This window comes from Caldibacillus debilis DSM 16016, assembly GCF_000383875.1.
Taxonomy (GTDB): Bacteria; Bacillota; Bacilli; order Bacillales; family Caldibacillaceae; genus Caldibacillus; species Caldibacillus debilis.
Genome location: NZ_KB912915.1, coordinates 1 through 115,343, shown reverse-complemented (window position 1 = coordinate 115,343; position 115,343 = coordinate 1). Strand labels below are relative to the sequence as shown.

The following is a 115,343-nucleotide window of genomic DNA, read 5'->3' as shown; positions in this document are numbered from 1 at the left end:
AAATCATCCGATTGTTCCATCCTTTGTGCCGATGGAACAATCACTGTTCCAAAAGGGTGTTCAATGGAACAAAATCGGGCGGCTTCAACCGGGTTGAAGGCCGCGACCTGACTGCGCCACGGCCTTTTGAAGAGATTTGGCATGAACTTTGCATTAACAAAAAGGCGGAAGGCGAAAGACGGAAAACCTGAGAAGAACCATGCGGGGTGAGGGGAAATGACGTAGCAGGGAAGCGGAGAAAGGCCGGAGGATATTGAAAGCGATATCATCGGGTTCCGCTTGGTTCCGTCGGGCGCCGGGACCGGGACGGAAAAGGCTTCTTCATTACCGCACGGGAGATGGGAAGCACATTCGGGTTGAATCAGCAAAAAATCCATATCGTAAGAAGGAGGAATGACCTTATGACCCAACAAGTGTCGGCATCTTATCCGGCGCCGAACACGCCGGAAAGCCCCGTTCAGTACAAGGAGAAATATGACAATTTCATCGGCGGCGAGTGGGTGCCCCCGGTAAACGGGGAATATTTCGAGAATCCGTCTCCGGTGAACGGGCGGGTGTTTACCAAGGTGGCCCGTTCCCAAAGGGAAGACATTGAACTCGCCCTGGATAAGGCTCATCAGGCCAAGGAAAAATGGGGAAATACCTCCGTCGCGGAGCGCAGCCGCATCTTGCTGAAAATCGCCGACCGGCTGGAAGAAAACCTGGAAAAACTGGCCCTCTCAGAGACTTGGGACAACGGGAAGCCGATCCGCGAAACGCTGGCTGCCGACCTGCCCCTGGCGATCGATCATTTCCGCTATTTTGCCGGAGTGATTCGCGGCGAAGAAGGATCGGTGTCCGAGATTGACGCCCAAACCTTGTCGATGCACATCAAAGAGCCCATCGGCGTGGTGGGGCAGATCATTCCTTGGAATTTCCCCCTCCTGATGGCTGCCTGGAAACTGGCCCCCGCCCTTGCGGCAGGAAACTGCGTCGTCCTGAAACCGGCGGAACAGACACCGGCCACCATCATGCTGTTTGCCGAATTGGTGGGGGACCTGCTTCCTCCGGGAGTATTGAACATCGTCAACGGCTTTGGTCCCGAAGCGGGGCAGCCCCTGGCGACCTCGCCCAGGGTAGGAAAAGTTGCCTTTACGGGTGAAACCACGACGGGCCGGCTGATCATGCAGTTCGCTTCCGAGAACATTACGCCCGTGACCCTCGAACTGGGTGGAAAATCGCCCAACATTTTCACCGAAAGCGTGATGCGGAAAGATGACGCCTTCCTGGAAAAGGCCCTGGAAGGATTTACGCTGTTCGCCTTGAATCAAGGGGAAGTCTGCACCTGTCCTTCCCGCGCCCTGATCCAGGAATCGATCTATGATGAATTCATCGAAAGGGCGTTGGAGCGCGTCCGGAAGATCAAGATGGGCGATCCCCTCCATCCCGAAACGATGATGGGCGCCCAGGCTTCCAAAGATCAGTATGAGAAAATCCTCAGCTACATCGACATCGGCAAAAAGGAAGGGGCCGAAGTGCTGACTGGCGGCGGGCCCTACCACAATCCGCAGTACCCGGACGGATACTACATTCAGCCCACCGTTCTGAAGGGCCACAACAAGATGCGCGTTTTCCAAGAGGAAATTTTCGGTCCCGTGGTCTCCGTCACCACCTTCAAGGACGAAAAGGAACTGATCGAGATCGCCAACGATACGCTGTACGGACTGGGCGCCGGCCTCTGGACGCGGGACGTTCACGAGGCGTACCAGATCGCGCGGAAGATCCAGGCCGGGCGCATCTGGGTCAACTGCTACCACCTCTATCCGGCGCACGCGGCATTCGGCGGATACAAACAATCCGGCATCGGCCGCGAAAACCACAAGATGATGCTGGAACACTATCAGCAAACGAAAAATATGCTGATTTCTTACAGCAAGGAACCGGTCGGACTATTCTGATGATGGAAGGCGGCCTTGTGCCGCCTTCGGCCGCTGTCGGACCGCCGCCACAGTATGTTGCGATGGGGGGATGATCATGGACAGGGTCAAAAGGGTGCTGGTGACGGATGAGGCGAAAAAGGTGATTGACCGGCTGCGGGAAAAGCACGGGGAACTGATGTTTTTCCAAAGCGGCGGCTGCTGTGACGGTTCGGCGCCGATGTGCTACAAGCGGGGAACCTTCCGCATCGGCAGCAGCGACGTGAAACTGGGGGAAATTCACGGGTGCCCCTTCTACATTTCCGGGCCGCAGTTCGAGTACTGGAAACATACCCAGCTGACCGTGGATGTGACGGAGGGAAGGGGTGCCTCCTTTTCCCTCGAAATCCCATTGGGCGTCCGCTTCCTCATCCGTTCCCGGCCCTTCACCCGGGATGAAGCGACGAGGCTTGAACCCATCAAAATAGGGGAGGAGTAATCGTAACCCCATGATGAAACGTCCAAGAGGCCGTACCGCTTGTCCCTTGGAACAACTTATGTTCCCAAGGGTCTTTTTTTGTGGTTCTGTTATCATATAGTTTTTAAACAATCCTTATCGCGTTCATCGGATATCCTTCATATGCCCATGCCAAAGCCGTGACGGATGCATAAAAAATATTGAGGGTTAAATCGTTATCACGGGAGGTATGGAAAAATGTATCCGGAACGCCAATTTTTCGGCTTCGGCCGGCGGCCCTTTTTCTTCGGAGGACGGAGCCCCTTTTTCTTCGGGGGACGGAACCCCTTTTTCTTCGGCGGTCCGTTTTTTGGAGGTTTGCTCGGCGGCTTCTTGGGCAGCGCCCTGATCGGACCGAGGCCCTATCCGTTTTATCCGCCCTTTTACGGAGGGGGGTATGGCGGATATCCGTACTTTTGGTAAAGAAAAATTTTTTCGGCGAGCTGTCTTAAACGGTCATTCCACAATGACTTTAAGGCGGCTTTTTTTATCCGCCGGTTGAAAGATGAAATTGGCCGGCGGGAAACGGCACGTGCTTCTCTAGTGAAAGGATCCGTCCCTGCAGGCGCTTAAGACCGCCGCTTTTTTAAAAAATTGTCGATTTTTTAAACCCATTTGAATAATTATTAATAATAACATGGCGGTTAAACTTTTTCGGTCGCTGACAGCCGGTGTCCGGCGCTCCTTCCGGAAAGCCGGGAAATATTTGGATTTACAGGTTCGGGATGCCCGGCACGGAAAATTTCCAAATGGGAGGGAAAAAGTTGAGCGGGAAGGATAAACATCAGTTCATCGTCTCCAAGGAAGATTGGTCCCTCCATCGTAAAGGCCATGACGATCAGCAGCGCCATAAGGAAAAGGTGAAAGAGGCCATTCGCAACAGCCTGCCGGATTTATTGACGGAAGAAAGCATCATTTTAGCGAACGGAAAAGAAGTGATCAAAATTCCGATCCGTTCCCTGGAAGAATATAAAATCCGCTACAATGAGGAAAAGACGAAACAGGTCGGCAAGGGCGACGGGGACAGCCGGGTGGGGGATATCATCGCCCGGGGGGATTACGGGCAGAAAGGCGGCATCGGTCCCGGGGCGGGGGAATTGCCCGGGGAAGATTATTACGAAACGGAAATCTCCTTGGAAGAGATCGAATCGGAATTTTTCAAGGAATTGGAACTGCCCAACATGCAAAAGAAGGAGGATCCGCAGCTGGAAGTTACGGACTTGGAATATAACGACATCCGTAAAACCGGGCTGATGGGGAACATCGACAAGAAAAAGACGATGTTTGCCGCCTTCAAAAGGAATGCCCTTTCCGGCAACCCTTCCTTCTATCCGATCGTTCCGGAGGACTTGCGGTTTAAAACCTGGAATGAAAAGGTCAAGCGGGAATCCAAGGCCGTTGTCCTCGCCATGATGGATACGAGCGGCTCGATGGGCACCTGGGAAAAATACATGGCCAGAAGTTTTTTCTTCTGGTTGACCCGCTTCTTAAGAAGCAAGTACGAATCGGTGGAGATCGTTTTTATCGCCCATCATACGGAAGCGAAAGTCGTCAGCGAAGAGGAATTTTTTGCAAAGGGGGAAAGCGGGGGGACGATTTGTTCTTCAGCATACCGGAAGGCATTGGAGCTGATCGATGAAAAATATCCCCCGTCCCGGTACAATATTTACCCTTTCCACATATCCGACGGGGACAATTTATCGAGCGACAACGCCCGCTGCGTCAAATTGGCGGGGCAGATCATGGATGTGGCCAATCTGTTCGGTTACGGGGAAGTGAATCAATATCATCGCTATTCCACCCTGATGACCGCCTATAAGCATATCAAGAACGAGAAATTCCGGTATTATATTATGAAAGAGAAAGGGGATATTTATCACGCCTTGAAAACTTTTTTTCACATCAATGAAACGGCGAAGACGGTCTGAAAAACGGATGGGGCATAAACGTTTCTTAACCGTGCGGGGAGGAGGAAAAGATTTCCCCCCCTTTTTTGTGTTCCGGGCCGTGGGCGGGGGCTGCTCATTGGTTTGCGCGCCGGGTCCGAACGGAGGGGCTTTTTGTTCCCCCATGACCCCGGGAGGAGACCGCCTTGTTGACCGGAATGGGCGCCGGACGGTTTGCCGGGGGAGCCCGTGCCGCGGGATGGTTTAAGTTTTTTCCCGGTATGGTTTCCGGCCGGTCTTTTCTTCTCTTCACGATTTGGTTTTTATCGGTATCTCGGGGCATTGCCCCAACGCGGGCGTTCAAGAAGGAGAAGCATCAGGCGGAATGGTCCGATTAAACCGACCGCTTGCGTTTAAAATTCGGGTGTTTGCCAAAATTATTTCTTTTTTACAACTTAATCATGAAAATTTTTAATGTTATAATATTTTTAAAATAAGGAAAAGGGGCATATTCTCTTCGAAGAGGCCGTTGTCGGGCAACGATGAAGGCAAACCATCAACGGGCATTCATATATTCTGAATAGGGTGCTGATAAATGCTCGGAAAGGAGGGATATTGTGAAAATAAAAATGATTATGGCCCTGTTTCTATGCGCTTGTTTTAGTCTGACAGCTTGTTCTTCCTCTTCATCTTCCGACGGACCAACAGAAATTCGGGTGCATGAAATGATAAGTTTTTCCAAAGCAAAAGAGAACGCATTAAAAACGATCACGGATCCGGAAGAAATCGAACAGATTGAAAAAACGTTTCATAATGCCAAAAAACAAAGCGGAATCGTTGACGTAACAGATCCGCAGTATAAGGTGGATTTGGAAAATGAAAGTTACTATCTATGGTTTAATGAAGACGGTACGGCCGTGATCATGAACACGAAAGACACCCATACCATTTTTAAGATCGATTCGGCGGATGAACTGGAAGAGATGATTCAAAATTAACCGGATGAATCCGGCAGCCCCGTTTCCCGGATCTTCCCATCGCCTATTCTCGTACCCATTCCAAAAATTCGAGACGGTTTCCGAACGGATCATCGGCGTAAAATCTTTTCGCCCCGGGAAGTTTATCATCTTCAATGACATGAACCCCGTTTTCGGTCAGACGCCGCTTCAGTTCCTCCAGATTTTCCACTTCAAAGGCGGGATGCGCCTTTTTGGCCGGGGAAAACGGTTCTTCGATCCCGATATGGACGCGGCAATTTCCAAAGGCAAACCATACCCCGCCTCTTTTCTTTAGCGTTTCAGGTTTTTCCGCCTCTTTGAAACCCAGAAGGTCTCGGAAAAATTTCCTCGCGGCGTCTTCGCTTCCCTTTGGAGCGGCAAGTTGGACATGATCGATGGCGCGAAAAGCAAAGGCCATGGTACCCTCTCCTTCTTCTGGTTTCTGTTTTTCTCATCCACCTCTACTATAACTTTTCATTAACGATAATTAAAAATAAAATAAATTTAATATTAATTGATAAGATCTCCTTATTATATGAAAAATAGGGATGCGCGCCGCCAAAAGCGCGGGCGACCATGCCGCTTGTGGCCGAAGACTCGGCAGAATCCAAGCTTTCGGGTGTGCGAAGTGAAAATCCGGCCGAATCGGCGGGCGGCCAAGATGGGCGAAAGATGCGGTTGGAAAGGGGCGGCCGGCATGACGGGCAGCCTCGCCGGCGCAGCACGCGGGAGCGGGCATCAAAGGCAAGCGGTGGACGAAGGATGATCATGAACGTTTATGATTTCGGTATTGCAAAATCAGTTCTTTCAGTTATCCATTTGAAAGGAACTAACGAGATGCTCCCGGATTCAAATCAAAACCCATGATACGAAGGCTGGCATGCAATCAAGGGCTGCCATATAGGATCAGGAACAAAAAACGAGCCCGGCAGCAGGTGAGGACATTAAAATAAGCACCGAATCTTGTATGCGCTTTCGCTTTTTCCTGTTAAAGCCGGAGGAATGCGCCATTAAACTTGTTTTCAAGGGAGGAGGAAAATGGATAAACAATTGTCCGGTGGCCTTTTATTGAATCTCGTTGCACCGGGTTTCGGCCATATTTACTGCGGGGAAAAGAAAAAGGGATTAATCATCCTGTCCGGATATATCCTTTCTTGTCCATCTTTATAGTTATCGGATGAATTACGGTGCCGATCATTGCGTTATATAGTTATATTGATATTGTGAAAATGCTTGAGCATAAGGCTTATGAGAAATGAAAGATCCTTTCTTCGGCCGGTTGCCTTTTTTTCGGACAAGAGTAGATCGTTGCCCGGAACGAAGGGATGCTGCCGTTTTTCAAAACATGAATCCGGTTCAATTCAGGCAGCGTCAGGGGTCTTTTCGTGTTCATGCCGATTGCAAATGGATATGGGGACTCTCATGGAATTTGGAAGGAAAAGTCCCGCGGAAATCGAAATTTCTGCCACAATGGAACCTCGGGGCTCGATATCCCTGCATAAACATTTATCCATCCGATGATTTTGATGATTTTTTGGAATGGGGCGCAGGGCCTTTGCCATCCTTTTTGTTTGATGAAACCGGACGGAAAACGTTAGACCGTATGAACGGATTCTCCGATCCGGACGCATATTCGGTGCCGGTCTAAAGTGCCTTTCCTGAAGCGGCCGGCAAAACGAGAAAAGGAAAAATTAAGAAACGCGGGGTTTTCCTGTTTCCCCGCGTTTTCGTTTTTTCGGATGGAAATGGGAGCCGCTTTAAAAAGCTGCAGGAAGTAATTTGCCGGAAATTTTTTTCCGGTCTGCATGGCGTCTTCCTTTGTAAAGCTGTCCGCGAAGCGTCTTTCCTTTTTAATGTCCGAAAAAGGCGAGATGGATCATAAATAATACGGCAAACAGGATGACGAGGGGATGGATCTCGCGCCATTTTCCCGTCGCCAGTTTTAGGACCGGGTAGGCGATGAAGCCCAGGGCGATGCCGGTGGCAATGCTCGATGTGAGCGGCATGCTCAACAGGATTAAGAAGGCGGGAAAGGCTTCATCCAGTTCATCCCACTTAATTTTTGCCACATGGCCCATCATGAGGCTCCCGACGATAATCAGCGCCGGCGAAGTGATGGAGGGCAGGCTGGACAGGGCGGATACGACCGGTCCGAACAGGGATGCCACGATGAAAAGGCAGGCGACCGTCAGCGAAGTGAGCCCGGTCCGTCCTCCCGCGGCCACGCCGGACATCGATTCGATATAGGCCGTTGTCGGGCTCGTTCCGAACATGGCGCCGACCGTCGTGGCGACGGAATCGGACAGAAGGGCCTGTTTCGCCCGGGGCAGCGTCTTTCCTTTCATCAGGCCCGCCTGCTCGGCAACGCCGATGATCGTCCCCGTCGTGTCAAAGACCGTGACCAGCAGGAAGGCGAAAACGACCCCGTATAAGGAATGCTGAAACACGTCCGTCAGCGCTTCGATGGGATTGACGATGATCATCCCTTCCGGAAGCGACGGCAGGGAAAAAATTTTGCCTTCGAAGGAAATTTCTCCGGTCAAAAAGGCGACGAAGGCCGTTGCGGCCATGCCGATAAAGAGGGCGCCATTTACCTTCAGCGCCATCAAAAAGATGGAAAGGAGCAGGCCGAAGATCGTCAAAAGCACGACAGGGGAGGTCAGGTCCCCCAGTCCGACAAGGGTCGCGTCATTCGCGGTGATGATCCCCGACTGCCGCAGCCCGATAAAGGCGATAAACAGTCCGATCCCCGCGGAAATCCCATGTTTCAGATTGTCGGGAATCGCCTCAATCATCTTCGTGCGGACGGAGGTTACGGACAGGATGATGAAGAGGATCCCTGCAATGAACACGCTGGCGAACACTTCTTCGTAGCCGAATTTTCCCCCGGACCCGAGAACGACGGAGATAAAGAAAGCGTTCAATCCCATCCCCGGAGCCACCGCGATCGGATAATTGGCGAACAATGCCATCCACAGGGTGCCGATGACTGCCGCGATGATCGTCGCGGAAAAGACTTGTTCGAAAGGCACGCCCGCCGCTTGCAAAATCGACGGATTGACGATGACGATGTAGGCCATCGTTAAAAAAGTGGTCAAGCCGGCCATAATTTCCGTTTTCCTGTTTGTGTGATTTTTCTCAAGATTGAACATGTCGATCACCCAAATACGAACGTTTTTTAAACACATATTTAATATTATTCGTTTTTTATCCGCATTGCAAGAGCCAAACAAAATTTTTTCCGGATCAAGGCGGACGGAGCGGCAGATAAGGGAAGCCGGACCGTTTCATCGGGAAGGAATTGGCGGGACGGAAGGCGAATGTTTTAGTGGGACATCTCGGGCCGTCAACCAAGCGGTCCGAAAGGGAACAAGGAGCGGAACTTTCGGAAAAGGGAACCGGCTAGTGCGCGGGAACCTTTCCCTCCGTCAGGGGGACGAGGTTGGTTTTGCACCGGAGATCGGAGAACGTTCCGCCGCCCGGGGATTGTGGGATTGGCAAGCCCCGGCGGAGATCTTTCGGCGCCTTTCGGCGCCGGAGAAATGGATTTGCCGGAAACGAAAGCGCAACCGGACTTTTCCGCCGCTGAAAGCGGTTTATCGAAGCGTGGGCCAATGTTTTTTTCGCCGGCCGTGCGCGAACCTGTTCCCCGTCAAAATCTCCGGCTGGCGGAGATCGATCTGCCCGCCGCCAAAAAATGCGAAAAAGGAAAGGAGTGGCAAGGGATGTATCAAACGATCAAATGGGAAGGGGAAGAAAGGGTGGCATGGATCCGGTTAAACCGGCCGGAAAAAATGAATGCGATGAACGGGACGATGCAGGCAGAATTGATGGAAGCCATCAAAAGGACGAAACGGGATGAAAAATTCCGCTGCCTGGTGATCACCGGAGAAGGGAGGGCCTTTTGTTCCGGAGCGGATTTAACGGAGATGGGGAAAGATCTGGATTACGGGGAGATTTTAAGGACGGCTTACAATCCGTTGATCCTGGAACTTCAATCTTTGGAAATCCCGGTGATTGCCGCCGTCAACGGAGCGGCCGCCGGCGCCGGCTTCAGTCTGGCCTTGGCCTGCGACTTCAGGGCCGTCCACGAGAGCGCCTCCTTCCATCAAGCCTTTGTCCATATCGGCTTAATTCCCGACGCCGGAAATTTGTATTTTTTGCCGAGAATGATCGGTTATGCCAAGGCCATGGAACTGTCCCTGCTGGGGGAGGCCGTTTCCGCGGAGAAGGCCGTGGAACTGGGCCTGGCTTCCCGGGTGATCCCGGCTGCCAGCTGGGATAAAGAAATCCGTGATTTTGCCGAAAAAGTGGCTTCCTTGCCGACAAGGGCGATCGCTCTCATGAAACATTGCCTGCAAAAAACCTTTGAAACGCCGCTCCCGCAAATGCTGGAATACGAAGCGGCGGCCCAAAAGGCGGCCGGCAGAACGGCCGACCACAGGGAGGGGATCCGGGCCTTTCTGGAAAAAAGAAAAGCGCGTTTCAGCGGGCGATGAAAACCGCTTTCGCCGTGGGGATCATGCGGCTCTCTAGTTTTTGGGGGAAGGAGCCCGCAGTCGATCCGGTTCCGCCGGCATCCGCTTCGCTTTAGGGAATCGGAAAGGATGGTATTTCCCGGGGAATGGGCTGCTACGCCCGCAAAGGAGGAAGATCGATCGCCCGATTGTATGACGAAATCACCGGGGAATGGGCTGCGTCGCCTGTAAAACCCGATGCGGACGGAAAATCCGCAAGCGGCGATTCCGGTCATCACAGGGAATAATGAAGCGCAGATCCGAAGCCAACGGAGCTGCAGCTTGAGGAAAGGGCGCCTTCGGGATTCTTATGCCAGATAAAGTCTAAATATTCAAAAAATAAAAGGGAGGAGTCGGGATTGGCTGCCGTACGATTGGACATTCAAAATCAAATCGCCGTCGTCACCCTCAACCGCCCGGAGACGTTAAACGCGTTGAACTTCGGGATGCTCGAGGAACTGGAACGGACGGTGGAACGGCTCCGGTACGATCGGAATGTCCGGATCGTCATCTTTACCGGAGCCGGCGAAAAGGCGTTCAGCGCCGGAGCGGATTTAAAAGAACGGAAGAACTTGACGGACGATGAAGTGCGAAGAAATGTAAACAAGACCCGCACCCTTTTTCAGCGGATTTCGGAATTGCCGAAACCGACCATTGCCGCCGTCAACGGGTACGCCTTCGGCGGCGGGTTTGAGCTGATGCTGGCCTGCGATTTGCGCATCGCCGCCAAAACGGCCGTCATGGGATTGACGGAAACGAGCCTGGCCATCATACCCGGAGCCGGCGGAACGCAGCGGCTCCCGCGCCTGATCGGGGAGGCGCGGGCAAAGGAATTGATCTTCGCCGCAAGGAAGATCACAGCCGAAGAAGCCTATCTGTACGGCATCCTAAACAAAATCGCCGAACTGGATGAACTGATGGCTGTATGCTTCCAATTGGCGGGGGAGATTTTGCAAAACGGCCCGTTGGCCGTCCAGCAGGCGAAAATGGCCATCCGGCTCGGCATGGACGTGGATTTGAAGACGGGGCTGGCCATCGAGGAAGAGGCCTATGAAAAGGTCCTGGCCACGAAAGACCGGATCGAAGCGTTAAGGGCTTTTGCCGAGAAGCGGAAACCAAATTTTTCCGGGGAATAATTTTTTATGTTTAACCCTTGACAATATTTATCCATCATTGTGAAAATAAGAGTAATATTTTTCGATAATTTTCCGTTTTTCCTGGGGAAATCAATCCGAACGGTCCATTTCAACGGCCGATGCGGCGGGTTTTCCCTTTCCGGCGCGAAAAACCTTGCCGGGAGGGACCCGGCGTTTGCTTCAAGAATCAGCGGAGTGGTTTGGACGATCCGATTTCCCCTTTTTCTTTTTCCCGGAATTATCGTCGATTCATTTCATTTTCGCATTGGAGTGAAGCGGATGTTGTCACAGATGGTTTTGCAGTGGGTGGAACTCGGCCTCATTTTTTCCATTATGGCGTTGGGGGTCTATTTGACCTTCCGGATTCTCGATTTCCCCGATTTAACGGTGGACGGCAGTTTCGTCACCGGTGCCGCGGTCAGCGCGACGATGATCTATAACGGCTATCCTCCCGCAGCAGCGACCTTGGCGTCCTTGTTCGCCGGGCTCCTGGCGGGGTGTTTGACGGGGATCCTCCATACGAAGGGGAAAATCAACAATCTGCTGTCGGGAATATTGATGATGACCGCCCTCTATTCCATCAATTTGCGCATTATGGGCTTCACCGATCCGAACGTGACGTCGAAGCCGAACGTTCCGCTGTTGAATCGGGAGACGGTCGTGTCCCAAGTGGAATCCCTCGGGAACGCCGCCGGCTTCCCGTGGGCGTTGCTGGTCTTTTTCCTCGTCGTGACGTTCATCTTCAAATGGATGTTGGACTGGTTTTTAAAAACGGAAATCGGCCTGGCGATGCGGGCGACCGGCGACAATAAGCGGATGATCCGGAGTTTTTCCGCGAATACCGACGGACTGATCATTTTGGGATTGGGGATTTCCAATGCCTATGTCGCCCTTTCCGGATCCCTTTTCGCCCAATACAATGAATTCGCCGATGCGGGCATGGGAATCGGCATGATCGTCGTCGGCCTGGCGTCGGTCATCATCGGGGAAGCGGTGGTCGGCGCCAAAACGATTGCCCGGGCCACGCTGGCCGTCGTGATCGGCGCCATCCTGTACCGGATCATTGTCGGTTTCGCATTGAAGCAAAATATGATGGATGCCAGCGACATGAAGCTCATTACCGCCGCGATCGTCGTGCTGGCGTTAATCATCCCCGGTTTGGTCGAAAAGCGGCGGGAAAAGCGGAAAAAAGCCAAGAGAAACGGAAAGCGTTCCGTCCGGCAGGAGGAAAAGGCAAATGCTTGAAGTCAAAGAGGTTGTCAAGATTTTCAACGAAGGCACCTTGGATGAAAAGGTCGCCTTGGATCACGTCAATTTGAAGCTGAACAAGGGGGATTTTGTGACGGTCATCGGCAGCAACGGCGCCGGAAAATCCACATTGATGAACGTGATCGCGGGCGTGCTGACCCCCGATTCCGGCAAGGTGCTGATTGACGGGAAAGACGTGACGATGCTGCCGGAATTCAAGCGTTCCCGTTTCATCGGCCGGGTGTATCAGGATCCGATGGCCGGCACCTCGCCTTCCCTAACGATCGAAGAAAACTTGGCGATCGCCTTGTCGCGAAACAGAAGGCGGACGCTGAAAGCGGGAGTGACGGAAAAAAGGCGGAAGCAATTCCGGGAGCTGCTGGGGAGCCTCCATCTCGGGCTGGAAAGCCGGCTGAACGCCAAGGTCGGTCTGCTCTCGGGGGGAGAAAGGCAGGCCATTTCCTTGTTGATGGCCACCTTTACGGAACCGGCGATCCTGCTGTTGGATGAACATACCGCCGCACTCGATCCGTCCCGGGCGGAATTGATCACGAACTTGACGAAACAGATCGTGGAAGAATTCCGGCTGACGGCCCTTATGGTCACCCACAATATGCAGCAGGCGCTGGATTTGGGCAATCGCCTCATCATGATGGACCAGGGAAAGATCATCTTGGAACTGAATGAAGAGGAGAAGAAAAATTGGACGATCGACAGGCTCCTCGGCGAATTCCGGCGGATCCGGGGCAAACAGTTGGCCGAAGACCGGACGCTGCTGGGATGACCGGGAGGATCCCGTTCGCTCCGTTTGGAATGGATGGAGAGGGCGGTCCTTTCCCCCGGCTTAAAAAATGCCGTTTTCAGCAACGCCATGCCATGAACCGTCTCAGGCAGACAGGAAAAAACGCAGATGCAAGCAGAAGGGCGCCCCAAAAACGAACGCTTTTGGGGCGCCCTTTTTAAATGGATCTTCAGCAACGTTCCCGGTTTGTTCTTCAACGATTGAAAAAGGTTATTCGGAAAAAAAGAGAAGATGTATTTTTAACCGTTTGCTTGAACCATGGGGTGGAACGGTGAAGATACGCATCGGCCAACCGAGGCATGAAGAGGGTTTGGAACAATTGGAAAATGCCGCTAAAAAACCCGGTGCCGGACTATGTTATTTTTTCCGGAAGGGTATTTTTCCCATGAAAAAATAAAGCGGGTTTGTGAATGGGCAAGGATCACGATCAATCCATCATCTCAGGTTATCAAGATAAAAATGGAAAAAATCGGGCCTTTATCGTCAACCGCCCGGGAGAAATTATTTTAGCCAGGAAGAAAACGCCCGTCCATGAGCAATTGTATGTTCCGTCAAACGTTGAAGACGGACCGTTAAAAATGGGCTATTGATTGTGCGGAGAAATTTTCCAGGGATCCGAAGGATTGGATCAAATGAATCCCGTCCGCCTCATCTTTCATCCGATTGGAGCCGGGATGTACAGTGAAGAACAGTTCGCCGGATGGATCAACGAAGCGAAACGAATGGCCGTCTTACAAAAATCAATCGTAATCGGAACAAGCCATTCAGACGGCTTCTACAAAAATCATCGATGCTCCATCCCGATCGCCTGCCGCTTTGATAAAATCGGAAATCCTATCTCTATCGCAAAAAATGATACCCGCTTGCGAATATTCGATACGGAAACAAAATCGGTTCACGTCATGAGCGGATGTCTTAAAAAACGAATTGATCGATTGCCAATGAGAAGGCTGTTGCATACATGGCACGATGGATTTCAGATCCTGTTCCCGGACGGTGAATCGGAGCCGGAAAATCCGCTAATGGGCGGCAAGTCGGAATTTGAAAACTTAGCGGGAATTGAAATCGAGAAGTAAGAAGGCGTGAGCGGGGCCGTTATCGTGACAGGCAATCTTGATGAAGATGTGAAAAAGCTGTTCTTCAAAGGGGCAAACCTTCATTCGAAGGCGCGATGTCGGAACTATGAGCTTCCGTTTATACAAAGAGAACGAGCTTTAGCTAAACAGTTGAAGATTTCACAGCAGCCGTTTTGGAAAAGCAACCGGAAGCGCTTGCCTTATCGGAAAAAGAAAGATTGGTATTTGAAGAAGATTCCTGATCCTTTATGATTGTATTAGCGGCCGGTTTTCGAATTTTACACATGTCCAGGAAGAGATGGGTGCAGGACAAAGGGCCCCTTCTATTCGATTTTTTTGTTTAAAGGCGGAACCGGTTCCCCGGGGAACATTGGCCCGCACGGTCTGCCGCACATCGCGCTAATAATCCGAAAAGCATGGACAGGATGTGAGGGATATGCTGAAAGCGGTCATTTTTGACTTCGACGGGACGATTGTCGATACGGAGAGCCTGTGGTACGAGATCTATTTTGAGTATTTCAAGCAGCATTATCAATATGAATTGCCATTAAAATTGTTCGCGAAGGGGATCGGCACGGCGAACGACGCCATTTTTCAAGGAATCGAGCATGACTTGGGCATCCGGCTGGACAGAAGGGAAATACGGAAAGATTTAATCCGGCGGTTCGAAAACCGCGAGGGTTTTTTGGAGATCCGCCAGGGGGTCCTCCCCTTTATCCGGGAAGCCCATGAAAAGGGTTTGCCCCTGGCGATCGCCACCAGTTCCGGCCGGGATTGGGTGGAAAAACATTTAAAACGATTCCGGCTGGACGCATATTTTTCCGTCATCAAGACAAAAGATGACGTCCGCGAAGTAAAGCCGGATCCGGAACTGTATTTGCGGGTTTTGGAGGCGCTGCGGCTGAAGCCGGAAGAGGCGGTTGCCATTGAGGATTCGGTCAACGGTTCGACGGCGGCCTTGCGGGCGGGGATCCCCTGCTACATCATCCCGAACCGGGTGACGAAAGGCAGCCGTTTCCCGGAACAGGCCGTCGTATTGGACGATTTTTGCCGGATCCCGTTGGTGGATTTGCTGGATGCGTAAATTTTCGGCCCTGCCTTTCCGGACGGCGGAAATGCTCCGCCGGCGGTCCGCATCGGCCGGAAAATGGCCGATCAACGGGAAAATACTCGAATAGATGTTGAAAATCCAGGGGAGAATCTTTATAATTACATATTAACCGAAAATGTTGAAATAAGCCGAAAATTCGATGAAGAAGAGAGTAGGAAAAAGACAGCGGCACGAGCGAGTCGGGGACGGTGGAAGCCCGATGCCGCCCTTTTTCCGAAGCGCACTTCCGAGAAGCGGCTCTGAAACGGTTGACCGGCGGCTGCAGCAGGGCTAAAGTTTTCTGCCACAGGGGAAACACTCCCGCGAAAACGCCGCCGAAACCGCGCGTAGGAGCCCGCCGCCCGGCCGCGTTACGGCAGCGAGGGAACAACCGGGGGTTTTGCCCTTTCCCTTCGGTTGTTAAAAAGAGTGGCACCGCGGGTGCAGCCCGTCTCTTTGAAGAGACGGGTTTTTTATTTTTTCCCGGAACGGGCGGGATGAAACGTCCCCTGAAACGCCCGTGCAAGTTCAAGTCAGAAAACGGAAGCAGGAGGGTGCGGCAAATGGATGTACAAACGGATTTCAAATCCCTTTTCGCGGATGCGTTGAAAAAATCCGTCGGAGAAGATCTGTGGACGGAGGAGATGGAACGGCTCATCGAACAGCCGAAAAATTCCGCTTACGGGGATCTTTCTTTCCCTTGTTTCCAATTGGCGAAACATTTCCGCAAACCGCCGCAGGAAATTGCGGCAAAACTGGCCAACGCCATCCATGATCCGGCCTTTGAAAAAGTGGAAGCGTTAGGGCCGTATGTGAATGCCTTTTTTGACCGGAAATCCTTCGGAAGCCGGGTGGTCAACCGGATTTTGCGGGAGAAAGGGAATTATGGCAGCTGGTCCTTCGGTGAAGGGAAAACGATCGTCCTGGACTTTTCCTCGCCGAATATTGCCAAGCCTTTTTCCATGGGGCATTTGCGTTCGACGGTCATCGGCAGCGCATTGGCAAATATCTGTGAAAAGGCCGGATACCGAACGGTGAAAATCAACCACCTGGGGGACTGGGGCACCCAGTTCGGCAAGCTGATCAGCGCCTACAAGCGGTGGGGATCGGAAGAAAAAATCAAAGCGAATCCGATTCCGGAGCTTTTCCGGCTATATGTGCGATTCCATGAGGAAGAAAAAGCGAATCCGGCTTTAACGGAAGAAGGGAGAGGCTGGTTTAAAAGGCTGGAAGACGGCGACGAAGAAGCCGTCCGCCTGTGGAAATGGTTCCGGGATGTTTCCCTGGAGGAATTCCAAAGGATCTACCGATTGTTGGAGATCGGGTTCGATGAATACACCGGCGAATCCTTTTACAACGACAAAATGGACGCGATCGCCCGACAATTGGAGGAAAAGGGGTTGCTCGTCACTTCCGATCAGGCCGAGGTGGTGATGCTGGAAGAGGAGGGACTCCCGCCCTGCCTCATCCGAAAATCTGACGGCGCCACCACCTATGCGACCCGCGATCTGGCGGCGGGGGTCTACCGTTATCAAACGTACCGCTTCGCCAAAGCGCTGTATGTGGTCGGCCACGAGCAGAGCGTCCATTTCAAGCAAGTGTTCAAAGTTTTGGAAAAAATGGGAAATCCATGGGCCAAAGACATGGTTCACGTCCCCTTCGGCCTGTATTTGAAAGACGGTAAAAAAATGTCGACGCGGAAAGGGCGGGTGATTCTCCTGGAAGAGGTGCTGGAGGAGGCGATCCGCCAGGCGCTAAAAAACATCGAGGCCAAAAATCCGCGCCTTGAAAACAAGGAAGAAGCGGCAAAAATGGTCGGCGTCGGCGCGGTCGTCTTCCATGACCTGAAATCCCACCGCATGAACAATATTGAATTTTCCTTGGAGGACATGCTGAATTTCGAAGGGGAAACGGGCCCCTATGTCCAATATGCCTTTGCCCGCGCCTGTTCGGTATTGCGGAAAAGCGGCGAAGAAACCTTCGCCTTTTCCGGCTTAAAAGACGGGGAGAGCTGGGAAATCGTCAAGCGGCTCCATGCCTTTCCGGAAAAGGTCTTGCAGGCGTTCAACGGCTATGATCCGTCGGTGATCGCCAAATATGTCCTGGATCTGGCCAAGGCCTTTAATAAATATTACGGAGCGGTAAGGATTTTGGAAACGGATGAAGAACGGCCGTCCCGCCTGGCCCTGGTCAAGGCGATCACCATCGTGCTGGAGGAAGGTTTGCGGCTTTTGGGGATCAAGGCGCCGGAACAAATGTAAGATGCGGGCGCGAACGAGGGTGCCTGCGGTCCGGGAGCGGGGAAATATCCAAAAGGAAGGCTGCCTTTTAAAATTTTGACGGCAGCCTTTCCTTTGCCCATTGCTGCTTTCGCAGCCTGTAAAAGAAATGAGGCCCCCTTTTTTTGCCCGTTCGTACGTCCACCCCCTGGCAAAAGCCGCCGGATCCGGCCATCTATCCGGTATGGCGTTTCGGACCTTCTTCCTTCCTTGCGGCGGTCAGGCGAGTTTCTTGCCGGACCAAAGCCTTTCCGCTTTTTGAAAGGCCCGCCGGAAGTCCTCGATAATGTCTTCCGCCGCCTCCAATCCGACGGATAAACGGAGCATGTTATCGGTAATCCCCATCGCTTCCCTTGACTCGGCGGGCACGGCGGAATGGGTCATCGTCGCCGGGTGCTGGATCAAGGTTTCCGCGTCGCCGAGGCTTACGGCAATTTTCACCATTTTCAATGCGTCGATCAAGGCCTGCGCCATTTCCCTTCCCCCCTTAACCGTAAAGGAAAGCATGGCGCCCGGTGCCCGCATTTGCTTTTTCACCACCGGATAATATTTGTTTTCCGGATCCCCGGGATAAAAAATCTTTTCCACGAGGGGAACGGTTTTTAAATATTCAAAAAGTTTTTTTGCGTTTTCCACATGGCGGTCCATGCGGACGTGCAAAGTTTTTAATCCCCGCAATAAAAGCCAGGCGTCGAAGGGAGAAATAATGCCGCCGATGTCTTTTTGAATCCGGTTTCTCAACTGTTGCATCGCTTCCCGGTCCTTGCCGACGACGATGCCGGCAATCACGTCCCCATGGCCGCCGATGTATTTGGTGGCGCTGTGCACGACATAATCGCAGCCGAACTCGAGGGGATTTTGCAAATAGGGAGAAGAAAAGGTGTTGTCCACCACGACGGGAATGCCGCGGCGTCTGGCCGCTTTGACGACCAGTTCCAGATCGTTCACTTCCATCGTAGGATTGACCGGGGTTTCCAAAAAAATGCAGGCCGTATTTTCCCGGAGTCCCGCTTCGATCTCTTTTTCGTCGGTCATCGAACAGAAACTGTAGGTGATCCCGTTCTTTTCCTGGAACAGCCGCAAAAGCCCGAAGGTGCAGCCGTAGATGCCCCGGGAGCAGAGAATATGATCCCCGGCTTTCGTTAAATGGAGCAATACGGCGGAGACGGCGGCCATGCCGGAGGCGAAGGCGATGGCATCCTCGCCCTTTTCCAAAGCGGCCATCCGCTCTTCAAGGATTCGCACCGTCGGGTTGGCCAGACGCGAATAGATGAATCCGTCGTCCTTTCCGGAAAAGCGCTGTTCACCTTGCTCGGCGGTCGGGAAAACAAAGGTGGAACTGAGGTATAGCGGCGGGGAGAGGCTGTCTTTGTAATCGCGGGCGTCATATCCGGAATGAATCAGCATCGTTTCCATCCGGTTTCCATAATCCATGGAAAAACCCCTTTCTCAATTGAAAACGTTTTCATTAACAGTATACGAAATTCCCGAAAAAAATGCCAGGGCGATTTTTAAAGGAAAAATCGGGGGAAGGGGAAGAGGACTTGTTCCGGACGCTGAATTCCGGCTGCGTCACTTCTTGATCTGCCACGTCCCAGGGCATCGTCGGCGGATGCCGCGGGCGGCGTGGCCGGAAGGGTATCGGTATTTTCAGAAAAAAATGAAACCGCCGCGGGGCTTGATTCGTAAAAAAGGCAGAATGTCAGGAACGTCCTCGGCAAAAAATCGGAGGGGGTAGGAAAGATGACGGTTTTTTACATCGTCCTTGCGATCATATTGGTCCTTTATACGGGCATCATGGTTCCCATTCAATATGCCTATATTTCTTCGATGAACGAGCGGAAAAAGCAAACCGGAAAAAATCACAACGAGTTGTTCGATGATATGAGTTTTGAAGAACAGCAGCTCCATTATAATCTCCAGTCCAGCTGGTGGAATTGGCTCCCCGCCATCATCGCCACTTGGATTTAAAAATGGCGCCACAAAACAGGCTGAAGAAGGGGTTGGAAGATCATTTTCAACGGGTCTGCCGATCTACGGCGTACACAAAGGGATCGAGACGTTCCAGTTGAAGGTCAGTTTCAACGGGTCTGTCCCCGTCCGTCGCTCCGCTTGCCGCCCTTGCCTAAGGAAGCGGAAACAGGATCCTTTTCGACCGGTCTGCCTAAACCTGCCCTTTGTCATTAATACGCAACATCCCCGGATTGGATAACAGGGGAATCCGCGGATCTTCCGGCTTTCAGAATCCGTCGGCCTTTGCGCGGGGAGCGGAAAGGAAAGGCGGGATCATTCTTTAACCGGCCGGCATTTGGACGGGGAAACGGGAGGCTTGCCGGGGATGTCCCGTCTTCTCTTGGATTTTCGCCGATGCGGGCGGATGCATAATAGAAGCGGATGCCAATCGTTGAAAAGCGCGGATGCCCCTTTCACAAGGAATGGTATGACCGCCGCCGGCCGCAGAAGTAGCCGAAAGGGGAAAGGGCCTTTTTTTACGGGAACGGGTGGAGCGGACGCCTTCCCCGATCGGAAAAAAATCTGTCCCGGTTCCGTTTGGATCCGGGACAGATTATTTTACCCCCTACTCCTTTTCCCCGCGGGAGGGCCGCGGTTTTTCCTTCCATCTTCCCGCTTTTTTCGCGGCCTCCCGCAGCAGGTATTCGATATGGCCGTTCACGCTTCGGAATTCATCCTGTGCCCAACGCTCGAGAATGGCATAAAGTTCCGGGTCAAGGCGCAGCGGAAAATTTTTTTTCTTCGGCATGTTTATTCACGACCGTTGCCAATTAATACAGGCTTCCCGCATTGATGACTGGTTGGGCACCCCGGTCGGAAATGATCGCGACAAGCAAGTTGTTCACCATGTTCACTTTTCTTTCTTCATCCAATTCCACCGTTCCGCTTTCCTGCAGTTGCTGCACCGCCATTTGCGCCATGGATACGGCGCCGCTGACAATTTTTTGCCTGGCGGACAGGATGGCCGCCGCCTGCTGCCGCTGCAGCATGGCGCTGGCGATTTCCGTCGAGTAGGCCAGATGGGTCAGACGGGCCTCGATGACTTCGACGCCTGCCACATTTAACCGTTCCTGCAAATTCTTGGTCAGTTCTGAAGAAATTTCTTCCGGATTTCCCCTCAGGGTGATCTCTTCATCTTCGAAGGCATCATAGGGATATTTGGTGGCCACGTGGCGGATGGCCGTTTCGCTTTGGATCTCCACGAACTGTTCATAATCCTCCACATCGAACCGTGCCTTGGCCGAATCGACGACTTTGAAGACGACCACGGCCGCGATTTCGATCGGATTCCCCAACACGTCATTCACTTTCAGCTTGTTGCTGTTGAAGTTTCGCACCCGAAGGGAGATCGTGTCGCGGACCGTCAATGGCACCGTTAAAAACAGGCCGCTTTCCCGGATCGACCCCAAATATTTTCCGAAGAAGATGACGACCTTCGCCTGATTCGGCTGGACGATGGTGATGCCCGTCGCCAGGACCGCGGCGACAAGGAAGATAATGACGGCAAGGATCCACTGTTGTTTCCAGGCCAGAAAGGCGGCGGATCCGATCAGGAGGACAAGGATGAGGATGCCGAGATAACCGTTCATCGACCAGGCTCTGGTTTCTTTCATAAAATCACTCCAATATTAATTTTATATTATTATGATATCATATTTCAGAACATTTTTCAATTTCGGTTGCCTTCCGAACGGCCATTTTTTGTCGAAGGGGTGCCATGGGAGAACCCGGATGCGAGCCTATTGAATTTATTTTCGGATTGGGAAGCATTCGAGGACAGGGTCAAGCCGTTTCGGAATGCGAGCCCATTGAATTTATTTTCGGATTCTTTGATCGGGCTTTGCGGTCTCGGGCCGCGACGTTTTTCCACTCTTTTTGATCGGGTGGCAGCCATGGAAGGAGGCCTGCCTTTCCGATAAGCGTTCGGATCAGACGCTTTCTTTTTTTGCCCGTTGGAATGGTCCCGCGCCGCCGATCGGATCATCGTCCATCCTTTGCCGGGGCGGGAGGGTCCGAATATTTTTATCCGGGGAAATTATCCGCACAAAAGTGAATTCGCTTGAAAGGCAAGAGGGTTCAAATGTTTTTATCCGGTTCCATTGCCATATGGCATGATATTGAAATGTCCAATCTTGACCGCCGACTGTTCAACACGGGGAAAATTTGTCCCGCATTCTTGTTTTTCCGATCCGTACCGGACGGTTCCAAATTCAAAGAAAAATGCCCAAGATTTTGGCGAATCGTCCGATAGAAAGTCCCGTTTGTTCAATATTTGGGGCAAAACGTTCAACATTTGTTCCGGTTTGCCGGGCCGATCGTCCATCATCTCAACCGGATCGTTCAACATCCGGATAAAAATGTCCAATATCCCAGGGAATGTCCAACATTTTCAAATGTATGTTCAACACGAAAAAAAATTTGTCCAACATAAAGGAAAAAATAACCAACATTTTGGAAAAAACGTTTATCATCGCGAAAAAAACGTCCATCATCACGGAAAAAATGTCCATCATCGCAACCGGTGTCCAACATCCGAACCGTTTTGTCCAAAATCATGGCCCTGATGGACGGATGCCGGATCGGTTTTTTCCTCCCTTGCGAGGCCGAATTGGGCTCCGATGGCCCAATTGACCTTTTCGGAACGGCCCGAAAAAATCAAAACCTAACAACGCGGGGATGCGCTGTTAGGAAGTTTAGAATTCGTTTTTCCATCGTCATGCACGGCCCGGCGGTCACCCGCAACGTGAACCCCGGTCGTTTTGAACGGATGGAGTTGGCCGGGGCTCGCAAGGATGACGGGACCGGCCGGATGGCGGATCCGGTTTTCCTTTCTTGGGCCGGTCCATCGCTTCGTCATTTGCCGTCCGATTCCGCCTCCAAAAGGCCGTATTTCCTTTTCATCCGGAGAAGGATTTTCATCCAGCTGTTGGAAAAGACCGCAAGAAAAAATACGTTGGATAAGGCGTGGGCCAAATCGAAGAAAAAGCTTGCCCCGTAAATGGCGGCAATCCCTTTCCAGTTCCAATGGTCCAGGACGGTGAGGATGACCCACAGGTTCATCAGCCAGTTAAAGGCGAAGCCGGAAAGGAAACCGAACAGGCCCCTGCCGAAGGAGTTTTTTATAAAAAATGAGGACCGGAGAAGTCCGCTGATCCATCCGATCATCCCCCAGCCGTACATCTGCCACGGGGTCCACGGTCCCTGTCCGAGGAAGATGTTGGAAACCAGGGCGGCCAAAGCCCCCACCGCAAATCCGCTTTCCGCTCCGAAAACGGCCCCGGTCAGGATCACGACGAAGGTGGTCGGTTGAACGCTGGGAAGCGAAGCGAACGGAACCCGGGAAAGGGCGGCCACCGCTCCCAATACCGCGAGGATGACGATTTCCCTTCCGATCATCTTTTTCCATTCAAAGCGGATCATGAGGGGCAGGAAACTGGCCGCCATCAGGCACAGGCTGACGGACAAATAATGTTTCTGGATGAAGAGGGGAAAGGCGAGCAGCAGGGCGATGAACAGGATGAGGAAGGCCGCCGGCCAGGCGTAGGCCCGCCTTTTTCTTTTTGGGGTCTTTACGGAATCGTCCATTTTTTTCTCGCCTCCCCGATCGAGATCACTTCCGGTACATGGCTGTTCCTTGTCAGGCGACTGATTGCGGTCGTATAAAAGGAATTTCCCTTAAAAAACTGTTCCGTCGGGGAAGCGGCGGCGATCCGGCCGGCGAACATCATGGCGCATCGCGTGGCGCAGACTGCGGCGAATTCGATGTCATGGGTGACGAGGACGACCGTCGTCCCCTCCTTCCGCAGCGCCTTTAATAGATCGGCGAATTCCCTTTTCATCTCCGGGTCCATCCCCTTTGTCGGTTCATCCAGCAGAAGCAGCCGCGGGGAAGGAAGGAGCAAGGCGGCAAGGGCCGCTTTCTGCAGCTCGCCGCCGCTCACATCATAAGGATGGCGGTCCATGACGTGCCGGATGCGGAAAAATTCCGCCAGTTCCTCCGCCCTTTCCTTTCCGGCCTCGATCCGGAACCGCCCGGCGACGGCGGCCAATTCTCCGCCGATCGTGTCGCGGATAAAGAGAAGTTTCGGATTTTGCGGCAGATAGGCGATTTCCTCCGGCTGCGGCCGCGCCAATTTTTTTCCCCGATAGAAGATGCGCCCCCTTTGCACCGGAAGAAGGCCGGCCATGGCCTTGAGCAATGTGGATTTGCCCGTCCCGTTGGCCCCGACGATCGCCAGGAGCTCCCCTTCAAAGACGGTCAGGGAAAGGCGGTCAAGCACTTTCCTTTCGTCCTTCCCGTAGCGGAATTCCGCCGCCTTCACTTCCAACAGAGGCTGCTCCTTGTCCTTTTTTCCGGAATCCTCCTTTTCGGGATCGGCGGCCCCGACGGTGTATTGCCCGAGCCGCCTTTTTCCTTCCTTTACCGACAGGGGGAGATCCTCCGGATCCGGATCGGGGAAAAATTCCAAAAAGAGCCGGGGAACTGCCGGCAAGAAGGCGCGGACCGCCTTTTCCTCCCTTTTTTCCATCCGGCAGAGGGCCCTTTTCGGTGGTTCGTCCAATAGGAGCTTTCCCCTTTCCAAAAACAGGACCCGGTCTGCCAAGGGGAACACCTCGTCCAGGCGGTGTTCCGCCAGCAAAACCGTCAAGCCGAACTCCTCGTTCATCCGTTTGATGATATGCAAAAAATCCTTCGTGGCCACCGGATCCAATTGGGCCGTCGGTTCGTCCAGGAGCAGGACATCCGGCCCCATCAGCAGGACGGAGGCCAGATTGATCAGCTGTTTTTGGCCGCCGGAGAGGTGATGGATTTCCTTGTCCAGGAGCGGGTGGATCCCGAAAAAATGGGCCATTTCCGCCACGCGCTTTCGCATCTCATCCGTTTCCATCCCCATGTTTTCCAAACCGAAGACGAGTTCGTCCAGCACATGGTCCATGACGATCTGGTTTTCCGGATCCTGGAAGACGAACCCGATTTTTTTGGCCGCCAACATTTTATCCGTCCGTTCCAAAGGTTTGCCCCGGAACAAAATCTCCCCTTCCCGCCTTCCGTGCGGGGCGATCTCCCTTTTAAACAGCCTCAGCAGCGTCGATTTTCCGCTCCCCGAAGGCCCCAGAAGGAGGACGAACTCCCCGGGGTTCACGGCGAAGGAGATGTCTTCCAAGGCGCACCGGTCCCCGTCGGGATAGGAAAATGTCAAATTTTTCGCCTCCAGTATCGCCATGCCGCCGCCTCCTTTCCTTCCGCAATGAGCGGGAAGCCGATCAACAGCGCAAAAAAGGAAAAAAACACCCATTCCCTTCCGTACAACAGGACCGGTTCTAGACCCGGGAAAAGGGTGAGCAAGCCGTCCCCCAGATACCATCCGGCAACGGTTGCGGCGGACAAAGCCAACAAAAAAACGATGGCGGCAAAATCGCCGGGCCGGAAGGAATAGGGGGTGTATTTGCTCCGTTTCCCCAGTCCGTATCCCCTGGCGAGCATGGAATCGGCCGTTTGGATCCCGTCTTCCAGCGACCAGGTCAGCAGGATTTGGGTCAGGAGCATTCCGTGTTTCATCCGCTGCCGGAGCGGGCCGGCGGCGATGCCCATCCCCCTTCCCCTCTGGACCATCCCGATTTCGTCCAGCCTCCGTTTAAACAGGGGGACGAACCGCACCGCCAGCATGGCAAGCAGGGCCCATTTCGGCAGCCATTTGGAAAACAAAAACAAAAATTTTCTCCCGTCGATCACCAGATGGAAAGTGGAAAAAAGGGCCAAAAGGGAGAAGAGGGTGAGGCCGTTCATGGCGCCCTGAAGGACCGCTTCCAAGGTGACGGGATTTTGAAAGACATAAAACAGGATGACGCTGCCCCGGTGGTTGAAAAGGGGGGTCAGAATCAGGAGGGAGAGGGTGAACAGGGCAAAAAGGGCGCCCCAGCCTTTCAGCGTCCTCCCCCTGTCCAAAACCAGGTTGACCGCCGTCAAAATCAGGCCGGAAAAGAACAAAAAAAAGGGATGCTGACAGATCATGATGGCGGTAAAAGCGAAGACGTAGTACAACAGGGCGGCGAATGGATGAAGGGAGCGGAAACCGTCAGCCATCCGGCCTCACCTTTTTTTGAAAAGAGAAAATCTTATTCCGCATTTTCCGAAAGGGGGAATGCCTGCAGGAAACCATGGTGTCACCCGATTTCTTTCTCATTTGCCGGTTTGGGGAACATCTTCACCGGCTCAATTTTTTGTGAAATCCTTCGTGTAGAACCATACAATTTCGTCTCCGTTTTTCACGGGCTCGCTGCCCGCCCCCCGGTTCACGATGACCCCGTTCTTTTTGTACAGCCAGCCGCTCAGCGGCCCGTAGTCAAATTCATATAATCCATGGATGCCTTCCATGTACGCGCTCGCGCCCGAACCGCTCGCTTCGTATGGGATGTTTTTTTCCTTGAGAATTCGTATCGTGGCGGTAAAGACCGTATCCTTTGAACCGATCCCGATTTTCGAAGGCGGAAGAAAGACCTTCGTTTTGCCGTGTTCGTCAAGCCCGATCACGGATACGGTTACCGCCGGTTCGGGCCGGGATGCGGGTGATGCGGCGCCGGTTCCCGATTTTTTGCCCGGGGATGTGCCGGAAGCCGTCTGCCCGGAACGGCCGGCCTCCTGGACGGTTTTCTTTGCCGCCTTTTCCCCGTTTTTCCCCGGATTATCGGGGTTTTTCTCCGGATGATCGGAGGCGGCCGTTACCCCGGCCTTTTCCGCCGGATTGCCGCTTGCTCCGGTTCCCGTTTGGTCTCCGGCGGCCGAATCCGCTGCCGGGGCCTTTTCTTTTATGTCCCCGCCGGTATTCCTCCCGGTGGCTGCGGTTTCGGCTTTATCGCCGGCATCCCCGGCTTTTCCGGAACCGGCCGCCTGTTCGGCTTGCCAATCATCGGCCTTGTTTTGCGGCAGCGGACTGTCCTTTTCGCAGCCGGAAGAGAAGATAAATAGAATCAGGGCAACGGCCAGCAGCAAAACCTTTTTGCAAGATGCCAATCTGTCTCCCTCCCCGTGCCCGAACTCGCGGATCGGAAATGGATATCTCAACAACAGGCCCGCCCCGAAAATCAGCCCTTGAACACCTTTTTTCTTTGCAGGAGCAGGGCGGCGGCCAAAACCATCAGCAAAATGCCGGAAAGCAAAACTTCCACATGTCCGGCCGCCGTATCGGGCAAGCGTTTCCCTTCTCCGTCCGCATCGGTTTTTTGATCCGCCGGATTCGGTTCCGCGACGCCGGCGACCGGGACTTTTTCGCCTCCCGCAAACTGAAACACCGAGCCTTCGCCGCTCAAATATTTTTGATAGGCCGCCAGCGCCAGGTAGGCTTGCGCGGTCGACATCGGATTGGACGTTTCATCGGCAGGCAAATGGGCGAATCCCCCGTCCGCCTTTTGGAAATCGAGCAGGCGCCGGACCAGGCTGCCCCCCGGCTTTGTGAACGGTTCTCCCGCCGGGTCCACCCGGTTTGCCGTCAAGCCGATGATGACTTGGGCGATCGATTCGCTTGCTTCCCCGCCGTTTACGGCCTCGTTGAACCCGCCGGTGTCCGCCTGGGCCTTCGACAGCCAGTTGACCGCGGCATCGACGGCGTCTTTGACTTTCTTTTCACCGGTGTAGGGGGAAAGGGCCGCCAGGGCCATGCCCGTCATATCGCTGCTGGGACTGTCGCCGAAGAGGGACCATGCCCCGTTGTCCAGCTGGGCGTCCAAGATCGCGGCGACCAGTTTTTCCCGCGTCCATTTCGCCCTTTCAGGGACCTGATAATCCCCGCTGTCGAGGGCCAGCAGGGCAAAAATCGGTCCGTTGTTCCCTTGTTTCGTCATTCTTTCGTGGTTGGCCAATTTCTCGATCAAGTTGTAGCCGGCGACATCGGCCGCATCTCTCCCGGAAGCCGTCAAGACGAGGATCGCTTTGGCCAGGTCGGTAACGTTCCGGTAGTTCCCACCGTTGGCTGCGGCCTCTTCCGCCGTCTGTTCCGCATAAGTTTCGGGGACAGGCTGATGAAGGGCCTTCAAAGCCAGGATGCCGTACCAATCCAAATTCCGGTTTTTGGCGAAATAGCCGTTTATCCGCTCGATGGCCGTTTGGACTTCCTTCTTCAGGCTTTGGCCCGGCTTGTTTTGATTTCCGCCGCCCGGGTTCGGATCGGCGGGGTTGTCCGCGGGTTTATCGGAACCGCCGTCACCCGGGTTCGTTCCGCTGTCAAAGGGCACCGCCTTTATTTGGAGATGATCCCCTTCTTGCATTTGATAGCTGACAAGACCCTTATCCATGAACTTTCCGTTCATGTACATTTCCCAGTATCCGTTTCCGTCCAGCAAGCCGCCGATATCGTTAATGAAGGTGAGCCATCGGGAATCGACGGAAACATCAAGGGCCACCTTGCGTGCCTTTGCCGCCTGGACGAGGGCGTCATAGGCGGTTCCGCCTTTTACGATTTCCACTTCCGTTTCGGGAATGACTTCCTTCTGATCCGCCGCGACGGCGGACACTTTAACTGTGATCGTTTCCGGAGGATAAGAGGTGATTTTCAGCAAAAGATTGTCCCCGTTTTTCACTTTGTATGAGGAAACGCCAACGTTCGGATCTATGCCGTTGACAAAAAATCCCCAATAATCGCTGCCTTGCGGCTCGACATTTCCCACTTTGGTAATAAAGGCGCCCATTCCATCATAAAGCTGGTATTCCATAGGAATATTTTTCGCTTCGGTGACGGTTCGCAAAACACCGAAGGCCGTCTCTCCTTCAGTAGCTGGAACGGCAACCGTTTCCAATACCGGTGCCTTTTCGTCGTACCCGAGAATGGTGACCGTGACCGCGTTTTGCAAGGTTTCCGCCCGTGCCTGCAGGGCGGACAGGCCGCTTTGGGCGATGAGCAAGAACGTGACGGCGATCATGGCCAAAAACTTTTTCAACGAACGCGCATCCATCAATATCCTCCTCCCGAAGATTTTTCCAATAAAAAAACATCCCTCGGAGGAGATGTCATTTGCATGCCAAAGGGAGCCGTCTGAAATGACGGATCCGCGAAGACGCAAACGCACCCCCTATCCGCGTAGGGTTTACGTCATGAAAAATAGGCAGGTCTCCTGGCTCATGATCATCATTTCCCGGCACCTTCCCGTTTGCGAGGCAAACAGTGGCATCACGCCGGGAAACTCCCATTCACAGTGGCGGGACCGCGTCGGATTTTCACCGAACTTCCCTTTTAATGATTTCCCTCCGGTGCCCCGGCAAGGAAATCAACCTATTTTTCTGACTATTCAATTGACTTTATCTCCATCTTAATCCAGCGAAAAAAGAACGTCAAGACAAAAATGGAAAAGGAAAACCGCGGCCGGCTGATTTCGCCCTTTTTCCGGAAAAGCTTCAGCCGCACCCGGGTCCGCCGGCGCAGAAAAAAATCCGACTCAAGTCCAATCCAAAAGGGAACCCGGGTACATGATCAAAAATTCGAAAAGGGACTATGATGAAGACAAGAAAGGAGGAATGGAAATGGGAGAAGCGATTTTCCTGATCCTTGCCCTGATTTTGGGGATTACGGTTTTGTTTAACCTCGGGCCGATCATCGTTCTGGCGATCACCTTGTCGTTGGCCTATGTGGCTTTCCGGCAATACAAAAAAGCGGGGACGACGGGCAAAAAGATGTTGTGGCTGATCCTGTGCGGCGTCTTCCTCATCGCTTCCGTGACCAACGCGCCCGCCGTGGTCGGGCTGGCCGCCGCAGCCATCCTGTACCTTTTGTACAAAAACCGCAAAGAAAAGAAGGATTCCGCAGGAATCAACGGGAACGGGGACGATCCCTTCGTCCATTTTGAAAAGGAATGGCGGGAGTTAAGCCGTTCCTACAGGCCGAATGAATTTTGAGTATAAAAAAGGAAGGAGAGCAGATTCCTATGGCAAGCGTATTTGAACGGATGAAAAACGTGATTTTGGCCGACATTCACGAAATCCTTGACGAAAAGGAGAAAAAAAACCCGATTGCGATGCTAAACCAGTATTTGCGGGAATGCGAAAAGGAAACGGAAAAGGTCCGGAAACTGGTGGAAAGGCAATATTTGCTGAAGGATGAATTCACCCGCGAATACCACCACGCCCTGGAGATGGCGGAAAAAAGGAAAAAACAATCGGAAATCGCCGAAAGGGCCGGCGAAGCGGAGCTTTTTGAATTCGCCCAAAGCGAACATATGCAGTACGCGGAACGGGCGGCCCGGCTGAAGGAAGCGAAGGAGAAGGCGGAAGAGCAGCTGGTCCAGCTGGAAAGAAAGTACGAGGAATTGAAACATAAGCTGAAGGACATGCAATTGAAGCGCATGGAACTGATGGGCAGGGAAAACATCGCCCGGGCCCAATACCGGATGAACAAATGGCTGGAGGAACCCGCCTATTCCGAAACGGCCTTCCGGCGGTTCGCCGAAATCGAAAGATATTTGGAAAGGCTGGAATACCAGGTGAATTCCGATTACTTCCGGCATACGATCGACGCGAAGATCGCCCAATTGGAAAAAAGGCTGAAAAACGAAGAAAGCCATTAAAAAGGTAAGGAAAAAATGGTATTCTAGAAGGCGTAGTAACCCTTTACTGCGCCTTTCGCCCGTTGGGGAGGGCGCAAGGAATATCTTTCCGAGAAAGGAGGCCCCCCATGCGGAAATACTGGAATGTCGATCAAATCAGCGGGCTGATTCTGCTTGCGGTCGCAGCCCTGGTCATCGAGCTCCTGTTTTTCGACGGGGGGCTTCTCATCAGTCTGGCGGCCGGCTTGGCATGCCTTTATTTCAGCAAAAAACAGCGGGAAGCGGCGGCGAAGAAAGCCTTGTTCCTCATCGGCTGCTTCATTCTCGCCCTTACCGTCGTCAACATGATGACCTTCCGTCTGTTCGTCCTCGGGGTCGTGGGATGGGTCGTTTACCGATATTACCAGTCGAAAAAACATCCGCAAGTGATTGCCCCTCCTTTCCCCGAACATCCGGTGCCGGAACGGAAGGTTTTGAAACGAAAGCCCCTGTTTCAAAACCTTTTGTTCGGCAGCCAACGGACGCCGCGGGAAGTCTACGAGTGGAACGATATTCATCTTTTGCTCGGCATCGGGGACGTGGTGATTGATTTAAGCAATACTTTTTTGCCGAAAGACGCCGTCATTTCCATCCGGGGCTTCGTCGGCAATGTGCAAATCCTCATCCCCTACGAAGTCGAATTTTCCATCCATCATACGGCCGTTTTCAGCCAGGTGCAAATCCTGGATGAAATCGGGGAACGGGTCATCAATGAAGCGATCGAGTATGAAACGGAAGCTTACGGGAGTGCGACGGAAAAAGTGAAGATCTTCACCTCGATGATCGTCGGGAAAGTCGAGGTGAGAAGGGTATGAACCTGTTTTTCCGGCAATTGGCCGCCGGCTTCGCGGTGATCCTGCCGCTCGTTGCGGCCATCAGCACCATTCTGTTCGCCGCCTATCCGTTGGACGACTGGTCCCTATTGTGGAAGAGGGAAGTGTTCGACATCCCGTTCCTCATGTTCCTTCCCCTGTTCAGCATCGGGGCGGCCTTCCTGGCCGCCGTCGGATCGACCCTGTACTGGCGGAAACAGTTCAAGACGATCGAAGATTATTTGCTGGCGGTCGAACACGGGCATGTCCCTTCCAAAAAGGATAAGAAGTTCCTTCAGGAAGTGGCCGATATCTTGTCCGGGATCGAGCAGGTGCAAATGCAGCTCCAGGAACAGACGAAAATCTCCCAAAAATTGGCGAAGGAAAAGGCGGAAGAATTGGATAAACGGATGCAGGAGCTGGTTTTTGAAGAACGGCAGCGCCTGGCGAGGGAACTCCATGATTCCGTCAGCCAGCAATTGTTCGCCGCTTCCATGCTCCTTTCCGCGATCATCGAAGGCGGGAGGGATCCGGAGGAAAATCGGAGGCAGCTAAAACTTGTGGAGAAGACGATCCAGCAGGCCCAATTGGAAATGCGGGCGTTGCTGCTCCATTTGCGTCCGGCGGCATTAAAAGGGAAATCGTTGAAAAAAGGAATCGAGGAACTGCTCGTCGAACTCAGCCAGAAGGTGCCGATCCAGATCCGCTGGAAGGTCGAAGATCTGCAAATCAATCATAAAGGCGTGGAAGATCATCTGTTCCGGATTTTGCAGGAGGCGGTGTCGAACACGCTGAGGCATTCCAAAGCGAGTGCGATGGAAGTGCTCCTCGTGGAACGGGACGGTTTCATTATCCTGCGGGTCACCGATGACGGCGAAGGGTTTGATGTGGACAAAGTGAAGACCGCTTCCTACGGTTTGCAAAATATGAGGGAAAGGGCCCGGGAAATCGGAGGAACATGGAAGATGGTCAGCAGCCCGGGGATGGGGACGAAGCTGGAAGTCCGGGTTCCGATCGTCCATTTGGGGGGTGAAAAGGATGATTAGCGTGTTGCTTGTCGACGATCATGAGATGGTCCGGATCGGCGTATCCGCCTATTTATCGTCACAGCCCGATATTCGGGTCGTCGGCGAGGCGGAAAACGGCAAAAAAGGGGTGGAGATGGCGTTAAAGCTTCGCCCGGATATCATTCTGATGGACCTGGTCATGAAAGAAATGGACGGGATTGAAGCGACGAAGGAAATCATCCGGCACTGGCCGGAAGCGAAGATCATCATCGTGACCAGTTTTATCGACGATGAAAAAATGTTTCCCGCCCTGGAAGCGGGCGCCACCAGCTATCTTTTAAAGACATCGAAGGCGGGCGAAATCGCCGACGCCATCCGTTCCACCTATTACGGCCAAACGGTGCTCGTTCCGGAAGTGGCTGCGAAGATGACGGAAAAGCTCCGCAGCCGCAAAAAAGCCCTCCCCCACGAAGAACTGACGAACCGGGAAATGGAAGTGCTGCTTTTGATGGCCGAAGGAAAATCCAACCAGGAAATTGCGGAGGAATTGTTCATCTCCTTAAAAACGGTCAAGGCCCATGTAAGCAATATTTTGGGCAAATTGGGGGTCCAGGACCGGACCCAGGCGGTAATTTACGCTTTTAAGCATTCCCTGGTGAAAAAATAGAGCCTTCCGGGGAAACGGATAGCTGTATTCCGCGAAAAGGAGGCAAGCCGGGGGAAACATTCGGCTGTTCACCTGCTGTATTTCGTTAAAAAGGCCGCGGGGAAGTCTTCTGGGGGACGGATTCGGCCGTTTGCATGCTTCCGTTCAAAGGGGCAGGAAAGCCGGCCGGGGGAACGGATGTCTGTTCACCCGGGCAGCCGGCGCCACAGGCGGAATTGGGGGATCCGATCAGCTGAATGAATGGCGCATCGAACTTGAACGATCATCCGGCGAAGAAATCGGAGGAATCCCCTCCCCCGACCGGGGGCGGCTTTTCCGATGTTTTTTCCGGGGGTGTGAAGGGAAAAATGATAGCCGTCCCCGTTTCCTGCCGGATTGAAAGCGGGATTCCCATATGGCGGAAGAAAACCGCCGTTTTCCGGTTTTCACGGCTTTTTTGGGGAGCCCGGAAAAATTTATCCGGATCGGGCCTGCCCATCCGGCTTGGAGGTTCCTGCCTGAAATTTTCGGTAAAATTTGTTCAAATATGAACAATTTGGTTTTCGCGGCGGCCCCCTGCCGGAAAAGGGCATGCATAAAAGACAAAAAGGAGACAGGTGAGGCAGATGGGAAAATCCGATGAAGAAATCGCTCGGGAAGCCGGGATGCTTCCCATTGAAGAGGTGGCGGCGAAGATCGGCATCGGCCGCCAGGCCCTTGAATTGTACGGGGATTATAAGGCGAAGATTCGCGAGGATCGTATCGAAGGATTGGCCGGGCGGCCGGACGGAAAATTAATTCTCGTCACCGCCATTTCCCCCACCCCCGCCGGGGAGGGAAAGACGACCGTGGCCATCGGCCTGGGGGATGCCCTGCAAAGGCTCGGTTTGAAGTCCGCCATCGTCCTGAGGGAACCTTCGTTGGGACCCGTGTTTGGCAGAAAAGGGGGAGCCTGCGGCGGCGGGTATGCCCAGGTCGTCCCGATGGAAGAGATCAATTTGCATTTCACCGGCGACATTCATGCCGTCGGCGCGGCCAACAATCTTTTGGCCGCCATGATCGACAATCATATTTACTTCGGCAATCCCCTCGGCATCGATCCCCGCCGGATCACATGGAAACGGGCCGTGGATATCAACGACCGGCAGCTGCGCAGCATCGTGGCCGGGCTGGGCGGAAATGCGAACGGCGTGCCCAGGGACGACGGCTTTCAAATCACCGCCGCTTCGGAAGTGATGGCCATTCTGTGCCTGTCGGAAAATTTGGCAGAGATGAAAGAGCGGCTAAAAAACATCATCGTCGGATACACCCGGGACGGCCGGCCGGTCACCTGCGGCGATTTGAAGGCCCACGGAGCCATGGCGGCCCTGTTAAAGGACGCGTTGAAACCGAATCTGGTCCAAACCCTCGAGCATACTCCCGCCTTTGTCCACGGCGGTCCCTTCGCCAACATCGCCCATGGCTGCAGCAGCATCAAGGCGGCCAGGCTGGCGTTGAAGTGCGCCGATTACGTGGTGACGGAGGCCGGTTTTGGCTCCGATTTGGGCGCGGAAAAATTTTTCGACATCAACTGCCGTTTATTCGGCCTGAAACCGGCGGCGGCCGTCGTCGTGGCCACCGTCAGGGCCTTGAAGATGCACGGAGGGGCCGCCCTGGAAGATGTCGGCAAGGAAAATCTCGACGCCTTGGCAAAAGGCTTCCCCAATTTGAGCAAGCATGTGGAAAATATGCAAAAGGTATTCGGCCTGCCCGCCGTCGTGGCCATCAACCGATTTCCGTCGGACAGCGAAGCGGAATTGGACTGGCTGGCGAAAAAATGCGAAGAAACGGGCGTAAAAGCCGTCCGGTGCGAGGTTTGGGCAAAAGGGGGAGCCGGCGGAGAAGCGTTGGCGAGGGAAGCGGTGAAACTGGCCGAAAGGGAAAGCCGTCTTTCCTATGCCTATGACCTGGACGACCCGATTCCGGTGAAAATCGAAAAACTCGTCCGCCGCGTTTACGGCGGAAAAGGGATTGAAATCACGGCGCAGGCGGAAAAAGCGATCGAAAAACTGGAAAGGATGGGTTGCGGAAATCTTCCCATCTGCGTCGCCAAGACCCCCTATTCCCTGTCCGACGATCCGAAAAAATTGGGGCGACCCGCGGATTTTACGGTGACGGTCCGGGACGTGAAATGTTCGGCCGGTGCGGGTTTTCTCGTCGTCTTTACCGGGGATGTGCAGACGATGCCGGGACTGCCGAAAAAGCCCGCCGCGGAAAGCATCGATGTGGACGGAGAAGGGCGGATTTCCGGCCTGTTTTGACGCGGGAGGAGGCGGGGAGTTTGCGGCGTCGGGGGTTTTTTCTTCCCGTTCATGGTCCTGCGGCTGGAAGGAATCCCGATCCGGGGGATCGATCCCGAAAAATTCCTCCCTCGGGGACGATGGGAAAATTCGCAAGGGGCTTGCCGGGAACGGCATTTTCCTTTCTGTCTCCTTTTCCGGCGCCGCAGGCGGAGTTGCGGGAAAAGGGACGGAAAACAGTTGAAGATTCCGGGATTCCCTGTCCGCTCCCTCTGCCGGAACGGGAAAAGGGCTTGATCGGAGATCCGCTTTATGGAAAAATGAGGGTTGCGAAATGAAGAAAGCGGGCCATTATTTCCTGCGCATTAAGGTGGGAGGAAGATGCATTCGTTGATAAAACCTGAGGACACGTGGCTGTTATTGGGATTTTTGACCGGCTGGGCCGCAGCCAGCATCTATTTGGAACAAAAATACCGATGGGCCGCTAAGATTTCCGGCGCCGTCATCGCATTATTCGGGGCGTTAATCCTGGCAAATCTGAACATTATCCCGGCGGAGTCGGATGTTTACGATGCGGTTTGGACCTATGCGATCCCCCTCGCCATCCCGATGCTTCTTTTCCAGGCGGATTTGAAAAGGATATGGCGGGAGAGCGGAAGGATGATTGTCATTTTTTTAATGAGCTCCTTCGGCACGGTGATCGGGGTCTATTTGGCCTTTTTAGCGTTGAAAGACCGGATCCCCCACCTGGATAAGATCGGCGCGATGATGACCGGGTCCTATATCGGGGGATCGGTCAATTTTGCCGCTTTGTCGGCGAAGTTTGAAACTCCGGGAGAGCTCGTTTCCGCGACGGTGGTCGCCGACAATGTGATGATGGCCGTTTATTTCTTCGTTTTGATGGCGATTCCGGCTTTTTCTTTTTTCCGCAAACATTATCCGACCCCCCATATCGACGCCTTCGAAAGGGAGGCGGGGAAAAATCCCGATGCGGCGCCGTCTTCCTTTTGGCGGCGGAAAGAAATATCGCTAAAAGATATCGCGTTTACTTTCGCATCGGCATCCGTCATCGCCGCCGTCTCCTTCAAGCTCGCCGAGATCTTTGACGGGCTGATTCCCTCCGGGGATCAGGCATCCTTTCTGATGAACACGTTAAACGGGATGTTCGGGGACAAATATTTGATGTTAACGACGGTGACCGTCATCGCCGTGACCGTTTTCCGGAAGTTTTTCGGAAACTTGCGCGGGGCCCAGGAAATCGGCACCTTTTTGATTTATCTCTTCTTTGTCGTCATCGGCGTGCCGGCTTCCGTTCCCCTCCTGTTGAAAAACGCGCCGCTCCTGATGGTTTTTGTTTTCATCATCGTTTTTGTCAATATGGCGGTGACCCTTATCACGGGAAAATGGTTGAAATTCACCTTGGAAGAAGCCCTCTTGGCGACCAACGCCACCATCGGGGGGCCGACGACCGCCGCGGCGATGGCGGCCGCCAAAGGCTGGGACCGGCTGATCGTCCCCGCTTTGCTGGCCGGGATATTCGGGTATATGATCGGAAACTATGCGGGGAGCATGATGGGATATTTTTTGCACGCTTTGCTGTAGAGGACGGGAACCCCGTCCTTTTTTGTGTGTCCGGGATGGGTGCAATCTATAGGTGAAATTCCCGGGCTGCGAAGGCAAGAGCGGCCGTTCGCCGGACGCAATGGTTTCCGCGGCGCCGCGGAATGGGGAGGAAAACGGGCGGCAACGGGCCGCCGCGTACGGAAAAATTTTCGGGCGAGGGCCCGCCCTTTTTTATGAAAAAATTTTTAATGGAAAAATATTTCCCTTTGCCGATCCGGCGGCATATCGGCTGGCAGGGAAGTTTTCCTTTTTACGGAAAATTTTCTGCAAAAGCAATATTAGGTCTTTTGCAAGTATTCAATTTTCCTATTGTTCTATAAAATAATCGTAAGCGGTGTTGTGCATAAAAATTCCGGAAAAAGAAGGGCCGTCAACATATTCTTTTTTTAAAAGCGGGGATTTCCGAGATTTTTATACGCCGGATTGTCCTTTTTTTCTTTCCTGTTGCATAAAAATAAAGTAGTTAAACGAATCACATATTACCGACTGTTGCTGCCGGCTGTCCGCCATTCGGCGGTTCGGGGCCTGGGTTCGGAATCTATTTTTGTGGAAGGGGAGGGAGAACGTTGGAAAAGTTTTTGAAACTGATCCCTGTTATTCCCGAGGAACAAAAATATTGGTTTATCCAAACAAGAGGTTTAAAAAAGGGAGATTTGACCATTGAAAAAAACTATATCGGCATCCGTTTGCCGGTCCTCCTGAATACCGGCCAGATGGCCGCGGGCATGGCCGATTCCCAGGGGGTTTCCGAGAGGATCTCCGGGGAAAGGGAAGAGTACCGGCAACTGTTAAAAATTTTTTGCTGCGAGATCAATCAAGGGGATTTGATCATCGTGCCCGCCGATGAATGGACGAAGGTCCATTTCGGCATCGTCCGGGACGGGAAGGAAGAGGCCTTTCCGACCGATAAGGGAGGATGGAAGACCGGGGAAAATCCGGGGCCCCAATGGCCGGTGATGAAGAAAAGGGAAGTCCAATGGGTGAAATCGGTGGGAATGGAGGAGCTGGATCCCCACCTGTTCCGGCTGTTTTATACGAAATTTCCCATTTCCGACGCGGGCCAATACGCGGATTTTATCGATAAATCCTTGCATGATTTTTATATCAAAGGGGGACGATGCCACTTCATTTTGCATGTCCAAAGGCGGGAACCGATCAAGGCCCGCCATTTCATCCCTTTCATGAACGATCTTCTGTCCATCGCCGATGCGGCCGCGGACGGGGACGATGCGGATCTGGACATGAAGGTGAGCGTCCAGTCCTTCGGCACGATCGAGCTGATCGGCCAGATCCCCAACATCATTATTACTTCGTTGGTCGTCGTCGCCCTGATCGGCGGAAAAACGAAAGTGTTCGGATTTGAACTTGATACGCCGGGCATCGTCGGGAGGATACTCGAATGGCTGAACGTCCGGAAAGGGGAAAAGGAAAAGGAAGCGGAACAGCCCGATTTGATCGAAAAGCAGGCGGAAAGGTTGAAAACCAACGCGGAAAATCTGGAGATCAAAATCCCGGATGAATTGCAAAAGGCGCTGCAAACCTATTTGGCGGAATCGGGGGAGGAAAAATCCGAGAAGCAAAAGGTGCGCGAAACGGAATAGCCGCTCATTCCTGCTTATACCGGTTTTCCACTTTACAAAAAAATTTGATCGTCAAAACGGCCAGCAGCAAGGATAGGATCTCCCTCGTATAAAAAAAGCCGATGGTGCTGTCCTTCAATATTTGCAGCTGGAAAAGGGCGAGATCATACAAAAGAAAGAAAGCGGCGGCCAAAAGAACGAACATATTCACTTGTGAGACGAGACCGATGATTTTTCTCATGTTTGACACCTCTACAAAACATCTTATTCATAACTCCATTAAAGTTTCCTGGAAAATATGATAACATTTTCTCAATGAAAAACAAGGGACAAAAGGGAAGGCGGAGGGCTGGAAGAGGCGGAGCCGCGGATATTCCATCCGCCTCTTTTTCTGCCTTCCGGATTCCTTATATTCAATTTTCTATGCTTATGCTATGCTTAAAAGGCATGAAAAATTTTGTCAAAATCGGGGATTTGCGGACCCGCAGGAAGCGGGGAAACCGCATGGGCCGCGGCGCCTGATCCCGCCTTGAACGCAACAATGCCTTGCGGACTTCGCTGCCGAACGGAAGCCGTGAGGCCTGATCCCGCCTGAACGGGGCCCCTCCGGAAAGCGGAAATCGAAAAAATTTTTGCGGTTTTCGGAGCCGGGATGGCGGCCGGGGAGAGGGAAAAATCCTTTTTCTGTGCTCAACCCTTGCAATTTCGCATTCACGCGCGGATGGCGATCGGAAAGGCGGCAAACCTGCCGGGACATCCGGATTTGAATCCGGCCGGAATTGGATCGGGCTTGCATGCATCGACGGCCGGCCCCTTGGCACCGCCCGGTTTCCTGGGACGGATGAACGAAAATTGAACCGTAAAAATAAACCGTACGAGGGAGTGAACGAAGTGATTTGCCCAAATTGCGGAAGCGAAAACGAACAGGGAAAATTTTGCGCAAAATGCGGGGCGAATTTGGCCCGGGAGGAAAGATCTTCCGAACAAGACGGGCCGGAAGGCCAATCCGCCCCGGATTTTCCGGCATCTTCCCGCACCCCGCATCCTTCACGGGCGGACAACGGGTATGGGGAAGGGACAAAGACCGTCTTTCGGCAGTATTTCAAACATGCCTTGGCGGCACTGAAACGGCCGTTTCGTTACGGAAGCACCCGAAACGAGGAGTCCATGGTCCACGGCATCATCACCGTCGTATTATTTTCCTTTTTCATGAGCCTGTTTTTGTACGTGACCGTCGATAAAGCGGCCCGATTTTACAACAGAAGCGTGGATGCCTTGTTCGGCGAATTCTCCGGCCTGGGTTTTGCGGGCGCTTCCTTCGGCAATCATTTTCTGAAGCCGTTCATCATTTTCTTGCTTTATTTCGCTGTCATCATCGCCTCGGTTTACGGCGTCTTAAGAATGATGGACGTCAAGACGTCCATGAAGGAGGTGGCCGCCAGATACGGCGCCTTTTTGGTGCTGCCGACGGTCATCGTCCTGCTCGTCGTCCTTTTGACGCTGTGGAATGTGGGCGGCGTTTTGTTGGCGGTTTTAAGCCTGTTTCTTTTCTTGACCTTGGCCCTCAGCTTCGCCAGCGTTTTCTACAGTTACAAGGACGAAGGCGGCCGCCGGTTCGATCCGGTATACGGCACGCTGGCGGTTTACGTCGTCAATCTTTTCCTGCAATTTTTGTTCGCCGACATCTTGGTTTCCTCTTTCTTCCACGTGTTCGGCTGGTAAGCCGGAAAGCCGATCCTTTCGGAGCAAGCGGCATCTTTGCGGGGACGGAAGGGAAGTCCTGCGGCCGCCCTTTTCGCCGGCAGGGGGCCGTCCGGAGCGGACGGGCGGAAGGATGAAGGGATGTTTCTTTAAAAATTCATCGGCAAGCGGGGCATTGCGCAGAAACGAGGATGAGGGGGCTGTTCGGCCCCCTTTTTTCATTGACTGGGGAAAGGGTTGGGAGCGTCGGTTCTTTCTTGGGCTGAGCCAAAGCGTGAAAGGATTTTTTTATTCACGGCTTTACAATTTCTTACACATGTAATATATTTATTACATATGGAACAAATTCAAAACGGAGATCGGTTGCTGAGAGTTTTGGACGCCTTATCAAACCCTTACCGGATGAAGATCATTGAAGCGCTTGCCGAAGAAAGACAATTCGTCAGCCAGCTGGCAAGGAACTTGGGAATCAGCCGGCCGCTGTTGTATTTGCACTTGCAAAAACTGGAATCGGCCGGACTTGTCAAAGGGCATCATGAAGTCTCCGAAGACGGAAAGGCGATGAAATATTATGAACTCGTTCCTTTCCGGCTTCTGATCGACGAAAAAGCGATCGCAGGCGCGGCCAAAACGGTGACTTTAAAAAAGAAGGAGGGGAATGATTCATCGCGCCTTTAGTCAAAACAAGGAGAACGCATCCCCCGCGGCCCGCGGCGGTTCTCCTTCGCTCTTCGGTTTCCAAAAGCATCCGCCGACTCCGGAGCGGCGTTATTTTTCGGACATGTATTTCTTGCTTAAACGGCGCTGCAAAGCAGCAAGTTCGTGGCGTGTGAACGGCGCAGGCGGGGCCGGCCATGAACCCCTGTTTCTTTGCCGGGCGGGCGGGGGAGAATTCCGCATGCGGCCGGTCTCGGGGTGACCGCTTTCCTTTCCCCGGCAGCTGAAAGCTTCGCCGCACCGTGGCCAATTCAAAGATCACCCCAACGGAGAGCAATTGAAGAAACAGGAGGTGGATAGGATGGTTTTTTCCCTGATGGATTCCCTCTATCAGCTTATTGCCTTCGTATTCTTTGTGGTTCCGATTCCCTTGTTGATCGTCGCGGCTATTTTTATATACCGGACCGTCAAACGTTCGGAGAGGCGGGCCGAAGAAAGATTGAAATTCGAAAAGGAAAGGGACGCCTTCCAGCGGCGGCAGGCGGAACTTTTGCATGAGATGAATGAGCGGCTGATCCGCATTGAAAATATGCTGAGGGAAGTGGAATGAAAAACCTTGGGCGGGCGGCGTTTTCCCCAGGGCGGGAAGGGGCCGCCCCATTCCATTGCCGTTTCGGACGCGGATTTGGTTTGCTTGCTGCATCATGTACATGTCTAGCCCTGGCAAAGATAAGTATTGCTCACTTCATGAACGCTGGAATTCAGCTTTTCTTCGATGATGGAAATCGCCTTATTTTTACCGATTGATCAATAAAGTCTCGGATTTGTTCGTCTTTGCTTCCATATAAGTCCTCATCTTTTTTATTTGGGCCGTATCTGCAGAATGGACGATATATTGATAGAAAATATGACAATTGGATCGCATCATATGTCCAACGAGCGCGTCTGCAGACTGTTAAAATCGTCAAAGTCGATGCCGCTTGTTTTCAAATCCCGATCGGATACGACATTTATCGATATATTATTTTCCCTTTCCTTCAAGCTCGCTATTAGAAGCTAACGGATTATCTTTTTTATTTGCTTTTCTCTTCATATCGACAATGGCAATATAACAGGGAAAAGGATCCTTTTGAAATCCGGCTTCCCATCGTTTTAGCATCCTTTAAGCGATTCAATCGGATGAGATGGCAGAATGCTTGCGATACCTCCCCTTTCGGATTGGATAACTCATTTGTCGGAATGGAATGGCTGTCCCGTTGCATAACTTTAATTGCGTTTGTTCCAACGGTTATCAAACGGTGGAAAAATTTTGAAAATGACATGCCTGGACCATTAATCAAATAAAGAATAGGCTCGGAATATATCTTATTTTACAATGGATATGTTCGAAGCAGGAAAATCTCAATTATCATTCGGAGGAACGGCATGAAGGAGAAGCTGTTGTTTTCCCTCGTGATGCTCATCTTTGGCAGCATCGGCCTGTTTGTCAAGCATATCGCCCTGCCGTCGGGCGCCGTCGCTTTATTCAGAGGGGCTTCCGGGAGTTTGTTTTTGTTTCTTGCGGCCCTCATCATGAAGAATAGGCTGCGTTTCAAAACGACGAAGAGGAATTGGATTTTGCTCCTTTTGTCCGGAAGCGCCCTCGGGCTCAATTGGATTTTTCTTTTTGAAGCCTATCGGTATACGACCGTTTCCGCCGCCACCCTCGCCTATTATTTCGCCCCGGTGTTGGTGATGGCGTTGTCCCCGTTCGTTCTGAAGGAAAAATGGACGGCAAAAAGCGCTGCTTGCATTGCGGTTGCGATGGCCGGCTTGTTTTTCATCCTCGGGCAGGGGGAAGAATCCGTGGCCGGCGGTTACAGCCACCTTGCCGGCATCGGGTTCGGCCTGCTTGCCGCCTTATTTTTCGCGGGAGTCGTTTTGCTGAACAAATGCATAAAGGATTTTCCCGGATACGAAACGGCCCTGATCCAGCTGTTTTTCGCCGCCCTCGTGCTCTTTCCCTATGTCGCCGCGGCCGAAGAAATTCATCTGTCCCGACTGGACGGCCGGTCGGTGTTTTTCTTGCTGGTCGTCGGGATCGTCCACACCGGGCTCGCTTATTTCCTTTATTTTTCTGCGATCAAAAAATTGCCGACCCAGACGGTTGCGGTTTTGAGCTATTTCGATCCGGTCTCGGCGGTAGCGATGTCCGCCCTCGTTTTAAAGGAAATGTTGACATGGGGCCAGGTCGTCGGGGGAATTTTTATTTTGGGCGCCGCTTTTTTCGGCGAATTTTTTGCGGCAAAAAATGCGGCAAAAAGTATGGAAAAAAAGACCGGCCCGGAAGAGGGACAAGGTTGACGGGAATCGCCGTTTTGCGGCGTACGCGGCGGAAGCCGGAAGGCACAGCCCCAGGGAGACGGAAAAAGCCCTCGGGGGCTTTTTTTTGTTTCTGAAAGGGGCATCCCCGGGCCGCAGCTGCAGCCTGTCCCCTTCAATTTTCCTCTCCGTTGGCGATAAGGGGCTCTCTCTTTGCCGTCCTTTTTCCGTTGTTCTCTTCCCCGTCCTTCCATTCCTTCTTTTTCCAAAATCCGCAGCCGAGTCTTCCGCATTTTTTCGGCGGACAAGTGCCCAATGGGCGGAAAGTGAATAGAAATATATAGGCAAATGCGGAATTTTCCCGCGGCCGCGGAAAAACGCATGGGCCGGGGTAAGGAACACTCATCTTCGTTTAGGAAATCGGCCAAAATGAGCTGACGATCGTTGCGAAGCAAGTAAGGAACACTCATCTTCGTTTAGGAAAGGCGGGAGTCGATGAGAAAGATCGCTGGGATTCCCCGCAAAACGGGGGCGTTTATCTCCCTGTTTCTCGGCATCGTGTCTGTCGTTGAAGCCGCAAGGCTTTATCCGTACCGCACCGATTTTTGGGCTGGTGACCATGTCTTTCCGGGGCTGATCGGGGCAATCTTGGTGGCGGCGGGGTTATTTCTGCTCCTGAAAAGAGAGGAATCTTCCCGACGATTTGTGCTGCCCGGGGGGAAAATCGGGAGGAAGATGACCGCCACCGCCGGCGTCCTGATTTCGTATTGCCTGCTGATCGGGTATGCGGGATATGTTTTCAGCACCTTCCTCGCGTTTCTTTTTTTGCTAAGGATCATCGGAAATTACCGGTGGGCGGATTCCGTCCTGTTTTCCGGTCTGTTTACCTGCGCCTTGTATCTTCTGTTTTCGGAATTTTTGAAAACCCCGCTGCCGAACGGATTTCTATTTTAAGGATGGAGGAGCGACATGGAGACGTTAATGTTTCTGCTGAACGGTTTTCAAGAGGTGCTGACCCCTTTCAACCTGCTGATTGTCGCCGCGGGTTCGGTCGTCGGGACGATCGTCGGGGTCCTTCCGGGGCTCGGACCGACCTCAGCCATCGCGATTTTGCTGCCGGTCACGATGGTGCTGGATCCCGTCCAGGGAATCATCATGATGGCGGGGATCTATTACGGAGCCATGTACGGGGGATCGACGACGGCTATTTTGATGAATATTCCCGGCGAATCCTCCTCCGTTCCGACCGCCTTGGACGGCTACCCGTTGGCGCGGCAGGGAAGGGGGGGAGCCGCTCTAGGCATCGCCGCGATCGGCTCTTTTGCCGCGGGGATTTTCGGCTTGATCGGGCTCGTCTTATTAGCTCCGGTTCTGGCCGACCAGGCATTGAAATTCGGCCCTCCGGAATATTTTGTCCTGCTGTTGATGGCGCTTCTTATTCTTTTCAATATTTCCGGACGGTCCTTTTTGAAATCGGTCATCATGGGCGCCGCCGGGTTTCTCGCCTCTTTTGCCGGCATCGGTTTGTCATCGGGGGTCCCGCGATTTTCCTGGGGGATTCCGGTTTTGGCCGGCGGCATTGAGCTGATCAGCATCATCATCGGTTTTTTCGCCATAACGGAAGTGCTGAAGGGGCTTGAGGAAAGAAGGGTCCGGATCCAACAAGAGCACATCAAAAGGACTTTTCCGGGCAAAGAAGACTTGAAGCGGAGCGGAATGCCGATTGTCAGAGGGAGCCTCCTCGGCTTTTTCCTCGGCATATTGCCCGGATTTTCGGCGACGGTCACCTCCTTTCTTTCCTACGACTTGGAAAAAAGGCTTTCCAAACATCCGGATCGGTTCGGGAAAGGCGCCATCGAAGGGGTGGCGGGACCGGAATCGGCAAATAACGCGACCAGTTCCGGAGGCTTTATCCCCCTTTTCTCCCTGGGCATTCCCTCGTCTCCCCCGCTGGCGGTTTTATTGGCGGCGTTCATGATCTACGGGCTGACGCCGGGCCCGGTTTTGTTCGAGCAAAACAGCGCCTTTGTATGGACCGTGATCGCCAGCATGTTCATCGGCAATATCATCCTGTTGGTTCTCAATCTTCCGATGGTCGGATTGTGGGCAAAACTGACCGAGGTGCCCTTCGGCCTTTTGGCTCCGGCCATTTTAATGATCAGCCTCCTGGGCGCCTATTCGGTGCGGAACAGCCTTTTCGACTGTTTGGCGGCCGTCGCCTTCGGGCTCCTCGGTTATTTGTTCCATAAGTTTCAATGGCCGGTTATTCCATTTATTCTTTGCTTCGTTTTGGGACCGAAAATGGAGATGGCCTTTATCCAATCGTTGGAAATCTCTTCGGGAAGTTGGTTGATTTTCGTGCAAAGGCCGGTTTCCTTTGCCCTGCTCGTCTTGGCGACGGTTTTGTTTATCCTTTCCTCGGTGTTGATGAAAAGAACCCGGAAAGGGAAGGACACCGGGAAGGGAGCGGGATTAAAGGAACGGCAGCCAATTCGGACGATCGAAACATGGGAGGGAAAGGGTTCATGAAAAAATTTATCACATGCCTATTGGCTTTATTCCTCATGGCGGGTTTAGCCGCCTGTGCGTCAAGCGCTGCGATCACTTCCGAACCGGAAAAAAAGGGCAGCCGGTATCCTGAACGGCAAATTGAACTCGTCGTGCCATTCGCCGCAGGCGGAGGAGTGGATCTGGCGGCCAGGGCGGTCGCCGAATATTTAAGCAAGGAGTGGGGAAAGCCGGTGATCGTCGTCAATAAGACCGGGGGCGGCGGGATCGTCGGTGCCCGGTACGCGCTTTCGGAAGCCAAACCGGACGGATATACGGCGCTGATGAACAACAATTCGTCGACGACGATGTATGAGGCGGGAACGAACCGCCCCGTTCTCCGGCTGAAGGACCATATGCTCGCCGCCCGCGTCGCCGAGTCCCCCCTCGTTTACGCCGTCCGCGCCGATGCGCCGTGGAAGGATTTGCGGGAACTGACCGAATGGGTAAAGGAAAATCCGGAAAACTTGTCCTGGGCAAGCGTCGGCCCGGCCGGATTTTCCAGCTTCGGGGTGGCGGAATGGCTGAGCGCGGCGGGGATCGACTATAAAAAAACGAGGATGGTATCGAGCGAAGGGGCCAGCGATTCCGCCGCGAAAGTGGCCGGGGGTCATGTGCTTTTGGCCGTGCATAATGCCGGGGAAGTCTATTCCCTCGTGCAAGCGGGAAAGCTGAAGGTGCTGGCCGTCCAGGACGGCAAACGGAGCCCCTTATACCCCGACGTGCCGACGACGGAGGAACTCGGCTTTCACGGCTTGACGGTCAAATGGTGGACCGGGATATCCTTGCCGGCGGGAACGCCCGAGGCGATCGTCAAAAAGTGGGAAGCGGCCGTCGCCAAAATGGAGAAGGACAAAGGCTTTATCGGGCAGCTGGAAAAGATCTATCTCCAGCCGTCCTATTTGCCCTCAGCCGAGTTTAAACGGTCGGCGGAAAGGGAGCTGGACTGGTACGCCGAGCTGGCGGAAGAAACGGGCATTCGCAAGTGATTTTCCGGTTTCTGTTGGATGCGAAAGAGCAATTGAGGCGGCCATGCCGCCTGATTCGCCGGAAATCCGGCCGCCGTTGCCCGAAAGGGAAGGGGATCGCCCGCCCTTTGCCCGCCGCCGGTTTCCAAGGAACCCTGACAAACCGGTTCGAATCATCAAAAAATGGAAAAACACCTCCAGCGGGAGGTGTTTTTCCAAAGTTTGTTGACTGCCGGCGGTGCGGTATTGCGGCAAGCCAAGGTTTGCTGTCGGCCCGCCCGGGCGGGCGCGCCTTCCCCGGATGCGAGGAAGGACATGTTTTAATGCCCCTTTGCGGATTCCGCCAGGGAGCCGGAAAAAGCAGAAGGATGGCGGAAAGCCGCCGGATAAAGGGACTTCATCCCCTTGGGGAAACGGCCGGAAAGGGCCGTCCGGTGGAGACGATCGGTACCGATTTGGAGAGCCGGCGCCCGCCTGCCGCTTTTCGATCCGGGCGTTTTCCCGAAACGGGGGCACCTTAAGGCCGGTGCCGGCCGTTATTTCTCGAGATAGACTTCGGTGAACGAATCGTTCATCGGATGGGCGACAAACCCTTTCACATATTTGGCCTTCGCCAGGGGCGGGGCCGTATGGGCGAGCAAGACCCAAGGCGCATCCCGGAAGACGATTTCCTGGGCCTTTTGATAAAGCTCGATCCGTTCCTTTTGATCGATGGTGACCCTCGCTTTTTCGAGCAGACCGGTTAACTCGTCGCTTTTGTAGAAGGCAATGTTGTTGGCCGGTTTCTTTGTGTTCGTTTTGCTCAAATTCGGATAGAGGAAGTTGTCGGGATCGGCCAAAACGCCCGTCCATCCGAAGAGGGCCATCGGGTGTTCGCCGTTCTTCACTTTGTCCAGGTAGGTGGCCCATTCGAAGGTTTTGATTTCGGCCTCAATGCCGACCTTCTTCAAATCGGCCTGGATCGCTTCCGCCACTTTTAACGGCTGCGGCAAATAAGGCCTCGGATTGCTCATCGCCCACAGTTCGGTCTTGAAGCCGTCAGGGTATCCCGCTTCCGCCAGCAATTGTTTCGCCTTTTCCGGATCGTATGAATAACCCGGAATCCCGTCATTGTATCCCCAAAGGACGGGAGGAAGGGGATTTTTCGCCGGTTCGGCCAATCCGTTAAAGAAGGCGTCGATGATTCCCTGCTTATTGATGGCCATGTTGATGGCCTGGCGGACCTTCACATCATTAAAGGGCGCTTTTTCCGTGTTGAAGGCCAAATAGGAAATGTTAAAGCTCGGCCGTTTGACAAAATCCAGGTTTTGGTCGGACTCGACGGCGTTCTTATCGTCGGGATTGAGCCCGTCCATGATGTCGATATCCCCGGATTTGAGGGCGCTCAAACGGGCGGAATTGTCGGGGATCACCCGGAAGATCAGCTGGTCGAGATAGGGCTTCCCTTCTTCATAATAGTTTTCGTTTTTGGTTAAAACGATCTTGTCGTTGCGGTCCCAGCTCTCGAATTTGAACGGGCCGGTTCCCACCGGATGTTCGCCGTATTTGTCGTCATATTTTTTGATCGCCTCGGGGCTCGATATCCCGAACATGGGAATGGCCAGGTAACTGAGGAACGGGGCGATCTTTTCTTTCAATCGGATCTCGACGGTGTAATCGTCAAGGGCCTTCACATGGACGATTTTATGGTTTTCGTCCCCTTTGAATCCCCCGTAAAGGAAGGTGTAGTAGGTAAAGTCCCCGTCATGGTAAGGGTTGTTCGGATCCATCCAGCGCTCGAAGTTGAAGACGACTGCATCGGCGTTGAAATCCGTGCCGTCATGGAATTTGACCCCTTTGCGCAGATGGATGGTCCATGTCAACCCGTCTTCCGACGTTTCGTAAGAAGTGGCCAGTCTCGGCTTGATGTTTAAATCGGCGTCGTATTCAAAGAGGGTTTCGAAGATGTTGTATGTAACACGGATGGATTCTCCGTCCGTGACGTTGATCGGATCGAGGGAGACGGCGTCCGCTCCCCGGCCGAAGATCAATGTTCCCCCTTTTTCCGGTTTTCCGGTGCCGCCGTTTGCGGCTTTTTCCCCGTCCGTCTTATTGCCGCCGCAGGCGGACAGGACGGATGCGAATAAAAGTAGGATCGTCAATAAGAACGCTGTTTTCTTCATCCTGCATCCTCCTTTTGATTGTCATTTGTTTTTGCACGCCTTTTCCCCGGAGGACTTCCTGCGGACAGACATGCAGCCTGATCTTGCGGTTCGTACGGTTCCGGCGAGGTTCCCAAACCGCTTTTCCCGGCCGGAACATGCCGGTTATTTTCCCGGCGGATCCCCCCTTGATGCGAAAGAAATGAAAAAAAACTTCTTCCGATAAGAAGAAGTTTAGCAAAGAAAACATTGCCTCCCTTCATCTTATCTTCCAGAACAGAAGTTCTGCTGGAATTAGCACCTGGCCGGAATCCGGCTGGTTGCTGAGGCTTCACCGGGCCAGTCCCTCCGCCTCTCTGGATAAGATGAACTTTTGCAAATATTCAATTATGAGAATATCTTAGAAAAATTCCCGTGCTTTTGTCAAGGGAAATTCGAGATCTCTATATTCAGTCCGCCTCCATGCCGCCGAACCAATTGCCGGAAAGGGCGGGAAGAAAGCGAAGGCGGATTTTTTTATTTTCCCGTCGGCGGTATCAATATCCGATGGGGGAACTTGTGCATCGATTGCAGACGGTTCTGCCTCCGTTTCAGGCAGGGCCGATCGGCCCTTCGGTTCAGGCGCGGCGGCGCGCCGGCCTTTACATGCATTCCCGGCGAAAGCTATAATTGTGGGGATGGCAAAAAAGAGCGCCGTGGAAAAGCCGTAAACGGAGGTTTTCCGGCGGAAGGGGGATGCCGGACCGGATGCCCGATGGGCATCGGCATTTTGCCGGCAAAACGGGGAAAGTGTCCGGAGACCGCCGGTTCCCGGCTTTTCGGGCGGATCGCGCAAGGGGGTTCGGGAGATGAATAACATCCAATCCATTTGCATATTTTGCGGTTCGAATTTCGGGAACGACCCGGAATACAGGAGGGCGGCCAGGGATCTCGGAAAATTCCTTGCCGACCGGGGGATATCCATGGTTTACGGCGGCGGCAAGGCGGGCCTGATGGGGGAGATCGCCGATGCGGTTTTGCGCAATCAGGGCCGGGTGATCGGGATCATACCCGAATTTTTGCGAAAGAAAGAGTTGGCCCACGAGGGCGTCAGTGAACTCTTCATTACGGACACCATGCATGACCGCAAAGCCAAAATGCACGAATTGGCCGACGGCTATATCGCCTTGCCGGGAGGCTACGGGACCTATGAAGAAATTTTTGAAGCCCTCTCCTGGCTGCAGATCGGCATGCACAAAAAGCCGATCGGCCTGTTCAACGTCAACGGTTTCTTCGATCCTTTGATTCGGATGCTGGAACACACGGTGGAAAAGGGATTCGCCAAGCCTGAAAATTTGGAGTTATTGATCACCGCCGGCGATGCGGAAACCCTTTTTCGCCGGATGGAGCGGTTCGAACCCCGTCTCGTTCATAAATGGGCATGATCCCGGGAAAGGCGAGCTCCGGCAAACCGGCCCGTGGACATGGAAGAGATGTCGCGGCCTTCTCGCCTGTATGAAAAAGCCCCGGATTCCCTTGTTTCCAAGGGATCCGGGGCTTTTAAGCAGCCTTTCCCGCGCGGAAGCCGATCAGCGGGAGTAGAACTCGACGATCAGGGATTCGTTGATTTCCGCCGGAAGTTCCGAACGTTCCGGGTAACGGGTATAGGTGCCTTCCATTTTTTCCGGATCGAAGGTTAAATATTCCGGAATGAAGTTGGTTAATTCAATGGCCTCTTTAATGATTTGCAGGTTTCTCGATTTTTCGCGGACGCCGATCGTTTGACCGGGTTTCACGAGATAAGAGGGGATGTTGACGCGTCTTCCGTCAACCAGGATATGGCCGTGGGTCACCAATTGCCGGGCTTGCCGGCGGGTGCGGGCGAGGCCCAGCCGGTACACCAGGTTGTCCAGGCGGGATTCCAGCAAGATCAGGAAGTTTTCGCCGTGGACCCCTTTCATTTTCCCGGCTTTTTCAAAAGTGTTGCGGAATTGGCGTTCGTTTATCCCGTACATGTGGCGGAGTTTTTGTTTTTCCTGCAATTGGAGGCCGTATTCGGAAAGCTTTTTCCGTTGATTGGGTCCGTGTTGTCCCGGAGGATACGGACGTCTTTCCAGTTCTTTACCCGTTCCGCTTAACGAAATCCCGAGCCGGCGGGAAATCTTCCAAGTCGGTCCTGTATAACGGGACATTGAAGTTCCTCCTTATAAAAGTTAGTCGGTAAAATAAAACAGTTGCGTACATCGTTTATCGCCATTTTGTTTTCATGTACCTTCGCCCCAGCAGCTGAGGGTTACGCGGTACAACTCCGGCAAGGAGCAACAAAATGGGCGGATAAACATGTACACATAGGCTGCCATATTTTACACAAAGTCTATTATATGGAATTGCAACAATGAAGTCAACAAAAGAATGGGAAATGTTTATGGCAAGATTTTCACGGTGCATTGGGCCGCATCCGGTTCAGGGGCCGTTCGAATGTCGGACCCCGGGAGCGATGATGGACATTTTTCCCGCGGTGATGGACGTTTTTTCCGGGATGACGGTTATTTTTCTTTCATGTCGGACAAATTTTTTTCCATATTGAACATAAATTTTAAAATGATGAAACGATCGCTGAAAATGCCGGACAATCCCAACTGTTGTTGGACGATTATTTTCAGATGTCAAACAGTCCGGATGAGATGATGGACCGTCCGTCGTGAAATCCAAAACTAATGTTGAACGTTTTCTCCAAGATATTGGACAAACGAAATCGTTGATTGAACATTTAAGTAATAATGTTGAACATTTTTCCTTGGATGTTGAACCATCCGCGCCTGATGGAAAAAAGGAATGTTGGGCATTCCGGGCCGAAAAACCGAATGTTGGCATGCTGCACTAAGTCTTTAATATTTAGGGAAGGTCCCGCTTCAAGGCGGACGGGGTTTTTGCGGCTATGTTGAACAAGATTTCTATGTCGGATGGTTCGGGCGGCGGAACGTGAAAACCGGAAGGGCATGATTCGGAAAGGGAACGGACCGGATGTCCGGCCGCCTGCCGGTTTTTTTCGGGGCGGCCGATGGGGGGAGTTTTTCCGCCGGCCCAAATTTGGGACCGGAAGCCGCCTTGGGACGAATTTTTAATTTTTGCGGCGGGCAAAAGTTAAAAAAACATTTAAAAATTGAATCAACAAATGCGTTTTTATGCTATAATGAATACATACGGATGAAAAATATGGAAATTCGTCCAAAAATGTTAATCCTTGCTAAAATAATCGCAGAGTTCCTCCGGAAACGGGGAAAACTTTGCGTAATTTTTTGATTATTTCGATCATAACGCAGACAGGTGAGATTGGAATGAATGCCCAGGAAGAGCAGTTGCTTTACGGATTGAAAAGCGAGCTTCTCGGGATCATGTATGAATGCAGACCGGAGAGCGTCCTTCATGACGATATGAATATACTGGCCGAAACGCTTTGCAAACATCTCGGAGCGGAGCGGATCCGCTTTTTGCTCCGGCTGTCCGCCTTTGAGACGGAAGAGATCGCCGTCCTCCTGAAACCCCCGGAAATATTCTCCTTCATCGACGATTGGGACGAAATGAAGCACCGGCTGCGGGAAGACGGCCGCGGCGTCTTCGTCCGGATCGGCGAAGGGGCGTTTCCCCCTTACAAAACCGGCATTCTTTTAAGAAACGGAACCCGGGATCCGATCGGTTGCATCCTTTTGGACCGGATTTCCTTGGCGGAATGTCCTTCCGCCGAATGGTGGGAGCAGTTTTCCTTGACCGTGTCCCAATTTTTGGTGAAGCTCTTTTCCTTTAAATCCGTTTGCGTCAAGGAGATTTGGAATGAGAAATTGCTCCGCGTGACGATGAAAATCCATTCCTCCATGGATATCGGGGAAGTTTTGCAAGAAATGGTGGAATTTTTGAAGGAACTGTACCCCGCCTTTTCCTATCATCTGTTGTTGTCCAACGACAACGATTGCGGGCATTTGCCGGTGCAATTGTTGAACTATAACGATCTGGAAGCCTTGTCGATGAAAGCGTATGTGACGGGGCAGGTATGCATGGAGGAAGGGAAAGACGGGAACACCCTTTATTTTCCGTTAAAAGGAAAACAAGGGGTTTACGGGATTTTGCAAATCGGCAATGTCCGGATGGAACGGATCCCGAAAACGATGGTGGAATTCATTTCCATTTTGGCCAATACGGCGGGGAACGCGATGGAAAACGCCCATCTGTACCAGCAGTCGAACCAGCTTGTCCGGGAGCTGAAGCTGGTGACGAAGGTATCCCATCAATTGAATTCCCGCCTGTCCCTCGATGACCGGACCCATTACATGATCAGCCAGCTGAAATCTTCGCTCCGGGCGGAAGAAGCGGCCTTTGTGCTCCTCAAAGGAAAAAATCCCCATGTTTTGCAGGGGAGCACCCCGTTTTTTTTCGGCGAGGAAAGCGCCTTTTATTTGCGGTTTCTGCAGGATCATTTCTCTTCCAACCGCGAACCTTTGTTTATCGGCGATTTTTCCGAACATCAAAAGGACAGGCGCCATCGGTTTCTTTCGCTGATGGCCGTGCCGATGGAACAGGAAGATGAAATATGGGGATTTGCCGTCGCCCTCCATCATGAGCCTTATTTTTTTTCGTTTAAAACCTTCAAGCTTTTTCAGACGCTGACCCAGCATTCTTCTTTGGCGATCGCCAATTCCCTGCTCCGGGAAGAGCTGGAGTGGCTCGTGATCACCGATTACAGCACGAAATTGTACAACCGGAATTATTTGGATCAGGTGCTGGAAAAATCGATGGCCGAGGACTTGGAAGGGACGTTCATCTTAATCGATATCGACAATTTTAAGTTCGTGAACGACACTTACGGCCATCATGTCGGCGATCGGGTGCTGATCCAGCTGGCGGGGATCATAAAAGACAATTTGACGGATCGGGAAATCAGCGCCCGGTGGGGAGGGGAAGAACTGGCCATCTACATGCCCGGCCGCTCCTTGCGGGACGGCGTGCTGCTGGCGGAGCGGATCGCAAAATTGGCGGAAACCCATACGGATCCGAAAGTGACCATATCTTGCGGGGTGGCCTATTGGAACAGGAAGATGAAAGACGATCCTTTAAAATTGTTCCGCCGGGCGGACGAAGCGTTGTACGACGCGAAACGGAAAGGGAAAAACCGCGTCATCGCCTATTCCGGCTAAAAATGCGGCAAACGGCGGGCTTCCCTTGCGGACATCAAACCAAAATGTCACCTTTCCATCCTGTTCGATTGCGCGAAAAACGGGCAGCATCCCCTCCGGGCGGGCCGGCCAAAAAGCGATCGGTCTGCCAGGGAGGGGATTTTTTCTGGCGAAAAAATCGGCCGCATGGGAAGCCGCTTTCTCTCCATCCGGCCGGTAAAGTTTGTCCGAGGCCGACGGGGAAGGATAATATCGGGCACGCCAGGGGTGCGATCCTTTGCAATCCCCGCCGGCTTCCAAAAAAACGAACGGCCTTTCCCCGGCGAATGCCGGAAAAAGGCCCAAGCTTCATAGGCTTTTTTTCATGGATCGCCCAACAGACGGATCCGCCGATGCCAGAGCCCGTCCCTGTGATTTTGGTTCAAAATGAAATACGGAATGGCCCGCTTTTTCGGGCCGGCTGCCGTGACCGGTCGCCGCCGCTTTAACGGCTTATTTCACATATTGGGCGAGGACGTCGGCGAACATTTGCAAATATTTTTCATCCGTTTCGTCGAAGCGGTCCTTCAACGGGCTGTCGATATCCAGCACGCCGATCAGCTCTCCGTCGGCGATCAGCGGCAAGACGATTTCCGAACGGCTTCTTGCGTCGCAGGCGATATGGCCGGGGAACTGTTCCACATCCGGGACCCGGATCGCTTTCCTTACCCGGGCGGCCGTCCCGCACACCCCTTTGCCCACGGGGATGCGCACGCACGCGGGGAGACCCTGGAACGGGCCGAGGACCAGTTCATCCTTCTCCAGCAAGTAAAAGCCCACCCAGTTGATATCCGTCAAAAACTGATTCAAAAGGGCGCTGGCGTTGCTCAAGTTCGCGATCCGGTTTTCCTCGTCTTCGACGAGGGCCTTCAGCTGTTTGATTAAAAGAAGGTAATTTTCTTCCTTCGTGCCTTTGTATTCCACGACTTGAAACACGGGCATCCGCTCCTTTACGGCCAGGATTGGAATTTTCACAAAAACGGTTCCGGTTCCGATGGAAAGGATGTGATACTTTATTATAATACATAATGGATGGAAAAGAAAAAACAAAAAATGCGAAAGAGGCAAGAATTTGTCCCAAAACGTTCCCGGACATGGTATCATATAAGCATTGGGAGATTCTTTTTTCGCTTTCTTGCAAGGGACAGGGGTGCTGGAAATGGAATATGTTATCGGGATTGTATTGATCGCGGCCGTGCTCATCCTGATCGGATTTTTCGTAAAACGAAATTATTACCAGGAAATCGACCGGCTGGAGGCCTGGAAAATTGAAATCATGAACCGCCCCGTTCTCGACGAGATCGCCAAAATCAAACAATTGAAAATGCACGGACAGGCGGAAGAATATTTTGAACAATGGCGGAAAACCTGGGACAATATCGTGACCGGGGATTTGCCGGATGTGGAAGAATGGTTGTACGATGCGGAGGACTGCGTCAGCAAATACCGTTTTTCCAAGGCGAAGGAAGTGCTGGCCAAGATTGAAAGGACGCTGAAAAGCACGGAAGAAAAGATGGAGTCGATGCTGGCGGAATTAAACGAATTGATCGGCAGCGAGAAAAAAAACCGGGAAGATATTGCCCGGTTGGAGCAATTATATAAAAAATTGAAGAAAGAATTGCTCGCCAACCGCCATTCCTTCGGAAAAGCCGCCGCCAGGCTGGAAGGGGAGCTGGAGGCCGCCGGGCATCTGTTCGCCCGATTTGAAGAAGAAACCGATCAGGGCAATTATTTGAATGCCAGGGAAATCGTGCTGGAATTGAAGGAAAAATTGGAGCGACTGGACGAGAATATGAAAAAGATCCCCCTTCTCCTCGAAGAATGCCTGCACGTCATCCCCGGGCAGATCAAGGAGATCGTCGACGGATCCGCCGAAATGCGCAAGCAAGGCTATAATTTGGAACACCTCGGACTGGAAAAGGAAATCCGCCGCATTGAAGATCAGATCAGCCGCTACCGGGAATACCTGGAACAAGCCGAGACCGAAGAAGTCAGCAAAGGTTTGGAAGACGCAAAAGAAAGCCTGAACCTGTTGTACGACCTTTTGGAAAAGGAAGTTTCTTCCAAACTTTTTGTGCAGCAAAACAAGGAAAAGATCCGGCAAGAAATGGACACAATAAAAAACGTCAACGATCGATTGCAGGAAGAAGTCCGCAGCGTGCAGATCAGCTATCAGCTGCCCGAAAAGGAAACGGAATTTGTCGCCGAAATGGATAAAAAAATCGAACAAATGAAAAAGACCCTTTCCTTGCTGCTTACGCCGAATGGGACGGAGAACACGGCCTACTCCATCTTGAAAGAAAAACTGGAAGAAATTTCAGAGGAAATGAAGCAATTGGAAGAAAAACAAAAGGAATATCTGGAAAAGCTGCAATCCCTGCGGAAGGATGAACTGGAGGCGCGCCAAAGGATCCAGGAACTGAAAAACAAGGTGGTCGAATCGCGCCTGATGATCAACCGGAGCGCCATCCCGGGCGTTCCCCAGGACATCGAGGCGCTGCTTTATTCCTCCTTCGAGGCGGTCCAGGAATGCCTCCGCCATCTCGAGCAGAAACCTTTATCGATGGAGGCGGTCCGCGCATCGCTGGCGAAGGCGGAAGAAAATGTCACGTACATGCATGACAAGGTCGAAGAAATGCTGGAAAACGCCTTCCTCGTGGAAAAAATTATTCAATACGGGAACCGGTACAGAACCCGGTATCCCTTTGTCCGGGAAAAATTGCTCGAGGCCGAGAAGGCCTTCCGCAGCTACGATTATGCCGCGGCCCTCGAACAAGCGGCGGCGGCCGTCGAAAAGGTGGAGCCGGGCGCGCTGAAAAAGATTGAAGCCCTCCTGAATGAACAGTCGCAATAATTGTTCCGTTTGGGGGCCGATTCCCCGCTTTCCCCATCTCCTTCCTTGATGAAACAGTCACAAGAATTGTTTGAAGTATATCTCTTTGATATACTTTTTTTTTGAACAAATGGTTCGTCGTGCGGCCGGACCCGCACGGCCGTTGCGACGGTTCATTTCCTTGGAAAAGGATGATTTGGATGATCTATCTCGATAACAGCGCCACAACCGAACCATACCGCGAAGTGGTTGACGCCTTCGTGAAGGTATCCCGCCAGTTTTTCGGAAATCCATCCTCCCTTCACGGCATCGGCCTGGAGGCGGAAAAATTGTTGAATGAATCGCGGAGGCAGCTGGCGGAACTCTTGGGCGTGAAAGATAAAGAAATTTTTTTCACGTCGGGCGGAACGGAAGGGAATAATACGGCGATTAAAGGGATCGCATTCGAATACCGGAAACGGGGGAAACATATTATTACGACTTCCGTCGAGCATCCGTCCGTCTATGAAACCTGCCGGCAGCTGGAAGGGCTCGGTTTCGATGTCACCTATCTGCCCGTCGGATCCGATGGGGCCGTCCGGGTATCCGACGTGGAAAGGGCGATCCGGGACGATACGATTCTCGTTTCCGTCATGCATACGAACAACGAGGTCGGCGCTGTCCAGCCGATTGAAGCGATCGGCCGCCTGCTGCAAAATTACCCGAAGATCTTTTTCCACGTGGATTGTGTCCAGGCCATCGGAAAAACGCCGGTCGATTTCCGAAAGGCCAACATCGATTTGGCGACGGTATCCGCCCATAAATTCCACGGCCTGAAGGGAACAGGGGCCTTATTTGTCCGGGAGGGAATCCGGCTTTCCCCCCTTTTGGCCGGCGGGAATCAGGAAAAGGGGTTGAGGAGCGGCACGGAAAATGTCGCCGGGATCGTGGCCATGGCCAAGGCGCTGCGCCTGGAAATGGAAAAAATGGCCGCGGAACGGGGCAATTTGTTGGAGATGAAGCATTATTTGCTCGACGAACTGGAAAAGATCCCGCAAGTGACCGTTCATTCAAGGAGGGAGGGCGCCTCCCCGAACATCGTCAATTTTTCCGTTCGTGGCATGAAGGGGGAAGTCCTCGTTCATGCCTTGGAAGAACGGGGGATTTACGTGTCGACGACGAGCGCCTGTTCCTCCAAACTGGAAAAGCCGAGCCGGACGCTCCTGGCCATGGGCGTCCCGAAGGAGCTGGCCCAATCCGCTTTAAGGATCAGCCTGTCCTACACGAACACGATGGAAGAAATCCGGATTGCGGCCGAAACGATAAAAGAAACGATCGAATCTTTACAAAAAGTGATGAGGGGTAAACGATGATTTACGATCAAATTTTAGTCCGCTACGGAGAAATGTCCTTAAAAGGGAAAAACCGAAAAATATTTGTGGACCAGCTGCGGAAAAACGTCCGCCGGGCGTTGGAAGATTTCCCTAACATCGAAATCCAAGCGAAAAGGGACCGCATGCATATTTTGTTGAACGAAGAAAATATGGGGGAAGTCAAGGAAAGACTGAAAAAGGTGTTCGGCATCCATTCCTTCAGCCCGGTCATCAAGTTGGAAAAGGACATGGAGCGATTGAAGGAAAGCGCCAAACGGTTGTTCCTCGATCTCGATGCTTCGGGAAAGACCTTCAAGGTTTCCGCCAAACGGGCGGATAAGACCTTCCCCTACACTTCCGACCAAATCAACCGCACGCTGGGCACCTATCTGCTGAACCAGATCCCCGGCTTAACGGTGGATGTGCACCATCCCGATTTTGACTTGCAGGTGGAAGTCCGCCAGGAAGCGATTTACGTCACCTGCGAAGTCATCAAAGGGGCCGGCGGGCTCCCGGTCGGTTCAAGCGGAAAAGGGATGCTCATGCTGTCGGGGGGCATCGACAGCCCCGTCGCCGGCTATCTGGCGATGAAAAGGGGATTAAAAATCGAGGCGGTCCATTTTTACAGCCCGCCCTTCACCAGCGAACGGTCCAAACAAAAGGTGATCGACATCTGCAAAAAACTGGCGGAGATCTGCGGGGAAATCCCGCTGCATATCGTTCCCTTTACGGAGATCCAGCAAACGATCCATCAGAAGGTCCCGAACAATTATTCCATGACGATCACCCGCCGGATGATGCTCCGGTTGACCGACGAGATCCGGAAAAAACAAGGGGGGCTGGCGATCGTGAACGGCGAGAGCCTCGGCCAGGTGGCCAGCCAGACGCTGGAAAGCATGTTCACCATCAATGAGGTGACCGACACCCCCGTGCTCCGGCCGCTCGTCGCCATGGATAAATTGGAAATTATCCAAATTGCCAAGGAAATCGGCACCCACGATATTTCCATCCTGCCCTATGAAGACTGCTGCACAATTTTTGCGCCCGCCCAGCCGAAAACGAAGCCGACGCGGGAAAAGGCGAATGAATATGAAACCTTGTTTGATTACCGGGCATTGATGGAAAAGGCATTGGCAGGGATCGAGACGATCGTCGTCTCTTCCGGCGAAGAACCGGCCGAAAAGACGGCCTTCCAGGAGCTGTTTTAAAACAACCGAACGGGATTGTCCGCGCCGCCGGGGCGCGGGCGCTTTTTTTTCTTGGACGGAATTACTAGCACCAAGCAGTGAAAGGGTATTATTGATGATGGTTGGTGTTTATGCGTCTTGACTTAAATAAAAATTAGGATCTCGTTTAAATCTCCATTGTTTGACCTGTTCAGCGGAAAAGATATGGATGGGACATAACTAACCTTTTGGTGTTAGTTATGCCGTCCAAGTTTTTTTCGGTGACCGGTCCCGCGGCCTTCGGGCTGCGGTTTTACCGCCATCCTTCCGAACCGCATCTTCCGGACGCGGATGACACCCATGCCCGGTTTTCGGATTCGCCGGCGGAAAAGCTTTTTTCCGGAAAAAGGATGTTCCCTATCTTCTTCATTAGCCGGCGGCCGGAAGGCCGGCTTTTTTTTTTGCTGGAGCCAGCCTTGTAATTATTTACCTGGCTTTTTCCCGCATGAATCCATGGATTTTACGCATTCTATTGGTACAAGGAGGTGAGATGAAATGGCTCGTAACAATAACAGCAACCAATTGCTTGTTCCCGGCGTGGAAAAAGCCCTTGAACAAATGAAATACGAAATCGCCCAAGAATTTGGGGTGAATTTGGGCGCTGACACAACCTCCCGCGCGAACGGTTCTGTCGGCGGCGAAATCACGAAACGGCTCGTTCAAATCGCTCAACAACAATTAAATGGCAGAGTTTCACAATAAATATAGCGCTTGGCTTTGGGGGCCTTCCTGAGGGGCCCCCTTAATCTTGGGCGGAAAAGGCCGGAATGTTTAACGGAAACCCCCGCTCGCCTTCCATCTTTTTCTTCTATCTTAAAATTTTCCCCAATAACCCGTCTTTTATTTTTTATTAAAGGAAATTTCCGGAAAAGCCGTAACGGCGGACATGCATTTTTTCGGAAGGGAGGGCGGTGCGGGGCCCGGTTTTCCTGCCGGATTTCCCTTTTTCCGGACCGGGCCGCCGCCGGTGAAAAACTTATTCCGAAAGACCCGAACAACCGGAACCCTTTTTCTTGTCGTATGTGTAAAATTATTCGCAGTACGAATTCATTCAATAGGCAAAAAGAGAAGGCGTCCTGCAATAAAAGTGTCCGCCACAACACTTCCCGGACGATTGAAAAAGCGGAGCACAAAAATCATAATAAAGTTGTTAAATACGTCCGGAAAGGAGAAATAGGGGATGGGCATATTATGGACGAAGGGAAATATATATACGATGGAAAAAGAAGGGGAAAAGGTCGAGGCGGTTTTTACGTCGGAAGGCAAGATCCTCGGGGTTGGAAAGGAAGAGGATCTGCTTCATGACTTCGGCCGGGACGTTCGGCAAGTGGTGGATTTGCGGGGGAAGACCATGCTCCCCGGTTTCGTGGACAGCCACATCCACTTGATCGGGCTCGGCGAGTCCTTGCTTCGCCCCGATTTGGCCCGATGCGGGAGCAAAAGGGAAGTTTTGCAGACGATAAAGGAGTATGCGTCCCGACTGGAAGAAGGGGAATGGCTGATCGGCGAAGGATGGAATGAAAACGCCTGGTCCGACAGCCGGGAGATCACGAAGGAGGATTTGGACCGGGTCGTGCCGGACCGGCCGGTCCTTTTGAAAAGAATTTGCCGCCATTCGGCCGTTGTCAATTCGAAAGTGTTGGCTCTGGCGGGAATTACCGGGGAGACGGAAAATCCCCCGGGCGGGGAGATCGGCAAAAGGAACGGGGAGCCGACCGGCGTTTTAAAAGACGCGGCGCTGGACCTGATCGCGCCGCTCGTGCCGAAACCTTCCCTCCCTTTTTTGAAAAGGGCGCTGAAATTGGCGGTTCAAACCTGCCGCCGGTACGGGTTGACCGGCGTCCACACGGAAGATTTGAACTATTACGGCAGTTTTCGGGATACATACCGGGCCTTCCAAGAAGTGCTGCAGGAAGAGGAATTTCTTTTCCGCGCCCATCTGCTCGTGCATCACGGCGTCATCGACGAATGGCACCGGGCGGGCTTCCGCTATCTCCGCGGGGGCGGGAATGTGGAGTTCGGCGCCATGAAAATTTTCGCCGACGGCTCCCTCGGTTCCCGGACGGCATTATTGAGCGGACCGTACAAAGATGATCCGGCAAATCGCGGGATCGGGGTCCATTCCTTGCCGGAATTGAAAGAGCTGGTGAGGAAAGCAAGGGAGTTGAACACGGCGGTCGCCATCCACGCCATCGGCGATTTGGCCGCGGAATGGGCCATCGAGGCCATGGAGGAAAATCCGGCGCCGGAAGGGATGCGGGACCGGCTGATCCATGCCCAGGTGCTCCGGGAGGATTTGTTGGAACGGTTGAAAAAATTGCCGGTGGTTATCGACGTTCAGCCCCGTTTTCTGCTCAGCGACTATCCGTGGGTTTTGGACCGGGTCGACAGGGAAAGGTCGCCCCTTCTGTACGCCTGGAAATCGCTGCTGAAAGCCGGGCTGGCCGTGGCCGGCGGGTCGGATGCGCCGATTGAACCGGTGAACCCCATGGAAGGCATTTATGCGGCGGTCACAAGGGCCCTTCCGGACCGGCCGGATGAGGCGTATGATCCCGGGGAAAGGCTGAGCGTGTTCGAGGCGGTTTCGTTGTACACGTCCGGAAGCGCCCGCGCCTGTCTGCGGGAGGGGACGCGAGGAAAAATCAAGCCCGGATATGACGCGGATTTTACCATCTTAAACAAGAATATTTTTGAAATCCCCCCCGAAGAAATATTGGATGTGGAGGTGTGCGGCACGGTCATCGGCGGAAAGATCGTTTACGGGGCGGAAGACGGGATAAAGGCCGGAACCTGACGGGATTTTTCCCCGGCTTTCCGGCCAACCCATCGGCGGGAAGAGAAAAGGGCTGAAACCGGATCCCGGCGGTTTCCGTAATAAAATGGAGGGCAGCGGCAATCACCGCTTGCTCCGCAAGGTTTCGAGGCTCGGTTTCCGTAATAAAATGGAGGGCAGCGGCTTGCCGCTGCCCCTTGCCGATCACAAAAACGTCCTTTTCACTTTCTCCCAGAAGGAATTGTCCTTCAATTTGATCACTTTTACGATTTTTCCGCTCAGCTTAACTTCGATTTTTCTCAAGTTTCGGATGGAGAGGGCCTCGTTGTCCATGCTGACGATCGGGAAATCGTTCCCGCTGTGGACGACCTTCAAGGTCAGCGTCCGGTCCCCGCTCAAGATGAACGAAGAGCCGAGGGTCCGGTATAAGTTGTTATTTAACGAAGCCAGTTCGCTCACTTGGAAACAGTGGAGCAGCGGATCGACGACAGCCCCGTTGATGGATTTGTTGTAGCCGGTGCTTCCCGTCGGCGTGGCGATGATCATGCCGTCGCCCCGGAAGGTTTCAAAATGGAGATCGTCTATGTATACTTCCATCACAAAGGTTTTGACGATGGACGAACGGATCGTGCATTCATTCAGGCAATAGAAGGCGGCTTCGTCATCGACGGTCACTTGAATGGTGGGGTATTTCCTCACCTCCACCTTTTCGCTCGTCATCGCCTCCACCATTTCATCGGTCTCGTCGACATGGAAGTCGCTGTAAGCGCCGACCTGGTTTTCGACGGAGATGCCGGCGTACAGGCAATCGTCGCGGAAACCGGATTTCCGGACGGCCTGCAAAAAGGTGCCGTCGCCTCCTACGCTAACGATGATATTCGCGTCCCGGCTGTTTTCTACGGGTTTCAGCCCGTAACGTTCGGATAATTCCCTTAATTTTTTGACTTTTTCCGAGACTTCAGGGGAAGGCTGATAGTAGAAGTAAATATTCTTTCGTGGATCCATTTGGGTTTCCTCCTCTCGGTTCTCGCCGGATGAAATATGTTATGATTAATGTTAGTTTAGCATTTTTTGCTTGAAATACCAACTTTGCGCATTGGGGTGATAGGATGTCGGGAAAAAGATGGGCCGCTTTGGGGATCGCGGCGGCGCTGTTTTTCGTTTCGTTGATGGTTTCCTTCGGAAAGGCGGATAAGGAAACGGAAAAATTATGGAAGGAATATTTTTCCGAAAAACCCTTTTCGGAAAAGGTCATCGAAGAGGGTGACGAAAACCGGAAAATTGTCGTGCTTGAAGTCAACGGGGTCATCCAAGATTCCGGCGGGGCGGAAAGTTTGCTTTCCGGCGGAGGCTACAATCATCAATTGTTTTTGGAACAGCTCGATTCGGTGATGAAAGATGCCACGGTCAAGGGCGTCATCCTGCGGGTGAATTCCCCCGGGGGAGGGGTGGTGGAAAGTGCGGAAATCCACGACAAGCTCACCGAACTGATCGAAAAAAAGAAAAAACCGGTGTATGTTTCCATGGGATCGATGGCGGCGTCCGGAGGCTATTATATCTCGGCCCCGGCGACCAAAATCTTTGCCAGCCCGGAAACCTTGACCGGTTCCATCGGCGTCATCATGCAAGGGTACAATGTTGAGGAACTGGCCAAAAAATTGGGGATTAAGCCGGTGACAATCAAGAGCGGGCCGTTTAAGGACATCATGAGCCCCACCAGGGAGATGACCGAGGCGGAAAGAAAGATTTTGCAAACGATGGTGAATAATTCCTATGAACAATTTGTCCGCGTCATCAGCGAGGGCCGGGGCATGAGCACCGAGGAAGTGAAAAGGTTGGCCGACGGACGGATCATGGACGGGCGCCAGGCCAAGGAAGCGAAATTGATCGATGATTTCGGATATTTGGACGATGTGATCGACGCGATGAAGAGGGACTACCGCGGTTTGCGCAACGCCCAGGTGGTCCGTTACGGGGAACAATTGCTGAATATCGGTTCCCTCCTCGGCTTAAAGGCGAAGGAAGTGCTGCTGGATGAAGATTTGGAAACGTCCCTGCTGGCGAAGCTCTTGAACGCGAACAGCTCGCCAAGGCTCATGTATTTGTATACGGAATAGGGGGTGGCGATGATGGACTTCCAAGAGGAATTGGGAAGGGAAGGGAACGGTTGGGAAGCCCCGGATCGCCCGGCCTTTGCGGGGTTTTGGATCCGGTTTTGGGCCTATTTGCTCGATTTGATCGTGATCGGCTCCATCAAAAGAATCGCCGTCATTCCTTTAGCCGATTATTTCCAATGGACGGACGGGTTCTTTTCCTTGAAAACGGTTCTCGGGGCGGCCGTCTTTTATCTCTATTTTGTGCTGATGACAAAATTTTTCGGGCAAACCTTGGGAAAGATGGCATTCGGTTTGAAAGTCGTTCCGCTTAAAGGCGAAAAACTCGACTGGCTGACCGTCCTTTTCCGGGAGCTGATCGGCCGCTATATCTGCTCCACCCTTTGGGTCACTTACGCGGTTGCCGCCTTCACGAAAAAGAAGCAGGGCATCCACGATCTGTTTGCCGACACCACGGTCATCCATGAAGAGTATGTGAAGCGGCAAACCCATACCCGGCCGCAGAATGCTTATTGACGGCCGATGCAGGAAAAAGGGACTGACTGGCCAGGTGAAGAAAATCGCCGGAAGGGGAGCGGTGTATTGCCGTTGTGAAAAGGGAATAAACGACAAGGTAAAAGCCGTGCAAAAGGCCGGAAGATCCGCCTTTTGCCGGCTTTTTTGCCCTTTGCCGTGCGCGCCCCGGAGGCGCGGCCATATGCCCGCTCCCGGGTTTTTTTTTTGAAAAGGAAAGATCGGATGATGCCGGTTTTGTCCGCTCTTTTCGCCCGATCGCCGCAACGGAACATCCCTCCCGTCGGACTGCGGGGGGTGCCCCGTCTTTTCTTCCGGGTGAAAGGAGGAAACCTTTGGCCGGATTTCGGATCTGCATCCCTTCCGCCGGATCTCCGGGAGGATGAACCGTTATTCCGCGACGTTCTTTCCTTCCCTGCGGCGGGCAAAAACCGGCCGGGCCGGTTTCCCGGGCCGATTTTCACCGGATGTCCGTTTATTTTCCGTCGCCGAGGTCCATAATGGAATGCTGAAGGGTTGTGAGGAACTTGGCCACCTTGGCGGCAATCGGTTTTTTGTTGGTCATCTTATTCATCCTTTCTTTATTTATCCGGCTGAACATACGGGTTGAATTTTCCCATGACGGGAACGGGGGGCGTTTCACCGTCGATCTCCGGGCATTCATGGGCATCGTCCGCTATCGCTGGGAAAAGGCACCGGCGGAAGGGAAGGACAAGGAAGCGAAGGGCGGCGGACCGGACGCCCGCGGACCGGAGAGGGACAGGGAAAAGGAGAAAGGGTCCGCCCCGGAAAAAATGAAAAAAGCGATGGAGAACTTTCAAATAAAACTGGAGGAGTTCCTGCGGATCAAAACGATCGCGCAAAACTTTTTCAAAAAGGTGAAGATTTTTCGCCTTGAATGGGTGACGGTCGTGGGCGCTGGCGATGCGGCCCTCACCGGCCTTTTTTCCGGGGTCCTTTGGGGGATCAAGGGAACGGTCCTCGGCGTCCTCGGCCAAAATTTTTCCCTTCGGACCCGCCCCCTCATCCACGTTTCCCCCGATTTTCAGCGGGAGATCGCCGAAACCCGTTTTTTATGCATGATTCAGTTCCGGCTGGGGCATGCTATATTCGCAGGAATCAAAATTTTGCAAGTCCGGCGGAAAGCAACGGCCAAAAGAGAAAACAGGAAAAGAAGCGCAAACCTATGATTGAGGATACGGGAGGTCATTCAAATGTCAGAACATCCGATTCAAGGGTTAATGACGACGGCGATGGAAAACATTAAAGAGATGATCGACGTCAATACGATTATCGGCGAACCGGTCCAGACGCCCGACGGAAGCATCATTTTGGCGGTCTCCAAAGTGGGGTTCGGCTTTGCCGCGGGAGGAAGCGAATTTTATATCGACAAAGCCGGCGCGGAGGATTCGTCTTTCGGACAGGGCATGCCTTTCGGGGGCGGAAGCGGGGGCGGCGTGTCCATCACCCCGGTCGCCTTTTTGATCGTAAACCAACAAGGGGTGAAAATGCTTCATCTCGATGAAAATACCCATTTGTATGAAAAAATCCTCGATTTGGCGCCGAACGCGGTGGAAAAGATCCGGCAGATGCTGGAGAAAAACAAACAGCAGACGAACGCGGGGAACCATCCGGGAAATGACGGAAACGGTTTTGCATCCGGCCCGAACCAGTTCTCCTTGTAAATCGCCGATTCCACGACCGACGGGCATTGTTCCCGGTCGGTTTGCTTGTTTTTAGGGCTTTTCCAATCCGGGGGTTCGGACGTGGCGGAAGGGCCATTCGCCAAATGATGAAGTCCGAAAATTTGTGCAAAACGAAGCGGGGGCAAAGCGGTTCCGGTCCCGGAAAGCTGGTATTCCCCCGATTGGGAGCCGGGATTTACGCAACCACGAGGACTTGGTCCGCCGAACGGAAAGCCCGATGGCGGAAGGAGAACCAGTTCTCCCGGCCTGCGCCCGAGCAGATCCGGGTCGGGGAAAGGGTTTTCCGCCAAGATCAGGGAAGGTCGTTTTTCTTTGCCAAAAGTGCCGGATTTCCGGTATGATAGGATAAGAAAAGGAGGGAGAAAACATGGCTTCTGTAACGTTTAAAGGAACTCCGGTCACATTGGCCGGCAACGAAGTGAAGGTGGGGGATCCGGCACCGGATTTCACCGTATTGGACGAAAATTTGCAGGAAGTGACCCTCGGGAATTTCCGGAACCAGGTGCTCTTGATCAGCGTGGTTCCTTCCTTGGACACCGGGGTATGCGACGCCCAAACCCGGAAATTCAATGAGGAAGTAAACAAATTGGAAGGGGTCAAACTGTTGACGATCAGCGTCGACCTTCCCTTCGCCCAGAAACGCTGGTGCGCGAAAAGCGGTTTGGAAAATGTGATTACCCTGTCCGACCACCGGGATTTGTCCTTCGGCCAGGCTTACGGGGTGGTCATGAAAGAGCTGAGGCTTTTGGCCAGGTCGGTTTTTGTCGTCGATTCATCGGGAAAAATTACATACAAGGAAATCGTGCCTGAAGTTTCCGCCCATCCGAATTACGAAGCGGCCCTTGCCGCCGCAAAGCAAGCGAAATAACTCCGATTTTTATCGGGGTTTTTTCTTCGTTTCTTCCGTTTTTGAAAGGAGAGAAAAGAGGAGGAATTTTTTTGCAGTTAACGGCTGTGGAAAAACTGTTCCATATTTTGGACCAATCCACCCTTATTTTGGAAAACGAGCTCAATTGCACCTATTTGGAGGCGCTGGTTGAAACGGGGGAAAACCTGTTTCAAAACCGGGTGCTGCAGCAGGGGATCGACGAATTCACCGCAAAAAAGCTGGAAAAATTTTATTCCGATGCCGATCTGTCCGCGATGGAGAAAGAGGATATCCGGAAAGCCTTCCAGCTGGCCTGTTTGAAAGGGATGAAGCGGCACGTCCAGCCGAATCACCAGATGACCCCCGACTCCATCGGCATTTTGTTGGCTTACTTTATCCGAAAGTTCGTCCCTGACCGTGCCTTTTCCATGCTCGATCCCGCCGCCGGAACGGGAAATCTGCTGACGACGATCTTAAATCAGCTGCCGGATGCGGAAATCAGGGCCACCGGCATCGAGCTGGACGATTTGCTCGTCAAACTCGCCTATACGGGATGCAATCTGCAAGGGCATCCGGTCGAGTTCTTTAACCAGGACGGCCTGGCGAACCTGTTGGTCGATCCGGTCGACGTGGTGGTGTGCGAGCCGCCGGTGGGGTATTATACCAACGGCCGGCAGGCTGAAAAATTCGTTTTAAAAGCGGAGGAAGGGCATTCCTTCATCCACCATCTGTTCATCGAACAGGGCTGCCGATACGCCAAGGAGGGCGGCTATTTGTTTTACGTCGTCCCCCATCACTTGTTTGAAAGCAAGGAAGCGCAGAAATTGAACGCCTTTATCAAGGAACATATGCATATGCAAGGGTTTTTGCATTTGCCGGACAGCTTGTTTATGAACAAAAGTTTGGCCAAGAGCGTACTGATTTTGCAAAAGAAAAAGGAGGGCATCCGTCCGCCGAAGGAAATCTTCCTGATGAAATTGCCCTCCCTGTCCAACAAGCGGGCGCTGGCGCAAATCTTCGCCAAATTCGATCAATGGATGAAGGAAAACAAATGAGGGAAAAGGGCCTTCCCCGGACGTTTCCGCCCCGGGAGAATAGCCGGTCGGAACGGGGAAGCCCGCCTTCCGGTAAAGCGAATCATGCAAACGGCTCCCTTTGTGAAAAATTCCTTCCATGGGATCTTTCGGCATCCTGCCGGCACGCGGGCCCTTTGGCCGGAAAAGGACCGCTTCGCCGCGAAAATTTTCCGCCGGCTCCGCCGGAGCGGGAAGGCTGAAACGGCCGAAGGCCGGCCGCCCATCGGAACCCGTCAAAGCGGCTGAAGCTTCCGACATCTTTCCTTTTCCGGATGGGGCGCATCCCGATTCCGTTTTATGAAATTATTTATTTGAAATTTTAAAATATTAATTTTAATGGGAATAATTGTTTTTTATGTAAAAGCGGTGACAATTTGTTTCAGCAGTTGAAAAAACCTTTCTACAATGGTTAAATGTTTAAGGACATAATTTTGAGAATATATTCACATAACTGTCTCAGCAATAGATCGATTGCAAAAAGGAGAGAAAACGGATGCCAAAGGTTTTAGCGATCAATGCCGGCAGTTCCTCATTGAAATTCCAGCTGTTTTCGATGCCGGAAGAAACGGTCATTGCCAAGGGGATCGTGGAACGGATCGGATTCAAAGACGCCATTTTTTCGATTAATTTTGGCGGCGAAAAAGCAAAAAACGTGCTTTCCATACCGGATCATAAAATGGCCGTCGAACTGCTGCTGGAGAAATTGCGCAGCCTGGGAATCATCGGTTCCTACAACGAAATTGAAGGAATCGGGCACCGGGTGGTCCACGGCGGGGAAACGTTCAGCGATTCGGTCCTGATCACCGACGAGGTGATACGGCAGATCGAGGATTTGGCGGACTTGGCCCCCCTTCACAATAGGGCCAATGTGACCGGCATCAAGGCCTTTAAGGAGATCCTGCCGGATGTCCCCGCAGTCGCCGTATTTGATACGGCCTTCCATCAAACGATGCCGGAAAGTTCGTTTTTATACAGCTTGCCCTATGAATATTACAAAAATTACCGGATCCGCAAATACGGTTTCCACGGGACTTCCCACAAATATGTTTCCCTGCGGGCGGCCGAATTGCTGGGCAGGCCGATCGAGCAGCTGCGCTTGATCTCCTGCCATTTGGGGAACGGCTCAAGCATCTGCGCCATCCAAGGGGGCAAATCGATCGACACTTCCATGGGATTTACCCCCTTGGAAGGGATCCCGATGGGAACGCGGTCGGGGAACGTCGACCCGGCGATCATTCCTTATATCATGGAAAAAACCGGACAAACGGCCGAAGAAGTGATCGAAGTGTTGAACAAAAAGAGCGGACTGCTGGCCCTTTCCGGTTTTTCCAGCGATTTAAGGGATATCGAGGAGGAAGCGGAAAAGGGGAATCCCCGTGCGGAATTGGCCCTCGAAGTGTTTGCCAACAGCATCCATAAATACATCGGTTCCTATGCGGCGCGGATGAACGGAGTGGATGCGATCATTTTTACGGCGGGAATCGGGGAAAACAGTTCCGTCGTCCGGTCGAGGGTATTGAGAGGCCTGGAATTCATGGGCGTCTATTGGGATCCGGAATTGAATAAGACGCGGGGAAAAGAGGCTTTCATCAATTATCCCTTCTCTCCCGTCAAAGTATTGGTCATCCCGACGAATGAAGAATTGATGATCGCCCGTGACGTGATCCGGCTTACGAAATAAGGGTTTCGCCGAAGAAGGCCGCGGTTTGGCATACCGCGGCGGGATCCGGCTTGCGGGGCGTTTTCGCCCCTTTCCATCCGCCCTATGGGGCGGATTTTTTATTTTGGAAGCCAAATTAAAGCGTGCACCCGGTGCAAATATCGAACTCATGCCCGACGGGCTGTCTGATGAAATAACCTGTCTAATTTTTTGGGGTCCCTTCATGCCTGACATTGGGTGCGGTTCGGTGCGGGACGGACTTTGCGGAAGGCGGGCCGGCGGGCAGGCCGTTTTCGCCGGTTGGCAAAGATTATGCTATACTTATGGCAAAACGGAAGGTGCGGGAGGGAAATGGGATGCCGGTTTCAGCGGAGGATGGACGGGTCTTGGCCGGTCCGGAAAGGGAGTCGGCCGTTTTTGAGGACGGATTGAAACGGAAGTACGACCTTTGGCTGGAAGAAATCTTTTCGTTACTGCCGGAAGATGTGCAAAGGAAATTTTGGGAATCGCTGGATGATTGGCTCTTGTACCTTGAGATCCTCATTCAGCAGACCGGTTTCCAAAAGAAAAAGGTCCGGCAGATAACGGAGAAGGCGAAAATCTTCGCCGAAGACATCGAGAACATTGAAGATCTGCAAAAGCTTCCCCTCCATCAGCTGAATGTTTTGGCGAACCAAGAGATTTCTGAATTGAAGCTTTTTTCCCTGCTGCAAGGGGCCGTTCAATGTTCGGGGAACCGGTTGCTGCTCGGGCTCGATCTTCCGGCGATGACGGTGCTGAATGTAAGGGCGGTTCAAACCGTCGCCGCCGCCTACGGATTCGATGTGCGAAAACCCTTTGAGACGGTCGCCGCCCTGAAGGTATTTCATTGCGCCACCGTGCCGAAACGTTTTCAAAAACAATATTGGGAAGAACTGAAGGCCTTTGCGGAAAAACAGGAGGAGATCGACGTCCGGAAACCGATCACCGGCCTCCCCTGGATGAATCATTTGCTCGTCCAGCTTTTCAAAGGATTTGTGGTCCATATGCTGCGGAAGAAAAGATACAACGGCTGGCCGCTGCTTTCTATGGCCATTGGCGGGTGGGCCAACTTTCGCGTTACGAAAGACGTGACCGATTTGGCGAAAAGATTTTATCAGTACCGTCTGAGCCGGGGAAATGAATAGGGGGGAGCGCCAGCCCGGGTGGGGGCGATGCTTTTGAAAGCCCCGGACGGGGTTCGGCCCTTGGATCCGGCGAAAAGGAAAGGGCCTGTGGCAAAGAGCCGGCGAAAAGCCGGGAGCACGCTTCGGGACGGGGACTGGCCTCCGGTCGAGGCTTAGTGACGGATGAAGGCCAAGATTTTAAAAATGTGGAATCGGTCAGCGGCGGATCATGGCTTTTCCGGTTTCGCCTTGCCAAAAAAGGGGAGCCAGGAGGGCCATGGGAAGGATGGGGGCCCGCCCGTCAAGGCCGGGGCGTGTCCCTGGCGAAGGCGGAAGATCCGGCCGGGACGGAGGGACGATGCAGTGTTTAAATTGCGGAAATGGGTCGATACAAAAAGAGGAGGGGCGGAAACGTTTCCCCCCTCCCCGTTTATTCCTCTTCTTCGCTGCGGACGACGAGGACATCGCATTTGGCGTGGCGGACGATGGCCTCGGAGACGCTGCCGATGATAAAGCGTTCGACGGCATTTAATCCAGTGGCGCCGCAAACGATTAAATCGGCATCAAATTTTTTGGCGATATCCTTGGCGATTTTCACTTTGGGGGAGCCGTAATCGATGACGATCGTCACATCATCGATCCCTTCGTTGACCGCTTGTTCTTTATAGCTGAGCATCATTTCCTGGGCCATTTGATCGACGCGCTCGGAAAGCGATTGGTCAAAGGCCTCCAGCCTTGCGAGGGAATGAATGTCGATGATATGGGTCAGAAACAGTTTCCCCCCTGACTGTTTGGCGATTTTCAACGCCTTCTTAAAGGCCCGTTCCGCTTCTTTCGAACCGTCGATGGCGACAATAATGTTTTTATAATTCATCGCGAAATCCCCTCCCATTTCTATTATACCTTGAAAGAAAAAGCGGGAGGTTCTGAATTTCAACAAGTTAACGAAAATTGAAAGCGCTTCGAACTCTGCTTGGATGTTTTGTCAAAATGGTATAAATTAAAAAAGAAGGGATGGAAAACATTGAAATTGGAGGTGTGATCCGCCGATGCGAATTGGCGTCCCTAAGGAAATAAAAAATAATGAAAACCGTGTTGCAGTAAGTCCTGCCGGCGTCCACCACCTGGTCAACCATGGCCATGAAGTCCTCCTCGAAAGGAACGCCGGGCTTGGGGCCGGGTTTACCGATGAAGAGTATGTGTCGGCCGGGGCGAAGATCGTCGACGATCCCGAGGATGTCTGGAATGCAGATATGGTCATCAAAGTGAAGGAGCCGTTGCCCGGCGAATACAAATATTTCCGGGAAGGCTTGATTTTATTTACATATTTGCATCTTGCCAACGAACCGGAATTGACGCGGGAACTTTTGCGGAAAAAAGTCGTGGCCATCGCCTATGAAACGGTCCAGCTGGAAAACGGTTCGCTGCCCCTCTTGACGCCGATGAGCGAAGTGGCCGGACGAATGTCGGTCCAAGTCGGCGCCCAATTCCTTGAAAAGATTTACGGCGGAAAAGGGATTTTGCTTTCCGGCGTTCCCGGCGTGCAAAGGGGGAATGTGACGATCATCGGCGGCGGGGTCGCCGGCACGAATGCGGCGAAAATGGCCATCGGCCTTGGCGCCAATGTGACGGTCCTCGACGTCAACCCGAACCGGCTGCGGCAGCTGGATGATATTTTCCATTACGAGATTAACACGTTGATGTCCAACCCTTATAACATTGCCGAGTCGGTGAAAAATTCCGATCTGGTGATCGGCGCCGTTTTGATCCCCGGAGCCAAGGCCCCGAAACTGGTGACCGAAGAAATGGTGAAGTCGATGACGCCGGGGTCGGTCGTTGTCGATATCGCCATCGATCAAGGCGGCATCTTTGAAACGTCGGACAGGATCTCCACCCATGACAATCCGACGTACATCAAGCATGGCATCGTTCATTACGCCGTCCCCAACATGCCGGGGGCCGTGCCCCGGACATCCACCTTGGCCCTGACGAATGTGACGATTCCCTATGCCCTGCAAATCGCCAATAAAGGATTCCGGCGGGCCTGCTTGGAAAATGGCGCCCTGCGGAAAGGGATCAACACCCTGGGCGGCCATATCACCCATACCGGAGTGGCCGAAGCCCATAACATGGAATATGTGGACAGCTACAGCCTGCTGACCCAAGGCGAGTTTGTGAATTAAACGGAGGATTGCCGCTGGGATCAAAGGCCGCATTGGCCTTGCGGTTGCAATGAGGCGGATGAAGGGGGACGTAGGACGCGGTCCGGATCGTGCCGGGCGGGCCGTTGCGAAAACTTTGCTTACTACGGGCATGAAAAGGAACAGATTTTGCGGCGGGCTTTTCCCGGCATTCGTCCGGGGGAAGGCCGCCGGTATTTTTTAATAGCGCGGCCCTGAAGAAGGACCGGCCCTTGAAGCGCTCGACGGGCCTCTCCGGCGGTGAGGGGATCTGCGCCTTCGGCGGAAAGGAAAAAACCCTTCGGCCTGTTACCGATGAAGGTTAAGCCCGGAGAGAAATTCAAACCCGGCCCCATTCGTTCGTTTTCACGCGCCGTCCTTTTTTCGCAGGAAAAAAATCCCCGGCAGGCCTTCGCGCTTTTTGCCGCCTGCAGGGGGATCATCCCGGCCTGATTTTGTTTTTTAGCATATCAAGCTTCGGGACTTCCGTTCCCTTTTTGCTGATGAAAATCGGATTCGGGATGCAAGATCCCGAATCCTCATTCGTGTCTCGGTCTTTCGCGGCAGCCTGTCCGCGGCCGTCCCCGAAGCGGAGAAGGATAGCCCTCCAACGTCGGTTTTGCCGTCCCTGCGGGAAAAGGGCCGGATCTTTTCACAAGCCTGTCCGCTTTTTGCCTCTGCTTCATCCGATGATTTGCAAGGTTTTCGGGAATCTGGTCAGCACCTCGCAGCCGTCTTCGGTGACGCAGACGTCATCTTCGATGCGGACGCCGATTTTTCCCGGGATGTAGATGCCGGGCTCGACCGTAAAGACCATCCCTTTTTGCAAGGGCATGCCGTTTGTTTCCGAAACGGACGGATATTCATGGATGCCGATGCCGAGGCCGTGCCCGAGGCGGTGGGTAAAATACGGGCCGAATCCCGCCTTTTCGATCACGTTCCGCGCCTCCCGGTCCAGCTCGGCGCAGGTGATCCCCGGTTTGCACAAAGCCACTGCCGCTTCTTGGGCTTTCCGCACCGTTTCGTAGACGGTCCTTTGCTCTTCCGTCACTTCTCCGAAGGCAACGGTGCGGGTAATATCCGAACAATAGCCTTCATAAACGACGCCCAGGTCGAAAAGAACCAAATCCCCCTTTTTCAATTTATTCGTTCCCGGATTCCCGTGGGGGGACGCGGCGTTTGCACCGAAAAGAACGGTGGTCGGGAAAGACATTTGTTCGATGCCGTTTCGTTTCAATTCATATTCGATGGCCGCCGCCACTTCCAATTCGGTGACTCCTTCTTTCAAATGTCGGATGGCGATTTCGATCGCCCGGTCCGCCCACTCGCCGGCTTTCCGCAGCCGTTCCAGTTCCCTTTCGTCTTTAATGAGGCGTAGTTCATTGATCGTTTCTTCCAATGGGACAAAACCGGACGAGGGGAAGGACGATTGAAGAATTTCGAAGCGTTCCACATTCAAATGGGATTTTTCGATGCCGATGCGCTTCACCGTACCGGCCCGTTTTTCCACTTCCTCCTTCAGTTTTTTCCACGGATCTTCCGCATCCCCGTAGCCGATGACGGAATGGGGAAAACCGGAGCGGACCGCATCCGGGGCTTCCATCAAGGGGCAAATCAAAAAAGGATCGCTGTCTTCAAAGAAAACGGCGGCGAGCACCCGCTCGTGGGGGTCGCTCATGAAACCGGTGAAATAAAAGACGTTGTCCGGCGAGGTCACGATGCCTACTTGGATCCCCTGCCTGCTCAAACGCCTTTTTAACGCTTCCATCCTTTGCTGCATATTCATCCACTCCAATGGCTAAAGTTTTACTTCCTTTTATTTTAGCAAAAAAATCGGAGGGAGGCTCCCTTTCTTCCGGACGGTCCCGCCGCGCGGCTCATCGGCCGGAAGACTCCAACGGCCGGTTTGTCGCCGTTGTGTCGAAAGACGCCTGGTGAGCCATCATTCCTAATGTCTCTTTCGGAGGGTGGGTCTAATTTCTTATTTTACAAACTTTTTCGTAAATACTGTTTTCTTTCGGCCGGTTTTCAGGTAAGATTTATATGAACCAGATATAAACCAGATGGGGAGGGGTTCGCGCCGAAAGTTTCAAGTTCCGATTGGATAATTCGCCGAAATTCTTTTTCCGCCTTTCCGGATTCGCGGCGAAAGTTGCAAGTTCCGATTGCTCCGGTACCTTTTTCCGGCATATTGCATCTCGCCTTTTTCGCAGGAAAATTGGCGGCCCCCTTAATCGCGGGCTCCGGCATGGGGCGCAAACCAGCTTGCGGACGGCTCTCTCCCGACCGGCGTCCCGGCCTGCGGAGAAACTGCAGGAAATTTTCTTCCAACAATAAGGAAGCGTTTCCATCTCCGCTGGTGCAAATCTGTATCATTGTCATCCGAAGAAGGCGGCAAGCCGGGAAAACCGGTTCCCTTGAAAGCGCCCTTCGGCGGCTTCCGGCGGAGCAAAATGGAAGCGTTTACCCGAAAACCGGTTCGGAGGGATTGGGGACGATTTTGGCCATTCCCGGCGGGATACTTTCTTACGCCCGGATGAAAGAAAGGGGAAAAAGTTTACGGGCCCGGCCTGGAAAGCCGGCCGCATTCGAAGTTTTCCGCCGGTCTACGCCGGACCGGGTTTTCGCCTGCTTGGGAAGATCGCCCGTTTTTCCCGAAACGGGAGACGGAAGGATGGGAATACGAACGCTCCCTGTTGCCGAACGGATGGGGTCTTCCGCTTTTCCCCGCGGAACCGAAGGGCATGGCTATTTTCCTAAGATGGTTAAAAGGAGGTTTTACCTTTGGGTTTCAGAAAAAAATCAAAAATGATACTTCATCTGCTTCTTGCGGTTTTTCTCCTCTCCTTGCTGCCCGGCAAGACGTCCGGGGCCGGCAAAAAAGATCCCTTTCCCGAATATGCCGGCCCCGTCGAGCTGCTGCAGCCTTTGAACAGCGTGCCGACCATATACGACGGCGCGGCGGGAAAAGAGGACGGCCACGATGTTTTGTATACGACCTCCAAAGGGGTCCCGGCCATGTTCCATGTCATCGATTTGGACGATTATAAATTGCTCCGCTCTTTTCCCTTGGAAGGGGCGGCCGATTCTTGGCAGCATGAAGTCGCGCCCGACGGAACGGTTTATATTGCCGCCGGAAAAACCCTTTGGGGATATTCCCCGGAAACAAAAAAAGTGACCCCGTTGGCCGCCATTCCCGAATCTTCCTTGTGGGCCCTCGCCGTCGATGAAGAAAGCAACGCCTATATCGGAACCTATCCGAACGGAAAAGTGTTCCAATATCAGGCAAAGACGGGGAAGTTGCGCGATTACGGAAAAATGATCGGCGAAATCGGCCAGGAGTACGTCCGGTCGATGGATTATCATCAAGGATACATTTATGCGGGAACCGCCCACAAGAAAATCATCAAACTGAACGTGGAAACCGGGGAAAAGACCGATATTGCGGAACCGCTGAACGAACAAGGTTTCGTCTACGACCTTGACATCGCCGACGGCCGTTATTTGTTCGCCAGGTACTCGGAATCGAAAAACATGTATATTTATGATTTGCAGGAAGAAAAATGGCTCGATGTCAAACTGGAGAACGTAAGCGGCCTCCATGTCGCGGATTCGTTAGACAACAAGGTGTATTTTGTCGCCGATGGAAAATTAAAATATATCGACTTATTAACCTTCCAAATCGGCGAAACCGCCATCCCGTACACGAGCGTTTTGCGCGGGGCGGATTGGGTGGAGATCGAAAACGATCCGCGGCTCCCCGGGAAAAGTCTCGTGACCATCAGCTTTGACGGGAAAGTGAACTTTTTCAACGTGGAAACGGAAAGCCTGGTCCAGTATCCCTCCATTGTTCCCCCGACGGCGAATGTGATCAACAAGATTTTCGCCTATTCGGCGGATAAGATTTACATCAGCGGAATGACCGGGGCAACGGGGGCGCTTTACAATCCGAAGACCAACACGGCTTCCTCCTTTGCTTTGGGGCAAGCCGATTCCATCCATTCCTGGAACGGACGGGTGTATTTCGGGGTCTATCCGGACGGCAGCATTCAAACGCTGGATCCGGACGCGGAACCGGCAGGGCCGGTCACGAAAATATTCACGCTGGGGAACGAACAGGACCGAATTCACGCGATGACCGACGGCGGGGGCAAATTGTTCATCGGGAGCATCGCCACTTACGGGAGGCTCGGCGGAGCCTTGACCGTCTATGACGGACAATCGTACAAAGTCTTCAGAAATGTTGTGGAGAATCAAAGCGTGATCGGTTTGGCTTATAAAGACGGAAAGGTATACGGATCGACCACGATTTACGGCGGATTGGGAAGCACCCCGGCCGCAAATGAGGCGAAGATCTTTGTTTGGGATCCCGTCCGCGAGGCAAAAACGCAAGAAACCGGGCTGCAGATCGACGGGCTCGGAAAGCCGGAGCATATCGGGGAATTGACGGTCGGGCCGAAGGACGGCTATATCTGGGGAGCTTCCAAAGGGTTCGTCTTTGCGTTGGATCCCCGGACGTTGAAAGTGGTAAAAAGCGTCGAGGTCGTCAAAAATCCGGCCATGGGGGCGTGGAATTCCATCCATCTGGAGTGGTCGAAATCGGGGTTCCTCTATGCGAACATCGGCAACGAATTATATGTCATCGATCCTGTTACTTTGAAGTACAAGTTTATCGTGAATACCGTCTCCTTCACCCTCGGAAAAGACGGGGACATCTATTTTTCCAAGGGGGATAACCGGACGGTGCTGGCCAAGATCCGGGTGATCGAAAAGGGCAAATGGAAAAAAATGCACGTGAAAAATCCCGGCTTTGAAGCCGGCCTCTCCGGCTGGACATCCATGTTCCAAACCGGCGAAGGCTACAGCTTTGCCGTCACGGACGAGAAATCCCGCAAAGGCCGCTACAGTTTAAAAATCGACGACCGATGGCAAAACCGGTCCGTTGCCGTCTACAGCGATCCGATTCCGGTCCGGCCCCGCGGGATCTATAAAGGCAGCGTCCAGCTGTTTATCGAATCCGGGACGCCGTCGCTGTTGATCCGCATATACGACCGCGAGGGGCGCCAGCTGGCGGAAGAGGCCGTTCAAGTCAAAAACGGGGAACAAAGGTGGCAGAAGATCGAGAAAATCATTGCGGCCCCCGAAAATGCCGCCTATGCCCGCCTGTTCGCCTTAAGCACATCCTATGCTTTGACCTCCGCCTATTTCGATGATTTCGCCTTTTATGCGTTAAAGGAAAAACCGGACAAAGGCGAAGCCGGATCCGTTCGCAAAAAGGGGATTTAGCGGGAATCCCGAAGGACTTTGCTTCGTGCGAATCCGTCCCGACGGCAAAGGAATCGCCGGAAATCCGGAAGCATCCCGAAGGATCCCGTATCTTGCGAATCTTCCGCATGAATCGAAAGGCCGCCATGAGAAAAAATCTTGTTCTCTTCGAAACCTGTCCGTTGTGGAATGGGGAAAAGGGGACCGGAGAGCCGGCCGCAGCAAACCCTTTCCGGGGGAGACGGGATTTTTTCCCCGGCAGAAAAGGGAGCGGCGGATTTTTGCCAGGTCAACGGATCTTCTTCACCCGTTTCCTCCCGAAAAAAGGGGCCATGGATGTTGGCCCCTTTTTGCATGGAAAAGCCGGGAAAAGATCTTGCCTGTTGATGCAGGAGTTTGCCAAAATGTAAAGAAAAGAGTAAATAGACTACGCAAAGGGGAGTGATCGGAATGAAAATTTCCTATCATGGACATGCGATCGTCCAAATCAAAACGGACGGGAAGGAAATCTTGATCGACCCGTTTATTACCGGCAACCCGCTGACGGATTTGCAGGTCGAAAGGGAAGCGCCGGATGTGATCGTTTTAACCCACGGCCACGGGGACCATTTGGGGGATACGGTGGAGCTTGCCAAAAAGAAAAACGCCCTCGTGATCGCCATCAACGAGCTGGCGGAATATTTGGGCCGCAAAGGGCTGAAAACCCACGGGATTAACATCGGCGGTTCCTACCGTTTCGATTTCGGCACGGTGAAATTGACGCAGGCATTCCACAGCAACAGCATCGTGGAGGAAGACGGTACCATCGTTTATCTCGGCATGCCCGCCGGCGTCCTTTTGACCATTGAAGGAAAAACGATCTATCACGCCGGGGACACGGCCCTGTTCTCCGACATGAAGCTGATCGGGGAACGGCATCCGATCGACCTGGCTTTCCTGCCGATCGGCGACAATTTCACGATGGGGCCGGAAGACGCGGCCTATGCCGCCAAACTGTTGAACGCCAAAACCGTCGTCCCGATTCATTACAATACGTTCCCGGTGATTCAGCAGGATCCGGAAGCCTTCGTGGCGAAGTTGGAAGGCGGAAACGGCAAGGTGCTGAAACCGGGCGATGAGATTGAACTTTAAGGAAACCCTTTTCGAATAAAAAAGTTGCCTTCCCGTTTGGCTGAGATTCCGGATACCGGGCTGCACCTGAAATCCCCTTTCCCGAATGGTTGATGCGGAAAGGGGATTTTCCTTGACGGAAAGGGGTCCAAGATGGGATGGCGTACTGGGGAAAGTTCTGCCCGCAACCGTCGAGAGGAGAAAATTCGCCGCGTTTTTGCGTTGAAGGAAAATGTACCGATCATGCCTGCATGGCGCCCTTCTGGTGGACTTTGAAAGTGGAAAGGTATTCTTCGCCATTATGAAACTTTTAAGGAATCGGCGGAAGACATCAAGAATTATATCCACTATTACAAGGAGGAACGGTTACAAGCCAAATTAAAAGGCCTCAGCCCGGTGGAAATTCGGACTAAAGCCCATGACTTCATCTTATTTTTGTTTTTCTGCTTGAGAGGGTGCAGTCCAAATCCAGGGACGTCCATTTACAACCTTAAGAATTTCCCCGTGTACGACCGTTCGTTCCTTGCGATTTCTTCCGGTGTGCCTTCCGCCACGACCGTCCCGCCGGCGGGACCGCCTTCCGGACCCAGGTCGATGACCCAGTCGGACGCCCGGATGAGGTCGCTGTTATGTTCGACGACGAAGGCCGGACGCTCTCCTGTGGCAGCCGCTTCAGAAAAAATGTGCTTTCCCGTCCTTGACGGTTTTCCCTTTCTTCCGCGGGGCCAGCTGTCTGCCGGACCGGCCCCGCATGCCCGTCCTTTGTTGATTGTCGCTTTCCGACCCTTTATAATGGATGATGAACAGAATCAACCGGAATCATTTGTTATAAAACAGGGATCGAAAAATTTCCAATAAAGGTGAAAAGATTGGCGACCAAACACGAGAAAATATTAAAGTATATTGAAGAACTGCCCGTCGGATGGAAGATTTCCGTAAGACAGATCGCCAAGGACTTGAACGTGAGCGAAGGGACGGCTTACCGGGCCATCAAGGAGGCGGAAAGCCGGGGCTATGTGAGCACCATCGAACGGGTGGGAACGATCCGGATCCAGCAAAAACGAAAAGAGAATATAGAAAAACTGACCTTCGCCGAAGTGGTCAACATCGTGGAAGGACAAGTCCTGGGGGGGAAGGGCGGCCTCCATAAAACACTGAACAAATTCGTCATCGGGGCCATGGAAGTGGACGCGATGATGCGCTATACGGAGGCGGGGAATTTATTGATCGTCGGCAACCGGACGAAGGCCCAGGAATATGCTTTGCGGGCGGGGGCGGCCGTTTTGATCACCGGAGGTTTTGATACGGAAGAGCGGGTGAAACGGCTGGCCAATGAACTGGACTTGCCCGTGATCTCCACCTCCTATGATACATTCACCGTGGCCACGATCATCAACCGGGCGATCTTCGACCAATTGATCAAAAAAGAGATTCTGCTGGTGGAAGACATCCTGATCCCGAAGGAAAAATCCTTTTATTTGCGGGATGGGGACCGGGTCGAACGGTGGTTTGAACTGAACAAACAATCGAACCACACCCGGTTTCCGGTGATCGACGACAACGGGAAAGTGGTGGGCGTCGTCACGTCCAAGGACGTGCTCAACGCCGACAGGAAAACGAAGATCGAGAAAATCATGTCGAAGCAGCCGATTACGACCAACGCGAAGACCAGCGTTGCCGCCGCTTCCCATAAAATGATTTGGGAAGGCATCGAAATCTTGCCCGTGGTGGACGAGGACAACCGCTTCCAAGGCCTGATCAGCCGGCAGGATGTTTTAAAGGCGCTGCATACCAACCAAAGGCAGCCCCACGTCGGCGAGAGGATCGACGACATTATCGCCAGCCAGCTCGAGCTCGCCGACCAGGAAAAAGGGGAGTTTGTTTATAAATTTACCATCACCCCGCAGATGACCAATGTCCACGGTTCCCTGTCCACCGCTGTCCTGACGTCGGTGATCGTCGAATCGGCGAACCGGGTGTTGCATCTGACGAAAAAACGGGATATCATCGTGGAAAGCTTGACGACCTATTTCATCAAGCCGATCCAGCTCGACCAGACGATCGAAGTGCAGCCGAAGATCTTGGAATTGGGACGAAAATTCGGCAAAATGGAAGTGGAAGTGTTTCACGAGGGAATGATCGTCAGCAAAGCGGTGATGATGTTCCAAATTATCGACCGCTGATTCCGCCGTCCAAAAAGAAGCAGGGCCGTTCCCGGGATCATCCTTTGGAACGCCCTGCTTCTTCGAGGACATGGGGCAGGTAGTATTTATAGGCCTTGTAGCTGGTCCAGACGGCGATTCCCCCCACCGCGATGAAGGTGATGCCGACCGCGAGCGAAACCGGCGTCGTCGAGATAAACAGCCGGTTCAAGCCGAAAAAGGCGACAAAGGAACCGAGGGCAAGGGTGGCTTTCGCCGACAGCCATTTTTTTTCGTTCGCTTTTTTCGATCGGAAGGCTTTTACCCGGTAATAAAGGTAAAAGGCAAGGGAGAATAGGATGCATATCACGAATATCGGCATAGGTCATTCCTCCGTTCCTGGCTTCCCTTTTATTTTAGCGGCTTTTCGGGAAAAATGCCACCATCCGACCCGGCCTCACCAAAGAAAGGCGGCCGGGGACCTTCAAGGCGGCGGAAAATCGCACAACGAGAAAGAGGAGAAGACGGAATGATAGAAGAAATCATAGCGAAGCTGAAGGAATACGATAAGATCATCATCCACCGGCATGTGCGCCCGGATCCGGACGCCTACGGATCCCAGGGAGGGCTCGCCGAAATCATCCGGCATTCCTTCCCGGAAAAAAAGGTTTATGCCGCCGGGAAGGATGAGCCCACCCTGCTTTATTTAAACCGCATGGACCGCCTGTCCGACGGCGACTTTGAAGGGGCCCTCATCATCGTCTGCGACACGGCGAACGAGGAAAGGATCGATGATGAAAGATACAAGCTTGGCGATTTTTTAATAAAAATCGATCACCATCCCGATCTGGAGCCGTACGGGGATCTGTCGTGGGTGGATCCGGGGGCCAGTTCCACGAGCGAGATGATCTATGAACTGTTTTTGCGCGGAAAAGACCGGGGGCTCAAACTTTCCCCGGAAGGCGCCCGGCTGCTGTATGCCGGCATCGTGGGAGATACGGGGCGATTTTTGTATCCGAACGCGACGGAAAAAACCTTCGCCTACGCCAGCCAGCTGATCCGTTATCCCTTTTCCCGGACCGAATTGTATGACCGGATGTACCGGATGAAGCCGGAGCTGGCGAAATTGAACGGATATGTCTTGCAAAATTTCGAAATGAACGCCTGCGGGATTTCAAAGGTCATCTTGACGAAGGAGATGCTGGAAAAGTTCCGCCTGCGGCCCGAGGAAGCTTCCCTTTTGGTCAGCACCCTCGGAAACATCGAAGGGTTGAACGCGTGGGTGTTTTTCATCGAAGAGGAAGACCAGATTCGCGTCCGCTTCCGTTCCAAAGGCCCCCATGTCCATGAGGTGGCCCGGAAATTCGGCGGCGGCGGCCATCCGATGGCCGCGGGGGCAAGCATCCGTTCGTGGGAGGAAGTGGATCGGGTCATGAAAGAGCTGGAAGAAGCGGTTTGCCGGATGGGATGATCCTTTTCCGGCATTTTTTCCGGCGAAAAGGGCCCGAGCCGGAAGGCTCCGAATTACGCCAAGAGCAGATCGATGCGCAGGATGAAAGTGGTATAAATGAACATCTCCCTGATTTTCAAAACATACCGTTTATCGTTGATTTCCACCTCCTTGTTTTCCACCGCCCGCCGGATGATTTCCCTCGTGTTGAACACCTCTTCCAGATCTTTGGCCAAGAGCGCCCGGATGTCTTCCTTCACTTCCTTTTCGATTTCAAATACCGTTAACGGATCCACCCGGTATTTTTCCGCGTTCGCGATCTTTACCTCGATCTTGTTGACGGTCAATTTCCCTTCATTTTCTTCGTTCCGTTTTTCAAAATCCTCCTGCCAGATCTTTTTCTCCTTTTCCAATTCGGCGATGAATTCCTGCTGCTTTTTGATCGTTTTCGCCTGCTCCTCCTGCAGCGCGCCGAACAGATAAAGGAAGATTCCCCAGCTTAACACGGCCCCGAAAAATACCCCGGCGAAGAAGCGCTGCCAGTTCCGGGCGCGATAAAATTTTTCCGGGACCCTCATGACAGGTGCTCCTGGGTCAGCCAGTTGATGATCAGGTTTCCGGTTTGCGCCCCGCCGACGGCGGACAAAATCAATAAAATCTGCCGGATGATATCTTTCGTCTCCCCTTGAAACAGCCCCCGCTCGAAACTGTAAAAGGTATCGAAGGTTCCGCCGATGGCGGCGACGATCGCCCAGATCCGCAGGCTGTTGGAGAGGCGGTAGATTTCCGTGAGGGGAGGTTTCCCCGTCAAAAAGGCGGAAAAGCCGCCGATGAGCGATCCGCCGACGATGACCCCCAACGCGATAAAAAAGCTGTGGATAAAGCTGGGAACGAACGCCTCGTTCATTTCATCATCCCCTATATTTGTGATTCCCCCCGGGAAATCGGTTAAGGTAAAGGGTTGGTCACCTTAAATGTATGAATGGGATCCGGACATTATGAGCGGGCGGCGTGGAAGTTTGTCTTTCGAAATAATATAATGAAATTAGATTTGCGGGGACGAAAAAGCGATGCGAAAAGGTGATAGCCGATGTCCGTTGTTCACCTTAACACCTTCAGTTCATATACGCTGCTTTCGAGCACGATCATGCCGGAGAAATTGGCGGAAAAGGCGAAGGAATACGGCTATGAGGCCGTCGCTTTAACCGACCGGAATGCGATGTACGGGGTCGTGCCGTTTTATAAGGCCTGTTTGCAGCATTCCCTCCGTCCGATCATCGGTCTGACGGCGGACGTCCTGCCCGAGGGGGAGGAGACCGGGGCGGCGCCGTTGATTTTGCTCGCCAAGGACAACGACGGATTGAAAAATCTTTTGAAAATATCGAGCGCCATCCTCGTCAAATCGCCGGAAGGCATCCCGGTCAAATGGCTGAAGCATTACACGAAAGGACTGATCGCCATCACGCCCGGAAGGGAAGGGGAAATCGGGCGGCTGCTGCTTCAGGACGAGGACGAAAAGGCGCTGCAGCGGGCCGCCTTTTACCGGGAGCTGTTCGGTGAAACCGCTTTTTATATTGGCCTGCAAAAGATGAATGTGGCCGACGAAAAAAAACTGGAAGAAAAGATTTTCCGCCTGTCGGAAGCGACGGGCATCCCCTGCGCCGCCGCTCCCAAAGTCCTGTTCCTGCAGAAGGAAGATTATGCCGCCTGGAAGATTCTCGAAGCGATCCGGGAAAACACGACCGTCGAAAACCTTTCCCGCCCCCCCTTTGAAAAGGAGCTTTATTTCAAAACCCCCGCCGAGATGGAGGCGATTTTTTCCGACTGCCCGGAAGCCCTGGAAAACGCGGCGGAGATCGCCCGGCAATGCGATGTCCGCATCCCGCTGAACGAAGGTTTTTTATTGCCGAAATATCCCTTGTCCGGAAAATCCGCGGATCGGTATTTGCGGGAGCTGTGCGAAGCGGGCCTGGCGCGGCGGGTACGGCCGGTGACGCCGGAATACCGGGAGCGGCTGGAATATGAATTGAACGTGATTACGGAAATGAAATACAGCGATTATTTTTTGATCGTGTGGGATTTCGTCCGTTTCGCCAAAGAAAACGGGATCCTCGTCGGCCCGGGAAGGGGGTCGGCGGCGGGCTCCCTCGTCGCCTATGCCCTCGGCATTACCGATGTGGACCCGATCAAGTTCCAGCTGCTCTTCGAACGTTTCCTCAATCCGGACCGCATTTCGATGCCGGATATCGATATCGATTTTCCGGATCACCGGCGGGACGAGGTCATCCGCTACGTCGCCCGGAAATATGGGTCGAAGCATGTGGCCCAGATCATCACCTTCGGAACCTTTCAGGCGAAGGCGGCCATGCGGGATACCGCCAGGGTTTTCGGGCTGTCCGGAAAGGAGTTGGAGCAAATATCGCGGGCCATCCCTTCCAGGCCCGGCCTGACGCTGAAGGAGGCCGCTGCCCAGTCGGAGGAGCTGAGGCGGCTGATCCAAAGGGAACCCTTCCGCCGCATCTACCAAATCTCTCTGAAAATCGAAGGGCTGCCGCGGCACACGTCCACCCATGCGGCGGGGGTCGTCATCTCCGGGATGCCCCTCATCGAAATGGTCCCTTTGCAGAAAGGGCACGAAGAGATCTTGTTGACCCAATATCCGATGGGCATATTGGAAGAGCTCGGGCTATTGAAAATGGACTTTTTGGGGCTCAGGAATCTGACGATCATGGAGTCCATCGTCCGAATGATCCGGGAAAAGGCAAACCCGGGTTTTGACATGAAAAACATCTCTTTCCGGGATGAAAAGACGTACCGCCTTTTGCAAAGCGGCAACACGACCGGCGTCTTTCAGCTGGAATCGGAAGGAATGCGGAAGGTGCTCACGGAACTGAAACCGACGGAGTTCGAAGACATCGTTGCCGTCAACGCCCTGTACCGTCCCGGCCCGATGCAGTTCATCCCCGTCTACATCCGGCGGAAACACGGGTTGGAAAAGGTCCGCTATCCCCATGAAGACTTGGAACCGATTTTAAAAAAGACGTACGGTGTCATCGTCTATCAGGAACAAATCATGCAGATCGCCTCGACGATGGCCGGATTTACCCTCGGCCAGGCGGATCTTTTGCGGCGGGCGGTATCGAAGAAGAAGCGGGAAATTTTGGACAAGGAACGTTCCCATTTCGTATCCGGGGCGGTCGAGCGGGGCTATCCGGAAGCGGTCGCCGATCAGGTGTACGACATGATCGTCCGCTTCGCCGACTACGGTTTTCCGAGAAGCCATGCCGTCGCCTACAGCGTCATCGCCTACCAGCTGGCGTACCTGAAGGCCCACTATCCCCTGTATTTCATGGCCACCCTGCTTTCTTCCGTCATCGGGCATGAAGAAAAGATCGCCGAGTACATCAGGGAATTAAAAAGGATGGGCTTTTCCGTCTTGGGACCTTCCATCAACAGGAGCGGCCGCCTGTTTTCCGTCGAGGGAAACGCCGTCCGCATGAGCCTGGCCTGCATCAAGGGAGTCGGGGTCCAGGCGATCAAGGAAATCCTCCGGGCGAGGGAAGAGAGGCCCTTTGAAGATCTGTTTGATTTCTGCCTGCGGGTGTCTTTGCGGGTCGTCAACCGGAAGGTTATGGAGGCCCTCGTCAAGGCGGGCTGTTTCGATGAGTTCGGTCAGGACCGGGCGACCCTGCTGGCCTCGTTGGATGCCGCCCTGGAGCATGCGGCCATTTTCGGGGGCGACGGCCGGCAATTGGACATGTTCAATTCCCTGGAACAGCAATTTAAGCCGAAATACGTGACCGTCGAACCGATGCCGGTCATGGCCAAACTGCTGTATGAGAAAGAGCTGATGGGGGTTTTCGTGTCCAAGCACCCGGCCTCCTACTACCGCGACTGGTTCCTTTCCCAAGGGTCGCTGTTTCTGGACGAGATCAAGAGCGAAAGACGGTACGTCAAGGTGGGGGTTTGGATCGCGGAAGAGAAAAAGATCCGGACGAAGGACGGGGAACCCATGGCCTTTTTGACGATCAGCGACGAGAGCGGGGAGATGGACGCCGTCGTCTTTCCCGACGTCTATCGGAAATTCGGCGGCAGATTCAAAAAGGACGCCTTCGCCTTATTGGCCGGGATTGTGGAAAAACGCAATAACCGCCGCCAGTTTGTGGTAAAGGACGCCCGTTTTGTCGACTGAAAATCTTCTTTTCCAGAAAGAGGATATATGTTAATATGTTTTATGAGATACCCTGTGGTCAGACCAGTTCGGCGATCCGTTGAACCGGTTTGTCCGCTGACGAAGATGGCAGGCTGAAGAACGCCCCGGAACTGCATCGGCCCGTCCCGAAATCGGAATCCTTTCACGGTTTTCCGGCCTCCGGGAGGGATGCGAACGGTTCGCGGGGATTTATCCCTTTTTAAGGAGTGAACATCTTTGACGCTCAAGGAAGAAGCCCTGCATATGCACCGGATGCACCAGGGGAAACTGGAAGTGGTCTCCAAGGTGGAAATCAAGGATGCCCATGATTTGAGTTTGGCCTATTCTCCCGGTGTGGCGGAACCGTGCAAAGCGATCTACGACCGTCCGGAAACGGTCTATGATTATACATTGAAAGGGAATACGGTCGCCGTCGTCACCGACGGAACGGCGGTTCTCGGACTGGGGAATATCGGCCCGCAAGCGGCCCTGCCCGTCATGGAAGGGAAGGCGGTCCTGTTCAAGAGCTTCGCCGGCGTCGACGCCTTCCCGATTTGCCTTGCCACGAACGATGTGGAAAAGATCATCGAGACCGTAAAACTGCTGGAGCCGGCTTTCGGGGGCATCAATTTGGAGGATATCGCCGCGCCCCATTGCTTTGAAGTGGAAGAGCGGCTGAAGAAGGAATTGGATATCCCCGTATTCCACGACGACCAGCACGGCACGGCCATCGTCACCGTTGCCGGCCTGGTCAACGCCTTGAAGATCGTCGGCAAAAAGTTTTCCGATATCAAAGTGGTGGCCAACGGGGCCGGCGCCGCCGGCATCGCCATCATCAAACTGCTCCATCATTACGGGGTGCGCGACATGATCTTATGCGATTCCAAAGGCATCATCTATGAAGGGCGCCCCTTCGGCATGAACAAAATCAAGGCGGAAGTCGCGCGCTTCACCAACCGGGAAAAATTGAAAGGCACTTTGGCGGACGCCATCAAAGGCGCGGATGTTTTTGTCGGCGTATCCGTCGCGGGCGCCCTGACGAAAGAGATGATCCGTTCGATGAACGACAAACCGGTCATCTTCGCCATGGCCAATCCGGATCCGGAGATCATGCCCGAGGAGGCGAAGGAGGCCGGCGCCGTCGTCATCGGCACGGGCCGTTCCGACTATCCGAACCAGGTCAATAACGTGCTGGCCTTCCCCGGCATTTTCCGCGGTGCCTTGGACGTGCGGGCGACCCACATCAATGAAGACATGAAACGGGCCGCCGCGGAAGCGATCGCTTCCCTCGTTTCCGACGAGGAATTGCATCCGGATTACGTCATTCCCGCCCCCTTCGATCCCCGTGTCGCGCCGAAGGTGGCCGCGGCGGTGGCAAAGGCGGCGATGGAAACCGGCGTCGCCCGGGTGAAGGTCGATCCGAAGGAGATTGAGGAAAAAACGATGAAAATCTCAGCGATAAGCAGAGGGTCGGGGACAAGGTGAACGAAAGCGGCTATCCTTCGAAAATTTTTTTGGAGATCGTGGAAAAAATTAAGCAGCTGATCGATGAAAACCATTTGGGACCGGGGGACAAAATTCCTTCCGAACGGGAACTTTCCGACCGGCTGAAAGTCGGTCGGTCCTCCGTCCGGGAGGCGTTGCGCTCCCTGGAATTGCTGGGGCTGATCGAAACGAAAAGGGGAGAAGGAACGTACATTTGCGATTTTCGCAACCACCGCCTCGTGGAAATATTGGGGGCTTTCGTCTTGCAAAGCCATCAGGCGAGGACGGATCTGGAAAATACGATTCAGCTGATCGAGACCGGCGCCATCGCCGACTTGATTCGCCGCGGGAAGAAGCTTCCGGCGGAACGATGGGAAGCGGAGGAGGCCATCGATCAAAGGCTCTTCTTCGATTGGCTGATCAAAAACACGGACAACCGTCTCCTGCTGAAGATCTGGCGGATTTTGACGGAATACGCCCCTTACTATCACCGGCCGGAAAGACGGACGGACAAAGCGGTTTTCCTGCAGCTGCTTTCATGCGTGAATGACGGCGACGAGGCGGCGGCCGTATCGGTCTATAAAAATAAGATCAATAAATGTCACACCGCTGTCGGCAAATAACGACATGATTTTTGCCCGCCTTTCGATACAGTAGTAGACAATCCCGGAGAACATGCGGATGTTTCCATAATTGAGGAGGATGCGACTTGCTGAAAGATCTGTTTGCCAAAAACAAAAAGAGATACGCCACCGTTCCCGCCCAATCGGCCAGAAATGACGTCCCGGAAGGAATCATGACGAAATGCCCGAAATGCAAGAGGATCATGTTTACGAAGGAACTTCTGCGGAATTACAAACTTTGCCTCCACTGCCGTTACCATTTTCCCATGACGGCAAAAGAAAGGATCGACAGCTTTTTCGACGCCGGCAGTTTCCGGGAAATGGACCGGGAAATGGTTTCCGAAAATCCATTATCATTTCCCGGTTATTTGGAAAAATTGGAAAAGGACAGGGAAGTTTCCAAATTGAATGAAGCCGTCGTCACCGGTGAGGGGACGGTGAACGGGTTTCCCGTCGTCGGTGCGGTGATGGATTCATCCTTCCGCATGGGCAGCATGGGCTCGGTCGTCGGGGAAAAGATCGCGCGGGTGATCGAACATGCGGAAGAGCGGGAGCTTCCTTTAATACTTTTTGCCGCCTCCGGAGGCGCCCGCATGCAGGAAGGGGTCCTCAGCCTCATGCAGATGGCGAAGACGAGCGCGGCCCTCAAACGGTTCAGCGACCGCGGCGGTTTGACGATCTCCGTCATGACCCATCCGACAACGGGCGGCGTTTCCGCCAGTTTCGCTTCGTTGGGCGATTATAATTTTGCCGAGCCCGGGGCGCTGATCGGTTTTGCCGGACGGAGGATCATCGAACAGACGATCCGGGAAAAATTGCCGGAAGATTTTCAGACCGCCGAATTCCTCTTGAAGCACGGGCAATTGGATGCCGTCATCCCGAGGGATCAACTGAAGGACAAGATCTCCCTCATTCTTGAACTGCACCGACAAGGAGGCGAGCTCCCGTGGCTTACGTCTTAGATTTTGAAAAGCCGGTCATTGAATTGAGAAATAAAATCGACGAGCTGAAGTCCATCATGAACGATGCGGATGTGGATTTGGCCGAGGAGATTCAAAAGCTGGAAGACCGGCTGATGAAATTGGAAAATGAAATTTACCGCAACTTGAAGCCTTGGGACCGGGTCCAAATCGCCAGGCATCCGGAGCGTCCCACCACCCTGGATTATGTCGCCCATTTGTTCGAAGATTTTTTCGAGCTTCACGGCGACCGCCTGTTTGGGGACGATGAAGCGATCGTGGGTGGCGTGGCGAAATACAAGGGCCTGCCGGTGACCGTCATCGGCCATCAGCGGGGGAAGGACACGAAGGAAAACATCCGCAGAAATTTCGGCATGCCCCATCCGGAAGGCTACCGGAAGGCTTTGCGACTCATGCGCCAGGCGGATAAATTCGGCCGGCCGATCATCTGCTTCATCGACACGAAGGGGGCATATCCCGGGAAGGCGGCGGAAGAACGGGGACAAAGCGAGGCGATCGCCCGGAATCTGTTCGAAATGGCCGGTTTCGGCGTCCCGATCATCTGCATAGTCATCGGTGAAGGGGGGAGCGGAGGAGCCCTCGCCCTCGGAGTTGGAAATCATATTCATATGTTGGAAAATTCTACATATTCGGTGATTTCGCCCGAAGGGGCGGCTGCCCTGCTGTGGAAAGACGCTTCCTTGGCGAAAAGGGCGGCGGAGACGATGAAAATCACCGCCTATGATTTGAAGGAATTGGGAGTGATCGATGAGGTCATCCCGGAAGTGAGGGGCGGCGCCCATCGGAATGTGGCCGAACAGGCCGCCTTCATCGATCCGGTGATTGAAAATTCTTTGAAAGAGCTGGTGCCGATGTCCAGGGAACAATTGATCCGCCATCGCTATGAAAAATTTAAAAAAATCGGCGCTTTCGCTTTTGAAAAGGAATGAAATGGGAATGAATAAGAACGTGCCTCTGTGTGCGTTCTTTTCTTCTTTCCTCCGGTTTTTTCCGGGAAGGAAAAGCAGGGATCCGGATGCAGAATTCAGTATTTTCTTATATTAGGGGTCGCTGTTGTTTTTACATCTCCAGTCATGGTATTTTTAAAATGTATAATAATTAACAATGTACAAAAAAGATTTCAGGAAAGTAAGAAAGGTGAAAAGGATGAAAAGGATTGGCGTTTTAACGAGCGGCGGGGATGCGCCCGGGATGAATGCGGCGATCCGGGCGGTGGTCCGAAAAGGGATTTATCATCAGCTGGAGGTTTACGGCATTTACCAGGGCTATCAAGGGCTGATCAACGGTAACATCAAAAAGCTGGAATTGGGCTCGGTCGGTGACATCATCCATCGCGGCGGAACGATTCTCCGCTCGGCAAGATGCCCCGAATTCGTCACGAAGGAGGGCCAGCAGATGGGCATTGCCCAGCTGAAAAAATTCGGCATCGAAGGGCTGGTGGTGATCGGCGGGGACGGTTCCTACCGCGGGGCCAAGGCGTTGAGCGAGCAGGGCATTCCATGCATAGGAATCCCGGGAACGATCGATAATGATATTGCAGGAACGGACCGGACGATCGGTTTTGACACGGCGTTGAACACGGTCATCGATGCGATCGACAAAATCCGGGACACGGCTTCTTCCCATGAAAGGACCTTCGTCATCGAAGTCATGGGAAGAAATGCGGGGGATATCGCCCTTTGGACAGGTTTGGCCGGAGGCGCGGAAACGATTTTGATCCCGGAAGTCGAGGAAAGCATCGATGATATCATCGAACGGCTGCACCGCGGAAAAGAGCGGGGGAAAAAGCACAGCATCATCATCGTCGCCGAAGGCGTGACGAGCGGCGTCAAGTTTGCCGAGGAACTGAAGAAACGGACGAATATGGAAATCCGGGTTTCCGTCTTGGGACATATTCAACGGGGAGGCTCCCCATCCGCCTACGACCGGGTTTTGGCAAGCCGCCTCGGCTCCAGGGCGGTGGAACTCCTGCTCGAAGGAAAAGGCGGCAGGGCGGTCGGAATCCAAAACAATCAAATCGTCGATTATGATTTCAATGAAATTTTGGACGTTCCCCATGAGATTGACCGGGAAATGTTTAAGTTGTCGAAGGAACTATCGATTTAGGATCAGGAGGCCATCAAAATGAGAAAGACCAAAATCGTTTGCACGATCGGACCGGCCAGCGAATCGGTGGAGATGCTCGTCGCGTTGATCGAAGCGGGGATGAACGTTGCCCGGCTGAATTTTTCCCACGGCGACCATAAAGAACACGAGAGACGGATTCTCAACCTCCGGGAAGCGGAAAAAATTACGAAAAAGAACGTGGCGCTCCTCTTGGACACGAAGGGCCCGGAAATCCGCACCCACGATATGGAAAACGGCGCGGTGGAATTGCGCAAAGGGGACATCGTCCGCATTTCCATGGAAGAGGTCCTCGGCACGAAGGAAAGATTTTCCGTCACTTACAGCGGTTTGATCCACGATGTCGAGGTCGGTTCCTCGATCCTTTTGGATGACGGGCTGATCGGGCTGGAAGTCGTGGATAAATTGCTCGACAAAAAAGAAATCGTCGCGAAAGTCCTGAACAACGGCGTCCTGAAAAATAAAAAGGGCGTGAATGTCCCGGGGGTTTCCATCAAACTGCCCGGCATCACCGAAAAGGATGCCGCCGACATCATTTTCGGGATTAAGCACGGAATCGATTTTATCGCCGCCTCTTTTGTCCGCCGCGCCTCGGATGTTCTGGACATCCGCGAACTGCTGGAAAAATACGGGGCGACGGATGTGCAGATCATCCCGAAAATCGAAAACCGGGAAGGCGTGGAAAACATCGACGAAATTTTGGAGGTTTCCGACGGACTGATGATCGCCCGGGGCGATCTGGGCGTGGAAATCCCGGCGGAAGAAGTTCCGATTGTGCAGAAGCGCTTGATTAAGAAATGCAACCAATTCGGCAAACCGGTAATTACCGCCACCCAAATGCTGGATTCCATGCAAAGGAATCCCCGTCCGACGCGGGCGGAAGCCAGCGACGTGGCCAACGCCATTTTTGACGGAACGGATGCGGTCATGCTGTCCGGAGAAACGGCGGCGGGACAATATCCCGTCGAAGCGGTCAAAATGATGCATAAAATCGCCCTTTGTGCCGAAAAGGAATTGAACCATAAGGAAATTTTAAGCGTCCGGAGCAAGCAGACCGAACACAACATGACCGACGCCATTTGCCAATCCGTCGCCCACACGGCGATCAATTTGGACATCCATGCGGTCATCACTCCGACGGAAAGCGGGCATACGGCGCGAATGATCGCCAAATACCGGCCGAAATCCCCGATCATCGCCATTACGAGCAACGAAAGGACAAGAAATCAGCTGGAGCTCGTCTGGGGCGTGTATCCGCTGCTGGGCGAAAAGGTTCCCTCCACGGATGAAATGCTGGAATTATCCGTGCAGGAAAGCTTAAAAAGCGGCCTGATCAAACATGGGGACATCGTCGTCATCACCGCGGGCGTTCCCGTCGGGGAAGCGGGTACCACAAACATGATGAAGATTCATGTGGTCGGGGACATCCTCTTGAAAGGACAAGGGGTCGGCAGAAAGACGGCCTTCGGGAAGGCCGTCATCGCCCGGAACAGCCAGGAGGCCCTGGAAAAGGTGAAGGAGCGTTCCATCCTCGTCACCTATTCCACCGATCGGGAAATGATGCCGGCCATTGAAAAATGCATCGCCATCGTCACGGAAGAAGGCGGCATTACGAGCCATGCGGCGGTGGTCGGCTTAAGCCTCGGGATTCCGGTCATCGTCGGTGCGGAAAAGGCGGTCGAGGTGCTGAAGGACGGCCAGGAAATTACGGTTGACGCGGTGAGCGGCATCGTCTATAAAGGCCATGCCAGCGTTCTCTGAAAGATTCTCGGGACTATCTTTCCAGGCGGTGGGTTTCATGCGCAAATTCTTCTCCTTCTTGATCATGCTCGGCGTGATGGAGCTTCTTCTTCTAATCCTTTTGGGAAAATGGATCGGCATCGGCTGGACGTTGTTCCTGCTCGTGCTTTCGGGACTCATCGGTATTTATTTGACGAAGCGGGAAGGATTGTTTACGATCGAAAAGGCCCGCCGCCAATTGTCTTACGGCCAAATTCCCGGGGAGGAAATCATGGACGGTCTGTTCATCCTCCTCGGGGCGTTTTTGCTGCTCCTTCCGGGGCTGATCACCGACCTTTTGGGGCTGTATTTGCTTTGGCCGGTCACGAGGCGGACGGTGAAGCCCTTTTTCATCCGGGGCATCAAAAGGCGGCTGTCCGGCCGGACGTTCGTCTATACGAGGCGATATTGGCATTAGGCAGCAGGAAAAAAGAAGAAAACAGGCGTGCAAAGCGGGTTGCTTGCACGCCTGTTTTGATTGTTTTCCGCCGCCCGTGCTTTGGCTTTTTGTCCGATGCCATGCCGGGGTTCGAAACGGGAAAAGCCGCCCCGCATCGGCCGGCGGATCCGTTTTTCGGACGCCGGGACGCAGAAAGCGCTCCAAAAAAATCATTTTTAGCCCGATTTTTCAATATTCAACCGTAAAAGTCGGGAAAAAGCGCTCCTCCGTCCATTGCGGCAGCCGCGGAAATTTTCGGTTGCCGGCGGCGAGGGAATGGTTTACCCCCTTCTTGAAGATTTCATTGGGTCCGGGACCGGAGAAGGCCGGAAACGGGCCGCAAGACAAGGGCTTCCCTCAGCTGGCCGAAGCCCCGTTTCCCTTAATGAAGTTCCAGATTTCATGGAATACCTTCGCCTTATGGAGGGCGGTGATCAGCACCAATACGATGGGGCCGGCAATGAGTCCGAGAAAGCCGATGAGCTTCAGGCCGACAAAGATGGAGATCAGGGTGGCCAGGGGGCTCACCCCGATATTGGTGGACACGACTTTCGGCTCCATCAATTGTCTTTGGACAATGACGACGACATATAATACGGTGAGGCCGATCCCCAGCCGAAAATCATGGGTGACGAATTCATAGATGATCCACGGGACGAAAACCAACCCGGTCCCCAAGTAGGGCAGCAGGTCGATGAAGCTGATGATGAAGGCCAGGGACAGGGCGTAGCGCACCTTCAAGATCAGCAACCCGATGAAGACGATGACCCCGGTGATGGAAATGAGGGTGAGCTGGGCGCGGATGAACCCGAACAGCGCCTTCCGCAAATCTTTGTAAACGGCCATCCCTTTTTTCCGGAAACGGGCCGGGATGAAGCCGGAGGTCATGGTTTTCAGCTTGTACCAATCCTTGCTGAAGAAAAAGGTGGCAAGAACGATGAAGATGAAAACCGTTCCGGCAAAGGGAAACCATCCGATGAAGCCCGGGATTCCTTTTAAGACCGCCTGCAAAAGGGCCCCGATGGAGGAGGCGAGGTTCGCTCCGACGGATTTGATGTTGTCGATGATGGTATCCTGATACCCTTCTTCCAAATTGTCGAACATGTAATTCAATTGGCTGAGGAGGGGAAGGAAGGTTTCGTCCACCCATTGATCCATAAAGCGGATGAACGTCTGGATATGATCCGGAAGCGTTTTCGCCATATATTCCGTTCCCGAGATCAGCTCGACGACCAACAAGGTCAAAAGGGTGGCGAGCAGCGCAAAAATGACGACGAGGACGATCAGCACAGCCAATGACCTTGGCAGGCGCCATTTGATCTGCAGAAAGTTGACGATCGGATTGATTAAAAACGCGATAAACCAGGCGATGATAAAAGGATAGGTCAACGACGCGATGAAATAGAGGGCGATCAGGGAAACTATGGTCGTGCCGATGACCAGCAGCGTGCGGGTGACTTGCGCCCAAAGGTTTTGCATTCCTTTTCCTCCTTGATGCCTTTGGCGGCAATGCCGAAAGCGTCCGGTTTTCCCTTATTGTACCACGATGGACGATTTCATTATATATATTACCAGTATACCGAAAAAATGACAGTTGCCATCGGAACGGATTCTTTTTGATTTCGAACGAAAAGAGCGGGTGAAAAGATGACATACCTTTTTTTGCTCCTTTTTCTTGCGGCGGGGGTTTTTGCCAAAAATCAGCCGCTGATCCTCGCCGTCCTTTTTTTGCTTTTCGTCAAAATCCTTTTTCCCGGCGGCCGGATTTTTGCCATCCTTCAGGAAAAGGGGATCGACTGGGGGATCACGATCATTACCGTGGCCGTGCTTGTTCCCGTCGCCACGGGAGAGATCGGTTTTCAGGAATTGATCGGCCCTTTGAAAAGCGTAAACGGGGTGATCGCCCTGTTGTCGGGGGTGCTGGTCGCCCTCTTGGCCAAAGCCGGCGTGGCGCAGCTGGCGGAGGATCCCGCCATGATGGCCGCAATCGTCTTCGGGACCATTCTCGGCCTTTCCTTCTTTAACGGGGTGGCGGTCGGCCCGATGATCGGAGCGGGGATCGCCTGGCTGGCGATAAAATTATTCGAATATTTACAATAAACCTTGCATTTTATTTTTCTACCAAAATAATAATTTTTTCACATTTTTATCACAGATCGTTCACAAAATTTAAAATTTCCGTTATAATAAATTTTGGAAATGAACGATTTTTGACAGTTTCCCTTTTTTTAAGGTTTTTTGAAAGCATTTTCTTAATCTCCCAAGGCTGGCAATCTGTCGAACTTCTTTGTTTTTTATACTGGAAAATCTTTATTTTTCATATCGGTTTTCAATCTAATGAAGCCTTGGAAAATTTCTTTTCCGGGGTTTATTCATTAGTCGACAATAAAGGAATGAAGGGAGAATTACAATGAACACTGCCAGAGGTCTCGAAGGGGTTGTGGCTGCGACGTCGAGCATCAGTTCCATCATCGACGACAAGCTGACATATGTCGGCTATGACATTGACGATCTAGCAGAAAACGCGCTGTTTGAGGAAGTCGTATTTTTATTGTGGCATCGCCGGCTGCCGAAGAAACAAGAATTGGAAGATTTCAAGAAACTGCTGGCGGAAAATGCCCCGATCCCGAAGGAGCTCATCGATCATTTGAAGTCCTATCCGAATCAGAAGGTCCATCCGATGGCCGCATTGCGCACGGCCGTCTCCTTCCTCGGCCTGTTTGATGACGAGGCGGATGTTTTCACGAAGGAGGCCAACTATAATAAAGCGGTCCGCCTGCAGGCGAAGATCCCGACGATCGTCGCTGCCTTCTCCCGCATCCGTAAAGGGCTGGAGCCGGTCGAACCGCGAAAGGATCTAAATTTCGCCGCCAACTTTTTATATATGTTAAACGGCGAAGAACCGGACCAAGTGGCCGTCGAGGCGTTCAACAAGGCGCTGGTTTTGCACGCGGATCATGAGCTGAACGCTTCCACCTTTACGGCCCGGGTATGCGTCGCCACCCTGTCCGACGTGTATTCCGGGGTGACGAGCGCCATCAGCGCTTTGAAGGGGCCGCTCCATGGCGGGGCGAACGAACAGGTCATGAAGATGCTGATGGAAATCGGTTCCGTGGAAAATGTGGAGCCCTATATCCGGAAAAAATTGGCCAACAAGGAAAAGATCATGGGCTTCGGCCACCGGGTGTACCGGAATGGCGACCCGCGGGCGAAACATTTGAAAAAAATGTCGGAGAAGCTGACGAAATTAACCGGGGAACCGAAATGGTACGATATCTCCACGAAGATCGAAAGCATCGTGACCGCCGAGAAAAACATTCCGCCGAATGTGGATTTTTACTCCGCGTCGGTCTACCACAGCCTGGGGATCGAACACGACCTGTTCACGCCGATTTTTGCCATCAGCCGGATGTCGGGATGGCTCGCGCATATATTGGAACAATATGAGAACAACCGCTTGATCCGGCCCCGTGCGGAATATGTCGGCCCGGGCAAGCAAACTTACGTAAAATTGGAAGATCGCGGATAATCAAATTCGGATACAATGGAAAAAGGTTAGGAGAAAACCGCCTTCCTAACCTTTGATTTTGATAAAAAACGGAGGTAGAAACGCATGGCTAACGGAGAAAAAATTACGGTTCAAAACGGGGTATTAAACGTTCCCGACCATCCGATCATTCCGTTCATCGAAGGCGACGGAACCGGGCCCGATATATGGGCCGCCGCATCCAGGGTTTTGGATGCTTCTGTGGAAAAGGCTTATCAAGGGAAAAGAAAGATCGTTTGGAAAGAAGTCTTGGCCGGGGAGAAGGCCTTTAAGCAAACGGGGGAATGGCTCCCGCAGGAAACGCTGGATACGATCAAAGAACATATCATTGCCATAAAAGGACCGCTGACCACGCCCGTCGGCGGAGGGATCCGTTCCTTGAACGTGGCTTTGCGCCAGGAATTGGATCTGTATGTTTGCCTGAGGCCCGTCCGCTGGTTCGAAGGGGTCCCTTCCCCGGTGAAGCGGCCGCAGGATACCGACATGGTCATTTTCCGGGAAAATACGGAAGACATTTACGCGGGAATCGAGTATGCGAAGGGCACGGAAGAAGTGAAGAAGCTCATCGACTTTTTGCAAAATGAAATGGGCGTAAAGAAAATCCGCTTCCCGGAAACTTCCGGAATCGGCATTAAACCGATCTCCGAAGAAGGCTCGAAACGGCTCGTCCGCGCCGCCATCCGATACGCCCTCAAAGAAGGAAGGAAGTCCGTCACCCTCGTACATAAAGGGAACATCATGAAATATACCGAAGGCGCCTTCAAAAATTGGGGCTACGAAGTGGCTGAGGAAGAATTCGGCGACCGGGTGTTCACCTGGGCCCAGTATGACCGGATCAAGGCGGAAAAGGGGGCGGACGCCGCCAACGAGGCCCAAAGAAAGGCGGAAGAAGAAGGAAAAATCATCGTCAAGGACGTGATTGCCGACATCTTCCTGCAGCAAATCTTGACCCGGCCGAAGGAATTCGACGTGGTTGCGACGATGAATTTGAACGGGGATTATATCTCCGACGCGCTGGCCGCCCAAGTCGGCGGGATCGGCATCGCCCCCGGGGCCAACATCAACTACGATACGGGACATGCCATCTTTGAAGCGACCCACGGAACCGCCCCGAAATACGCCGGATTGGATAAGGTGAACCCGTCCTCCGTCATTTTGTCGGGCGTGCTGATGCTGCGGCATCTGGGCTGGAACGAGGCGGCCGACCTGATCATCAAGGCGATGGAAAAGACGATTGCATCCAAATATGTCACCTACGATTTCGCCCGCCTGATGGAAGGGGCCACGGAAGTCAAATGCTCCCAGTTTGCCGACAAATTGATTGAAAATATGGCATAACGAAGTTTTGATCGGCCTGCCCCGGGGTTTCCGGGGCGGTCTCCACTCGATTTCCAATCTTTAGGGAGGAATGGACATGGTCATGAAAAGGAAAAAGATTTCGGTGATCGGCGCCGGTTTTACAGGTTCGACGACGGCGTTTCTGCTCGCCAAAAAGGAACTGGGGGACATCGTTTTGGTGGATATCCCGCAATTGGAAAACCCGACCAAGGGCAAGGCTCTGGACATGCTGGAGGCAAGCCCCGTACTGGGGTTTGACGCCAACATCGTCGGCACTTCCAATTACGAGGATACGAAGGATTCGGACATCGTCATCATCACCGCCGGGATCGCCCGCAAGCCGGGGATGAGCCGGGACGATTTGGTGCAAACGAACGAGAAAATCATGAAACAGGTGACCAAAGAAGTGGTCAAATATTCCCCGGATTGCGTGATCATCGTGCTAACGAACCCGGTCGACGCCATGACCTATACCGTCTATAAAGAATCCGGCTTCCCGAAACACCGGGTCATCGGCCAATCGGGCGTTTTGGACACGGCAAGGTTCCGCACCTTTGTCGCCCAGGAATTGAACATTTCCGTTAAGGACGTGACCGGCTTTGTCTTGGGCGGCCACGGCGACGACATGGTCCCCCTCGTCCGGTACTCCTATGCCGGCGGCATCCCCCTCGAAAAGCTCATCCCGAAAGACCGTTTGGACGCCATCGTGGAGAGAACCCGGAAGGGCGGCGGGGAAATCGTCAACCTGTTGGGGAACGGTTCCGCCTATTACGCCCCGGCGGCCTCCCTCGTTGAAATGGTGGAAGCCATCGTCAAAGACCAACGCCGGATCCTCCCCGCCATCGCCTATCTGGAAGGCGAGTACGGATTTGAAGGCATTTATTTGGGCGTCCCAACGATCCTCGGCGGAAACGGTCTGGAAAAGGTGATCGAGCTGGATTTGACCGAAGAAGAAAAGGCGGCCCTGGAAAAATCCGCCCAATCCGTCCGCAATGTGATGAAGGTATTGTCCGTATAAGGCGTAAAAACCCGAAAAAAAGAGCGCCATGCGCTCTTTTTTTTTTCACGGAGGAAATCGTCCATGCCAAAGAAAGGGCCGATGGCCCAAGGTTGGGAAAAAACGTTCCCACGATATGGAAAAGCCTTTTCGCGAAGTTTAGCAAAGAGGATCCGGTCCGGGCAACCGGGATGCCGGTTGAAGGAAGCGCCCCGGATTTTACAAAAGCTTCGCTTCGGCCAGGAGAGGATGCGGATGCAGGAAACACGCGGAAATTTTTCTCGGGAAAATCATTCCGCCTGCCGATAAAAGAGAAGGCGGCCCCGTCCGATTTCGCATAAGCAGGCGTAATATGATCGGGGGCAATATTAGAGGTATCAAATGGCGAAGGAGGGTCGACCGCCATTTGGCAGGGTATGAGTAAAATATTTGTGGGCAAAATTTAGCCCCTTCAGGCGAGTGATCAAAGATCGCCCACCTTGAGAAGGGGAAACCAAGCGTAAGCGCGGCAGGAAAGAAAGCAAATATTAATGAATAAAGAGGAAAGGAGTAGTCCCTCATGGAAAAAATATAAAAGGAGCAACCCACATGAACAAGGATATCACAGAATTCCCAAATTCAAAACAGATTGAGCAAATCCTTTGGAGCAAATTGCAGGAAATCTTTTCAAAGGCTTTGAAAAGTCTTTTGGAGGACATGGATCAACAGATTGTCGAAGAACGGGATAAAAAACGGTTTCGGCTGCTCGATAAGCGAAAGCTCAGATCGTCAGCCTCTTTGATGAGATTGAGGTGAAGCGAAATTACTGCCGTGACCGAAAAACCGGGGAATATGTCTATCTTTTGGATCGTTATCTGAATTTTGAAGGGACAGGCACGTTCAGCCCATTGATGGAGAAAGCGGCCATCGAATTAGCCATTCAAGGCCCTTCCTATCGAAAAGCGGCCCGTACGTTGGAAACGCTTCTCGGCTATCGGGTTATCAGCCATGAGACGATCCGAAAACACCTCTTGGAGGTATCAAGCATTCCAAAACGGGAGTCCGTGCACCAGCCTGCTCTCTTTGTGGAAGTGGACGTCCTTTATGTCAAGGAAGTCAAAATCTCCGCTGTTCATCAGGGATGGGAAGTGAACGGGGAACGGGTGAGACTGAAGAATAAACGCTATTTCATTCACGACGGGAAGGAGCCTTTTTGGGAGGCGTTTGAGGAATTCCTGATGGAGACTTTCGATGATGATCCGACGGTCCATAAATTGGTGATCAACGGAGACGGGGCCGCCTGGATCACGGCCTGCCGGGAATATTTAAAGACCGGGCCTTCTTCGGTCTCGACCGTTTCCTGTGGAACGGGAGATCCGGAGCTTGTTCCGGAACCATCCGCGTTATCCGCCTATGATAAAAGCGCTCGACGCTTTTGACGGGCAAAAACTGTTGACGGAATGAAACAGCCAGGCCGGCACATTTGGAGACAAAGCCCGGGAAGATCGGCTTGAGGCGCTGATCCGCCAATTGGAACAATATCCCGAAGCATTGGGAGAGCACGAATTATATTTGATAAATAAAGTTCATCACTTACTTTCCTAATGGATAAGGGTCATTCGATCACGTAAAATTAAGTTCGCAAAAATGAAAAGAGGAAAAGCCATCGGTAACTCCGAATATAAGTGGCATAACCCTTATCGGAGTGCTGATGGTTTTTGCGAACTTTACTTGACACTAACGGTCATTCAAAGGAGTGTTTATATGATTTTATTAGAAATCAATCATATAAAACATTATGTAAGAGACCGCTTGTTACTTGATGTAAATAATTTACAAATCCATGATCATGATAAAATCGGTTTAATTGGTCCGAATGGATGTGGAAAAACTACTTTATTGAACATAATGGCTGGAAAGATCAATCCAAATAATGGGAAAGTGACTCGGTACGCAAAAATTGAACTCATACCACAGATAAAACAACAAGCGGGTACTACAAAGAGTGGTGGTGAAGTCACAAAGGAATATCTTCAACAAGTTTTATATAGACATCCTTCTTTATTGCTTGCTGATGAACCAACAACAAACCTTGATACAGATCACATTGAATGGTTGGAAAAAATATTAAGTGAATGGAAGGGTGCATTTGTTATTGTTTCTCATGATCGTGATTTTCTAGACTCTCTTTGCACAACCATATGGGAAATAGATGGTTGTAAGGTAATAGAGTATATTGGCAATTATACCAATTATAAAGAACAAAAAGAAAAAAAGAAGCTCCGTAATCAATTGGAATATAAAAAATATATGGAGAAAAAGAAACAGTTGGAAAGGGCTATCATCGATCTGAAGCATAGAGCTCAAAGAGCGACAAAGAAGCCGAAAAATATTTCGAATTCAGAGGCGAGAGTCCCCGGTGTAAAAACACACTACGCCAGTATACAAAAAAAGTTAATGTTAAATATTAAATCCATTCAAAAACGGATTGAACGATTGGAAGTAGTAGAAAAAGAAAAAGAACTTCCTCCCATTAAAATGGAGTTAAAAAACGCAGAACTTCCTCGCAACAAACCAATTTTACGTGTTGAAGACTTATCTGGTATTGTAGGAGAACGTATTTTATGGAATAAAATAAGCTTTCAACTACGTGTTGGAGATAAGTTGGCAATTATTGGCCCAAATGGAAGTGGGAAAACAACCCTAATAAAAAAAATTATAAATAAAGACCCTAAAGTCAAACTTTCACCTTCTGTAAAAATTGGTTATTTTAGTCAAGATTTAAATATTTTAGATGATAAAAAAACAATACTACAAAACGTTTGGGCCACTTCTAGTCATAATGAGACTTTTATTCGAACTGTTCTTGCTAGAATGCATTTTTTTGGTGAGGATATTTATAAACCCGTTGAAATTCTCAGTGGGGGAGAACGAGTAAAAGCAGCATTAGCGAAGATTATTTTAAGTGATGTTAATATGTTAGTTTTAGATGAACCAACGAATTTCCTTGATGCACAAGCTATTGAAGCCTTAGAAACGCTTCTAATGAATTATGAAGGTAGCGTGATTTTTGCTTCTCATGATCGTCGATTTATTAATAAAGTTGCTACACGAATTTTATCTATACGTAATGGAAGGATTGAATTGTTTAATGGTAATTACAAGGAATATAAAGAATACCAACAACAGCAAATAAAGGCAAAACAGGATAAAGAAAGAAACGAAAGGCTGCTTTTATTAGAAACAAAAATAGCCGAAGTTATTAGCCGTTTAAGTTTAAATCCATCTGAAGAATTAGATATGCAATTGGAAAATTTACTCTCTGAAAAAGAAAAACTAATTCAAAAGAACTTTGATTAAACTCAAAAATGTAATTTTTGAACTGCTTTAAGATGGAATCCCTTTGTTCAAGACCGATAATTATACATTTTTCTTTAGTTAGGCCATATATTTCAACAATGTTCCTTACCAATGAATCATTAATTTGGTCATTAGGCGTATTTTTATTATGATTGTTCCAAATATTCGTATTTCATGGTTGATAGAATTCAGGAATATCAACCCAAAGGAAGGCATCTTTTATTTATAATCTTTTCAGTATCAGGACTCTCCTCCCCCACCCAAGGATCATATTTCAAAGTATCTTTTAAATATTTTCTCTTTTTATGGATAGGCAAATTAACCCAGCCGGGATCTTCTTGTGTTATTAAAAAAGATTTGTAAAGCAAAAAAATGGCAGATACTATGTCTAAAACAACCCATATGTTCCGAATTATAAAAATAAATAGGTTTAACTGGATGAAATATAGTTGTTGAAAATCCTGTGAATGTTTAAACAAAGCGAGCTCCTGCTTCCTCAGATCATCTACAAGCTAATATTCTTCATCGGTTAATAAACTTGTCTCAATCATCACTTTTACAGTTGCTTTCCCTTTTGCGGCATCTGCAACTTGTTGAATTTCTTGTTTGACTATATCTGCTTCCCCACTTTTCCCTGCCCCTATATTAATTTCCATGTCTATTTCTTCCGCCCCATTTTTTATTGCATTTTCTGTCTCAAACACCTTACTTTATTAGTTTCCTTTTTTACCGATTTTTCAAATTGACCGTGTCCATAAATAATCCCTACTATTCTCCCGTTATTGCGCTTGACACATATTGATCTGAATTATCCACAAATAAAACTTTTCCTTTAAGGCCTACGGGAAGATTTATGTAAGGATCTTTAATGGCCATAGCTCTTACTATTGTTCCTTCTGGGAACTCTTTAATCTTAAAATTGTTTCTTTATCCAATTCCGTATGAAAATTTATCCCCTTCAATAGGTGAATGATCAACGATCGCTCGCCTGTTGAAGGGGAAACCAAGCGTAAGCGCGGCAGGAAAGCAAGCAAATATTAATGAAAAAGAGGGCTACTCCTTGGTAGAATGATAGTCAGGAAAAACAACACTACCAGAAAGGAGTAGTCCCTCGTGGAAAAAATATAAAAGGAGTAACCCACATGAACAAGGATATCACAGAATTCCCAAATTTAAAACAGATTGAGCAAATCCTTTGGAATAAATTGCAGGAAATCTTTTCAAAGGCTTTGAAAAGTCTTTTGGAGGACATGGATCAACAGATTGCCGAAGAACGGGATAAAAAACGGTTTCGGCTGTCGATAAGCGAAAGCTCCAGATCGCCAGCCTCTTTGATGAGATTGAGGTGAAGCGAAATTACTGCCGTGACCGAAAAACCGGCGAATATGCCCATCTTCTGGACCGTTATTTGAAATTCGAAGGAACAGGCCAGCCCGTTGATGGAGGAAGCGGCCATCGAATTAGCCATTCAAGGCCCTGCCTATCGAAAAGCGGCCCGTACGTTGGAAACGCTTCTCGGCTATCGGGTTATCAGCCATGAGACGATCCGAAAATACCTTTTGGAGGCATCAAATTCCAAAACAGGAGTCCGTGCACCAGCCTGTATGCCCACATACGCTTGACTCAATCTTTGGCAGGAAGCTCCTTTCCCTTTTTCCCGGGTGCCGTGTTAAAATAAAAAAAAGATGCGGGTTTTCTTTTTTGCAGAAACCGTTGGAGGGATCATTTTGGCCAATAAACTTATCTTGATCGACGGAAACAGTATCGCCTACCGGGCCTTTTTTGCCCTGCCGCTATTGAACAACGACAAAGGGATCCACACCAATGCGATATACGGATTCGCCCTGATGCTGTCCAAAATCCTGGAGGAAGAAAAACCGACCCATATGCTGGCCGCCTTCGATGCCGGGAAAACCACCTTCCGCCATCAAACCTTCAAAGACTATAAGGGCGGAAGGCAAAAGACGCCCCCGGAATTGTCCGAACAGTTCCCTTTCATCCGTGAACTTTTGGAGGCGTACGGCGTCGCCACCTATGAATTGGAACTGTACGAGGCGGATGATATCATCGGCACGATGGCCCGCATGGCGGAACAGGAAGGGTTCGAAACGATCATCGTGACCGGGGACCGGGATTTGACCCAGCTCGTCTCCGGGCGGACGACCGTTTACGTCACGAAAAAGGGCGTGACGGAGATGGAAAAATATACCCCGGAACATATCCGGGAAAAATACGGTCTTTCGGTCTCCCAGCTGGTGGACATGAAAGGGCTGATGGGGGATGCGAGCGACAACATCCCCGGGGTGCCGGGGATCGGAGAGAAAACGGCGATCAAACTATTAAAGGAATTTTCCTCCGTGGAAAACCTGATCCGGTCGATCGACCGGGTCGGCGGGAAAAAACTTCAGGAAACATTGGCCGCCTATAAGGATCAGGCCCTCATGAGCAAAGAATTGGCCACCATCGAACGGAATGCGCCGGTGGAAATCTCGCTTTCGGATATTGCCTACACCGGGGAAAAAAAAGAAAAGATGGCCGCCTTATTTAAAGAGCTGGGCTTCCAATCCTTTCTGGAGAAAATGGACGACATCCCGGCGGAAAAAAAAGAACCGCTGAAAAACATCGAATATGCTTTTTTGGAGGAAATTGATGATTCCGTCCTGTTGAACCCGAGCGCCCTCTATATGGAAATGATCGAGGAAAACTACCACCGCGCGCCGATCCTCGGGTTTTCCCTCGCCAATGCGTCGGGCAATTATTTTTTGCCGACGGAAACGGCCCTCCGTTCCCCGGCCTTTCAAAAATGGCTGGCGGATGAGAAGAAAAAAAAGTTTGTCTACGACGGGAAAAAGATGATGGTCGCCCTGAAAAGGCACGGCTTGGAAATCAACGGAATCGATTTCGACCTGCTGTTGGCCTCCTATTTGCTGAATCCGTCGGAGTCCCTCGGAGATTTCGCCGATGCGGCCGCCGTCCACGGCTACACGGACGTGTTGTCCGACGATGAATTTTACGGCAAGGGGGCAAAACGTACCGTTCCCGGCGAAAGGGAGCGGGCGGAGCATATCGTCCGGAAAGCGCTGGCCATCTACGCCCTGAAAGACCGGCTGATCCGGCAATTGGAGGAAAACAAGCAGGATGAGCTTTTCTTCCGCCTGGAGATGCCCCTTTCCCGGATTTTGGCCGAAATGGAAATGACCGGGGTCCGGGTGGATACCGGCCGTTTAATCGAGATGGGAAAGGAATTCGCGGGAAAGCTGGAAGAAATCGAAGCGGAAATCCACCGGTTGGCGGGCGAACCGTTCAACATCAATTCGCCGAAACAATTGGGGACCATCCTTTATGAAAAGCTAAAACTGCCGGTGCTGAAAAAAACGAAAACCGGATATTCCACCTCCGCCGATACGCTGGAAAAACTTCAGCATCAGCACGAGATCGTCGATAAAATCCTCCATTACCGCCAATTGGGGAAACTTCAGTCCACGTATATCGACGGGCTGTTGAAAGTGGTGAACAAGGAGACGGGAAAGGTTCATACCCGATTCAATCAGGCCTTGACGCAAACGGGGAGATTGAGCTCCACCGACCCGAACCTGCAAAACATTCCCATCCGTTTGGAGGAAGGAAGAAAAATCCGGCAGGCCTTCATCCCCTCCGAGAAGGATTGGCTCATTTTATCCGCCGACTATTCCCAAATCGAATTGCGGGTGTTGGCCCATATTTCCGGGGATAAAAATTTAATTGACGCCTTCCTCAAGGATATGGACATCCATACGAGCACCGCCATGAACGTCTTCCATGTGAAAAAGGATCAGGTAACCCCGGAAATGAGGAGACAGGCGAAGGCCGTCAACTTCGGCATCGTTTACGGCATCAGCGATTACGGTCTGTCACAAAACCTGGGGATCAGCCGGAAGGAAGCCGCGGCATTTATTGAGCGGTATTTCCAAATCTACCCGGGCGTCAAGCAGTTTATGGAAGATATTGTCAAAGAGGCGAAACAAACCGGCTATGTGACCACCCTGCTGAACCGCCGCCGGTATATCCCGCAGATCACGAGCCGGAATTACAACCTGCGCAGCTTCGCGGAAAGGACGGCGATGAATACGCCGATTCAGGGCAGCGCTGCGGACATCATCAAAAAGGCGATGATCGATATGGCGGAGCGTTTGAAAAAGGAAAAATTGAAGGCCCGCATGCTGCTGCAGGTCCACGACGAATTGATTTTCGAGGCGCCGAAGGAAGAGATCGGACGCCTGTGCCAAATCGTTCCCGAGGTGATGGAAGGTGCGGTCGAGTTGAAGGTGCCTTTGAAAGTGGATGTCGCCTACGGGCCGACTTGGTATGACGCAAAATAAAACGGCTTCCCCCGCCCGGCCGCTTTTCACCGCCGCGGATTCCCGATAGGTTTTGAATGGAAAAAGAGAAAATCCGAAGGGGAGCGGCGGGCAGCCTCCGGTTTGAGAATATCCCCGGCGGGGCGAGACGGCCTTCGCGGGAAGAAAAATCCCGAAAAAGGGGAAGATGGACCCGGGGGAAGGACGATCGCGGAACGATGGGCGGCCTCCCGGGGAAGAATAGGGCCCCGATCGGCCGGCGGTTTGCCGGCGGAAGCAACGCCCCGGAAAAGGGGCGGCGGATTTGTTCCCATCCATAAAAAAACCCGAATTAGAAAGGTTTTGCCAAATGCCAGAACTGCCGGAAGTGGAAAACGTACGACGTACATTGGAAAAGCTGGTTGCGGGAAAAACCGTTCACGAGGTGGAGGTATTCTGGCCGAAGATCGTCAAGCATCCGCAAGACTGCCGGGAATTCTCCCGGATCTTGAAGGGGCAGACAATTCAAAAAATCGGCCGGAAAGGAAAATATCTGCTCTTTTATTTGGACCGGGACGTATTGGTTTCCCATTTACGGATGGAAGGAAAATACGGCTTGTTCCAAAGGGACGAACCCATGGATAAGCATACCCATGTCGTTTTGACTTTCCGCGACGGGAAACAATTGCGTTACCGGGACGTCCGGAAATTCGGCACGATGCATGTTTTCCCGATCGGGACCGAATGGGATCGGATGCCCCTGGCCGGTCTCGGTCCGGAGCCCTTTTCCGAAGCGTTCACCCCCCGATATTTGCACGAAAAGCTGCAAAAGACTTCGCGGCCGGTCAAATCGGTGCTGCTCGATCAAAGGGTGGTGGCGGGAATCGGGAATATTTACGCGGACGAAGCCCTGTTCCGGGCAGCCATCCATCCCGCCGCGCCCGGATCCCGCCTGACGGCCAAACGCGTCCAAAGGCTTCATGAAGCGATCCTGTCCACCCTTCGGGAAGCCGTGGAAAAAGGCGGCAGCACCGTCCGTTCCTATGCGGATTCCCAAGGGAATTCCGGCCGGTTTCAATGGGAGCTGTCCGTATACGGCCGGGAAGGCGAACCTTGCCGGAGATGCGGCCGCCTGATTGAAAAAATGAAACTGGGCGGAAGGGGAACCCATTTTTGCCGGCGATGCCAAAAATGAAACGGAAAAAGATAGATTCCTTTTTTTGCAGATTCAGATTCTTGGACGAAATCCGAACGACCCTTTTTGGCGCACGGTGTGACCCCGTGCGTTTTTTTCTCCGCATTTCGGGACCTGTCGGGAGCTGCCCGGCCATGCCCCGGCCTTCGGCGCGGAGACGGTGAAGGCCAGGGCATTGGGTGAAAAAAACGAGCGGAAAACGGATGGCGGAAGACCGGCCCGCGGACAGGGCCGGCTTTTGCATCAAGGCGGGCTCGATGCCCATCCTTGCTTTTCCCGCTCAGATTTTTCACAAAGGCCTTGACCGGAAAGTCCGGATCCGGCCCGCAGGAAGGGAAAGGGGAAATCCTTCGGCGCCGGGGGAGCGCCTTCGCCTGCCGGCGGTCCGGGAATCCGGAGCCGGGAAAGGGGAGGCCGTTGTTTGGCATGGGAATAGCCCTTTACATATGATATGTTTAGCATCGTAAAGGAAGGGGTTTAAAAGCATGCCTCCTCTTTCGCTCCTTTTTCTCGCGCTGGCCGTGAGCATCGACAGTTTCGGCGCCGGATTCACCTACGGGCTGCGGAAGGTGAAAATTCCGATTTCCGGCTGTTTCATCCTCGCCCTTTGTTCGGGAGCGGTACTGTATTTTTCCGCTCTCCTGGGACTTGCGGCAAACCGGGTTTTGCCGGAAAACGCGAGTCAGATGATCGGCGGGTTTTCCTTCGTATTGTTGGGCGTCTGGGCCCTTTGGCAGATTTTGCGGGAACGGAAAGCTTCCCCTCAAGAAAAGAAGGATGAACAAAGGGAGAGAATCCTGCTAAAATTTGAAGTAAAGACGCTCGGCCTCGTGATCCATATTTTAAAGTTGCCGACGGCGGCTGATCTCGACCGTTCGGGAACGATCCGGGGCATGGAGGCGGTCCTGTTGGGCATCGCCTTGTCGGTCGACGCTTTCGGCGCCGGCTTCGGCGCCGCCATGCTCGGTTTGCCCCCATTGGGCCTGGCATGCGTCACCGGTTTCATGAGCGCCCTCTTTGTCTATTTGGGCATCCGGGCGGGCAAGGGAATTGCCAAGGCCGGGTGGATGGGCAGACTCACCTTTTTGCCCGGCATCATCCTCATTCTTTACGGCCTGTGGCGGCTTTCCCGCCCGTTCCGCCATCCGGCAAATTAAGAGGAGATGGAGGAAAAGCAGTGACGGTATTCATCGGGATCACGGGAGGAATCGCAACGGGAAAAAGCACGGTTTCCCACATGTTGAAAGAGCTGGGGTATCCGGTGGTAGACGCGGATCTCCTGGTGAGGGAAGTGCAGCGGCCGGGAGAGGAAGTTTACCGGAAAATCGTGGAAAAATTCGGCGGGGAGATTTTGCTGGAAAACGGGGAAATCAACCGGAAAAAACTGGGCGACATCGTCTTTACAAATCCCGAAAAGCGGCGATTGCTCAACGCCATCGTCCACCCCGCCGTCCGCAGGCGGATGCGGGAAGAAAAGGAAAGGGCGTTAAAAGAGAGGGAAAAGGCCTTGTTCCTGGATATCCCCCTTCTTTTTGAAAGCGGGCTGTTTTCCGAAGTGGATAAGGTGATGGTAGTCTATGCCGATGAAAAAACCCAGCTCGAACGGCTGATGAAGCGGAACAATCTGACGAAGGAAGAGGCTTATTTCCGCATCCGTTCGCAAATGCCGATCGAAGAAAAAAGAAAGCGGGCGGACCGGGTCATCGACAACCGGGGTCCGCTGGAAAACACGAAAAAACAGTTGCTGGAAATATTGGCGGAATGGGGAATCTCCCGCGAAGGGCCGGAAGAGGCCCGCGGAAAAAAGGAATCATGAACGGCCGGGACCGGAGAAAGAAATCCGGTCTTTTTTTCGGAAGGGGGCTGAAGGAAAATCCGTATTCTATGATTCCTATCAATCTGGTATAATAGAAAAAAAACGGAAAGGGGGAACCTTGATGAAAAAACCGCTGTACCTTTTGTCCTCCGCCGCACTCATGACCACCTTGTTTTCGCCCCATGTATCCGCGGAGGAATACAAAGTAAAAAAAGGGGACTCCCTTTACAAGATCGCCAAAAAATATCAAGTCACCATCTCCGATTTGAAAGCTTGGAATCACTTAAAATCGGATGTTATCTACGTCGATCAGGTTTTAAAGATCAATAAACCCTCCAAATCTTCCTCCGCCGAAACGAAGGGGCAAACACCCTCTCAAGGGAAAACATACATAGTGAAAAAGGGCGATACGCTGATCCAGATCGCCAACCGCCATAAAATTACCTTGGCCGAACTGATGGCTTGGAACCATTTGAATTCCCACCTGATTTACCCCGGTCAAGTCTTAATCGTTTCCGAACCCCGCACGGATGAGGCTTCCCCGTCCCCGGCAAATGGGCAGGAAAAGAAAAATGACGGGGCTTCCTCCGGCGGAAACGGGCTCTACACGGTTAAAAAAGGGGACACCCTTTGGGAGATCGCCAGCAGATTCGGAATGACCGTCAATGACTTGAAAAAACTGAACGGGCTTTCTTCCGATTTGATTTTTCCGGGGCAAAAGCTGAAGGTAAAAGGAGCTGCCGATCCGGATAAAGGGGGAAAGGGCTCCGATGCGCCCGAAAAGGAAAACCCCGTTGATCAGTGGGCGAAGACCGTGGTGGAAGAAGCGAAAAAGCTGGTCGGCCTGCCTTATGCATGGGGCGGAAGCTCCCCGGACGGTTTTGATTGCAGCGGATTCGTTTACCATGTGTTCAACAAGGCGGGAAAATCCCTGCCGAGGCTCTCGACCGTCGGCTATTACAACCGGTCTTATTATGTAAAGGATCCGAAGCCCGGCGACCTGGTCTTCTTCGAAAACACCTACAAAAAAGGAATCTCCCATTTGGGCATCTACATCGGGGATAACCGGTTCATCCACGCCAGCTCCGACGGCGTCATGGTCTCCCGCCTGGATCAGCCCTATTATAAATCCCGTTTCGACGGGTTCAAAAGATTTTATTTCTGATCCGAAGCGGCGAAATCCGATGCGAAACCGCGCGTTCACAGGCAACGCGCGGTTTTTTATTGGATTCGGAAAGAATTGGGCAATTTCATTTTGAAAAACATAATGAATAAAAATATGATATACTAATTAAGGGATATTCGATAAAAATGTATCTTTTTTATTCGTTAAGGAGGTACGATATGACCAGTCGCGTGGCAATCAACGGATTCGGACGGATCGGCCGGATGGTGTTTCGCAGGGCGATCATGGAGGACGAACTGGAAATCGCCGCCATCAACGCCAGCTATCCCGCGGAAACTTTGGCCCATTTGATCAAATACGATTCGGTGCACGGAAAATTTCCTGCGGAGGTCAAGGCCGGCGAAAACAGCCTGATCGTCAACGGGAAAAAGGTGCCGCTTCTCAACGACCGCGATCCGCAAAATTTGCCCTGGGCCCAATTGGACATCGACATCGTCATCGAGGCGACCGGCAAATTCAATTCCCGGGAGAAGGCCGCCCTTCATCTGCAGGCGGGGGCGAAAAAGGTGTTATTGACGGCTCCCGGAAAGGATGAGGATGTGACCGTCGTCATCGGCGTCAATGAAGGGGATCTTGATGTGGAAAGGCACCGGATCATTTCCAACGCTTCCTGCACCACGAATTGTCTGGGGCCGGTGGTCAAGGTGTTGGACGATGCGTTCGGAATTGAAAACGGTTTAATGACGACCGTCCATGCCTACACGAACGATCAAAACAATGTGGATAATCCCCACAAAGACTTGCGCCGCGCCCGGGCATGCGCCCAGTCGATCATCCCGACGACGACGGGGGCGGCAAAGGCCCTGGGAAAAATTTTGCCCCATTTAAAAGGCAAGCTGCACGGATTGGCCCTGAGGGTGCCGACGCCGAATGTGTCTATCGTTGATCTGGTGGCAGAAGTCAAGAAGGAAGTGACCCCCGAGGAAGTGAACCGGGCTTTTCAGCGGGCGATCGAAAACGGGATGGGGGAAATCATCGCCATCACCTATGAACCCCTCGTCTCCGTCGATTTTTACACCAATCCCCATTCCGCCGTCATCGACGGATCCTTGACGATGGTGATCGGCGGGAACAAAGTGAAGGTGCTCGCCTGGTATGACAACGAATGGGGCTATTCCTGCCGGGTGGTCGATCTGGCGAAACTGGTCGCCAAACGGATGGAGGAAAAGATGAAGATCAAATCATGACAGAATGTTGTTCCCTTTTCCGGTTTTTCCGGCGGAGGGAATTTTTTTTGCCTGACGGCCATGGAAGGGAAGCGGACGGATGAAAATCCCGAAAGGAAGCGGGGATCTGAGGCGCACGGGCACGCGATCCGCAACGGGTTTTCCGCTTCTTCTTCCGTTGGCGGCGCCTGGGACGGCCGCCCTCCGTTATTTGCGCGGAACGGGAGAAGGAAAACGGCCGGCGGTTCCCCCGGTTTTTGCGGACGGTCCCGATGCCGCCCGTTTAAGGATCCATTTTGGAAAACTTCCCGGGGGCTGGGGCGATCATCATCAGGTGCCCGTTTGCGCGAAGCCGGCACGTCGTGCCGCTGCTTAGCCATCAGGCTGCCCGTTTTCTGGCGATTGCCCTGCGGCCCTACATCCTTTTTTCTCCAAGCCGTTCTTTCCTGTCCTTCCCATCCGCCGCCGAACAAGAAAAAACGATTCAATTGTTGAAAAATCACGACAAACCAATTATACTAAAAATCGTGAATCAAAATGACTACTTAAAGGGTTAGGACCTCTTTGGACTAACTTCCCCCTGTGGTAGTTCAGATGGATTTCATACAGTTTTTTGCTGATGAAAACATTATTTTTTAGAAGGGGGAACGATGGATGGAAACCTTCGGTCGTCACATCATTTCAGAATTGTGGGGCTGTGACTTCAACATTTTAGATGACGTGGAACGGATCGAAAAAATCTTCGTAGAGGCAGCCCTTAAGTCAGGCGCGGAAATACGGGAAGTGGCGTTTCACAAATTTGCTCCTCAAGGCGTCAGCGGCGTCGTCATCATTTCCGAATCCCACTTAACCATTCACAGTTTTCCGGAACACGGCTATGCAAGCATTGACGTTTATACGTGCGGCGATTTGGACCCCACGATTGCCGCAGATTATATAGCTGAAGCATTGGGAGCGAAGACGAGAGAAACGATCGAGCTGCCGAGAGGAATGAAGCCGGTCCAAGTCTTGAAAAAGAGCGTCAACGCATAAAGGAAACGGCTGTCTCGCCTGTTCCCGGAACAATGCCAAAAAACGAAGGAAAGAAGGGAGTTTTTGCCATAGGGAAGAACTCCCTTTTATTATTGCCGATGATTTCCGGAAAGCTTCGATCCAGGCGTTTTTTGGCGGTTTCCCGAATCCTGCCGTCCGGCGCGGAAGCCCCGGTTAAAAAAGCGAACCGGATCCGCCGAAGCTCCCCATCGGGCATGACAGATGAAAGGGGCGATTCCCGCCGCAGGCGAAACGTCCGCATTCCTTCCGGAAAATTCGGATCTGTGCCGGAGGAGATCCCGGCCTGGGTTTTGGCCCGGAAACCTCGGGACAAAGGATCCGGGGGACGGAACGAAAAGCGGACGAAGGGAGCGGGGAACGGCCCTTTTTTTGCTTTCCGGGCAAAAAGGCGGATCCTTCAGCCGATTTGGAATGGGCAGCCGCGCTTCGGGGAAAAGCGGCCCCTGTTTCGCCGCTCGGCGGCCTGGGAACGAAACGATTCGATCAGGAAAATGGATGAAAGAAAGGAGGATTCCCTGTCAGGGAATCCGGATGAAAAATTCGCCGCAAATCTTCCCCCTCATTGGAACCGGCCGTTTTTCTTTCGCCGATGAGGTACCGTCAAGAATTTTGTGTAATGTAAGATAGATAGGGTATCTCTGAAATAGATTTGGAATAGAGGGGGGGCTGGTTCCCCCCCAGGGGACTGAATATTCAGTCTCTTGAGGGGNAAAGGGAGAATCCCCTCATCTCATCTATTTACATTATTTGGTTAATGATAACGTTCTTCAAACATTCGCTCGAGGGCTTCCTGCGCTTCGGCAAATCCTCGCAACTTTCGTTCTGCCCATTTCTCGTTAAAATCTTGAACGGTCAAATATACGACTTTTTCAGCGGCTTCTA

92 protein-coding genes, 5 pseudogenes, 2 riboswitches and 1 other annotated feature (1 of these 100 running past the window's edge) are annotated in these 115,343 nt (G+C 52.5%); of the genes and pseudogenes, 72 read left to right on the top strand and 25 right to left on the bottom strand.

Annotated features, from left to right (window positions below):
- Nucleotides 1–413, bottom strand: the 5' portion of a protein-coding gene (locus A3EQ_RS22620; RefSeq protein WP_154652912.1) for a hypothetical protein. 25 nt of this gene lie to the left of the window's left edge; the window shows 413 of its 438 coding nt (coding positions 1–413); the start codon lies at nt 411–413; the stop codon falls past the left edge of the window.
- Between A3EQ_RS22620 and exaC the strand changes: the two genes are divergently transcribed.
- From exaC to A3EQ_RS0117595, 4 genes are all read left to right on the top strand, one after another.
- Nucleotides 402–1,937, top strand: coding sequence for an acetaldehyde dehydrogenase ExaC (exaC, locus tag A3EQ_RS0117620; protein WP_081626269.1), 1,536 nt, complete (start codon nt 402–404; stop codon nt 1,935–1,937). The two genes, A3EQ_RS22620 and exaC, sit on opposite strands and share 12 nt — an antisense overlap.
- Before the next feature lie 70 nt (nt 1,938–2,007).
- On the top strand, nt 2,008–2,394 hold the full coding sequence (locus A3EQ_RS0117615) for a DUF779 domain-containing protein (RefSeq protein WP_020156479.1): 387 nt from the start codon (nt 2,008–2,010) through the stop codon (nt 2,392–2,394).
- A gap of 767 nt (nt 2,395–3,161) precedes the next feature.
- Nucleotides 3,162–4,340 carry a sporulation protein YhbH gene (gene yhbH / locus A3EQ_RS0117605; protein ID WP_051091438.1) on the top strand — a complete coding sequence of 393 codons (1,179 nt, stop codon included), beginning with the start codon at nt 3,162–3,164 and terminating at the stop codon, nt 4,338–4,340.
- 683 nt (nt 4,341–5,023) lie between these two features.
- On the top strand, nt 5,024–5,296 hold the full coding sequence (locus A3EQ_RS0117595) for a hypothetical protein (protein ID WP_020156475.1): 273 nt from the start codon (nt 5,024–5,026) through the stop codon (nt 5,294–5,296).
- 43 nt (nt 5,297–5,339) lie between these two features.
- Here A3EQ_RS0117595 and A3EQ_RS0117590 read toward each other — a convergent pair whose 3' ends face one another.
- Together A3EQ_RS0117590 and A3EQ_RS0117565 are read right to left on the bottom strand one after the other, a co-directional pair.
- Nucleotides 5,340–5,714 (bottom strand): VOC family protein, encoded by a 375-nt coding sequence (locus tag A3EQ_RS0117590; RefSeq protein WP_020156474.1) that lies wholly within the window; start codon nt 5,712–5,714, stop codon nt 5,340–5,342.
- A gap of 1,432 nt (nt 5,715–7,146) precedes the next feature.
- Complete coding sequence (locus tag A3EQ_RS0117565) at nt 7,147–8,448, bottom strand: NCS2 family permease (RefSeq protein ID WP_020156469.1); 1,302 nt, start codon at nt 8,446–8,448, stop codon at nt 7,147–7,149.
- 573 nt (nt 8,449–9,021) lie between these two features.
- Between A3EQ_RS0117565 and A3EQ_RS0117555 the strand changes: the two genes are divergently transcribed.
- The 9 genes from A3EQ_RS0117555 (at nt 9,022) to argS (ending at nt 17,426) form a co-directional block, all read left to right on the top strand.
- Entirely contained in the window at nt 9,022–9,795 is a 774-nt protein-coding gene (locus A3EQ_RS0117555; RefSeq protein WP_026500059.1) for an enoyl-CoA hydratase-related protein, read from the top strand.
- A 377-nt stretch (nt 9,796–10,172) separates the two neighbouring features.
- Nucleotides 10,173–10,949: an enoyl-CoA hydratase-related protein gene (locus A3EQ_RS0117545; RefSeq protein ID WP_026500058.1), complete on the top strand. Its 777-nt coding sequence runs from the start codon at nt 10,173–10,175 to the stop codon at nt 10,947–10,949.
- A gap of 279 nt (nt 10,950–11,228) precedes the next feature.
- On the top strand, nt 11,229–12,194 hold the full coding sequence (locus A3EQ_RS0117540; protein WP_026500057.1) for an ABC transporter permease: 966 nt from the start codon (nt 11,229–11,231) through the stop codon (nt 12,192–12,194).
- Complete coding sequence (locus A3EQ_RS0117535) at nt 12,187–12,981, top strand: ABC transporter ATP-binding protein (protein WP_020156463.1); 795 nt, start codon at nt 12,187–12,189, stop codon at nt 12,979–12,981. Before A3EQ_RS0117540 ends, A3EQ_RS0117535 begins: the two co-directional genes overlap by 8 nt.
- 428 nt (nt 12,982–13,409) lie before the next feature.
- On the top strand, nt 13,410–13,589 hold the full coding sequence (locus tag A3EQ_RS21905; RefSeq protein WP_020156460.1) for a hypothetical protein: 180 nt from the start codon (nt 13,410–13,412) through the stop codon (nt 13,587–13,589).
- A gap of 42 nt (nt 13,590–13,631) precedes the next feature.
- On the top strand, nt 13,632–14,075 hold the full coding sequence (locus A3EQ_RS21900; protein WP_154652910.1) for a hypothetical protein: 444 nt from the start codon (nt 13,632–13,634) through the stop codon (nt 14,073–14,075).
- 6 nt (nt 14,076–14,081) lie between these two features.
- Nucleotides 14,082–14,327 carry a hypothetical protein gene (locus A3EQ_RS0117520; protein ID WP_020156458.1) on the top strand — a complete coding sequence of 82 codons (246 nt, stop codon included), beginning with the start codon at nt 14,082–14,084 and terminating at the stop codon, nt 14,325–14,327.
- A 184-nt stretch (nt 14,328–14,511) separates the two neighbouring features.
- Entirely contained in the window at nt 14,512–15,159 is a 648-nt protein-coding gene (locus A3EQ_RS0117515; RefSeq protein WP_020156457.1) for an HAD family hydrolase, read from the top strand.
- 157 nt (nt 15,160–15,316) lie between these two features.
- Nucleotides 15,317–15,624 (top strand) — a binding site (T-box leader).
- A 104-nt stretch (nt 15,625–15,728) separates the two neighbouring features.
- Entirely contained in the window at nt 15,729–17,426 is a 1,698-nt protein-coding gene (argS, locus tag A3EQ_RS0117505) for an arginine--tRNA ligase (protein ID WP_020156455.1), read from the top strand.
- 237 nt (nt 17,427–17,663) lie between these two features.
- On the opposite strand, the gene megL is transcribed toward argS, so the two are convergent.
- A complete protein-coding gene (megL, locus tag A3EQ_RS0117495; protein ID WP_020156453.1) occupies nt 17,664–18,878 on the bottom strand; it encodes a methionine gamma-lyase in 1,215 nt (404 codons plus the stop codon).
- 309 nt (nt 18,879–19,187) lie between these two features.
- Here megL and A3EQ_RS0117485 point away from each other — a divergent pair, with 309 nt between their 5' ends.
- A complete protein-coding gene (locus A3EQ_RS0117485) occupies nt 19,188–19,415 on the top strand; it encodes a DUF3949 domain-containing protein (RefSeq protein WP_020156451.1) in 228 nt (75 codons plus the stop codon).
- 607 nt (nt 19,416–20,022) lie between these two features.
- On the opposite strand, the gene A3EQ_RS0117480 is transcribed toward A3EQ_RS0117485, so the two are convergent.
- The 7 genes from A3EQ_RS0117480 to A3EQ_RS21890 form a co-directional block, all read right to left on the bottom strand.
- Nucleotides 20,023–20,205: a hypothetical protein gene (locus tag A3EQ_RS0117480; RefSeq protein WP_020156450.1), complete on the bottom strand. Its 183-nt coding sequence runs from the start codon at nt 20,203–20,205 to the stop codon at nt 20,023–20,025.
- Between the two features lie 22 nt (nt 20,206–20,227).
- Nucleotides 20,228–21,070, bottom strand: coding sequence for an SPFH domain-containing protein (locus A3EQ_RS0117475; protein ID WP_020156449.1), 843 nt, complete (start codon nt 21,068–21,070; stop codon nt 20,228–20,230).
- A gap of 1,240 nt (nt 21,071–22,310) precedes the next feature.
- Nucleotides 22,311–23,042, bottom strand: a complete 732-nt coding sequence (locus A3EQ_RS0117445) for an ECF transporter S component (RefSeq protein WP_020156443.1) — start codon at nt 23,040–23,042, stop codon at nt 22,311–22,313.
- Entirely contained in the window at nt 23,027–24,682 is a 1,656-nt protein-coding gene (locus tag A3EQ_RS0117440) for an ABC transporter ATP-binding protein (protein ID WP_020156442.1), read from the bottom strand. The genes A3EQ_RS0117445 and A3EQ_RS0117440 overlap by 16 nt, the downstream gene beginning before the upstream one ends.
- Nucleotides 24,655–25,542: an energy-coupling factor transporter transmembrane component T gene (locus A3EQ_RS0117435; protein WP_020156441.1), complete on the bottom strand. Its 888-nt coding sequence runs from the start codon at nt 25,540–25,542 to the stop codon at nt 24,655–24,657. Before A3EQ_RS0117435 ends, A3EQ_RS0117440 begins: the two co-directional genes overlap by 28 nt.
- Nucleotides 25,543–25,671: 129 nt before the next feature.
- Nucleotides 25,672–26,469, bottom strand: coding sequence for a DUF4430 domain-containing protein (locus tag A3EQ_RS21895; protein WP_020156440.1), 798 nt, complete (start codon nt 26,467–26,469; stop codon nt 25,672–25,674).
- A gap of 71 nt (nt 26,470–26,540) precedes the next feature.
- Complete coding sequence (locus A3EQ_RS21890) at nt 26,541–28,403, bottom strand: DUF4430 domain-containing protein (RefSeq protein ID WP_020156439.1); 1,863 nt, start codon at nt 28,401–28,403, stop codon at nt 26,541–26,543.
- Between the two features lie 132 nt (nt 28,404–28,535).
- A riboswitch (cobalamin riboswitch) is annotated at nt 28,536–28,739 on the bottom strand.
- 229 nt (nt 28,740–28,968) lie between these two features.
- Between A3EQ_RS21890 and A3EQ_RS0117415 the strand changes: the two genes are divergently transcribed.
- From A3EQ_RS0117415 to A3EQ_RS0117355, 8 genes are all read left to right on the top strand, one after another.
- The gene (locus tag A3EQ_RS0117415) at nt 28,969–29,340 is read left to right on the top strand and encodes a lmo0954 family membrane protein (RefSeq protein WP_026500055.1); all 372 of its coding nucleotides are present in this window, start codon (nt 28,969–28,971) and stop codon (nt 29,338–29,340) included.
- Between the two features lie 29 nt (nt 29,341–29,369).
- Nucleotides 29,370–30,008 carry a PspA/IM30 family protein gene (locus A3EQ_RS0117410; protein ID WP_020156436.1) on the top strand — a complete coding sequence of 213 codons (639 nt, stop codon included), beginning with the start codon at nt 29,370–29,372 and terminating at the stop codon, nt 30,006–30,008.
- A gap of 107 nt (nt 30,009–30,115) precedes the next feature.
- Nucleotides 30,116–30,841 carry a cell wall-active antibiotics response protein LiaF gene (gene liaF / locus A3EQ_RS0117405; protein ID WP_020156435.1) on the top strand — a complete coding sequence of 242 codons (726 nt, stop codon included), beginning with the start codon at nt 30,116–30,118 and terminating at the stop codon, nt 30,839–30,841.
- Complete coding sequence (locus A3EQ_RS0117400; RefSeq protein WP_020156434.1) at nt 30,838–31,884, top strand: sensor histidine kinase; 1,047 nt, start codon at nt 30,838–30,840, stop codon at nt 31,882–31,884. The genes liaF and A3EQ_RS0117400 overlap by 4 nt, the downstream gene beginning before the upstream one ends.
- Nucleotides 31,877–32,512, top strand: a complete 636-nt coding sequence (locus tag A3EQ_RS0117395; RefSeq protein WP_026500054.1) for a response regulator transcription factor — start codon at nt 31,877–31,879, stop codon at nt 32,510–32,512. The genes A3EQ_RS0117400 and A3EQ_RS0117395 overlap by 8 nt, the downstream gene beginning before the upstream one ends.
- A gap of 605 nt (nt 32,513–33,117) precedes the next feature.
- A complete protein-coding gene (locus A3EQ_RS0117380) occupies nt 33,118–34,791 on the top strand; it encodes a formate--tetrahydrofolate ligase (protein WP_020156429.1) in 1,674 nt (557 codons plus the stop codon).
- A gap of 360 nt (nt 34,792–35,151) precedes the next feature.
- Nucleotides 35,152–36,372, top strand: a complete 1,221-nt coding sequence (locus tag A3EQ_RS0117365; RefSeq protein WP_020156426.1) for a DUF819 family protein — start codon at nt 35,152–35,154, stop codon at nt 36,370–36,372.
- A 587-nt stretch (nt 36,373–36,959) separates the two neighbouring features.
- Nucleotides 36,960–37,994 carry a hypothetical protein gene (locus A3EQ_RS0117355; protein ID WP_020156423.1) on the top strand — a complete coding sequence of 345 codons (1,035 nt, stop codon included), beginning with the start codon at nt 36,960–36,962 and terminating at the stop codon, nt 37,992–37,994.
- A gap of 4 nt (nt 37,995–37,998) precedes the next feature.
- Here A3EQ_RS0117355 and A3EQ_RS0117350 read toward each other — a convergent pair whose 3' ends face one another.
- Complete coding sequence (locus A3EQ_RS0117350; RefSeq protein ID WP_020156422.1) at nt 37,999–38,214, bottom strand: hypothetical protein; 216 nt, start codon at nt 38,212–38,214, stop codon at nt 37,999–38,001.
- 611 nt (nt 38,215–38,825) lie between these two features.
- Between A3EQ_RS0117350 and A3EQ_RS0117335 the strand changes: the two genes are divergently transcribed.
- The 7 genes from A3EQ_RS0117335 (at nt 38,826) to A3EQ_RS0117280 (ending at nt 46,168) form a co-directional block, all read left to right on the top strand.
- Nucleotides 38,826–39,695 carry a zinc ribbon domain-containing protein gene (locus tag A3EQ_RS0117335; RefSeq protein WP_020156419.1) on the top strand — a complete coding sequence of 290 codons (870 nt, stop codon included), beginning with the start codon at nt 38,826–38,828 and terminating at the stop codon, nt 39,693–39,695.
- 342 nt (nt 39,696–40,037) lie between these two features.
- Entirely contained in the window at nt 40,038–40,352 is a 315-nt protein-coding gene (locus tag A3EQ_RS0117325) for an ArsR/SmtB family transcription factor (RefSeq protein WP_020156417.1), read from the top strand.
- Between the two features lie 340 nt (nt 40,353–40,692).
- The gene (locus tag A3EQ_RS0117315; RefSeq protein ID WP_020156415.1) at nt 40,693–40,941 is read left to right on the top strand and encodes a hypothetical protein; all 249 of its coding nucleotides are present in this window, start codon (nt 40,693–40,695) and stop codon (nt 40,939–40,941) included.
- Between the two features lie 815 nt (nt 40,942–41,756).
- Nucleotides 41,757–42,674 (top strand): DMT family transporter, encoded by a 918-nt coding sequence (locus A3EQ_RS0117305; RefSeq protein ID WP_020156413.1) that lies wholly within the window; start codon nt 41,757–41,759, stop codon nt 42,672–42,674.
- Between the two features lie 453 nt (nt 42,675–43,127).
- The gene (locus A3EQ_RS0117290; RefSeq protein WP_020156410.1) at nt 43,128–43,586 is read left to right on the top strand and encodes a tripartite tricarboxylate transporter TctB family protein; all 459 of its coding nucleotides are present in this window, start codon (nt 43,128–43,130) and stop codon (nt 43,584–43,586) included.
- Nucleotides 43,587–43,601: 15 nt separating this feature from the next.
- Nucleotides 43,602–45,161: a tripartite tricarboxylate transporter permease gene (locus tag A3EQ_RS0117285; protein WP_020156409.1), complete on the top strand. Its 1,560-nt coding sequence runs from the start codon at nt 43,602–43,604 to the stop codon at nt 45,159–45,161.
- Nucleotides 45,158–46,168 (top strand): tripartite tricarboxylate transporter substrate binding protein, encoded by a 1,011-nt coding sequence (locus tag A3EQ_RS0117280; protein ID WP_020156408.1) that lies wholly within the window; start codon nt 45,158–45,160, stop codon nt 46,166–46,168. The genes A3EQ_RS0117285 and A3EQ_RS0117280 overlap by 4 nt, the downstream gene beginning before the upstream one ends.
- A 515-nt stretch (nt 46,169–46,683) precedes the next feature.
- On the opposite strand, the gene A3EQ_RS0117270 is transcribed toward A3EQ_RS0117280, so the two are convergent.
- Nucleotides 46,684–48,309, bottom strand: a complete 1,626-nt coding sequence (locus A3EQ_RS0117270; RefSeq protein ID WP_026500051.1) for an ABC transporter substrate-binding protein — start codon at nt 48,307–48,309, stop codon at nt 46,684–46,686.
- A gap of 240 nt (nt 48,310–48,549) precedes the next feature.
- Nucleotides 48,550–48,655: riboswitch (SAM riboswitch) on the bottom strand.
- A 490-nt stretch (nt 48,656–49,145) separates the two neighbouring features.
- Between A3EQ_RS0117270 and A3EQ_RS0117255 the strand changes: the two genes are divergently transcribed.
- Nucleotides 49,146–49,712 (top strand): LOG family protein, encoded by a 567-nt coding sequence (locus A3EQ_RS0117255; RefSeq protein ID WP_026500050.1) that lies wholly within the window; start codon nt 49,146–49,148, stop codon nt 49,710–49,712.
- A gap of 144 nt (nt 49,713–49,856) precedes the next feature.
- On the opposite strand, the gene rpsD is transcribed toward A3EQ_RS0117255, so the two are convergent.
- Nucleotides 49,857–50,459 carry a 30S ribosomal protein S4 gene (gene rpsD, locus A3EQ_RS0117245; protein ID WP_020156402.1) on the bottom strand — a complete coding sequence of 201 codons (603 nt, stop codon included), beginning with the start codon at nt 50,457–50,459 and terminating at the stop codon, nt 49,857–49,859.
- 1,146 nt (nt 50,460–51,605) lie between these two features.
- Between rpsD and A3EQ_RS21405 the strand changes: the two genes are divergently transcribed.
- Nucleotides 51,606–53,456 (top strand): sensor domain-containing diguanylate cyclase, encoded by a 1,851-nt coding sequence (locus tag A3EQ_RS21405; RefSeq protein ID WP_020156399.1) that lies wholly within the window; start codon nt 51,606–51,608, stop codon nt 53,454–53,456.
- Between the two features lie 471 nt (nt 53,457–53,927).
- Here A3EQ_RS21405 and A3EQ_RS0117220 read toward each other — a convergent pair whose 3' ends face one another.
- Entirely contained in the window at nt 53,928–54,416 is a 489-nt protein-coding gene (locus A3EQ_RS0117220; protein ID WP_211212072.1) for a GAF domain-containing protein, read from the bottom strand.
- 217 nt (nt 54,417–54,633) lie between these two features.
- Between A3EQ_RS0117220 and ezrA the strand changes: the two genes are divergently transcribed.
- The 5 genes from ezrA to A3EQ_RS0117185 all read left to right on the top strand — a co-directional run bounded on the left by ezrA (nt 54,634) and on the right by A3EQ_RS0117185 (nt 61,679).
- On the top strand, nt 54,634–56,328 hold the full coding sequence (gene ezrA, locus A3EQ_RS0117215) for a septation ring formation regulator EzrA (protein WP_026500047.1): 1,695 nt from the start codon (nt 54,634–54,636) through the stop codon (nt 56,326–56,328).
- 179 nt (nt 56,329–56,507) lie between these two features.
- Complete coding sequence (locus tag A3EQ_RS0117210) at nt 56,508–57,659, top strand: cysteine desulfurase family protein (RefSeq protein ID WP_020156395.1); 1,152 nt, start codon at nt 56,508–56,510, stop codon at nt 57,657–57,659.
- Nucleotides 57,656–58,867 (top strand): tRNA uracil 4-sulfurtransferase ThiI, encoded by a 1,212-nt coding sequence (gene thiI / locus A3EQ_RS0117205; protein ID WP_020156394.1) that lies wholly within the window; start codon nt 57,656–57,658, stop codon nt 58,865–58,867. Before A3EQ_RS0117210 ends, thiI begins: the two co-directional genes overlap by 4 nt.
- A gap of 513 nt (nt 58,868–59,380) precedes the next feature.
- Nucleotides 59,381–59,587, top strand: a complete 207-nt coding sequence (locus A3EQ_RS0117195; protein WP_020156392.1) for an alpha/beta-type small acid-soluble spore protein — start codon at nt 59,381–59,383, stop codon at nt 59,585–59,587.
- Nucleotides 59,588–60,065: 478 nt separating this feature from the next.
- Complete coding sequence (locus tag A3EQ_RS0117185; protein ID WP_020156391.1) at nt 60,066–61,679, top strand: amidohydrolase; 1,614 nt, start codon at nt 60,066–60,068, stop codon at nt 61,677–61,679.
- Nucleotides 61,680–61,862: 183 nt separating this feature from the next.
- Here A3EQ_RS0117185 and A3EQ_RS0117175 read toward each other — a convergent pair whose 3' ends face one another.
- Nucleotides 61,863–62,663, bottom strand: a complete 801-nt coding sequence (locus tag A3EQ_RS0117175) for an NAD kinase (RefSeq protein ID WP_020156390.1) — start codon at nt 62,661–62,663, stop codon at nt 61,863–61,865.
- 104 nt (nt 62,664–62,767) lie between these two features.
- On the opposite strand from A3EQ_RS0117175, the gene sppA reads away from it, so the two are divergent.
- From sppA to A3EQ_RS0117115, 8 genes are all read left to right on the top strand, one after another.
- On the top strand, nt 62,768–63,775 hold the full coding sequence (sppA, locus tag A3EQ_RS0117170) for a signal peptide peptidase SppA (RefSeq protein WP_020156389.1): 1,008 nt from the start codon (nt 62,768–62,770) through the stop codon (nt 63,773–63,775).
- A 12-nt stretch (nt 63,776–63,787) separates the two neighbouring features.
- A complete protein-coding gene (locus A3EQ_RS0117165) occupies nt 63,788–64,288 on the top strand; it encodes an RDD family protein (protein WP_020156388.1) in 501 nt (166 codons plus the stop codon).
- Between the two features lie 524 nt (nt 64,289–64,812).
- Complete coding sequence (locus A3EQ_RS21880) at nt 64,813–65,475, top strand: DUF2953 domain-containing protein (RefSeq protein ID WP_154652908.1); 663 nt, start codon at nt 64,813–64,815, stop codon at nt 65,473–65,475.
- Nucleotides 65,476–65,499: 24 nt separating this feature from the next.
- Complete coding sequence (ytfJ, locus tag A3EQ_RS0117150) at nt 65,500–65,970, top strand: GerW family sporulation protein (protein WP_020156385.1); 471 nt, start codon at nt 65,500–65,502, stop codon at nt 65,968–65,970.
- 388 nt (nt 65,971–66,358) lie between these two features.
- Nucleotides 66,359–66,859, top strand: coding sequence for a thiol peroxidase (tpx, locus tag A3EQ_RS0117140; RefSeq protein ID WP_020156383.1), 501 nt, complete (start codon nt 66,359–66,361; stop codon nt 66,857–66,859).
- Between the two features lie 71 nt (nt 66,860–66,930).
- Nucleotides 66,931–67,914, top strand: a complete 984-nt coding sequence (locus tag A3EQ_RS0117135; protein ID WP_020156382.1) for a class I SAM-dependent methyltransferase — start codon at nt 66,931–66,933, stop codon at nt 67,912–67,914.
- Nucleotides 67,915–68,428: 514 nt separating this feature from the next.
- Nucleotides 68,429–69,616, top strand: coding sequence for an acetate kinase (locus A3EQ_RS0117125; protein WP_020156380.1), 1,188 nt, complete (start codon nt 68,429–68,431; stop codon nt 69,614–69,616).
- A 335-nt stretch (nt 69,617–69,951) separates the two neighbouring features.
- A complete protein-coding gene (locus tag A3EQ_RS0117115) occupies nt 69,952–70,761 on the top strand; it encodes an EcsC family protein (protein ID WP_026500045.1) in 810 nt (269 codons plus the stop codon).
- A gap of 409 nt (nt 70,762–71,170) precedes the next feature.
- Here the strand turns inward: A3EQ_RS0117115 and A3EQ_RS0117100 are convergent, their stop codons facing one another.
- A complete protein-coding gene (locus tag A3EQ_RS0117100; protein WP_020156375.1) occupies nt 71,171–71,614 on the bottom strand; it encodes a universal stress protein in 444 nt (147 codons plus the stop codon).
- Between the two features lie 175 nt (nt 71,615–71,789).
- Between A3EQ_RS0117100 and ald the strand changes: the two genes are divergently transcribed.
- Entirely contained in the window at nt 71,790–72,923 is a 1,134-nt protein-coding gene (gene ald / locus A3EQ_RS0117095) for an alanine dehydrogenase (protein ID WP_020156374.1), read from the top strand.
- 679 nt (nt 72,924–73,602) lie between these two features.
- On the opposite strand, the gene A3EQ_RS0117075 is transcribed toward ald, so the two are convergent.
- Nucleotides 73,603–74,700 (bottom strand): M24 family metallopeptidase, encoded by a 1,098-nt coding sequence (locus A3EQ_RS0117075; protein WP_020156370.1) that lies wholly within the window; start codon nt 74,698–74,700, stop codon nt 73,603–73,605.
- A gap of 1,004 nt (nt 74,701–75,704) precedes the next feature.
- Here A3EQ_RS0117075 and A3EQ_RS0117060 point away from each other — a divergent pair.
- The 4 genes and pseudogenes from A3EQ_RS0117060 to A3EQ_RS0117040 all read left to right on the top strand — a co-directional run bounded on the left by A3EQ_RS0117060 (nt 75,705) and on the right by A3EQ_RS0117040 (nt 81,478).
- Entirely contained in the window at nt 75,705–78,206 is a 2,502-nt protein-coding gene (locus tag A3EQ_RS0117060) for a carbohydrate binding domain-containing protein (protein WP_020156367.1), read from the top strand.
- Between the two features lie 429 nt (nt 78,207–78,635).
- Nucleotides 78,636–79,316: a metal-dependent hydrolase gene (locus tag A3EQ_RS0117050; RefSeq protein ID WP_020156365.1), complete on the top strand. Its 681-nt coding sequence runs from the start codon at nt 78,636–78,638 to the stop codon at nt 79,314–79,316.
- A 267-nt stretch (nt 79,317–79,583) separates the two neighbouring features.
- Nucleotides 79,584–79,697: pseudogene (locus A3EQ_RS23270) on the top strand (IS3 family transposase); the annotation flags it as partial.
- A gap of 467 nt (nt 79,698–80,164) precedes the next feature.
- The gene (locus A3EQ_RS0117040; protein WP_020156363.1) at nt 80,165–81,478 is read left to right on the top strand and encodes a DRTGG domain-containing protein; all 1,314 of its coding nucleotides are present in this window, start codon (nt 80,165–80,167) and stop codon (nt 81,476–81,478) included.
- Between the two features lie 37 nt (nt 81,479–81,515).
- On the opposite strand, the gene A3EQ_RS0117035 is transcribed toward A3EQ_RS0117040, so the two are convergent.
- Nucleotides 81,516–81,818: a YtpI family protein gene (locus A3EQ_RS0117035; protein WP_020156362.1), complete on the bottom strand. Its 303-nt coding sequence runs from the start codon at nt 81,816–81,818 to the stop codon at nt 81,516–81,518.
- A gap of 147 nt (nt 81,819–81,965) precedes the next feature.
- Here A3EQ_RS0117035 and A3EQ_RS0117025 point away from each other — a divergent pair, with 147 nt between their 5' ends.
- Nucleotides 81,966–82,907, top strand: a complete 942-nt coding sequence (locus tag A3EQ_RS0117025; protein ID WP_020156360.1) for a DHH family phosphoesterase — start codon at nt 81,966–81,968, stop codon at nt 82,905–82,907.
- Between the two features lie 53 nt (nt 82,908–82,960).
- On the opposite strand, the gene ytrI is transcribed toward A3EQ_RS0117025, so the two are convergent.
- Nucleotides 82,961–83,464, bottom strand: coding sequence for a sporulation membrane protein YtrI (gene ytrI, locus A3EQ_RS0117020; RefSeq protein WP_020156359.1), 504 nt, complete (start codon nt 83,462–83,464; stop codon nt 82,961–82,963).
- The gene (locus A3EQ_RS0117015) at nt 83,461–83,793 is read right to left on the bottom strand and encodes a YtrH family sporulation protein (RefSeq protein WP_020156358.1); all 333 of its coding nucleotides are present in this window, start codon (nt 83,791–83,793) and stop codon (nt 83,461–83,463) included. Before A3EQ_RS0117015 ends, ytrI begins: the two co-directional genes overlap by 4 nt.
- 183 nt (nt 83,794–83,976) lie before the next feature.
- Here A3EQ_RS0117015 and dnaE point away from each other — a divergent pair, with 183 nt between their 5' ends.
- From dnaE to A3EQ_RS0116965, 8 genes are all read left to right on the top strand, one after another.
- Nucleotides 83,977–87,078, top strand: a complete 3,102-nt coding sequence (gene dnaE, locus A3EQ_RS21395) for a DNA polymerase III subunit alpha (RefSeq protein WP_020156357.1) — start codon at nt 83,977–83,979, stop codon at nt 87,076–87,078.
- Between the two features lie 237 nt (nt 87,079–87,315).
- Nucleotides 87,316–88,563: an NAD(P)-dependent malic enzyme gene (locus tag A3EQ_RS0117000; protein WP_020156355.1), complete on the top strand. Its 1,248-nt coding sequence runs from the start codon at nt 87,316–87,318 to the stop codon at nt 88,561–88,563.
- Nucleotides 88,560–89,186 carry a FadR/GntR family transcriptional regulator gene (locus A3EQ_RS0116995; RefSeq protein ID WP_020156354.1) on the top strand — a complete coding sequence of 209 codons (627 nt, stop codon included), beginning with the start codon at nt 88,560–88,562 and terminating at the stop codon, nt 89,184–89,186. The genes A3EQ_RS0117000 and A3EQ_RS0116995 overlap by 4 nt, the downstream gene beginning before the upstream one ends.
- 86 nt (nt 89,187–89,272) lie before the next feature.
- Nucleotides 89,273–90,148, top strand: a complete 876-nt coding sequence (gene accD, locus A3EQ_RS0116990) for an acetyl-CoA carboxylase, carboxyltransferase subunit beta (protein WP_020156353.1) — start codon at nt 89,273–89,275, stop codon at nt 90,146–90,148.
- Complete coding sequence (gene accA / locus A3EQ_RS0116985; protein WP_020156352.1) at nt 90,133–91,095, top strand: acetyl-CoA carboxylase carboxyl transferase subunit alpha; 963 nt, start codon at nt 90,133–90,135, stop codon at nt 91,093–91,095. The genes accD and accA overlap by 16 nt, the downstream gene beginning before the upstream one ends.
- Nucleotides 91,096–91,312: 217 nt before the next feature.
- Nucleotides 91,313–92,272, top strand: a complete 960-nt coding sequence (gene pfkA, locus A3EQ_RS0116975; RefSeq protein ID WP_040369630.1) for a 6-phosphofructokinase — start codon at nt 91,313–91,315, stop codon at nt 92,270–92,272.
- Between the two features lie 18 nt (nt 92,273–92,290).
- A complete protein-coding gene (gene pyk, locus A3EQ_RS0116970; RefSeq protein WP_020156349.1) occupies nt 92,291–94,051 on the top strand; it encodes a pyruvate kinase in 1,761 nt (586 codons plus the stop codon).
- 37 nt (nt 94,052–94,088) lie between these two features.
- Nucleotides 94,089–94,487, top strand: coding sequence for an FxsA family protein (locus tag A3EQ_RS0116965; RefSeq protein WP_020156348.1), 399 nt, complete (start codon nt 94,089–94,091; stop codon nt 94,485–94,487).
- A gap of 378 nt (nt 94,488–94,865) precedes the next feature.
- On the opposite strand, the gene ytvI is transcribed toward A3EQ_RS0116965, so the two are convergent.
- The gene (ytvI, locus tag A3EQ_RS0116950; RefSeq protein WP_020156345.1) at nt 94,866–95,987 is read right to left on the bottom strand and encodes a sporulation integral membrane protein YtvI; all 1,122 of its coding nucleotides are present in this window, start codon (nt 95,985–95,987) and stop codon (nt 94,866–94,868) included.
- Between the two features lie 168 nt (nt 95,988–96,155).
- Between ytvI and A3EQ_RS0116940 the strand changes: the two genes are divergently transcribed.
- The 6 genes and pseudogenes from A3EQ_RS0116940 (at nt 96,156) to A3EQ_RS0116905 (ending at nt 103,729) form a co-directional block, all read left to right on the top strand.
- Nucleotides 96,156–96,608, top strand: coding sequence for a DUF441 domain-containing protein (locus tag A3EQ_RS0116940; RefSeq protein WP_020156343.1), 453 nt, complete (start codon nt 96,156–96,158; stop codon nt 96,606–96,608).
- 310 nt (nt 96,609–96,918) lie between these two features.
- Nucleotides 96,919–98,037: a citrate synthase gene (gene citZ, locus A3EQ_RS0116930; RefSeq protein WP_020156341.1), complete on the top strand. Its 1,119-nt coding sequence runs from the start codon at nt 96,919–96,921 to the stop codon at nt 98,035–98,037.
- Nucleotides 98,038–98,121: 84 nt separating this feature from the next.
- Nucleotides 98,122–99,393, top strand: a complete 1,272-nt coding sequence (gene icd, locus A3EQ_RS0116925; RefSeq protein WP_020156340.1) for an NADP-dependent isocitrate dehydrogenase — start codon at nt 98,122–98,124, stop codon at nt 99,391–99,393.
- Nucleotides 99,394–99,469: 76 nt separating this feature from the next.
- On the top strand, nt 99,470–100,411 hold the full coding sequence (gene mdh, locus A3EQ_RS0116920) for a malate dehydrogenase (RefSeq protein WP_020156339.1): 942 nt from the start codon (nt 99,470–99,472) through the stop codon (nt 100,409–100,411).
- Between the two features lie 567 nt (nt 100,412–100,978).
- A pseudogene (locus A3EQ_RS21870) lies at nt 100,979–101,808 on the top strand (UPF0236 family transposase-like protein).
- 325 nt (nt 101,809–102,133) lie between these two features.
- Nucleotides 102,134–103,729: a Vga family ABC-F type ribosomal protection protein gene (locus A3EQ_RS0116905; protein ID WP_020156337.1), complete on the top strand. Its 1,596-nt coding sequence runs from the start codon at nt 102,134–102,136 to the stop codon at nt 103,727–103,729.
- Nucleotides 103,730–104,247: 518 nt separating this feature from the next.
- Here the strand turns inward: A3EQ_RS0116905 and A3EQ_RS21385 are convergent.
- A pseudogene (locus A3EQ_RS21385) lies at nt 104,248–104,436 on the bottom strand (deoxyribose-phosphate aldolase); the annotation flags it as partial.
- A 61-nt stretch (nt 104,437–104,497) separates the two neighbouring features.
- Nucleotides 104,498–104,641 (bottom strand): DUF4314 domain-containing protein, encoded by a 144-nt coding sequence (locus A3EQ_RS23265; RefSeq protein WP_407637037.1) that lies wholly within the window; start codon nt 104,639–104,641, stop codon nt 104,498–104,500.
- Nucleotides 104,642–104,871: 230 nt separating this feature from the next.
- On the opposite strand from A3EQ_RS23265, the pseudogene A3EQ_RS23260 reads away from it, so the two are divergent.
- The 8 genes and pseudogenes from A3EQ_RS23260 (at nt 104,872) to speD (ending at nt 114,440) form a co-directional block, all read left to right on the top strand.
- Nucleotides 104,872–105,351: pseudogene (locus A3EQ_RS23260) on the top strand (UPF0236 family transposase-like protein).
- A 63-nt stretch (nt 105,352–105,414) separates the two neighbouring features.
- On the top strand, nt 105,415–108,087 hold the full coding sequence (gene polA, locus A3EQ_RS0116885; protein ID WP_020156334.1) for a DNA polymerase I: 2,673 nt from the start codon (nt 105,415–105,417) through the stop codon (nt 108,085–108,087).
- A gap of 328 nt (nt 108,088–108,415) precedes the next feature.
- Nucleotides 108,416–109,240 (top strand): DNA-formamidopyrimidine glycosylase, encoded by an 825-nt coding sequence (gene mutM / locus A3EQ_RS0116875; protein WP_020156332.1) that lies wholly within the window; start codon nt 108,416–108,418, stop codon nt 109,238–109,240.
- Nucleotides 109,241–109,725: 485 nt separating this feature from the next.
- On the top strand, nt 109,726–110,397 hold the full coding sequence (gene ytaF / locus A3EQ_RS0116865; protein ID WP_020156329.1) for a sporulation membrane protein YtaF: 672 nt from the start codon (nt 109,726–109,728) through the stop codon (nt 110,395–110,397).
- A 20-nt stretch (nt 110,398–110,417) separates the two neighbouring features.
- Nucleotides 110,418–111,056 (top strand): dephospho-CoA kinase, encoded by a 639-nt coding sequence (coaE, locus tag A3EQ_RS0116860; protein WP_020156328.1) that lies wholly within the window; start codon nt 110,418–110,420, stop codon nt 111,054–111,056.
- 121 nt (nt 111,057–111,177) lie between these two features.
- Nucleotides 111,178–112,221: a C40 family peptidase gene (locus A3EQ_RS0116850; RefSeq protein WP_020156326.1), complete on the top strand. Its 1,044-nt coding sequence runs from the start codon at nt 111,178–111,180 to the stop codon at nt 112,219–112,221.
- 179 nt (nt 112,222–112,400) lie between these two features.
- Nucleotides 112,401–113,429: a glyceraldehyde-3-phosphate dehydrogenase gene (locus tag A3EQ_RS0116845; RefSeq protein WP_020156325.1), complete on the top strand. Its 1,029-nt coding sequence runs from the start codon at nt 112,401–112,403 to the stop codon at nt 113,427–113,429.
- 633 nt (nt 113,430–114,062) lie between these two features.
- Nucleotides 114,063–114,440, top strand: a complete 378-nt coding sequence (gene speD / locus A3EQ_RS0116830) for an adenosylmethionine decarboxylase (RefSeq protein ID WP_020156323.1) — start codon at nt 114,063–114,065, stop codon at nt 114,438–114,440.
- A 772-nt stretch (nt 114,441–115,212) separates the two neighbouring features.
- On the opposite strand, the pseudogene A3EQ_RS21380 reads toward speD, so the two are convergent.
- Nucleotides 115,213–115,343 (bottom strand): annotated as a pseudogene (locus tag A3EQ_RS21380) (IS256 family transposase); the annotation flags it as partial.

What these genes read in the sequence shown, in the direction of transcription:
- A3EQ_RS0117015 (WP_020156358.1), bottom strand. Translation starts at nt 83,793, where the DNA reads ATGAACGAGGCGTTCGTTCCCAGCTTTATCCACAGCTTTTTTATCGCG.
- argS (WP_020156455.1), top strand. Translation starts at nt 15,729, where the DNA reads ATGGATGTACAAACGGATTTCAAATCCCTTTTCGCGGATGCGTTGAAA.
- A3EQ_RS0117285 (WP_020156409.1), top strand. Translation starts at nt 43,602, where the DNA reads ATGGAGACGTTAATGTTTCTGCTGAACGGTTTTCAAGAGGTGCTGACC.
- A3EQ_RS0117400 (WP_020156434.1), top strand. Translation starts at nt 30,838, where the DNA reads ATGAACCTGTTTTTCCGGCAATTGGCCGCCGGCTTCGCGGTGATCCTG.
- A3EQ_RS0117035 (WP_020156362.1), bottom strand. Translation starts at nt 81,818, where the DNA reads ATGCCGATATTCGTGATATGCATCCTATTCTCCCTTGCCTTTTACCTT.
- ytaF (WP_020156329.1), top strand. Translation starts at nt 109,726, where the DNA reads ATGCCTCCTCTTTCGCTCCTTTTTCTCGCGCTGGCCGTGAGCATCGAC.
- A3EQ_RS0117615 (WP_020156479.1), top strand. Translation starts at nt 2,008, where the DNA reads ATGATCATGGACAGGGTCAAAAGGGTGCTGGTGACGGATGAGGCGAAA.
- A3EQ_RS0116850 (WP_020156326.1), top strand. Translation starts at nt 111,178, where the DNA reads ATGAAAAAACCGCTGTACCTTTTGTCCTCCGCCGCACTCATGACCACC.
- A3EQ_RS0117540 (WP_026500057.1), top strand. Translation starts at nt 11,229, where the DNA reads ATGTTGTCACAGATGGTTTTGCAGTGGGTGGAACTCGGCCTCATTTTT.
- A3EQ_RS0117115 (WP_026500045.1), top strand. Translation starts at nt 69,952, where the DNA reads ATGCCGGTTTCAGCGGAGGATGGACGGGTCTTGGCCGGTCCGGAAAGG.
- A3EQ_RS0117165 (WP_020156388.1), top strand. Translation starts at nt 63,788, where the DNA reads ATGGACTTCCAAGAGGAATTGGGAAGGGAAGGGAACGGTTGGGAAGCC.
- A3EQ_RS0117565 (WP_020156469.1), bottom strand. Translation starts at nt 8,448, where the DNA reads ATGTTCAATCTTGAGAAAAATCACACAAACAGGAAAACGGAAATTATG.
- ytrI (WP_020156359.1), bottom strand. Translation starts at nt 83,464, where the DNA reads ATGAGGGTCCCGGAAAAATTTTATCGCGCCCGGAACTGGCAGCGCTTC.
- A3EQ_RS0117555 (WP_026500059.1), top strand. Translation starts at nt 9,022, where the DNA reads ATGTATCAAACGATCAAATGGGAAGGGGAAGAAAGGGTGGCATGGATC.
- A3EQ_RS0117395 (WP_026500054.1), top strand. Translation starts at nt 31,877, where the DNA reads ATGATTAGCGTGTTGCTTGTCGACGATCATGAGATGGTCCGGATCGGC.
- speD (WP_020156323.1), top strand. Translation starts at nt 114,063, where the DNA reads ATGGAAACCTTCGGTCGTCACATCATTTCAGAATTGTGGGGCTGTGAC.
- pfkA (WP_040369630.1), top strand. Translation starts at nt 91,313, where the DNA reads ATGAAAAGGATTGGCGTTTTAACGAGCGGCGGGGATGCGCCCGGGATG.
- A3EQ_RS0117435 (WP_020156441.1), bottom strand. Translation starts at nt 25,542, where the DNA reads ATGGCTGACGGTTTCCGCTCCCTTCATCCATTCGCCGCCCTGTTGTAC.
- citZ (WP_020156341.1), top strand. Translation starts at nt 96,919, where the DNA reads ATGAACACTGCCAGAGGTCTCGAAGGGGTTGTGGCTGCGACGTCGAGC.
- A3EQ_RS0117315 (WP_020156415.1), top strand. Translation starts at nt 40,693, where the DNA reads ATGGTTTTTTCCCTGATGGATTCCCTCTATCAGCTTATTGCCTTCGTA.
- A3EQ_RS0117440 (WP_020156442.1), bottom strand. Translation starts at nt 24,682, where the DNA reads ATGGCGATACTGGAGGCGAAAAATTTGACATTTTCCTATCCCGACGGG.
- A3EQ_RS0117380 (WP_020156429.1), top strand. Translation starts at nt 33,118, where the DNA reads ATGGGAAAATCCGATGAAGAAATCGCTCGGGAAGCCGGGATGCTTCCC.
- ezrA (WP_026500047.1), top strand. Translation starts at nt 54,634, where the DNA reads ATGGAATATGTTATCGGGATTGTATTGATCGCGGCCGTGCTCATCCTG.
- tpx (WP_020156383.1), top strand. Translation starts at nt 66,359, where the DNA reads ATGGCTTCTGTAACGTTTAAAGGAACTCCGGTCACATTGGCCGGCAAC.
- A3EQ_RS0117515 (WP_020156457.1), top strand. Translation starts at nt 14,512, where the DNA reads ATGCTGAAAGCGGTCATTTTTGACTTCGACGGGACGATTGTCGATACG.
- A3EQ_RS0117590 (WP_020156474.1), bottom strand. Translation starts at nt 5,714, where the DNA reads ATGGCCTTTGCTTTTCGCGCCATCGATCATGTCCAACTTGCCGCTCCA.
- A3EQ_RS0117350 (WP_020156422.1), bottom strand. Translation starts at nt 38,214, where the DNA reads ATGAGAAAAATCATCGGTCTCGTCTCACAAGTGAATATGTTCGTTCTT.
- A3EQ_RS0117220 (WP_211212072.1), bottom strand. Translation starts at nt 54,416, where the DNA reads ATGCCCGTGTTTCAAGTCGTGGAATACAAAGGCACGAAGGAAGAAAAT.
- A3EQ_RS21900 (WP_154652910.1), top strand. Translation starts at nt 13,632, where the DNA reads ATGAATCCCGTCCGCCTCATCTTTCATCCGATTGGAGCCGGGATGTAC.
- A3EQ_RS0117210 (WP_020156395.1), top strand. Translation starts at nt 56,508, where the DNA reads ATGATCTATCTCGATAACAGCGCCACAACCGAACCATACCGCGAAGTG.
- A3EQ_RS0116845 (WP_020156325.1), top strand. Translation starts at nt 112,401, where the DNA reads ATGACCAGTCGCGTGGCAATCAACGGATTCGGACGGATCGGCCGGATG.
- A3EQ_RS0117100 (WP_020156375.1), bottom strand. Translation starts at nt 71,614, where the DNA reads ATGAATTATAAAAACATTATTGTCGCCATCGACGGTTCGAAAGAAGCG.
- A3EQ_RS0117485 (WP_020156451.1), top strand. Translation starts at nt 19,188, where the DNA reads ATGACGGTTTTTTACATCGTCCTTGCGATCATATTGGTCCTTTATACG.
- A3EQ_RS0117185 (WP_020156391.1), top strand. Translation starts at nt 60,066, where the DNA reads ATGGGCATATTATGGACGAAGGGAAATATATATACGATGGAAAAAGAA.
- ytvI (WP_020156345.1), bottom strand. Translation starts at nt 95,987, where the DNA reads ATGCAAAACCTTTGGGCGCAAGTCACCCGCACGCTGCTGGTCATCGGC.
- A3EQ_RS0116965 (WP_020156348.1), top strand. Translation starts at nt 94,089, where the DNA reads ATGCGCAAATTCTTCTCCTTCTTGATCATGCTCGGCGTGATGGAGCTT.
- thiI (WP_020156394.1), top strand. Translation starts at nt 57,656, where the DNA reads ATGATTTACGATCAAATTTTAGTCCGCTACGGAGAAATGTCCTTAAAA.
- A3EQ_RS0117025 (WP_020156360.1), top strand. Translation starts at nt 81,966, where the DNA reads ATGATAGAAGAAATCATAGCGAAGCTGAAGGAATACGATAAGATCATC.
- A3EQ_RS0117365 (WP_020156426.1), top strand. Translation starts at nt 35,152, where the DNA reads ATGCATTCGTTGATAAAACCTGAGGACACGTGGCTGTTATTGGGATTT.
- A3EQ_RS0117305 (WP_020156413.1), top strand. Translation starts at nt 41,757, where the DNA reads ATGAAGGAGAAGCTGTTGTTTTCCCTCGTGATGCTCATCTTTGGCAGC.
- A3EQ_RS0117445 (WP_020156443.1), bottom strand. Translation starts at nt 23,042, where the DNA reads ATGGACGATTCCGTAAAGACCCCAAAAAGAAAAAGGCGGGCCTACGCC.
- liaF (WP_020156435.1), top strand. Translation starts at nt 30,116, where the DNA reads ATGCGGAAATACTGGAATGTCGATCAAATCAGCGGGCTGATTCTGCTT.
- A3EQ_RS0117195 (WP_020156392.1), top strand. Translation starts at nt 59,381, where the DNA reads ATGGCTCGTAACAATAACAGCAACCAATTGCTTGTTCCCGGCGTGGAA.
- A3EQ_RS0117125 (WP_020156380.1), top strand. Translation starts at nt 68,429, where the DNA reads ATGCCAAAGGTTTTAGCGATCAATGCCGGCAGTTCCTCATTGAAATTC.
- A3EQ_RS0117480 (WP_020156450.1), bottom strand. Translation starts at nt 20,205, where the DNA reads ATGCCGAAGAAAAAAAATTTTCCGCTGCGCCTTGACCCGGAACTTTAT.
- ytfJ (WP_020156385.1), top strand. Translation starts at nt 65,500, where the DNA reads ATGTCAGAACATCCGATTCAAGGGTTAATGACGACGGCGATGGAAAAC.
- dnaE (WP_020156357.1), top strand. Translation starts at nt 83,977, where the DNA reads ATGTCCGTTGTTCACCTTAACACCTTCAGTTCATATACGCTGCTTTCG.
- mdh (WP_020156339.1), top strand. Translation starts at nt 99,470, where the DNA reads ATGGTCATGAAAAGGAAAAAGATTTCGGTGATCGGCGCCGGTTTTACA.
- A3EQ_RS0117475 (WP_020156449.1), bottom strand. Translation starts at nt 21,070, where the DNA reads ATGAAAGAAACCAGAGCCTGGTCGATGAACGGTTATCTCGGCATCCTC.
- A3EQ_RS0117415 (WP_026500055.1), top strand. Translation starts at nt 28,969, where the DNA reads ATGGGAGAAGCGATTTTCCTGATCCTTGCCCTGATTTTGGGGATTACG.
- polA (WP_020156334.1), top strand. Translation starts at nt 105,415, where the DNA reads ATGCGGGTTTTCTTTTTTGCAGAAACCGTTGGAGGGATCATTTTGGCC.
- pyk (WP_020156349.1), top strand. Translation starts at nt 92,291, where the DNA reads ATGAGAAAGACCAAAATCGTTTGCACGATCGGACCGGCCAGCGAATCG.
- ald (WP_020156374.1), top strand. Translation starts at nt 71,790, where the DNA reads ATGCGAATTGGCGTCCCTAAGGAAATAAAAAATAATGAAAACCGTGTT.
- yhbH (WP_051091438.1), top strand. Translation starts at nt 3,162, where the DNA reads ATGGGAGGGAAAAAGTTGAGCGGGAAGGATAAACATCAGTTCATCGTC.
- mutM (WP_020156332.1), top strand. Translation starts at nt 108,416, where the DNA reads ATGCCAGAACTGCCGGAAGTGGAAAACGTACGACGTACATTGGAAAAG.
- icd (WP_020156340.1), top strand. Translation starts at nt 98,122, where the DNA reads ATGGCTAACGGAGAAAAAATTACGGTTCAAAACGGGGTATTAAACGTT.
- A3EQ_RS0117270 (WP_026500051.1), bottom strand. Translation starts at nt 48,309, where the DNA reads ATGAAGAAAACAGCGTTCTTATTGACGATCCTACTTTTATTCGCATCC.
- sppA (WP_020156389.1), top strand. Translation starts at nt 62,768, where the DNA reads ATGTCGGGAAAAAGATGGGCCGCTTTGGGGATCGCGGCGGCGCTGTTT.
- A3EQ_RS21405 (WP_020156399.1), top strand. Translation starts at nt 51,606, where the DNA reads ATGAATGCCCAGGAAGAGCAGTTGCTTTACGGATTGAAAAGCGAGCTT.
- megL (WP_020156453.1), bottom strand. Translation starts at nt 18,878, where the DNA reads ATGGATTATGGAAACCGGATGGAAACGATGCTGATTCATTCCGGATAT.
- A3EQ_RS21905 (WP_020156460.1), top strand. Translation starts at nt 13,410, where the DNA reads ATGGGCAAGGATCACGATCAATCCATCATCTCAGGTTATCAAGATAAA.
- A3EQ_RS0117595 (WP_020156475.1), top strand. Translation starts at nt 5,024, where the DNA reads ATGATAAGTTTTTCCAAAGCAAAAGAGAACGCATTAAAAACGATCACG.
- A3EQ_RS0117175 (WP_020156390.1), bottom strand. Translation starts at nt 62,663, where the DNA reads ATGGATCCACGAAAGAATATTTACTTCTACTATCAGCCTTCCCCTGAA.
- A3EQ_RS0117535 (WP_020156463.1), top strand. Translation starts at nt 12,187, where the DNA reads ATGCTTGAAGTCAAAGAGGTTGTCAAGATTTTCAACGAAGGCACCTTG.
- A3EQ_RS0116905 (WP_020156337.1), top strand. Translation starts at nt 102,134, where the DNA reads ATGATTTTATTAGAAATCAATCATATAAAACATTATGTAAGAGACCGC.
- A3EQ_RS0117290 (WP_020156410.1), top strand. Translation starts at nt 43,128, where the DNA reads ATGAGAAAGATCGCTGGGATTCCCCGCAAAACGGGGGCGTTTATCTCC.
- rpsD (WP_020156402.1), bottom strand. Translation starts at nt 50,459, where the DNA reads ATGTCCCGTTATACAGGACCGACTTGGAAGATTTCCCGCCGGCTCGGG.
- A3EQ_RS0117050 (WP_020156365.1), top strand. Translation starts at nt 78,636, where the DNA reads ATGAAAATTTCCTATCATGGACATGCGATCGTCCAAATCAAAACGGAC.
- A3EQ_RS0117280 (WP_020156408.1), top strand. Translation starts at nt 45,158, where the DNA reads ATGAAAAAATTTATCACATGCCTATTGGCTTTATTCCTCATGGCGGGT.
- A3EQ_RS0116940 (WP_020156343.1), top strand. Translation starts at nt 96,156, where the DNA reads ATGACATACCTTTTTTTGCTCCTTTTTCTTGCGGCGGGGGTTTTTGCC.
- A3EQ_RS0117075 (WP_020156370.1), bottom strand. Translation starts at nt 74,700, where the DNA reads ATGCAGCAAAGGATGGAAGCGTTAAAAAGGCGTTTGAGCAGGCAGGGG.
- A3EQ_RS21890 (WP_020156439.1), bottom strand. Translation starts at nt 28,403, where the DNA reads ATGGATGCGCGTTCGTTGAAAAAGTTTTTGGCCATGATCGCCGTCACG.
- exaC (WP_081626269.1), top strand. Translation starts at nt 402, where the DNA reads ATGACCCAACAAGTGTCGGCATCTTATCCGGCGCCGAACACGCCGGAA.
- A3EQ_RS0117410 (WP_020156436.1), top strand. Translation starts at nt 29,370, where the DNA reads ATGGCAAGCGTATTTGAACGGATGAAAAACGTGATTTTGGCCGACATT.